At 46.8% G+C, this 112,657-nt stretch carries 124 protein-coding genes, 1 other RNA gene and 3 pseudogenes (1 of these 128 cut by a window edge); 87 read left to right on the plus strand and 41 right to left on the minus strand.

All coding sequences use genetic code 11. The annotated features are described in order from the left end of the window. Positions 1–88 precede the first annotated feature (88 nt). Positions 89–508: pseudogene (locus H9J30_RS08555) on the plus strand (transposase); the annotation flags it as partial. A 219-nt stretch (positions 509–727) separates the two neighbouring features. Then, a complete protein-coding gene (locus H9J30_RS08560; RefSeq protein WP_240130833.1) occupies positions 728–2,002 on the plus strand; it encodes a CinA family nicotinamide mononucleotide deamidase-related protein in 1,275 nt (424 codons plus the stop codon). 99 nt (positions 2,003–2,101) lie between these two features. Here H9J30_RS08560 and H9J30_RS08565 read toward each other — a convergent pair whose 3' ends face one another. Together H9J30_RS08565 and ppc are read right to left on the minus strand one after the other, a co-directional pair. Continuing rightward, entirely contained in the window at positions 2,102–2,647 is a 546-nt protein-coding gene (locus H9J30_RS08565; RefSeq protein ID WP_240130637.1) for a YceB family lipoprotein, read from the minus strand. Then, positions 2,647–5,316: a phosphoenolpyruvate carboxylase gene (ppc, locus tag H9J30_RS08570; protein ID WP_240130638.1), complete on the minus strand. Its 2,670-nt coding sequence runs from the start codon at positions 5,314–5,316 to the stop codon at positions 2,647–2,649. The genes H9J30_RS08565 and ppc overlap by 1 nt, the downstream gene beginning before the upstream one ends. Before the next feature lie 674 nt (positions 5,317–5,990). On the opposite strand from ppc, the gene argC reads away from it, so the two are divergent. The 5 genes from argC (at position 5,991) to argH (ending at position 11,447) form a co-directional block, all read left to right on the plus strand. Next, positions 5,991–6,971 (plus strand): N-acetyl-gamma-glutamyl-phosphate reductase, encoded by a 981-nt coding sequence (argC, locus tag H9J30_RS08575; protein WP_240130639.1) that lies wholly within the window; start codon positions 5,991–5,993, stop codon positions 6,969–6,971. Positions 6,972–7,002: 31 nt separating this feature from the next. Then, complete coding sequence (argB, locus tag H9J30_RS08580) at positions 7,003–7,785, plus strand: acetylglutamate kinase (protein ID WP_240130640.1); 783 nt, start codon at positions 7,003–7,005, stop codon at positions 7,783–7,785. Between the two features lie 12 nt (positions 7,786–7,797). Beyond that, entirely contained in the window at positions 7,798–8,703 is a 906-nt protein-coding gene (locus H9J30_RS08585; protein WP_240130641.1) for an ornithine carbamoyltransferase, read from the plus strand. 60 nt (positions 8,704–8,763) lie between these two features. Then, positions 8,764–9,987 (plus strand): argininosuccinate synthase, encoded by a 1,224-nt coding sequence (locus H9J30_RS08590; protein WP_240130642.1) that lies wholly within the window; start codon positions 8,764–8,766, stop codon positions 9,985–9,987. A 92-nt stretch (positions 9,988–10,079) separates the two neighbouring features. After that, positions 10,080–11,447 (plus strand): argininosuccinate lyase, encoded by a 1,368-nt coding sequence (gene argH / locus H9J30_RS08595; protein ID WP_240130643.1) that lies wholly within the window; start codon positions 10,080–10,082, stop codon positions 11,445–11,447. A 63-nt stretch (positions 11,448–11,510) separates the two neighbouring features. On the opposite strand, the gene H9J30_RS08600 is transcribed toward argH, so the two are convergent. Next, on the minus strand, positions 11,511–14,030 hold the full coding sequence (locus H9J30_RS08600) for a penicillin-binding protein 1A (RefSeq protein ID WP_240130644.1): 2,520 nt from the start codon (positions 14,028–14,030) through the stop codon (positions 11,511–11,513). Positions 14,031–14,219: 189 nt separating this feature from the next. Here H9J30_RS08600 and H9J30_RS08605 point away from each other — a divergent pair, with 189 nt between their 5' ends. From H9J30_RS08605 to H9J30_RS08645, 9 genes are all read left to right on the plus strand, one after another. Next, positions 14,220–15,299, plus strand: a complete 1,080-nt coding sequence (locus H9J30_RS08605) for a pilus assembly protein PilM (protein ID WP_011070653.1) — start codon at positions 14,220–14,222, stop codon at positions 15,297–15,299. Then, entirely contained in the window at positions 15,287–15,871 is a 585-nt protein-coding gene (locus H9J30_RS08610; RefSeq protein WP_240130645.1) for a PilN domain-containing protein, read from the plus strand. The genes H9J30_RS08605 and H9J30_RS08610 overlap by 13 nt, the downstream gene beginning before the upstream one ends. Further along, a complete protein-coding gene (locus H9J30_RS08615; RefSeq protein WP_240130646.1) occupies positions 15,868–16,488 on the plus strand; it encodes a type IV pilus inner membrane component PilO in 621 nt (206 codons plus the stop codon). The genes H9J30_RS08610 and H9J30_RS08615 overlap by 4 nt, the downstream gene beginning before the upstream one ends. Beyond that, the gene (locus H9J30_RS08620; RefSeq protein ID WP_011070656.1) at positions 16,488–17,003 is read left to right on the plus strand and encodes a pilus assembly protein PilP; all 516 of its coding nucleotides are present in this window, start codon (positions 16,488–16,490) and stop codon (positions 17,001–17,003) included. Before H9J30_RS08615 ends, H9J30_RS08620 begins: the two co-directional genes overlap by 1 nt. Positions 17,004–17,024: 21 nt before the next feature. Beyond that, entirely contained in the window at positions 17,025–19,079 is a 2,055-nt protein-coding gene (locus H9J30_RS08625; RefSeq protein WP_240130647.1) for a type IV pilus secretin PilQ, read from the plus strand. Between the two features lie 219 nt (positions 19,080–19,298). Next, the gene (aroK, locus tag H9J30_RS08630) at positions 19,299–19,814 is read left to right on the plus strand and encodes a shikimate kinase AroK (protein WP_011070658.1); all 516 of its coding nucleotides are present in this window, start codon (positions 19,299–19,301) and stop codon (positions 19,812–19,814) included. A 5-nt stretch (positions 19,815–19,819) separates the two neighbouring features. Further along, positions 19,820–20,899 (plus strand): 3-dehydroquinate synthase, encoded by a 1,080-nt coding sequence (gene aroB / locus H9J30_RS08635; protein ID WP_240130648.1) that lies wholly within the window; start codon positions 19,820–19,822, stop codon positions 20,897–20,899. 18 nt (positions 20,900–20,917) lie between these two features. Beyond that, positions 20,918–22,330, plus strand: a complete 1,413-nt coding sequence (locus tag H9J30_RS08640; protein WP_240130649.1) for an AAA family ATPase — start codon at positions 20,918–20,920, stop codon at positions 22,328–22,330. 48 nt (positions 22,331–22,378) lie between these two features. Further along, entirely contained in the window at positions 22,379–23,218 is an 840-nt protein-coding gene (locus H9J30_RS08645) for a Dam family site-specific DNA-(adenine-N6)-methyltransferase (protein WP_240130650.1), read from the plus strand. A 36-nt stretch (positions 23,219–23,254) separates the two neighbouring features. On the opposite strand, the gene H9J30_RS08650 is transcribed toward H9J30_RS08645, so the two are convergent. Both H9J30_RS08650 and H9J30_RS08655 read right to left on the minus strand, forming a co-directional pair. Then, complete coding sequence (locus H9J30_RS08650) at positions 23,255–23,440, minus strand: DUF2970 domain-containing protein (protein ID WP_240130651.1); 186 nt, start codon at positions 23,438–23,440, stop codon at positions 23,255–23,257. After that, positions 23,440–23,805: a hypothetical protein gene (locus H9J30_RS08655; RefSeq protein WP_240130652.1), complete on the minus strand. Its 366-nt coding sequence runs from the start codon at positions 23,803–23,805 to the stop codon at positions 23,440–23,442. The genes H9J30_RS08650 and H9J30_RS08655 overlap by 1 nt, the downstream gene beginning before the upstream one ends. A 262-nt stretch (positions 23,806–24,067) precedes the next feature. Between H9J30_RS08655 and rpe the strand changes: the two genes are divergently transcribed. The 3 genes from rpe to trpS are packed head-to-tail and all read left to right on the plus strand — an operon-like array spanning position 24,068 to position 26,463. Further along, positions 24,068–24,745, plus strand: coding sequence for a ribulose-phosphate 3-epimerase (gene rpe / locus H9J30_RS08660; RefSeq protein WP_023266401.1), 678 nt, complete (start codon positions 24,068–24,070; stop codon positions 24,743–24,745). Beyond that, a complete protein-coding gene (locus tag H9J30_RS08665) occupies positions 24,745–25,428 on the plus strand; it encodes a phosphoglycolate phosphatase (protein ID WP_240130653.1) in 684 nt (227 codons plus the stop codon). Before rpe ends, H9J30_RS08665 begins: the two co-directional genes overlap by 1 nt. A 36-nt stretch (positions 25,429–25,464) precedes the next feature. Then, positions 25,465–26,463, plus strand: coding sequence for a tryptophan--tRNA ligase (gene trpS, locus H9J30_RS08670; protein ID WP_011718615.1), 999 nt, complete (start codon positions 25,465–25,467; stop codon positions 26,461–26,463). Between the two features lie 58 nt (positions 26,464–26,521). On the opposite strand, the gene H9J30_RS08675 is transcribed toward trpS, so the two are convergent. Next, positions 26,522–27,394, minus strand: a complete 873-nt coding sequence (locus H9J30_RS08675) for a LysR substrate-binding domain-containing protein (RefSeq protein ID WP_240130654.1) — start codon at positions 27,392–27,394, stop codon at positions 26,522–26,524. Between the two features lie 120 nt (positions 27,395–27,514). Here H9J30_RS08675 and H9J30_RS08680 point away from each other — a divergent pair, with 120 nt between their 5' ends. Continuing rightward, entirely contained in the window at positions 27,515–28,438 is a 924-nt protein-coding gene (locus tag H9J30_RS08680; protein WP_240130655.1) for a DMT family transporter, read from the plus strand. Between the two features lie 18 nt (positions 28,439–28,456). Here H9J30_RS08680 and dolP read toward each other — a convergent pair whose 3' ends face one another. From dolP to H9J30_RS08700, 4 genes are all read right to left on the minus strand, one after another. Further along, a complete protein-coding gene (dolP, locus tag H9J30_RS08685) occupies positions 28,457–29,023 on the minus strand; it encodes a division/outer membrane stress-associated lipid-binding lipoprotein (protein WP_240130656.1) in 567 nt (188 codons plus the stop codon). Further along, positions 29,020–29,613, minus strand: coding sequence for a phosphoheptose isomerase (locus H9J30_RS08690; protein ID WP_011070670.1), 594 nt, complete (start codon positions 29,611–29,613; stop codon positions 29,020–29,022). Before H9J30_RS08690 ends, dolP begins: the two co-directional genes overlap by 4 nt. Before the next feature lie 105 nt (positions 29,614–29,718). After that, the gene (locus tag H9J30_RS08695; protein WP_240130657.1) at positions 29,719–30,045 is read right to left on the minus strand and encodes a YraN family protein; all 327 of its coding nucleotides are present in this window, start codon (positions 30,043–30,045) and stop codon (positions 29,719–29,721) included. Then, a complete protein-coding gene (locus tag H9J30_RS08700; RefSeq protein WP_240130658.1) occupies positions 30,042–31,928 on the minus strand; it encodes a penicillin-binding protein activator in 1,887 nt (628 codons plus the stop codon). Before H9J30_RS08700 ends, H9J30_RS08695 begins: the two co-directional genes overlap by 4 nt. Before the next feature lie 88 nt (positions 31,929–32,016). Between H9J30_RS08700 and rsmI the strand changes: the two genes are divergently transcribed. Beyond that, on the plus strand, positions 32,017–32,862 hold the full coding sequence (gene rsmI, locus H9J30_RS08705; RefSeq protein ID WP_188870623.1) for a 16S rRNA (cytidine(1402)-2'-O)-methyltransferase: 846 nt from the start codon (positions 32,017–32,019) through the stop codon (positions 32,860–32,862). A 75-nt stretch (positions 32,863–32,937) separates the two neighbouring features. Next, an RNA gene (rnpB, locus tag H9J30_RS08710) (RNase P RNA component class A) lies at positions 32,938–33,305 on the plus strand. A 122-nt stretch (positions 33,306–33,427) separates the two neighbouring features. Here rnpB and H9J30_RS08715 read toward each other — a convergent pair. The 6 genes from H9J30_RS08715 to H9J30_RS08740 all read right to left on the minus strand — a co-directional run bounded on the left by H9J30_RS08715 (position 33,428) and on the right by H9J30_RS08740 (position 39,610). Next, positions 33,428–33,934, minus strand: a complete 507-nt coding sequence (locus tag H9J30_RS08715) for a hypothetical protein (RefSeq protein WP_240130659.1) — start codon at positions 33,932–33,934, stop codon at positions 33,428–33,430. A 623-nt stretch (positions 33,935–34,557) separates the two neighbouring features. Continuing rightward, positions 34,558–35,451, minus strand: coding sequence for a hypothetical protein (locus tag H9J30_RS08720; RefSeq protein ID WP_240130660.1), 894 nt, complete (start codon positions 35,449–35,451; stop codon positions 34,558–34,560). Between the two features lie 256 nt (positions 35,452–35,707). After that, on the minus strand, positions 35,708–36,205 hold the full coding sequence (locus tag H9J30_RS08725; RefSeq protein ID WP_240130834.1) for a GNAT family N-acetyltransferase: 498 nt from the start codon (positions 36,203–36,205) through the stop codon (positions 35,708–35,710). Next, complete coding sequence (locus tag H9J30_RS08730) at positions 36,202–36,474, minus strand: type II toxin-antitoxin system TacA family antitoxin (protein WP_240130661.1); 273 nt, start codon at positions 36,472–36,474, stop codon at positions 36,202–36,204. Before H9J30_RS08730 ends, H9J30_RS08725 begins: the two co-directional genes overlap by 4 nt. A gap of 104 nt (positions 36,475–36,578) precedes the next feature. After that, positions 36,579–38,216, minus strand: a complete 1,638-nt coding sequence (locus tag H9J30_RS08735; RefSeq protein ID WP_240130662.1) for a BamA/TamA family outer membrane protein — start codon at positions 38,214–38,216, stop codon at positions 36,579–36,581. 173 nt (positions 38,217–38,389) lie between these two features. Beyond that, on the minus strand, positions 38,390–39,610 hold the full coding sequence (locus tag H9J30_RS08740) for a threonine/serine exporter family protein (RefSeq protein WP_011070677.1): 1,221 nt from the start codon (positions 39,608–39,610) through the stop codon (positions 38,390–38,392). 155 nt (positions 39,611–39,765) lie between these two features. Here H9J30_RS08740 and H9J30_RS08745 point away from each other — a divergent pair, with 155 nt between their 5' ends. Then, entirely contained in the window at positions 39,766–40,164 is a 399-nt protein-coding gene (locus H9J30_RS08745) for an MAPEG family protein (protein ID WP_240130663.1), read from the plus strand. Positions 40,165–40,377: 213 nt separating this feature from the next. Then, positions 40,378–42,738 (plus strand): YgiQ family radical SAM protein, encoded by a 2,361-nt coding sequence (locus H9J30_RS08750; protein WP_240130664.1) that lies wholly within the window; start codon positions 40,378–40,380, stop codon positions 42,736–42,738. A 218-nt stretch (positions 42,739–42,956) separates the two neighbouring features. Here the strand turns inward: H9J30_RS08750 and H9J30_RS08755 are convergent. The 3 genes and pseudogenes from H9J30_RS08755 to H9J30_RS08765 form a co-directional block, all read right to left on the minus strand. Beyond that, positions 42,957–43,769, minus strand: a pseudogene (locus H9J30_RS08755) (porin); the annotation flags it as partial. Positions 43,770–43,879: 110 nt separating this feature from the next. Then, entirely contained in the window at positions 43,880–44,716 is an 837-nt protein-coding gene (locus H9J30_RS08760) for a WYL domain-containing protein (RefSeq protein WP_240130665.1), read from the minus strand. A 12-nt stretch (positions 44,717–44,728) separates the two neighbouring features. Then, a complete protein-coding gene (locus H9J30_RS08765) occupies positions 44,729–45,424 on the minus strand; it encodes a helix-turn-helix transcriptional regulator (protein ID WP_037415873.1) in 696 nt (231 codons plus the stop codon). A gap of 83 nt (positions 45,425–45,507) precedes the next feature. On the opposite strand from H9J30_RS08765, the gene H9J30_RS08770 reads away from it, so the two are divergent. The 15 genes from H9J30_RS08770 (at position 45,508) to H9J30_RS08840 (ending at position 53,362) form a co-directional block, all read left to right on the plus strand. Beyond that, on the plus strand, positions 45,508–45,738 hold the full coding sequence (locus tag H9J30_RS08770; protein WP_240130666.1) for a DNA-binding protein: 231 nt from the start codon (positions 45,508–45,510) through the stop codon (positions 45,736–45,738). A 53-nt stretch (positions 45,739–45,791) separates the two neighbouring features. Then, positions 45,792–46,349, plus strand: coding sequence for a phage regulatory CII family protein (locus H9J30_RS08775; protein ID WP_240130667.1), 558 nt, complete (start codon positions 45,792–45,794; stop codon positions 46,347–46,349). A gap of 16 nt (positions 46,350–46,365) precedes the next feature. Next, positions 46,366–46,629 (plus strand): pyocin activator PrtN family protein, encoded by a 264-nt coding sequence (locus H9J30_RS08780; RefSeq protein ID WP_011625182.1) that lies wholly within the window; start codon positions 46,366–46,368, stop codon positions 46,627–46,629. 11 nt (positions 46,630–46,640) lie between these two features. Beyond that, positions 46,641–47,117, plus strand: a complete 477-nt coding sequence (locus H9J30_RS08785) for a hypothetical protein (RefSeq protein ID WP_240130668.1) — start codon at positions 46,641–46,643, stop codon at positions 47,115–47,117. 60 nt (positions 47,118–47,177) lie between these two features. Beyond that, positions 47,178–47,417 carry a hypothetical protein gene (locus H9J30_RS08790; RefSeq protein WP_240130669.1) on the plus strand — a complete coding sequence of 80 codons (240 nt, stop codon included), beginning with the start codon at positions 47,178–47,180 and terminating at the stop codon, positions 47,415–47,417. A 2-nt stretch (positions 47,418–47,419) separates the two neighbouring features. Continuing rightward, positions 47,420–47,692, plus strand: a complete 273-nt coding sequence (locus tag H9J30_RS08795) for a hypothetical protein (RefSeq protein WP_240130670.1) — start codon at positions 47,420–47,422, stop codon at positions 47,690–47,692. Then, complete coding sequence (locus H9J30_RS08800; RefSeq protein WP_240130671.1) at positions 47,689–47,940, plus strand: hypothetical protein; 252 nt, start codon at positions 47,689–47,691, stop codon at positions 47,938–47,940. The genes H9J30_RS08795 and H9J30_RS08800 overlap by 4 nt, the downstream gene beginning before the upstream one ends. Next, positions 47,937–48,269 carry a hypothetical protein gene (locus H9J30_RS08805; protein ID WP_240130672.1) on the plus strand — a complete coding sequence of 111 codons (333 nt, stop codon included), beginning with the start codon at positions 47,937–47,939 and terminating at the stop codon, positions 48,267–48,269. The genes H9J30_RS08800 and H9J30_RS08805 overlap by 4 nt, the downstream gene beginning before the upstream one ends. Continuing rightward, the gene (locus H9J30_RS08810) at positions 48,266–48,682 is read left to right on the plus strand and encodes a hypothetical protein (RefSeq protein ID WP_240130673.1); all 417 of its coding nucleotides are present in this window, start codon (positions 48,266–48,268) and stop codon (positions 48,680–48,682) included. The genes H9J30_RS08805 and H9J30_RS08810 overlap by 4 nt, the downstream gene beginning before the upstream one ends. Continuing rightward, positions 48,679–49,245, plus strand: a complete 567-nt coding sequence (locus H9J30_RS08815) for an adenine-specific methyltransferase EcoRI family protein (RefSeq protein ID WP_240130674.1) — start codon at positions 48,679–48,681, stop codon at positions 49,243–49,245. Before H9J30_RS08810 ends, H9J30_RS08815 begins: the two co-directional genes overlap by 4 nt. Then, positions 49,245–51,611, plus strand: a complete 2,367-nt coding sequence (locus H9J30_RS08820; RefSeq protein WP_240130675.1) for a replication endonuclease — start codon at positions 49,245–49,247, stop codon at positions 51,609–51,611. Before H9J30_RS08815 ends, H9J30_RS08820 begins: the two co-directional genes overlap by 1 nt. Further along, positions 51,598–51,849, plus strand: a complete 252-nt coding sequence (locus H9J30_RS08825; RefSeq protein WP_240130676.1) for a hypothetical protein — start codon at positions 51,598–51,600, stop codon at positions 51,847–51,849. Before H9J30_RS08820 ends, H9J30_RS08825 begins: the two co-directional genes overlap by 14 nt. Before the next feature lie 112 nt (positions 51,850–51,961). After that, a complete protein-coding gene (locus H9J30_RS08830; protein ID WP_240130677.1) occupies positions 51,962–52,660 on the plus strand; it encodes a DNA adenine methylase in 699 nt (232 codons plus the stop codon). 19 nt (positions 52,661–52,679) lie between these two features. Further along, a complete protein-coding gene (locus H9J30_RS08835; RefSeq protein ID WP_240130678.1) occupies positions 52,680–53,033 on the plus strand; it encodes an adhesin biosynthesis transcription regulatory family protein in 354 nt (117 codons plus the stop codon). Between the two features lie 50 nt (positions 53,034–53,083). Further along, complete coding sequence (locus H9J30_RS08840; protein WP_240130679.1) at positions 53,084–53,362, plus strand: hypothetical protein; 279 nt, start codon at positions 53,084–53,086, stop codon at positions 53,360–53,362. Here the strand turns inward: H9J30_RS08840 and H9J30_RS08845 are convergent. Further along, entirely contained in the window at positions 53,340–53,630 is a 291-nt protein-coding gene (locus H9J30_RS08845; protein WP_240130680.1) for a helix-turn-helix domain-containing protein, read from the minus strand. The two genes, H9J30_RS08840 and H9J30_RS08845, sit on opposite strands and share 23 nt — an antisense overlap. Positions 53,631–53,797: 167 nt before the next feature. Here H9J30_RS08845 and H9J30_RS08850 point away from each other — a divergent pair, with 167 nt between their 5' ends. Beyond that, positions 53,798–53,965: a hypothetical protein gene (locus tag H9J30_RS08850; RefSeq protein WP_240130681.1), complete on the plus strand. Its 168-nt coding sequence runs from the start codon at positions 53,798–53,800 to the stop codon at positions 53,963–53,965. Here H9J30_RS08850 and H9J30_RS08855 read toward each other — a convergent pair. Beyond that, entirely contained in the window at positions 53,962–54,210 is a 249-nt protein-coding gene (locus H9J30_RS08855; protein ID WP_240130682.1) for an Ogr/Delta-like zinc finger protein, read from the minus strand. The two genes, H9J30_RS08850 and H9J30_RS08855, sit on opposite strands and share 4 nt — an antisense overlap. A 164-nt stretch (positions 54,211–54,374) precedes the next feature. On the opposite strand from H9J30_RS08855, the gene H9J30_RS08860 reads away from it, so the two are divergent. Beyond that, positions 54,375–54,710: a hypothetical protein gene (locus H9J30_RS08860; protein WP_240130683.1), complete on the plus strand. Its 336-nt coding sequence runs from the start codon at positions 54,375–54,377 to the stop codon at positions 54,708–54,710. Positions 54,711–54,749: 39 nt separating this feature from the next. Here the strand turns inward: H9J30_RS08860 and H9J30_RS08865 are convergent, their stop codons facing one another. Together H9J30_RS08865 and H9J30_RS08870 are read right to left on the minus strand one after the other, a co-directional pair. After that, positions 54,750–55,796: a phage portal protein gene (locus H9J30_RS08865; protein ID WP_240130684.1), complete on the minus strand. Its 1,047-nt coding sequence runs from the start codon at positions 55,794–55,796 to the stop codon at positions 54,750–54,752. Then, on the minus strand, positions 55,778–57,586 hold the full coding sequence (locus H9J30_RS08870) for a terminase large subunit domain-containing protein (protein ID WP_240130685.1): 1,809 nt from the start codon (positions 57,584–57,586) through the stop codon (positions 55,778–55,780). Before H9J30_RS08870 ends, H9J30_RS08865 begins: the two co-directional genes overlap by 19 nt. Positions 57,587–57,788: 202 nt before the next feature. Here H9J30_RS08870 and H9J30_RS08875 point away from each other — a divergent pair, with 202 nt between their 5' ends. The 25 genes from H9J30_RS08875 (at position 57,789) to H9J30_RS08995 (ending at position 75,187) form a co-directional block, all read left to right on the plus strand. Then, positions 57,789–58,724: a GPO family capsid scaffolding protein gene (locus H9J30_RS08875; protein ID WP_240130686.1), complete on the plus strand. Its 936-nt coding sequence runs from the start codon at positions 57,789–57,791 to the stop codon at positions 58,722–58,724. A gap of 48 nt (positions 58,725–58,772) precedes the next feature. Further along, a complete protein-coding gene (locus tag H9J30_RS08880; protein ID WP_240130687.1) occupies positions 58,773–59,795 on the plus strand; it encodes a phage major capsid protein, P2 family in 1,023 nt (340 codons plus the stop codon). Between the two features lie 88 nt (positions 59,796–59,883). Continuing rightward, positions 59,884–60,501, plus strand: coding sequence for a hypothetical protein (locus H9J30_RS08885; RefSeq protein WP_240130688.1), 618 nt, complete (start codon positions 59,884–59,886; stop codon positions 60,499–60,501). Between the two features lie 53 nt (positions 60,502–60,554). Beyond that, positions 60,555–61,187 (plus strand): phage terminase small subunit, encoded by a 633-nt coding sequence (gene gpM / locus H9J30_RS08890; RefSeq protein ID WP_275679575.1) that lies wholly within the window; start codon positions 60,555–60,557, stop codon positions 61,185–61,187. Positions 61,188–61,311: 124 nt separating this feature from the next. After that, entirely contained in the window at positions 61,312–61,770 is a 459-nt protein-coding gene (locus H9J30_RS08895) for a head completion/stabilization protein (RefSeq protein ID WP_240130689.1), read from the plus strand. Further along, positions 61,767–62,255 (plus strand): phage tail protein, encoded by a 489-nt coding sequence (locus H9J30_RS08900; RefSeq protein ID WP_240130690.1) that lies wholly within the window; start codon positions 61,767–61,769, stop codon positions 62,253–62,255. The genes H9J30_RS08895 and H9J30_RS08900 overlap by 4 nt, the downstream gene beginning before the upstream one ends. Continuing rightward, on the plus strand, positions 62,252–62,911 hold the full coding sequence (locus H9J30_RS08905; protein WP_240130691.1) for a hypothetical protein: 660 nt from the start codon (positions 62,252–62,254) through the stop codon (positions 62,909–62,911). The genes H9J30_RS08900 and H9J30_RS08905 overlap by 4 nt, the downstream gene beginning before the upstream one ends. 2 nt (positions 62,912–62,913) lie before the next feature. Beyond that, entirely contained in the window at positions 62,914–64,020 is a 1,107-nt protein-coding gene (locus tag H9J30_RS08910; RefSeq protein ID WP_240130692.1) for a DUF2586 domain-containing protein, read from the plus strand. Positions 64,021–64,032: 12 nt separating this feature from the next. Then, positions 64,033–64,482 (plus strand): phage protein, encoded by a 450-nt coding sequence (locus tag H9J30_RS08915; RefSeq protein ID WP_011625208.1) that lies wholly within the window; start codon positions 64,033–64,035, stop codon positions 64,480–64,482. A gap of 14 nt (positions 64,483–64,496) precedes the next feature. Continuing rightward, a complete protein-coding gene (locus tag H9J30_RS08920; protein ID WP_240130693.1) occupies positions 64,497–64,712 on the plus strand; it encodes a TraR/DksA C4-type zinc finger protein in 216 nt (71 codons plus the stop codon). Further along, on the plus strand, positions 64,712–64,897 hold the full coding sequence (locus H9J30_RS08925) for a hypothetical protein (RefSeq protein ID WP_240130694.1): 186 nt from the start codon (positions 64,712–64,714) through the stop codon (positions 64,895–64,897). Before H9J30_RS08920 ends, H9J30_RS08925 begins: the two co-directional genes overlap by 1 nt. A gap of 34 nt (positions 64,898–64,931) precedes the next feature. Continuing rightward, positions 64,932–65,489 carry a pesticin C-terminus-like muramidase gene (locus H9J30_RS08930; protein WP_240130695.1) on the plus strand — a complete coding sequence of 186 codons (558 nt, stop codon included), beginning with the start codon at positions 64,932–64,934 and terminating at the stop codon, positions 65,487–65,489. Further along, a complete protein-coding gene (locus H9J30_RS08935; RefSeq protein ID WP_240130696.1) occupies positions 65,486–66,058 on the plus strand; it encodes a hypothetical protein in 573 nt (190 codons plus the stop codon). Before H9J30_RS08930 ends, H9J30_RS08935 begins: the two co-directional genes overlap by 4 nt. Positions 66,059–66,061: 3 nt before the next feature. Continuing rightward, positions 66,062–66,328, plus strand: a complete 267-nt coding sequence (locus H9J30_RS08940) for a hypothetical protein (protein WP_240130697.1) — start codon at positions 66,062–66,064, stop codon at positions 66,326–66,328. Further along, positions 66,325–66,591: a putative phage tail assembly chaperone gene (locus H9J30_RS08945; protein ID WP_240130698.1), complete on the plus strand. Its 267-nt coding sequence runs from the start codon at positions 66,325–66,327 to the stop codon at positions 66,589–66,591. The genes H9J30_RS08940 and H9J30_RS08945 overlap by 4 nt, the downstream gene beginning before the upstream one ends. A gap of 50 nt (positions 66,592–66,641) precedes the next feature. Further along, positions 66,642–66,779 carry a DUF6890 family protein gene (locus H9J30_RS08950; RefSeq protein ID WP_240130699.1) on the plus strand — a complete coding sequence of 46 codons (138 nt, stop codon included), beginning with the start codon at positions 66,642–66,644 and terminating at the stop codon, positions 66,777–66,779. Between the two features lie 8 nt (positions 66,780–66,787). After that, positions 66,788–68,536 (plus strand): phage tail tape measure protein, encoded by a 1,749-nt coding sequence (locus H9J30_RS08955; RefSeq protein WP_240130700.1) that lies wholly within the window; start codon positions 66,788–66,790, stop codon positions 68,534–68,536. Further along, complete coding sequence (locus tag H9J30_RS08960; protein ID WP_240130701.1) at positions 68,533–68,862, plus strand: DUF2590 family protein; 330 nt, start codon at positions 68,533–68,535, stop codon at positions 68,860–68,862. The genes H9J30_RS08955 and H9J30_RS08960 overlap by 4 nt, the downstream gene beginning before the upstream one ends. Continuing rightward, the gene (locus H9J30_RS08965) at positions 68,862–70,061 is read left to right on the plus strand and encodes a baseplate J/gp47 family protein (protein WP_240130702.1); all 1,200 of its coding nucleotides are present in this window, start codon (positions 68,862–68,864) and stop codon (positions 70,059–70,061) included. Before H9J30_RS08960 ends, H9J30_RS08965 begins: the two co-directional genes overlap by 1 nt. Continuing rightward, positions 70,058–70,693 (plus strand): hypothetical protein, encoded by a 636-nt coding sequence (locus H9J30_RS08970; protein ID WP_240130703.1) that lies wholly within the window; start codon positions 70,058–70,060, stop codon positions 70,691–70,693. The genes H9J30_RS08965 and H9J30_RS08970 overlap by 4 nt, the downstream gene beginning before the upstream one ends. Before the next feature lie 28 nt (positions 70,694–70,721). Further along, the gene (locus tag H9J30_RS08975) at positions 70,722–73,058 is read left to right on the plus strand and encodes a phage tail-collar fiber domain-containing protein (protein ID WP_240130704.1); all 2,337 of its coding nucleotides are present in this window, start codon (positions 70,722–70,724) and stop codon (positions 73,056–73,058) included. A gap of 3 nt (positions 73,059–73,061) precedes the next feature. Then, a complete protein-coding gene (locus H9J30_RS08980) occupies positions 73,062–73,589 on the plus strand; it encodes a baseplate complex protein (RefSeq protein WP_240130705.1) in 528 nt (175 codons plus the stop codon). Beyond that, on the plus strand, positions 73,589–74,278 hold the full coding sequence (locus H9J30_RS08985) for a hypothetical protein (protein WP_240130706.1): 690 nt from the start codon (positions 73,589–73,591) through the stop codon (positions 74,276–74,278). The genes H9J30_RS08980 and H9J30_RS08985 overlap by 1 nt, the downstream gene beginning before the upstream one ends. 4 nt (positions 74,279–74,282) lie before the next feature. After that, on the plus strand, positions 74,283–74,978 hold the full coding sequence (locus H9J30_RS08990) for a hypothetical protein (RefSeq protein WP_240130707.1): 696 nt from the start codon (positions 74,283–74,285) through the stop codon (positions 74,976–74,978). Positions 74,979–74,989: 11 nt separating this feature from the next. Then, positions 74,990–75,187: a hypothetical protein gene (locus H9J30_RS08995; protein ID WP_240130708.1), complete on the plus strand. Its 198-nt coding sequence runs from the start codon at positions 74,990–74,992 to the stop codon at positions 75,185–75,187. Positions 75,188–75,747: 560 nt separating this feature from the next. On the opposite strand, the gene H9J30_RS09000 is transcribed toward H9J30_RS08995, so the two are convergent. The 5 genes and pseudogenes from H9J30_RS09000 to speFL all read right to left on the minus strand — a co-directional run bounded on the left by H9J30_RS09000 (position 75,748) and on the right by speFL (position 81,473). Further along, entirely contained in the window at positions 75,748–76,821 is a 1,074-nt protein-coding gene (locus H9J30_RS09000; protein WP_240130709.1) for a site-specific integrase, read from the minus strand. A gap of 174 nt (positions 76,822–76,995) precedes the next feature. Next, positions 76,996–77,361: pseudogene (locus H9J30_RS09005) on the minus strand (porin); the annotation flags it as partial. A gap of 121 nt (positions 77,362–77,482) precedes the next feature. Beyond that, positions 77,483–78,802, minus strand: a complete 1,320-nt coding sequence (gene potE / locus H9J30_RS09010; protein ID WP_240130710.1) for a putrescine-ornithine antiporter — start codon at positions 78,800–78,802, stop codon at positions 77,483–77,485. An 83-nt stretch (positions 78,803–78,885) separates the two neighbouring features. Further along, positions 78,886–81,048, minus strand: a complete 2,163-nt coding sequence (gene speF / locus H9J30_RS09015) for an ornithine decarboxylase SpeF (protein ID WP_240130711.1) — start codon at positions 81,046–81,048, stop codon at positions 78,886–78,888. Positions 81,049–81,356: 308 nt separating this feature from the next. Next, positions 81,357–81,473, minus strand: a complete 117-nt coding sequence (gene speFL, locus H9J30_RS21740) for a leader peptide SpeFL (RefSeq protein ID WP_367303096.1) — start codon at positions 81,471–81,473, stop codon at positions 81,357–81,359. A gap of 473 nt (positions 81,474–81,946) precedes the next feature. Between speFL and H9J30_RS09020 the strand changes: the two genes are divergently transcribed. The 9 genes from H9J30_RS09020 (at position 81,947) to H9J30_RS09060 (ending at position 90,658) form a co-directional block, all read left to right on the plus strand. Then, a complete protein-coding gene (locus H9J30_RS09020) occupies positions 81,947–82,495 on the plus strand; it encodes a YbhB/YbcL family Raf kinase inhibitor-like protein (protein ID WP_240130712.1) in 549 nt (182 codons plus the stop codon). A gap of 17 nt (positions 82,496–82,512) precedes the next feature. Then, a complete protein-coding gene (locus H9J30_RS09025) occupies positions 82,513–83,271 on the plus strand; it encodes a helix-turn-helix transcriptional regulator (RefSeq protein ID WP_240130713.1) in 759 nt (252 codons plus the stop codon). 31 nt (positions 83,272–83,302) lie between these two features. Continuing rightward, on the plus strand, positions 83,303–83,647 hold the full coding sequence (locus H9J30_RS09030; protein ID WP_240130714.1) for a YkvA family protein: 345 nt from the start codon (positions 83,303–83,305) through the stop codon (positions 83,645–83,647). 178 nt (positions 83,648–83,825) lie between these two features. Then, positions 83,826–85,220: a hypothetical protein gene (locus H9J30_RS09035; RefSeq protein WP_240130715.1), complete on the plus strand. Its 1,395-nt coding sequence runs from the start codon at positions 83,826–83,828 to the stop codon at positions 85,218–85,220. A gap of 1 nt (position 85,221) precedes the next feature. Next, on the plus strand, positions 85,222–86,259 hold the full coding sequence (locus H9J30_RS09040) for an acyltransferase family protein (protein ID WP_240130716.1): 1,038 nt from the start codon (positions 85,222–85,224) through the stop codon (positions 86,257–86,259). Positions 86,260–86,343: 84 nt separating this feature from the next. Then, positions 86,344–86,958, plus strand: a complete 615-nt coding sequence (locus H9J30_RS09045; RefSeq protein ID WP_240130717.1) for a hypothetical protein — start codon at positions 86,344–86,346, stop codon at positions 86,956–86,958. Between the two features lie 285 nt (positions 86,959–87,243). Further along, positions 87,244–87,792, plus strand: coding sequence for a TnsA endonuclease N-terminal domain-containing protein (locus H9J30_RS09050; protein ID WP_240130718.1), 549 nt, complete (start codon positions 87,244–87,246; stop codon positions 87,790–87,792). Next, positions 87,789–89,642: a transposase family protein gene (locus H9J30_RS09055; RefSeq protein WP_240130719.1), complete on the plus strand. Its 1,854-nt coding sequence runs from the start codon at positions 87,789–87,791 to the stop codon at positions 89,640–89,642. The genes H9J30_RS09050 and H9J30_RS09055 overlap by 4 nt, the downstream gene beginning before the upstream one ends. 2 nt (positions 89,643–89,644) lie before the next feature. Then, the gene (locus H9J30_RS09060; protein ID WP_240130836.1) at positions 89,645–90,658 is read left to right on the plus strand and encodes a TniB family NTP-binding protein; all 1,014 of its coding nucleotides are present in this window, start codon (positions 89,645–89,647) and stop codon (positions 90,656–90,658) included. On the opposite strand, the gene H9J30_RS21690 is transcribed toward H9J30_RS09060, so the two are convergent. Together H9J30_RS21690 and H9J30_RS09070 are read right to left on the minus strand one after the other, a co-directional pair. Further along, on the minus strand, positions 90,640–92,040 hold the full coding sequence (locus H9J30_RS21690; protein ID WP_240130720.1) for a DEAD/DEAH box helicase: 1,401 nt from the start codon (positions 92,038–92,040) through the stop codon (positions 90,640–90,642). The genes H9J30_RS09060 and H9J30_RS21690 overlap by 19 nt on opposite strands. After that, positions 92,037–92,552: a hypothetical protein gene (locus tag H9J30_RS09070; protein WP_240130721.1), complete on the minus strand. Its 516-nt coding sequence runs from the start codon at positions 92,550–92,552 to the stop codon at positions 92,037–92,039. The genes H9J30_RS21690 and H9J30_RS09070 overlap by 4 nt, the downstream gene beginning before the upstream one ends. Before the next feature lie 207 nt (positions 92,553–92,759). On the opposite strand from H9J30_RS09070, the gene H9J30_RS09075 reads away from it, so the two are divergent. Then, positions 92,760–93,071 (plus strand): helix-turn-helix domain-containing protein, encoded by a 312-nt coding sequence (locus H9J30_RS09075; RefSeq protein ID WP_427915906.1) that lies wholly within the window; start codon positions 92,760–92,762, stop codon positions 93,069–93,071. 389 nt (positions 93,072–93,460) lie between these two features. Here H9J30_RS09075 and H9J30_RS09080 read toward each other — a convergent pair whose 3' ends face one another. From H9J30_RS09080 to H9J30_RS09110, 7 genes are all read right to left on the minus strand, one after another. Next, the gene (locus tag H9J30_RS09080) at positions 93,461–94,930 is read right to left on the minus strand and encodes a hypothetical protein (protein WP_240130722.1); all 1,470 of its coding nucleotides are present in this window, start codon (positions 94,928–94,930) and stop codon (positions 93,461–93,463) included. Further along, positions 94,927–96,192, minus strand: a complete 1,266-nt coding sequence (locus H9J30_RS09085) for a DEAD/DEAH box helicase (protein WP_240130723.1) — start codon at positions 96,190–96,192, stop codon at positions 94,927–94,929. Before H9J30_RS09085 ends, H9J30_RS09080 begins: the two co-directional genes overlap by 4 nt. 28 nt (positions 96,193–96,220) lie before the next feature. Beyond that, positions 96,221–97,380, minus strand: a protein-coding gene (locus H9J30_RS09090; RefSeq protein WP_240130724.1) for an IS3 family transposase whose coding sequence is annotated in 2 segments (ribosomal slippage) — positions 96,221–97,131 and positions 97,131–97,380 — 1,161 coding nt in all. Because the reading frame shifts where the segments join, the coding sequence is not laid out codon by codon here. A gap of 194 nt (positions 97,381–97,574) precedes the next feature. After that, positions 97,575–98,156 carry a YSC84-related protein gene (locus H9J30_RS09095; protein ID WP_240130726.1) on the minus strand — a complete coding sequence of 194 codons (582 nt, stop codon included), beginning with the start codon at positions 98,154–98,156 and terminating at the stop codon, positions 97,575–97,577. Positions 98,157–98,294: 138 nt separating this feature from the next. Next, complete coding sequence (locus tag H9J30_RS09100; RefSeq protein ID WP_240130727.1) at positions 98,295–99,227, minus strand: hypothetical protein; 933 nt, start codon at positions 99,225–99,227, stop codon at positions 98,295–98,297. Between the two features lie 54 nt (positions 99,228–99,281). Further along, entirely contained in the window at positions 99,282–99,683 is a 402-nt protein-coding gene (locus H9J30_RS09105; protein ID WP_240130728.1) for a nitrous oxide-stimulated promoter family protein, read from the minus strand. Between the two features lie 104 nt (positions 99,684–99,787). Then, positions 99,788–100,147 (minus strand): DsrE/DsrF/TusD sulfur relay family protein, encoded by a 360-nt coding sequence (locus H9J30_RS09110; protein ID WP_240130732.1) that lies wholly within the window; start codon positions 100,145–100,147, stop codon positions 99,788–99,790. Between the two features lie 250 nt (positions 100,148–100,397). Here H9J30_RS09110 and H9J30_RS09115 point away from each other — a divergent pair, with 250 nt between their 5' ends. From H9J30_RS09115 to H9J30_RS09145, 7 genes are all read left to right on the plus strand, one after another. Further along, positions 100,398–101,321 carry a hypothetical protein gene (locus tag H9J30_RS09115; RefSeq protein ID WP_240130735.1) on the plus strand — a complete coding sequence of 308 codons (924 nt, stop codon included), beginning with the start codon at positions 100,398–100,400 and terminating at the stop codon, positions 101,319–101,321. 188 nt (positions 101,322–101,509) lie between these two features. Then, the gene (locus H9J30_RS09120; RefSeq protein ID WP_419789877.1) at positions 101,510–101,872 is read left to right on the plus strand and encodes a hypothetical protein; all 363 of its coding nucleotides are present in this window, start codon (positions 101,510–101,512) and stop codon (positions 101,870–101,872) included. 21 nt (positions 101,873–101,893) lie between these two features. Then, entirely contained in the window at positions 101,894–103,348 is a 1,455-nt protein-coding gene (locus H9J30_RS09125) for a protein adenylyltransferase SelO (protein ID WP_240130736.1), read from the plus strand. Positions 103,349–103,359: 11 nt separating this feature from the next. Continuing rightward, complete coding sequence (locus tag H9J30_RS09130; protein WP_240130745.1) at positions 103,360–103,653, plus strand: DUF3630 family protein; 294 nt, start codon at positions 103,360–103,362, stop codon at positions 103,651–103,653. A 40-nt stretch (positions 103,654–103,693) separates the two neighbouring features. After that, entirely contained in the window at positions 103,694–104,731 is a 1,038-nt protein-coding gene (locus tag H9J30_RS09135) for a serine/threonine protein kinase (RefSeq protein WP_240130746.1), read from the plus strand. A 126-nt stretch (positions 104,732–104,857) separates the two neighbouring features. Further along, a complete protein-coding gene (locus H9J30_RS09140; RefSeq protein ID WP_240130747.1) occupies positions 104,858–105,466 on the plus strand; it encodes a thiol:disulfide interchange protein DsbA/DsbL in 609 nt (202 codons plus the stop codon). Positions 105,467–105,912: 446 nt separating this feature from the next. Further along, the gene (locus H9J30_RS09145; RefSeq protein WP_011070699.1) at positions 105,913–106,125 is read left to right on the plus strand and encodes a DUF1107 domain-containing protein; all 213 of its coding nucleotides are present in this window, start codon (positions 105,913–105,915) and stop codon (positions 106,123–106,125) included. On the opposite strand, the gene H9J30_RS09150 is transcribed toward H9J30_RS09145, so the two are convergent. After that, entirely contained in the window at positions 106,122–106,343 is a 222-nt protein-coding gene (locus H9J30_RS09150; RefSeq protein WP_240130748.1) for a cell division protein ZapB, read from the minus strand. The two genes, H9J30_RS09145 and H9J30_RS09150, sit on opposite strands and share 4 nt — an antisense overlap. Before the next feature lie 179 nt (positions 106,344–106,522). Here H9J30_RS09150 and H9J30_RS09155 point away from each other — a divergent pair, with 179 nt between their 5' ends. Continuing rightward, the gene (locus tag H9J30_RS09155) at positions 106,523–108,046 is read left to right on the plus strand and encodes a Na+/H+ antiporter NhaC family protein (RefSeq protein WP_240130749.1); all 1,524 of its coding nucleotides are present in this window, start codon (positions 106,523–106,525) and stop codon (positions 108,044–108,046) included. A 56-nt stretch (positions 108,047–108,102) separates the two neighbouring features. Continuing rightward, positions 108,103–108,459, plus strand: a complete 357-nt coding sequence (locus H9J30_RS09160; RefSeq protein WP_240130750.1) for a RidA family protein — start codon at positions 108,103–108,105, stop codon at positions 108,457–108,459. 136 nt (positions 108,460–108,595) lie between these two features. Here H9J30_RS09160 and H9J30_RS09165 read toward each other — a convergent pair whose 3' ends face one another. Then, on the minus strand, positions 108,596–108,931 hold the full coding sequence (locus H9J30_RS09165; RefSeq protein ID WP_037413738.1) for a hypothetical protein: 336 nt from the start codon (positions 108,929–108,931) through the stop codon (positions 108,596–108,598). A gap of 17 nt (positions 108,932–108,948) precedes the next feature. Then, entirely contained in the window at positions 108,949–109,215 is a 267-nt protein-coding gene (locus H9J30_RS09170; protein WP_240130839.1) for a Rho-binding antiterminator, read from the minus strand. Positions 109,216–109,285: 70 nt separating this feature from the next. Between H9J30_RS09170 and H9J30_RS09175 the strand changes: the two genes are divergently transcribed. Further along, a complete protein-coding gene (locus H9J30_RS09175; RefSeq protein ID WP_240130751.1) occupies positions 109,286–110,086 on the plus strand; it encodes a DUF1223 domain-containing protein in 801 nt (266 codons plus the stop codon). 187 nt (positions 110,087–110,273) lie between these two features. Then, on the plus strand, positions 110,274–111,365 hold the full coding sequence (locus tag H9J30_RS09180; protein ID WP_240130752.1) for a branched-chain amino acid aminotransferase: 1,092 nt from the start codon (positions 110,274–110,276) through the stop codon (positions 111,363–111,365). A gap of 40 nt (positions 111,366–111,405) precedes the next feature. Here the strand turns inward: H9J30_RS09180 and H9J30_RS09185 are convergent, their stop codons facing one another. Beyond that, a protein-coding gene (locus tag H9J30_RS09185) for an EAL domain-containing protein (protein ID WP_240130753.1) crosses the window boundary here: on the minus strand, positions 111,406–112,657 show its end. 3,296 nt of this gene lie beyond the right edge of the window; 1,252 of the gene's 4,548 nt are visible here — the last part of the coding sequence; its start codon lies off the right edge, out of view; it ends in the stop codon at positions 111,406–111,408.

A 112,657-nucleotide genomic window follows, 5' to 3' on the forward strand; every position in this document is an offset into this window, starting at 1 on the left:
TGACTTAATATTTCTGCGTCAATGCGCCTTGGATAGAGATGCCTTTGAGGCTCTGAACTGATTAGATATTTAATGTGATTGGTATTAACAACAATTTGAATCTGCGTATTTATATGGCGCCGTGTGTCCGGCAACGAGGGCGACACAAGCGATTATTGCCCCGCATGCCAATAGCGAATTTATGAACTAGCATTTAAAACTGATTTCAACCGCCACCACATTTGGGCGGCATGCGCTGGTCATCATGGACGGCACAGGCCGGCATCAACAGGATTTGGCCGATGACTTTGATAATCTGACGCTTCTCAAGTTGACGCCTTATTCACCGGAGTTGAATCCGATAGAGCAGGTATGGCAATGGTTGCGTCAACATGTGTTGGCTAATCGTTGTTTTAGTGGTTACAACGATATTGTCGAACAGTGCTCTATCGCATGGAATACCCTCATTGAGAAGAAAGCAAGAGTGATAGAATTGTGTACCAGACAATGGGCAATTCTGACCAATTAGTTAATGGAATTGGTATTAAACGATAACATTGATCAAGTCGTACTCTTCAAATTGTCCCCAAGTTTAAGGTGTTTCATTAAAGGCTATTGAGAGTAGTCTGTTGTTACTGCGCTGTTTTCTTCACCCCTATCCTACACTGAGCTAAAGTTTGGCTCTTGCTATTACTTCAGAGGTTACTTACCTTATGCAGTAACTTTTTGGGGTAGTTAAGGATCTATGATGAAGTTAGAGATGATTTGTACTGGAGAAGAGGTGCTGTCGGGTCAGATTGTTGATACCAATGCAGCCTGGTTCGCCAGCACTATGATGGAGCATGGCATTGAGATCCAGAGGCGCGTTACAGTGGGTGATCGCCTTGAGGATTTAATTGCCGTTTTCCAAGAGCGCAGCTTACATGCCGATGTGATTTTAGTGAATGGTGGCTTGGGGCCGACAAGCGATGATATGTCCGCTGAAGCGATGGCTAAGGCCAAGGGGGAGTCGCTGGTCGAAAATGCCGAGTGGCGCCAACGTTTAGAAGATTGGTTTACGCGCAATAATCGCGAGATGCCTGTGAGTAATTTAAAGCAGGCGATGCTGCCAGTATCGGCAGTTATGGTGGATAACCCTGTAGGTACGGCCTGTGGATTTAGGGTTAAGTTAAATCGGGCCTGGTTGTTCTTCACCCCTGGTGTGCCATTTGAACTCAAGCATATGGTTAAAGAGCAGTTTATTCCCTTTATTCGTGATGAGTTTAATCTCGACGCTAAGGTGGCGCTTAAAAAACTGCTGACCATTGGTCATGGCGAATCAGCCCTTGCCGATAAAATTGAGCCATTGGAGTTGCCCGAAGGCATTACTATTGGTTATCGCTCGTCAATGCCGCATATCGAAATTAAGATTTTCGCGCGAGGTGAAAAAGCAATTGCTCTGTTGCCACGGGTGGCTGGGCACATCAAAATGGTGCTGGGTACTGCGGTCGTCGCTGAGGATAAAGCGACACTTGCGGAAGAGATTCATTTTAGACTGCTAAATTCTGGTCTGACCCTGAGTGTGGCAGAGTCTTGTACGGGTGGGATGATTACCAGTCAGTTAGTGGATTTCCCTGGTAGCTCTTCCTATTTGCAACACGGTTTAGTGACTTACAGTAACGAATCCAAAGTGCGAGTCTTGGGCGTTAATCCTGCGACCTTAGATGATCACGGCGCGGTGTCAATCTCTACAGTTGAAGAGATGGCCAAGGGTGCTCGTGCTATTTTAGACAGTGATTTTGCCTTAGCGACCAGTGGCATCGCGGGACCGGATGGCGGAACCGACGAAAAGCCCGTCGGAACTGTAGCAATTGCCTTGGCTACCCGTAGTGGTGTATACAGTCAAATGATTAAGTTGCCAAGACGTTCACGGGATTTAGTGCGTAGCTTAAGTGCGGCGGTCGCCTATGATATGTTGCGGCGTGAACTGCTGTCGGAGGCGGTAATTGTGGATTATCAGTCGATTGGGCGTTTCAGCAAGTAACGTTTTTCAGGCTTACTGAGTTAAGTCGGCCTCGATGGATTAACAAAAATGCTCCCGTGGGAGCATTTTTTTATGGCCGATAGTTTCTAAAACAAGCCGCTATTGAGTGAACTTAAGCACTAATTTGCCTGGTACAACTTGGATGCTTTCGGTCATCTTCGCCATTAGTGCTTGATTACTGTCTTTCGTATTCAGTACATAAACTGGCTGGCTTTCAAGGAAATGCCGTAAATAGCTCATCACTTGTGGTGTGGCGCTACTAATGGCCTTTTCAATATCCTTTGGTGTTGACTCTACTTTGACTAATTCAAGCTGGCGTAGATAGACACTGTGGGTAGTACTGTCATACCAAGGTTTAGCCTCAAAGGTGGTCGAGAGTTGAGCCTTTAAAGGAAAAATCGGATTAGTAATTGATACTTGTGTCGCCGCGCTCACGCTCATTGTGTCAGGCTTTTCACCGAGTCTGACACTGATGTCGTTAATGCGCACTTCGGCACCAATCAATTGATTACCTTGTTTCACCTCAAAATGGATCTCTTTGCTGAGATATTGCTCCATTTCGCGCTCGCTGATGCTGTACTGCGTGACGCAGCCGCCAAGCAGTACAGTGAATCCCAAGCAAATGTTAAGTATGAGTTTTTTCATTAACCTGTGTTTCTCATGCCCGCCGCAACACCTGCAATGGTCAGCATTAGCGCTAACTGTACATGTTCGGAGGCGGGCGTTTCGCTGGTTTCCTTACGGGTACGAGCTAACAGCTCGGTTTGTAAGAAGTTTAATGGATCGATATACGGATTGCGCAGTTTAACTGACTCGCGATTCCACGGTGTATGCGCCATTAAGGTATCCGATTTGGTCAACTCAAGCACGACTTTAATGCCCAGATCTAAGCGTTGGCGCAAGGTTTCACCCAAGTGATGTAGGTTTGTCGGTACCAGACAGGTTTCGTAGTAGCGTGCAAGGTTGGGCTCTGCCTTGGCATAAACCATCTCTAGCATTGAAATTCGCGTACTAAAGAACGGCCATTCGCGTTCCATATCTTGTAACAAGCCCATTTCGCCACGTTGACAGGCCGCTTGCAGTGCTTCGCCAGCGCCGAGCCATGCGGGCAGCATTAAGCGATTTTGTGACCAAGCAAAAATCCATGGAATCGCACGCAGACTCTCGATACCACCATCAACGCGACGTTTGGCGGGGCGACTACCTAATGGCAGTTTGCCCAGTTCAACCTCCGGCGTAGCTGCGCGGAAATAAGCTACAAAATCAGGCTCTTCACGCACAATGCCGCGGTAAGCACTTACTGACTCCGCAGCAATACGCTCCATACAATTGCGCCATTCCTGTTTCGGCTCAGGTGGTGGCAGCAGTGTGGCTTCTAACACCGCCGAGGTGTACAGGGCTAAGCTCTGAACTGCTAACTTTGGTAGGCCAAATTTAAAGCGGATCATCTCGCCTTGTTCGGTGACACGAATACGGCCATCAACCGAACCGGGTGGTTGCGACAGAATGGCCTTATGAGCTGGGCCGCCGCCGCGACCAATACTACCACCACGGCCATGGAATAGGGTCAGTTTGACGCCCGCTTGATTACATACCGCAACTAACTGCTCCTGTGCGCGGTATTGAGCCCATGCGGCTGCCATCACGCCCGCATCTTTGGCTGAGTCTGAGTAGCCAATCATGACCTCTTGCATGCCTTTGGTATAGCCACGATACCAATCGATATCGAGCAAATCGGTAATACATGTCGCGGCGTTGTTTAAGTCACTTAAGGTTTCAAACAGCGGCACAACACGCATTGGATGCGTGCAGCCAGTCTCTTTGAGTAACAGTAAAACCGTTAACACGTCAGAAGGTTTGCTAGCCATCGAGATGACGTACGAACCTAATGCTTTGGCGGGATGTTTAGCAATTAAGCGACAGGTATTAAGTACTTCGGCGACATCGGCTGACGGTTGCCAGTTGCTTGGGATCAGTGGGCGACGGTTACTGAGTTCACGCAGCAAGAAGGCTTGTTTTTCGGTTTCATCCCAGTGATTAAAATCACCCATGCCGAGGTAGCGGGTTAACTCTGCGAGTACATCGCAGTGACGGCCAGCGTCCTGACGGATATCAAGCCTTAACATATGAATGCCAAAGCAGGCGAGACGACGCAGAATATCAAGTAGTAAACCATTGGCAATCAACCGCATGCCGCAGTCACATAAACTCTTATAGAGCATTTCCAGAGGCGCTTTCAGATCGCGCTCTTGCCAAATCAGTGTTGACTTATCGACTTCAGGATTATGCCCCTCGATGCGGGCGTTTAAGTAGTCGATAGTGTCGCGCAGTTTTTGTCTTAATGATCGCAGGACAAAGCGATAGGGTTCACAGCTATTGTTGGTATAAGCCTTTAATTCATCATTGGCTTCTTCCATCGACAGTTCGCCAACCAGCAGCACTATATCCTTCAGGAATAAACGTGCCGCGGCATGGCGATTACGGTCTAACACTTCTTGAGTGACTTTAGCCGTCACAAAGGGGTTGCCGTCGCGATCACCGCCCATCCAGCTGGAGAAGCGAACAGGGGCGATATCGATGGGCAATTGTTGGCCTGTGCGCTCTTGCACTTGATCGTTGAGTTGCCTTAAAAAGTCGGGAACAGCATGCCAGAGGGATTCCTCGATAGTGGATAACCCCCAACGGGCTTCATCCACTGGCGTTGGCCGTTCGCGGCGAATTTCATTGGTATGCCAAATCTGGGCGATTAGCTGACGTAGGCGTAAATTAATTTGCTGACGTTCTCTATCCGACAACTGGTTGTTTTCTTGCTCGGCGAGACAGTCCACAATTGCGGCATATTTTTGGATCAGCGTGCGGCGAGAGATTTCTGTTGGGTGTGCGGTGAGCACGAGATCGATATCTAACGTCTTTAGGCAATCCAACATTTTGGTCTGATCGACACGACCATTGAGCATACGACCGAGCAACTGTTCGACGGGATCGGGCACGCAAACTAGTTCGTCACAGTTTCGGCTAATCGTATGAAATTGTTCAGATAAGTTGGCTAAGTTGAGGAATTGGTTAAAGGCTTTGGCAAACGGCACTAACTCTTCATCGGGGAGAGCGGTGAGCAGTTCTAGCATTTGCTCCCTTGCAGCTTCATCGCCACGGCGGGAGTCTTTCGCGAGCTTACGAATTTGCTCAACCTTCTCTAAAAAAGAATCGCCGAGGTGGGTGCGCATCGTATCGCCAAGGATCTGACCTAACATACTCACGTTCGATCTCAATGACGCATACATGTCGGTCACATTGTCTGCCACATTACCTGCCATAGTTACTCCGAATAGAAAAACATAAAAATCCGCTTTGTATATACCTAAGCTACCTGAAGATGATGAAATTCGTATCTTCAGGTAGCTTGGGTATATAGCCCGCTAGCACAATACCCACCACTAAGGGCAATGGTCAACAGCAGGGCTTATAACTTATACGACTGGCTTATCTTTTATGCAACTAATCGCGTTAATTGTTGAGGAATATTCAATATAAATGCGAACTGACGCAATATTTTATTATGTTTAGTGGAAGTGAATATGAACTGCATTATTTTTAGCTTTGCAAGCATGTGACTTAGATGTTAACGAAAAGGACTGGTTTACCATCATTTCCATCAGAGATAATTGAAATATTAAGTAGTTAGTGAAGTGATCAGTAATCCGCGAACTCGATTTAAGAGATGATAAATTACAAAATTTAATAAAAATATATATGCATATATATTGCATAAGTAGATCTTTGTGGTAGTCTAGCCAGCAGTTGAGATGAGTTACAGCCTGCGACCTGTAGAGTAAATATCATGATGTATAGTGTTAATCCGTCAGTGAATAAAATAACAAGCCATTACGATTTCCCACGACGATAGTCTTGTCATCATAGATATACGCCGTTGCGTGTACGCTATTCATCTATTCTTTAAGTCTCTTTGATTTGGTTTATAAAAATACATATGAAAAACATCGCCATTATCGGCGCCAGTGGTTACACAGGTGCACAACTCACGGCTTTAGTCCATGCGGAGTCTGAATTATCAATTCAAGGTCTGTATGTCTCTGAAAATAGTTTAGATAAAGGTAGAGCTTTAGCAGATTTGTACCCTGTCTACAGTCACATTGAGTTAACCCTGTCGCCGCTTACCGAAGAAGCGAAGGCCAAGATCGTCGCTGAGGCAGATGCTGTGGTGTTAGCGACTGAGCATTCTGTGAGTTTGCATTTAGCGGCTTGGTTTTATAGCCAAGGGTTAGCGGTATTCGATTTAAGCGGTGCTTATCGTTTCAGCGATGTGACGCAATACCCGAAGTGGTATGGCTTTGAGCATGAATATCCAGAGGTTTTAGCCAAAGCCGTATATGGCCTTGCTGAGTGGAATGCCAAAGAAGTGGCCGCCACTAAGATGATTGCTGTGCCAGGTTGTTACCCAACAGCATCATTAACAGCCTTGAAACCATTAAAGAATTTACTGACTTCAGCCTATCCAGTGATCAACGCTGTCAGTGGTGTAACTGGTGCGGGTCGTAAGGCACAGCTGCATACCAGTTTTTGCGAAGTGAGCCTCACCCCCTACGGTGTATTAGGCCACAGACATCAACCCGAAATTGCTACTCAACTGGGGCAAGAGGTGATTTTCACGCCGCACCTTGGCAACTTTAAGCGCGGCATTTTAGCGACTATCACGGTACAGCTAAAACCGGGCACCACCACTGCCGATGTGGCCGCGGCGTACAGTGTTTATGACCAAGCTCCGCTGGTGACGGTGAAACAGAACCAGTTCCCGAAAGTGGATGACGTGGTGCTGACACCGAATTGCCACTTAGGTTGGAAGTTTGATGAGAGCAGTGGCTACCTAGTGGTTGCTAGCGCCATCGACAATTTGATGAAAGGCGCGGCAAGCCAAGCGCTGCAGTGCATAAAGATTCACTTTAACCTTTAACCGTTCATCCTTATTTAAGAGAGTCGTCAAGATGTCTACCAACAACTCAGTATTAGTTCTTAAAGTCGGCGGCGCGCTGCTGCAGTGTGAAATGGGGATGGCGCGTTTAATGGATACCGCCGCAGCAATGATCGCTAATGGTCAGCAGGTGCTGATGGTGCATGGCGGCGGCTGTTTGGTCGATGAGCAATTAGCCGCCAATGGCATGGAAACCGTCAAGTTAGAAGGTTTGCGGGTGACCCCGCCTGAGCAAATGCCCATTATCGCTGGGGCATTGGCCGGAACATCAAACAAGATCCTTCAAGGCGCAGCGACTAAAGCTGGGATTGTGAGTGTGGGCATGTGTCTTGCCGATGGCAACACGGTATCGGCCAAGATTAAAGATGAGCGTTTAGGCTTAGTGGGCGAGGTTTCTCCTAAGGACGCCACTTACCTTAAGTTTATTTTGTCCCAAGGTTGGATGCCGATTTGTAGCTCGATTGCCATGATGGACGATGGCCAAATGCTAAACGTGAACGCCGACCAAGCGGCGACGGTATTAGCCAAGCTGGTCGGTGGCAAGTTGGTGCTGCTATCGGATGTGTCTGGCGTGCTCGATGGTAAAGGCCAATTAATCCCATCTCTTAATGGTCAACAGATTGCGGATTTGGTAAAGCAAGGCGTGATCGAAAAGGGAATGAAAGTAAAAGTAGAAGCTGCGCTCGAAGTCGCGCAGTGGATGGGGCAGGCGGTGCAAGTTGCCTCATGGCGTGATGCAAGCCAATTAATCGCATTAACCAAAGGTGAGGCCGTGGGCACACAAATTCAACCGTAAACGGAGTAGGTTATGAAGCATTTTCTATCGATAAAAGAGTTAACCCAGCAGCAGTTGCTGGATCTGATTACCTTAGCCAAGACGATCAAAGCGAATCCCGCCGAGTATCGTCATGCGCTGGATGGTAAGAGTGTGGTGATGTTATTTGAAAAGCCATCCCTGCGGACTCGTGTTAGCTTCGATATCGGTATTAACAAGCTCGGCGGCCACTGTTTATACCTAGACCAGCAAAATGGTGCCTTAGGTAAGCGGGAATCGGTCGCTGACTTTGCTTCTAACCTATCCTGTTGGGCCGATGCCATTGTGGCGAGAACATACTCGCACACGACTATCGAACAATTAGCAGTGTTTGGCACTGTGCCCGTGATTAACGCGCTCTCGGATTTGTATCATCCCTGCCAAGCGCTGGCCGATTTTTTAACCTTGGCCGAGCACTTTGAAAATATCAGTGATGTTAAGTTAGCGTATGTAGGTGATGGTAATAACGTCACTAACTCATTGATGTATTGCGCGGCTATTCTCGGTGCCACCATGACAGTGATCTGCCCTGCGGGTCACTTTCCTGATGGCTACGTTGTGGCTGAAGTACAAGAACTCGCTAGCCGATATGGCGGCAAAATTGTGCTGACCTCAGATATTGATGCGATTGAAGGTCACGATGCTATCTATACTGATACTTGGATTTCTATGGGGGATCCAACACCGTTAGCGGAAATTAAGGACAAGTTTGCACCTTATCAAGTCAACAATGCGTTAATGGCGAAAGCGGGTGCTCACTTCTTTATGCATTGCTTGCCAGCACATCGTGGTGTTGAAGTCACCGATGCGGTGATGGATGGCGAAGGCTCCTTGATCCTGCAACAAGCAGAGAATCGGATGCACGCTCAAAATGCAGTACTGGTAACCCTATTTAGTTAATTTAACCCTGTTTAGCAGCCTACTTTCTCCAAGGTGAGAAACGAGTTATAGGAATTTAAGATGTCTATTGAGAACAAAAACACTGGCGTGAAAAAAGTCGTTTTAGCCTATTCGGGTGGTCTAGATACTTCGGCCATTATTCCTTGGTTAAAAGAGAACTACGATAACTGCGAAATTATTGCGTTCTGTGCTGACGTAGGCCAAGGCGAAGAAGAGCTGATTGGTTTGACTGAAAAAGCTTTAGCCTCTGGCGCATCAGAATGCCATATCGTCGATCTGAAAGAAGAATTCGTTAAAGACTATATCTACCCAACCATGGTAACGGGAGCGATTTACGAAGGGACTTATCTGCTCGGTACCTCAATGGCTCGTCCAATCATCGCGAAGGCGCAGGTTGAAGTAGCACGTAAAGTGGGCGCCGATGCCCTGTGTCACGGTTGTACCGGTAAAGGTAACGACCAAGTGCGTTTTGAAGGTTGTTTCGCGGCATTGGCACCGGATTTAAAAGTGATTGCGCCATGGCGTGAATGGACCATGCAGAGTCGTGAAGATCTATTGGCTTACTTAGCCGAGCGTAATATTAAGACGTCGGCTTCTGCTACTAAGATCTACAGCCGTGATGCCAACGCGTTCCACATCTCCCATGAAGGCGGTGAGTTAGAAGATCCATGGAACGAGCCAAGCAAAGGTGTGTGGACATTGACAGCCGATCCAGAAGATGCGCCAAACGAAGCAGAATATGTGTCACTCGAAGTTGAAAACGGTCGTGTGACTAAAGTAAATGGCGAAGCCTTAACGCCATATGCAGCACTGATGAAGCTGAACGCAATCGCTGCACCACATGGCGTGGGTCGTATCGACATTACCGAAAACCGTTTAGTGGGCATGAAGTCCCGTGGTTGCTACGAAACCCCTGGCGGCACCGTAATGTTTGCCGCGCTGCGCGCGATTGAAGAGTTAGTACTGGATAAAACCAGCCGTAATTGGCGCGAGCAAGTGGGCGCACAAATGGCTCACTTAGTGTATGACGGTCGTTGGTTCACACCTCTGTGTAAGTCGCTGCTGGCGGCATCTGAGTCATTAGCCGAGTCAGTCAACGGTGAAGTCGTGGTTAAGCTCTACAAAGGTCATGCGATAGCTGTTAAGAAGCGCTCGCCAAACAGCTTGTACTCTGAAGCATTTGCCACCTTCGGTGAAGACCAAGTGTACGACCAAAAACACGCTGAAGGCTTTATCCGTCTGTACTCGTTAGCGAGTCGCATCCGCGCGCTCAACGCTAAGTAATAGGCAGACTTAAAGGGCGCCTAGCGCCCTTTTTTATATCTTAAGTTTTAATGATTTTAACGTATTCAAAGCAGTGACCGAGGGGATTGAGCATGGCTTTATGGGGTGGAAGATTTCAGGGCGAAACCAGCGCGCTATTTAAATTATTCAACGATTCACTGCCAGTGGATTATCGTTTGTTTGAGCAGGATGTGGTCGGCTCTATCGCGTGGGCCGATGCGATTGCCAGCGTCGGTATTATCACTGCCATTGAATGCAGCGATTTGAAAAAAGCACTGAACGAGCTGCTGGTGGAAGTAAAGGGCGATCCTGCGATTATTCTTGCTTCGGGCGCGGAAGATATTCACAGCTTCGTGGAATCTGAGCTGATCGCTAAAGTCGGCGATCTGGGTAAGAAACTCCATACGGGCCGTAGCCGTAACGACCAAGTGGCGACAGACTTAAAACTCTGGTGCCAATCAGAAGGTGCGGCATTAGTGGCTCGCCTGCAAACTTTACGCAGCGAACTTATCGCTTTGGCTGAACGTGAATTGGATGCGGTGATGCCGGGCTATACCCATTTGCAGCGGGCACAACCTGTGACTTTCGGCCACTGGTGCTTAGCCTATGTGGAGATGATTGAGCGTGATCTTAGCCGCTTAACCGATGCCTTAAAGCGTGCCAATACCTGTCCGCTCGGTTCAGGAGCTTTGGCGGGCACAGCCTATCAAGTGGATAGACATGCGCTGGCAGCAGCACTGAACTTTGCATCGCCAACCTTAAACAGTTTGGACAGTGTGTCGGATCGCGACCATGTGGTTGAGCTATGTTCTACGGCCTCAATCAGCATGATGCACTTAAGCCGTATGGCCGAAGATTTGATTTTCTTCAACACGGGTGAAGCAGGCTTTATCTCCTTGAGCGATGAGGTGACCTCGGGCTCCTCTTTAATGCCTCAGAAGAAAAACCCCGATGCGTTAGAGCTTATCCGCGGTAAAACGGGTCGAGTGTACGGCAGTTTAGTCGGTATTCTCACCACCATGAAGGCGCTACCGCTGGCCTATAACAAGGATATGCAGGAAGATAAAGAAGGTTTGTTCGATGTGGTTGATAGCTGGGCCATCTGTTTAGATATGGCGGCGCTGGTGTTATCTGGCTTAGTGGTCAATCGCCCTAATGCACTACTTGCGGCGCAGCAAGGTTATGCCAATGCGACCGAATTGGCGGATTATTTAGTGTCTAAGGGCATGCCGTTCCGTGAAGCGCACCACGTAGTCGGTGTGGCAGTGGTTGCAGCGATTGCGAAAAAAATTCCGCTGGAAGGTTTTACGCTCGCCGAGTTTAAAACTTTCGCCGACATTATCGAGGAAGATGTGTATCCCAATCTCACCATTGAAGCCTGTTTGGCGAAGCGTGATGTGCTCGGTGGCACTGCATTGACTCAGGTTAAACAAGCGATTGCGGCTAAAAAAGCGGGTTAATGCCTTGAACGGGTAATAAAAAAACGCGACTCAAGGTCGCGTTTTTTTTATGGTTATTTACGGCTACTGGAACAAATCATCCGCTGGCGCATCTATAAATAGATTGTTTTCATCTTGGGTTTCACTGATGTATTCCTTAGGTTCAGTGCCCGAGATAAAGTATTCAAATGCGCTGGTATAATCGGTTTTACGGGTGAGCTTACCGGTTGCAAGGTCGATCCGCACCGAGACGATACCCTCTGGTGGAATTGCCGTGGTTTCAGGAACGCCTTTCAGCACGTTATTCATAAATTCGTTCCAGCCAGGTCCCGCCGTCTTAGCTCCTGCCTCAGTCCCAGTGATCTGATCCTTCTCACCATTGGCGTTCCAAGCGGTTCTACCTAATTGGCGACCATGATCGTCAAATCCGACCCAGAAGGTGCTAGTTAACGTTGGGCCAAAACCACTGAACCATGTATCGCGAGATTCGTTGGTTGTACCTGTTTTACCAGCAATATCATGACGTTTGATTAATTGAGCCGCCCGCCATGCCGTACCTTGCCAGCCCGTGCCTTTGCTCCAATCACCCCCACCCCAGATCACACTCTTCAGCGCTTCGGTGATCAGGAATGCCGTTTGTTCAGAGATAATTTGCGGTGCATAACGACCTGTTTGCTCAAAGCAATGGGCAACAGCTGCATCAGTTTGAGCCGTTGGTTCACCAAAGCTCATTGGATCGCTGTTAGGCTGCACTTGGCTATTGTTAGGCTTACAGGCTAAGGTTGGATTGGCTTTTTCTATTACGTTACCGAAGGAGTCTTCTACCCGCTCAATATAGAAAGGTTCAACCAAAAAGCCGCCGTTCGCAAACACGTTGAAAGCGGTTGCCACTTGCAGTGGTGTCACCGAAGGAGAGCCTAACGCTAATGACTCGTTACGTGGTAAGTCATTAGGGTCGAAACCAAACTTAGTCAGCTCGGCGATGGCCGCATCTAAACCTATGTGGCGCATGGCCCTAACAGACATCACGTTGACCGACTGCGCTAACCCCACTCGTAGACGAGTTGGGCCGCCATAAATATCGGGCGAGTTCTTCGGACGCCACGCAGTACCTTGGCTTATATCGGGTTTATTAATTGGCGCGTTATTAATTAAGGTCGCGAGGGTAAAGCCTTTTTCTAATGCCGCGGCATAGATGAAAGGCTTGATATTCGAACCTAATTGACGTTTAGCCTGAGTCACACGGTTGTATTGGCTTTGGCTAAAGCTGTAACCACCGACTAACGTTCGGATGGCGCCATTTTCCGGATCGAGTGACACAGTGGCACTGGCCACTTCGGGAACTTGCGATAATTGTAAGTGCTGACCATTATCACGGATCCAAATGCGCTCACCTACAGTCAGTATCTCTGAGGCCGATTTAGGAACAGCGCCTTGGCGTTTATCATTGATAAATTTGCGCGCCCACTTCAACCCATCCCATTTGATGACTTTGGTTTCACCTTTTGCGGTTAGTACGCTCGCTTGTTGGCCTTCAACGGTTAATACGGCCGCAGGTTGAAGCTCTTGGACTGGAGTCACTTTAGCCAGTTCAGCTTTGATCTGCGCATTATCAGGCTTAGCACCCGTCCATAAAACCGCGGCAGCACCGCGATAGCCATGACGTTCATCATAGGCATACACATTATTGCGTAACGCTTGCTGTGCTAAGAGTTGGAGATCGGATGAAATAGTGGTGTAGACGTTATAGCCATTGGTATAGGCTTCTTCTTCACCGTATTTTTGCACCATGTAATCCCGCGCCATTTCAGAAATATACGGAGCGTAGAGATCAATCTCGGCACCATGATATTTGGCAACTAACGGTTCTTGAAGCGCCGCTTGGTATTCTGCTTTGCTGATATAACCCACTTCGTTCATCCGCATTAACACTACGTTGCGGCGTGCGAGGGCACGCGAATGTGAAGTAATTGGATTAAGCGTTGACGGTGCTTTTGGCAGACCGGCAATCATACTCATTTCAGAAAGCGTAAGGTCTTGTACGTTCTTGCCAAAATACACTTGGGCAGCTGCACCAACGCCATAGGCCCTTTGGCCTAAATAAATACGGTTAACGTAGAGTTCTAAAATCTCATCTTTCGTTAACAACTGCTCGATGTGGTAGGAAATAAAAATTTCCTTCACTTTACGAATAATGGTCTTGTCGCGAGTTAAGAAGAAGTTACGCGCTACCTGCATGGTAATGGTACTTGCACCTTGCTTCTTTTCACCCGTTATAAGCATGACTGTTGCGGCACGCATCACCCCGACAGGGTCAATACCGCCATGTTCATAAAAGCGCGCATCTTCGGTGGCAAGGAAGGCTTGTAACAGCGGTTTGGGCACCTCTTCCAGTTTTAGCGGAATTCGTCGTTTCTCACCAAACTGAGAGATGAGTTTGCCATCGCTACTGTAAATGCGCAAAGGTGTTTGTAATTGCACATTTTTTAGTGTCGAAACATCCGGCAGATCCGGCAAAACATAAAAGTATGCTGCAACAATGGCGCCCACGCCCAAAAGGGCTAGACTGAATAGAGCTATAACAATACGTTTTAACCACTTCACCTAAATTGATCCTAATGTTCAGTTAAGTGCGACAGTATATAAGGCGCGCACGTTTGGGTGAAGCAAAAACGTGACGGCCCTAAAATAGCGTTTGTAAAACATTGAAACATTCTATACAAATACGTATAACGGGTTGATTTTGTGCTAATCTCTCTTATTGAAATATAAATAATAAAGTGACAACGGATTATGCTTTCAAATTTATGGAAGCGTCAGGCTCCGCAAATGGTCGGGATTGATATTGGTTCCCATGAAGTAAAGGCCATTTTGCTGGGTAAGACAGCTGATGGATACAAAATTTTAAGTCATGCAGCGGTTCCCGTAAAAAAGGGGGCAATTAATGATCATGATATTCGTGATGCTGATGCCGTTGTTGAATGTTTAAGACAGATTAAGCGCATTTTGCCTAAATCGGTAAAATATGCAGCTGTTGCGGTCTCAGGCTCTGCGGTGATGACCAAGGTCATCTACATGGATGCTTCGCTTAGCGAAGAGGAAATGGAAGCGCAAATCGAGATTGAGGCCGATAACCTGATCCCTTATTCCCTTGACGAAGTCAGCATTGATTTTGAAACGCTAAACGTCAACAGTACCGATCCGTCTAAGGTCGATGTGTTGCTTAGTGCTTGTCGTACCGACAATATCGATACCAGAGTCGACGCACTCGATGAGGTTGAGCTAGAAACCAAAGTCGTTGATGTTGAAGGTTATGCTTTAGGTCGAGCGGTTGAGTTAGTCCTTGGGCAATTACCCGAAGGAGCTAGACAGAAGGCCGTAGCAATGGTCGATATCGGTGCGAATATGACGACTTTCTGTGTGGTAGAGTCGGGCGAAACCACCTTTATCCGTGAGCAAGCCTTTGGTGGTGAGTTATTTACGCAGTCGATTCTCTCTTTTTACGGCATGTCCTACGAGCAAGCCGAAAAAGCCAAAATCGAGGGGGATTTACCGCGTAATTATATGTTTGAAGTGTTATCTCCCTTCCAAACGCAATTACTGCAGCAAATTAAGCGAACACTGCAAATTTATTGCACCTCGAGCGGCAAAGATAAAGTTGATTATCTCGTTTTATGCGGTGGAACCTCTAAACTGGAAGGTATGGCTAACTTATTGACCAATGAGTTAGGTGTCCACACCATTATTGCCGATCCTTTCCAAGGGTGTCTGCATGCAGATGAGTCCGTTAAAAATATACTGCAACCTAGCATCAGCAAATATATGGTTGCTTGTGGCTTAGCGCTGAGGAGCTACGGTCAATGGCGAACATAAACCTGCTTCCTTGGCGTGAAGAGGCGAGAGAAAAGCAGAAACGCGACTATATTGGGATATTGGCAGCGGTATTTTTAGGCTCAGGGATCTTAGTCTATGTAGCGCTTTCTTTACTCGAAATAATGACCGATGAGCAGCGTGAGCGAAATGCTTATTTACAGTCAGAGATTCAGCAGCTCGAAACGCAAATTGCCGAAATCAAAAAAATCACAGAACGTAAAAAAGACATTGAACGTCGAACTGAAATTATTTTGAACCTTCAGCAATCCCGTAATTTGCCGACACACGTATTAGATGAGTTGGTTCGCATTGTTCCTCCTGGAATATATCTATCGAGTCTTGAGAAAAAAGGTAGTTTATTGCTGATTGAAGGACGAAGTGAATCTAACAACAACGTGGCGAACATGATGCGTAAGGTGAAGGCCTCTGAGTGGTTAACTGATCCCAATATGCAATCGATCGTAACGCAAGATGATGAGTTAAGGCAGTTACAACGCTTTAGTTTAAGGGTGAGTATCAAAGGAGCCATTGCTGAAGAGCCTGTAAAACCGGCAAAAGGAGCGAGTAAATGAAGCTCGATCTAAGTCAGTTTAACGATATCGATTTTGAGAATATTGGTAGTTGGCCAAACCAAGTAAAAGTTTTCTTCGCGATTTTGCTTGCGCTGTGCGTATTTGCAGCGGGTTATTTCGTTGTGTTGTCCGATGCTATTGATGTATTCAGTAGCGAGCAAGACAAAGAGCTACAGTTAAGAGATGATTTTAAAAACAAGTATCAGCTGGCCGCAAACTTAAAGCTTTATCGTGAACAATTAGCCGTGATGGAAGGGCAATTTGCAGAATTGCTTAAAATGTTACCTTCAGAAAACGAGATGCCAGGATTGCTCGATGACTTAACTTTCGCTGCAACTGACGCAGGGTTACGGATAAAAAGTTTAAATTGGGAAGCGGAAATTGGGCGGGATTTTTATATTGAATTCCCGATAAAGATGTCTGTCACTGGTGATTATCATCAGATTGGCAATATGGTGAGCGGAGTCGCTAAATTACCAAGGATTGTAAGCTTGCATGATTTTACCATTAAGCGTGATGACAGTGGTAATTTAGCCATGGATATCCTTGCGAAGACTTACCGTTTCAAAGAAGGTGCAGAATTACCTCCTGAAAAGCCAAACAAAGGAGGTAAATAATGAAGACCTTACCTCTATTGGCGATAAGCCTTTTTTTAATGGGGTGCATTGGCGAGCGTAGTGATTTAGAGCTATTTGTTACTACAACCAAAGCGCAACATGTGGCCCATATCCCCCCGTTAAAAGAGCCTCCTAAGTTTGAGCATTTTGCCTATCAGGCAGAATTGATGCGCAGTCCCTTTGTTCCTCCTTCTCGAGAATTAACGGAAGAAGTGGTTGATACCAGTAAAAACTGCTTACAACCTGATTTAAAACGTCGTAAGGGGCGCTTAGAAACTTATGCTTTAGATAACCTGAAAATGCGCGGCACTTTAAGTGAGGCAAATTTGACCTGGGCTCTGATTGAAACGAATGATGGCAGTGTATATCGGATGGGTGTGGGTGAGTATCTAGGGTTGTTTAATGGACGTATAGCTAAAGTGGCTCCACAAAATGTGGAAGTTGTAGAATTAATTCCCGATGGTTCAGGTTGTTGGTCAGAGCGTACAAACAACATTGAACTTTCAGGAAAATAACAAGCGAAGGATGAGGGAACAATGAAATCTTCTGCCGCGATAAAAATCCCGTTATCGTTTTTAACTTCAGGCTTAGTTAAGTCTGTTATTGGGATCGCATTACTATTTGGATTTTTGCCATCGAGCTTTGCGGAAAATCGGCTCATCGATGTGAAATACCATGCCTTAGTCGACCATCAATTAGCGGTTGAGTTGGTATTTGAGGACGCAATTTCAGCCCCTCAAATTGACTCAAATGCTTCACCCGCCGAGTTGGTGTTGACCTTTGATAACAGTATTTCGGGTCTTTCTAAAGATCGCTTACCGATTAATCAAGTCGGGGTGAAGGATATTGTCACTTCACAGCATGATGCACGTTTGAAGGTCACTTTAGGTTTATCCAAAGTAAAACCTTACCAAGGAAGCGTAGTCGGTAACTCCTACCGTTTAACGATTAATGATGGCGTTGCAAGTTCTCAAGCGAATAATAATCCTTTCGTGAATAGTGTTAAAAATATCGATTTTCGTCGCAATGCAAATGGCGGTGGAGATTTATTAGTCTATCTCAATAATCGCTCCGTTGCGGCTAACGTTGAGCAAATTGGCGCCAAACTTGAGGTTCAGCTTTATAACACTGATATCAATAACGACTTGTTATATGTCATGGATGTGCAGGATTTTTCTACACCAGTTAAGAACTTTGAAACTTTTAAAGATGATTTAACGGCTCGCATTTTAGTCGATGTGACTGGCAACTATGAGTTCAATTTTAAGCAGGAAGATAATCTCTTTATCCTTTCTATTAACAAGGTTGAACGGGTTGTAGCGACTAAAGACATTAAGAAGTATAACGGTAAAACTCTCTCTTTGAACTTCCAGAATATTTCTGTTCGTACGGTATTACAGATTATTGCTGACTATAACAACTTTAACTTAGTGACCAGTGATTCCGTCGAGGGAGATATTACTCTCAGACTTGACGATGTGCCTTGGGATCAAGCGTTGGATTTGATTTTACAAACCAAAGGACTCGATAAGCGCATTGAAGGGAACATTTTGATGGTGGCCCCGAGTGAAGAGCTTGCGATTCGTGAAAGCCAAAACCTTAAAAACAAACAAGAGGTTAAAGAGCTGGCGCCACTTTATTCTGAGTACCTACAGATTAACTATGCCAAGGCGACCGATATTGCTGAGCTGTTAAAAGGCGCCGACTCAAGCTTATTGTCTCCCCGTGGTTCAGTGGCCGTTGACGAGCGCACCAACACAGTTCTCGTAAAAGATACCGCAGAAATTATAGAGAATATTCATCGCTTGGTAGAAGTGCTTGATATTCCTATTCGGCAGGTATTGATTGAATCACGTATGGTCACCGTAAAAGACGACGTTTCTGAAGATCTGGGTATCCGTTGGGGCGTTACTGATCAGCAGGGTAATAAAGGAACCTCTGGCTCTTTAGAGGGCGCGGGTGATATTGCCAATGGCAAAGTGCCGAGTTTAGATAATCGCTTGAATGTGAATTTACCTGCGGCCGTGACTAACCCTACAAGCATTGCTTTCCATGTTGCTAAGCTCGCCGATGGTACTATCTTGGATCTAGAGCTCAGTGCACTAGAGCAAGAAAACAAAGGTGAAATTATCGCTAGCCCTCGTATCACTACCTCTAACCAAAAAGCGGCGTATATTGAACAGGGTGTGGAAATTCCCTATGTGCAATCTACATCCAGCGGTGCAACGTCGGTAACCTTTAAAAAGGCGGTATTATCATTAAGGGTTACGCCACAAATTACACCGGATAACCGTGTGATTTTGGATCTTGAGATTACGCAAGATTCCCAGGGGAAAACCGTGGATACGCCTACGGGGCCAGCGGTTGCGATTGATACACAACGCATTGGTACGCAAGTTTTGGTCGATAATGGCGAGACCATTGTGCTGGGGGGGATTTACCAGCAGAATTTGATCAGCCGTGTCAGTAAAGTGCCTATTCTCGGCGATATTCCTTTGGTAGGTTTCTTATTCCGTAACACCACTGATAAGAATGAGCGCCAAGAGTTGTTAATTTTCGTGACTCCAAAAATCGTGAACGAGAAACTCTAACGCTATGTAGCCGTTCAAATAAAGCCAGCACAACTTGCTGGCTTTACTGTATCAACAATACAATTCTTATCATAAATAGCGAGCATCACTTGCCAGACTAGACATTAAACTGAGATAATCCACGGTCAAGTCTCATAAGAGCAAGGTAACATACAGTAGGTCGGCTTGATCATGAGTCGATATAGGCATACTTTTCATTAAGATTCAGACGTACAAGAAATGGCTGAAAAACGTAATATTTTTCTGGTAGGCCCAATGGGCGCAGGTAAAAGCACAATTGGTCGCCATCTGGCCCAAATGCTGCATTTAGAATTCCACGATTCAGATCAAGAGATTGAGCAACGCACTGGCGCTGATATTGCTTGGGTGTTTGATGTTGAAGGCGAAGAAGGTTTCCGCCGTCGTGAGGCTCAGGTTATTGCTGATCTGTCTGAAAAACAGGGTATTGTCCTTGCCACTGGTGGTGGTTCAGTTCAGAGCAAAGATATCCGTAATCATTTATCTGCTCGCGGTATTGTGGTTTATCTCGAAACCACTATCGACAAACAGGTAGCGCGAACTCAACGAGACAAGCGCCGCCCATTACTGCAAGTAGATGATCCGCGAGAAGTACTAGAGAGCCTCGCAGAAATCCGTAACCCTCTGTACGAAGAAATTGCTGATGTGGTCGTTAAAACTGACGATCAAAGTGCAAAGGTAGTTGCGAATCAAATCATAGAGAAATTAGGTTTCTAGGCAGAATGACACAACAAATTCAGGTTGATTTAGGTGAACGTAGTTACCCCATTTACATTGGCCAGAGTTTGATGAGTGATAGCGAGACCTTGTCTCGCTACCTGCTGAAAAAACGTATCCTTATCGTCACCAATGAAACTGTCGCGCCCTTGTATCTAAAGCAGGTGCAAGACACGATGGCTTCGTTTGGTGAGATATCTAGCGTCATCCTTCCCGATGGCGAACAGTTTAAAGATTTAACCCACTTAGATTCAATTTTTACGGCTTTGCTGCAACGCAATTATGGCCGTGATTCTGTGCTGGTGGCCCTCGGTGGTGGGGTAATTGGTGATATGACGGGCTTTGCCGCGGCATGTTATCAACGTGGTATCGATTTTATTCAAATCCCTACAACGCTATTATCTCAGGTGGATTCTTCGGTCGGTGGCAAAACGGCGGTCAATCATCCTCTGGGCAAAAATATGATAGGGGCTTTTTACCAACCGCAAATTGTCATTATCGATACTGAATGTTTACAAACATTGCCGGCGCGTGAATTTGCGGCGGGGATGGCTGAAGTCATTAAGTATGGCATTATGTGGGATGCTGATTTTTTTCGATGGCTTGAAAATAATGTTCAGTCACTGAAAAGCTTAGATACTCAAGCCTTAGTCTATGCCATCTCCCGCTGCTGTGAGATTAAAGCGGATGTGGTGAGCCAAGATGAAACAGAGCAGGGCGTGCGCGCGCTTTTGAATCTTGGACATACCTTTGGCCATGCCATTGAAGCTGAGATGGGCTATGGTAATTGGTTGCACGGCGAAGCGGTTGCGGCTGGCACAGTCCTTGCTGCACAAACGGCTAAGTCTTTAGGATTGATTGATGAGTCAATTGTCTGTCGTATTGTGCAATTGCTCCAAGCATTCGATCTTCCTGTAAAAGCGCCGGAATCCATGGATTTCGACAGTTTTATTCAACATATGCGTCGCGATAAGAAAGTGTTAGGCGGTCAGATCCGGTTGATACTTCCGACGGCCATTGGTCGAGCAGAAGTATTTAGCCAAGTCTCGGAATCTACCCTAGAACAGGTTATCTGCTGCGCATAAACCTTGTGTGGTGGATGAGTGACATTTCAGGGGCAAGTCTTGCTTCCCTCACAGGAAGCCCTCATACAAAGATTGCATCATGTTGCCAGTTATAGCGACCAATTACTGGTGCTTGTTGGCGCCCAAGGTTCCGGCAAGACAACGCTGCTCACTGCGTTAGCCACTGACGTTGATGACTCGAATACGGCGCTGGTTATTTGTCCAATGCATGCCGATAACGCTGAGATTCGTCGCAAGATTTTAGTGCAGTTGATGTCGTCTCCCATTTTTGATGATGAGATCCCCCTCGCTGAAACTATCCTGCGTGTTGCTCCTAACCAAAGTAAACCATTACATATCATCATCGATGATGCTCATTTGCTGTCAAAGGAGTTGTGGGCAGAATGCATCATTCTTAATCAAGTTTTGTGCGGGGGTCAGCGAATTGCGTTGACCTTATCGGTTCCCCCTGCGTTTTTAGCCGATTTATTGCCGCAATTGCCTGAGTCTCTCAGACGACAAATCCTGCCGATGAGTGTTGAACCGCTAAGTCTACCGGAGCGGGAGGCGCTGTATCAAACCTTGTTAAGATACAGCGATCAAAACCCATTTACTCCAAGAGACATTGTGCGCGCACAGCTTGAAAAGCACGACGGTACTCCTCAGGAGGTTGTAACCTTGTTGGAGTTGGCGCTGCATGGTCAGAGTGAGAGGAAGTCAGTCTGGGTGCACTATAAGGTCGCAGTACTTGGACTTTGTAGTTTGTTGATTACCTTTTTGATTTGGTTTGGATTGGCTCAACCCTTTTCCAGTGAGCCCACGGCTGAAGTGCTTACTTATCCGGCATTAGATTCCGATGAGTTTTTGGCGCATGGCCAACAAATATTAACGCCGTATTTCCAGCAACGAGCGGAGTCATTGGCGCAGGTATTGTTAACGCAGGCGACTTTGCAAGCCGACCCTTTGGCTAAGTTTCATGGTGAAACTCCGCAAGAAGAGGGGGCGGCGATGGAGCAACCCATTGATGAAGCGACAAGTAAGTCTGAAGATATCGTTGCAACGGCTGCTCATTCTACACCGGATGAAGATAACACCGTGAGGGAAAAGGTCGATAAAGAAGTTCCAGAGAACAACCTGACAGCAGGCTCAAAAGCGAGTGCTTTGGTTCGGCCAACTGCTGGTTATGCTATCCAGATCGCTACAGTCTCCCAGCGTGACACAGTAGAGTCACTGCTGAAAAAACTACATGCAGTGCCGGATGTGCGAGTCGCTAAGTACAAGCAATTTTGGGTTGTGCTGGTCGGACAGTTTAGCGATAAGCAGTCAGCTCAGAATGCTGCTGCAGAATTGGTCAAACAATATCGTTTGAGTCAACCCATGATAAAAAAATGGGCTGAGCTAGGTGGTTATCAATTACAAGATGCGCTCCCAAGCGGTGAAATTTCAGAATAAACAGAGTACAATCATGACCTTTATTTTTGTCGGCATTCATCAAGTTAAATGATCAAAAAACATAGAGCCTTCCTGAAATGGGCCGGCGGAAAATTTAAATTGGTGGATGAACTCTCAAACTACTTACCCACAGGTGAGCGTTTAGTTGAGCCCTTTGTTGGTGCTGGTTCGGTATTTTTGAATACTGACTATCCCCGCTATTTACTCTGCGACATCAATCAAGATCTGATCAATCTCTACAACATAGTCAAAGAAAGGCCCGTGGAATATATAGCGGCTGCTAAGAAGCTATTTGTTGATGAGATGAATCAAAAGGAAGCCTACTATCGCGTTCGGACTGACTTTAACAAATCCAGTGACCCTTTCTTACGCTCAGTTTATTTCCTGTACTTAAATCGCCATGGTTTTAATGGCTTGTGCCGTTACAACCGCAAAGGCGGCTTTAATGTGCCTTTTGGTTCTTACAAAAAACCTTATTTCCCAGAGAAGGAGATATTGGCCTTTTCCAAGAAAGCACAGTGCGCCGAATTTAAGTGTATTGGCTATGAAAAAGCCTTCGAGCAAATCCGTAGTGGTGATGTGATCTACTGCGATCCGCCCTATGCGCCGTTATCGACCACTGCAAGTTTTACCACCTATGTCGGTGCCGGTTTTAGCTTGGATGATCAGGCATTGCTGGCGCGTTATTCGCGGCATATGGCTTTAGAGCAACGCATTCCTGTTGTGATTAGTAACCATGATATTCCGCTGACACGTGAGTTGTATCGTGGTGCCCACCTTGCCAAGATTCAAGTGCAACGCAACATTAGCCAAAATGGCAGTGGTCGCAATAAAGTCGATGAGCTGATTGCTTTATACGATGAGACTTACGATCCGCAGGATGACTGATTGCTGTGGTTTGTTTGATTATTAATATTGAGCGACTTAGCCAACAACTAGGTTTACAAGCAGAATAAGGCTGGCGACTAAGGCAACCGCTAACGCGATTCCCATCAAAATGTATGGCAAAGGTGAATTGGTCTGGAAGTCTTTTTGGCGATTCTTATCTGACTGCACCCCAAAAAAGGCAGCGATGGTACTGTGAAAGACTTGCCATATGCGGCTTAGCATCAATAGGACTGTTGTGAATTGGCAGGCTTCATGTCATCGATAGGTTTATCTTGATGACCATGCAGTAGCTCAAGCAAATCGACAAAATGGAACTGGCTAGAGCGATTTTTGCCAGTGAGCCAAGTCTTCCAGCTTAAGGTTTGCGCCTGTTCGGCACAACGGTTATTGGGATGATTGCTAGGTAAACTGTTGTTGTAGCGAGTATCGCTGCTGCAAGCGCAGGCTGAGGTATCGTTACTTGCGGTCAGTTGTTCCACGCCAAAGGCTAAAGAGGCGACTACCACTGCGGTAAATGCCAACATCATCGATGACTTAAATGTCACCGAGCCTAAAATGTGTGAAAACTGAGTTAACCGCCCCTTCATGATACTTCCTTTGAAATCATTTAATGATCCGCGCTAGCGACCCGAGTATAACAAACTCGCTTAGTTTATGAACAATAATTTATCAATCTTCACTAAAATCTTTCTAACGCTTCGGTATTTTCTGAGAGTTACGGTTCATTATCAGCGCTTGAATTAGGTTTCAATAGGGTTTCAATCGCGATAAATGTGGCATTGGCTATAGAGGCGTGGCCTAGCTAAGGGTAAAATGAGGCACTTTTTGTTCAATAGCAGCGAGTGTCCTATGCGTCCATTTTTAATTGCTCCATCGATTTTATCCGCCGATTTCGCCCGTTTAGGGGATGACGTTAAAGCCGTGTTAGATGCAGGGGCTGACGTAGTTCATTTTGATGTGATGGACAATCACTATGTGCCTAACTTAACCATTGGCCCTATGGTGTGTAAAGCCTTACGCGATTATGGTATTACGGCTGACATCGATGTGCATTTAATGGTTAAGCCAGTTGATCGCATCGTGCCAGATTTTGCTAAGGCTGGCGCTTCTATTATTACTTTCCATCCAGAAGCTTCTGAGCATATCGACCGTACTTTGCAACTGATTAAAGAGTCCGGTTGTAAGGCGGGTTTAGTGTTTAACCCTGCAACACCGCTGCATTATCTTGACCACGTGATGGATAAGTTAGATGTGATCCTGCTGATGTCGGTCAACCCTGGCTTTGGCGGTCAATCTTTTATCCCTTCAACCTTAGATAAGTTGCGCCAAGTACGTGAGCGTATCGATGCCAGCGGTTTTGATATTCGCTTAGAAGTCGATGGTGGCGTAAAAGTGGATAACATTGCCGAAATTGCTGCCGCAGGTGCCGATATGTTTGTGGCAGGTTCTGCCATTTTCGGTAAGCCAGACTATAAAGCCGTCGTCGATGAAATGCGTGCCGAGTTAGCAAAAGTTGAGGCCAAATAATGCGAGCACAGATTAAAGCGATTGCCTTTGATCTCGACGGTACACTGATTGACAGTGTGCCTGATCTCGCAGTTGCGACACAGGCGGCACTCGCCGAATTAGGTTTAGCGACCTGCACTGAAGCTCAGGTGAGAACTTGGGTGGGTAATGGCGCTGAAATGCTTATGCGTCGTGCCATGAGCCATGCGTTGGGCGCGGATGTCGAGCAAAAGGCATTGGATGCCGCTATGCCGATTTTTATGCATCACTATCAAGAAAATCTTGAGAAGCACAGCGCACTTTATGCCGATGTGCACCAAGTGCTACAAACCCTGTTTGACGCAGGATTTAAGCTAGCAGTGGTGACAAACAAACCTTACCGCTTTACTTTGCCGCTGCTTGAAGCCTTTAAGATTAATGGCTTCTTTAGCTTAGTGCTTGGTGGCGATTCGTTGGCGAAGATGAAGCCGGATCCATTACCGCTAGAGCATTTATTAGCGCAATGGCAGCTCGATAAAAGTGAGTTGTTGATGGTGGGCGATTCTAAAAACGACATTTTAGCGGCGAAAGCAGCAGGTGTTGCATCAATCGGCTTGACCTATGGCTACAACTACGGTGAAGATATTGGGCTCACTGGCCCTGACGCGGTGTGCGAGCAGTTTGCCGAGATCCTTAGCTGGCTAAATGTCGGCCAAGCAGTTTAATCGATTCTTTTTATCTTTATTTGGAGCAATGACGTAATGACCAAACCCATAGTACTCAGCGGTGCACAGCCGTCCGGCGAATTAACCATAGGTAACTACATGGGTGCATTGCGTCAATGGGTTGCCATGCAAGATAGCCACGACTGCCTATATTGCGTGGTGGACTTGCATGCCATTACGGTGCGCCAAGATCCTCAAGCATTGCGTGAGGCCTGCTTAGATACGCTTGCATTGTATTTAGCCTGCGGCGTCGACCCTAAAAAGAGCACGGTATTTATCCAATCTCAAGTGCCGCAGCACACTCAGCTGGGTTGGGCGTTAAATTGCTATACCCAAATGGGTGAACTGAGCCGTATGACGCAGTTTAAGGATAAGTCACAAAAGCACGCCAACAATATTAACGTGGGTCTGTTTGGTTATCCGGTGTTGATGGCGGCGGATATTCTGCTGTATCAAGCAAATGAAATCCCGGTTGGTCAAGATCAGAAGCAACATCTTGAGTTAACACGTGATATTGCGACTCGCTTTAACAACGCTTACGGCGAGACGTTTACTATCCCTGAGCCTTTTATCCCTGAGCATGGCGCTAAGGTGATGTCGCTACAGGATCCGCTAAAGAAGATGTCAAAGTCCGATGACAACCGTAACAACGTGATTGGCCTGCTTGAAGATCCTAAAGCTGTCATGAAAAAGCTGAAAAAAGCCATGACCGACAGTGACGAGCCGCCAGTGGTGCGTTTTGATATGGAAAACAAGCCAGGTGTATCCAACCTGCTGAGTTTAATGTCCGGTATCACAGGCCAAAGCATTGCCAGCCTCGAAGCAGAGTTTGAAGGCAAGATGTATGGTCATTTAAAAGGCGCAGCGGGTGAAGCGGTAGTGGGCATGTTAGAGCCGCTGCAAGAGCGTTACCGTGCGCTGCGTGCTGACCGTGCTTACCTCGACCAAGTGATGAGAGCGGGCGCTGAAAATGCTCAAGCTCGTGCTGAAGTCACCTTGAAAAAGGTTTATGAGAAGATTGGTTTACTAGTCTAATTTAACGTAAAACCCGTCTAGTTTTGACAAAGCCGACTCCAAATAGAAGTCGGCTTTTTTATGCCTGCGATTTTAACCAAGAAGAAAAAGCTGCAATGGCAGGCTCATTTAGGCGTCGCTGTTTGCATAAAAAACAAAATTCAAAGCCGGTATGAACATCGGGAAGATTTACCGCCACCAGTCGTCCGGTGCTGATATCCCCTGCCACCATAAAATCGGGGGCGAGGGCAAGCCCTTGGCCGGCAATCGCCGCCTCAATTGCCATCACGATATGGCTAAAAAGATGTTGCTGCTCGTTCTTAAGGGGGATTTTATGGGCTGATGACCATTTGTGCCAATCGAGCCCAAGTGGGCCTTCATCCACAATCAGTAACGCTTGCTGCTGAAAATTGCCTAAATTAATCTCGCGCCATTTAGGATAAAGGCTGGGGCTGCATACGGGGACCAGTCGTTCCTTGTGCAGTAATTGCTGCCAATAACCCCGTTGATTGAGTTTGCCCGCAATAAAAATATCGGCCGTGCTGGTGCTGAGGTCGGGGTCTTGAGTGATCATTTCGAGGCGGATTTTAACGCTGGGATACTGGCGCCGAAAATCCGCTAACCTCGGGATCAACCATTTGACCGCAAAAGAGCTGTATACCGCTAAGCAGAGTTGTTGGTTTGGGGTATCGCGGATCTTGAGATTAAGATCGCTTAACTCATTAAAAATCCTTTCTAACTCAATAAATAAGCTTTGGCCTTTTGGCGTGAGTTGCAATTTTCGTCCCTGACGGTCGAAAAGTTGTTCGCCAAAGTACTCCTCCAATACACGTACTTGGTGTGAAACCGCACTTTGGGTAATGCAAAGTTCAGTGGCTGCCTTGGAAAAATGCTGTTGCCTCGCGGCAGTTTCAAACACTTGCAGTGCACGTAATGGAGGGAGCTTTCGCATAATTTTCAACGTTTAAAAGATTTAGTATGAATTTAATTCATCTAGCATGAGAAAGCATCATTTTAGCTTAAGTCTTGTGGACATTATCATGCGAGCATTGAGATTTGAGGATAGTCAAACATGCAGCGCCCTGTTGTTATCGGTCTGATTTTATTGATTGTGGGTAATCTATTTAGTGCTTTTTACGATGTATCGATCAAATGGTTACCCGAAGATGCAAATGCGGCCACTTTCCTGCTCGTGAGACAAATCACTTCGGTACTCATGTTAACCCCGATTTGGTTGTACTCGCAGCGGCCGCAGACGGAACATATTTCAGTTCACCTTTGGCGTGCCAACATAGGCTCGGTTGGCGCGCTTTTTTTAATTATTGGACTCATGGCGCTGCCTTTAGCCACTGTGAGTTCGTTGTTTTATTCCGCCCCACTGATGATTATTTTAATGGGATACTGGTTTTTAAAGGAGCGGATCACCACAGGGCAGGTGATATGCACATTGTTAGGCTTTGTGGGTATCTTAATTATCCTCAGACCGAGTGAAATGAACTGGTTTGGTCTTGCCGTGTTATTTTCTGCATTTACTTTTGCAGTCAATCAGTTGACGCTGAAAAAAGTCCCAAATACTGAGCATCCGGTATTAACCCTCATGCTTTATAACCTGCTGGGTATTCCCGCCACCTTAGTGATTGCGGCCTTTCAAGGGCTTGAGGGACTGAGTTGGGAACTGCTCGCGGTTGCACTACTCAGTAATGCCTTCTTACTGATTTATCACTGGTTCTGTGTGCTGGCTTATCGTCGGGCGCAGGCGAGTGATATTGCGATTGCTGAATATACAGGCTTGTTATTTATTGTCTTCTTAGGCTGGCTGTTGTTCGATGAATGGTTAGATAGCTTAAGCTGGTTGGGCGCGGCGCTGATTGTATTGCCCTCGCTGTTTTTACCTTGGATAGGGATTTGGGTAGCGAAGTCACCCAAAGTGATGGATAACTTGCAGGTGAAGTCGTTAGGGATTGATGCGGCGGTAGAGAGTGAGCCTAAACCTTAAATGTTTAGGCTCAATCGGTTATTCGATATATTCGAACACTTTAACGACTTTGCGCACGCCTGCGGTATTACGGGCAATGTCGACAGCCAGCTCTGCCTGTGAGCGGTGAATAAGTCCTAGCAGGAAAACTTCACCGTTTTCAGTGATCACTTTAATCCGTGTCACATCCAATTCTTTCTCGTTGAGCATCCGTCCCTTCACTTTGGTTGTTACCCAAGTGTCGTTACTGCGAGTTGTGAAAGACGTTGGATTACCGATGCGGATCTGATTGTGGATTTTACCGCCAAGCTTAAGGTCTTGTACGACCTTAACCGCTTTATCCCTCAACATCGAGTTGGGGGCTTGGCCTATCATCAGCACATTACCGTTTACCGACACACCAGTGATATTGGTTTGTTTTTTAAGATCTTCATGCTCTAGTAGCGCACTGGTGATCTTAAAATCGGTATTTGTATCATCGAGTTGTGTCTTCACTGAACGCTCGTCGTTGGCCATCATGGCGCCGCTGACTGCGCCCACCATAACGGCACCGGCGCAACCTTGCAGCAGCATGCAAACCATTAACAGTGGGGCAGCATATCTCATTGCTGTTCGTCCTGTGGGAAGAGTGTGCGATCGATATTGTCACACAGGCAGTGGATCACCAGTAAGTGCACTTCTTGAATACGAGCTGTCACGTTGGAAGGTACGCGGATTTCAACGTCACCCACGCTGAGTAATCCTGCCATCGCACCGCCGTCTTTACCAGTCAAGGCTACGATAGTCATATCGCGGCTCAGTGCCGCTTCCATCGCTTTAATCACGTTACCAGAGTTACCGCTGGTGGAAATGGCTAACAGGATGTCGCCAGGCTGACCTAAGGCTAAGATTTGTTTTGAGAAAATCTCATCGTAGCTGTAATCGTTGGCAATTGCAGTGATGGTCGATGTGTCGGTCGACAGGGCAATGGCAGGCAATGGTGGACGTTCAATTTCGTAACGGTTTAACAGTTCAGCCGAAAAGTGCTGAGCATCACCCGCACTACCGCCGTTACCACAGGCAAGAATTTTATTGCCGCCCAAAAGACATTGCACCATCATCTCCGCGGCTTTAGCGATGGATTCAGGCAGTGCTTCGGCTGCATCGATTTTAGTCTGGATAGATTCAGTAAAGCTGTCTTTAATGCGTTCTAACATGGATACATCCTTTCAGGATAAAGTGTGGCTATGATGCCATATTTCCACGGTGGAGTTGAGGCATAAGCGTTAAAATTATTCGATTAGCTGAGTCGAGCACGTCGTTTAAAAGGCATCGACTAGCCATTGGATCTGCGTATCTTCGATGGCGACAACGTCGAATCGGCAGGGTACATCCAATTTATGGCTCTGTAAATAATGACTGGCCGCCATGCGGATCCTGCCGATTTGTGCTTTGCTAAGTGCTTGTATTGCGCCACCAAATTGATTTGCTGAGCGGTATTTTACTTCAACAAATACCCAGTAGTTTTTGTGGCGCATGATTAAGTCTATTTCACCAAAGGGATAGCGGACATTACGCTCAACAAAGCTTAAACCTTGTTGTTCAAGGTAACCTTGGGCGAGCGATTCTGCCTGCTGTCCGAGTGTCATAGTTGACGGAAACTGCCTCTTTGATAGCGTCCCCAGCTTAATTGGCGGTTAATTACACCATCGGGATTGACCGATAACACGCCGCTACGACCATTGAACTGGTAACCGGTAAATGAGCGCATTTGCGCGAGTTTGCTGATCAAATCCATGGCATCATAGCCCATCACAAACAGGCGTTTTTGGCCGTTGTTCCAGCCTGGCCATAGTGTGTTAACCATCAGGTTTTCTTCGCTATTTTGCATCAGCCAAGGTGCGTCACTGAGGGTTAGGTTATTTAAATCCTGCGCGGTTTGGCTCGATTCGTTGTCGATACGGCTACGGCTCGAGGTGTACAGCGGCACAGGCTGAGTAAAGACGCTAAAGGTGACGTCGATAAAGGCCTTGAGCAGGGTTAACTCCTGCGGCGTCGAGATCATATAAATCGCATCTATATCTTGGCGCGAGCGAAAATCGGCCTGTACTGAATTGCCTAGCAGTTCTTTGATGCGCGCAATGCGGGCTTGGCTATCACGAACGCCGAGCGCATCTTGCACAGTCGTTTTCATCTTATCGCCACCATCGTAGTAATAGACTTCGATAGGCGCATCGCTTTTCTTTTTCCAAGCTTGAATAAAGCTCTCGGCCATACGTTTGCCAATGGCGTCGTTGCTGGCGAGCAGCAGTGGCATAGTGACACCATCTTGGTACATGCGCGTTGCTGCATCGGCCGCCTCTTGGGCTGGCGATAGAGCAAAGTAAAACTTATTGGCATCAGCGACAAACTTGTCAGTTTGATTTAAAAACAGCTGCGGGATCGGCGCACTTGCCGCAACAGGTGTTGCTGGCGTGCCAGTGGCAGGGGTATTAGTTGCCGCAGTGCCAGTGTTTAATGCCAATAATTGATCGATTTCGTTTGGCAGTAACGGGCCAATAATAAACTCAGCACCGGCATTTACCGCTTGCTGATAAGCGGAAACGGCGTCGTTGGCGGTATCGTAAAAATTCACCGAGACCTGCTCATTTGGTTTTGCCAAATAGCTGGCCAAAATACCTTGGCGAATCGCATTGGCAGCACTGGCGCGCTGGCCTGTCAGTGGCAAAAGTACCGCAATATTTTTGGGGGCGTAAGGTTTAGCGTTTAACGCATGATCTAAATCCGCGGGCAACTTCGCTGCCGCAGGGTGATAAGGGTTTTGCTTTTGCCAGTCGCCTAAGTAACGGACCAGTTGATTGGGGTCGACCGCATAGTGCTTAGCGATATACGCCAGTTGTAACCAACCGGCAAAAACCGGGCTTTTGGCATCTTTAGTGAATTCGAGCAAGGTTTGCTCATGCATTGGCTGCAATACTTGCCAGATCTGATTATTGACTTCACTCGCCTCAGCGGGAGGCAAATAGGTGGTCAATAAGCTTAATTCGCGTACTTGATCGATAGGTTGCTTATTCAGTTGGAACAAATGTGCTCTCAATTGATGATATGCAGCCATTTGCCAGCCGGGTAATACCCAAGTGCTTGGGTAAGTTAGCGTTTTCAGAGCATCAAGCGGCGTCGATGTATGCTCTAGCACCCGCGCAGTCAGGTACTTATGCTCAGCCACTAGCGTCGGGACCTGAGTCAGGCTTGGCAGCATCGACTTGAGCAGCTTTTGCGCCGCAGCATAGTCATTCGCATTAATATAGGAATGCGCCGCCAGCAGCAGATAAGTATCACGCTGCTGAGGATCTTTGCTATTGGCGGCCTGTGCTAAATACACGTTAGGCGCCAATGGGGCAGAGGCTAAAGAGGTGGCCACTGTGGGCGCTGTACTGGTAGAGCTGCTGGGCGCTTGGCTGCCGCAACCCGCCAACACTGCGGATAAAATGGCCACGGAAACGAACTTAGTTGTATTCAGGCTTTTTAACACTGGGCTTCACTCTGGTAAGATGCTGCCTCTAGTTTAACCTTCTCTTGCGCTTGACGAAAGTCTTGGCACTGTCATTACAGAGGTATATATGGACCAAAGCGTCGCACTCTACATCGTTCCCACTCCAATTGGTAATTTGGGGGACATGAGCCCACGTGCTATCGACGTGCTCAGCCAGGTTGCATTAATTGCCTGTGAAGACACCCGCCACAGCGGCAAGTTATTGAGTCATTTTGGTATTTCAACTAAAACCATCGCACTGCACGACCATAATGAGCGCGCCCGTGCCCAGTGGATTGTGGATCAACTTGCTGCTGGGCAGTCGATTGCGCTGATTTCCGATGCGGGCACGCCGCTGATTTCCGACCCCGGCTATCACTTGGTCTCCCATGTGCGCCAATCTGGCTTTAAGGTGATCCCGCTGCCGGGCCCCTGTGCGGCGATTACGGCGTTAAGTGCCTCGGGTTTGCCGTCGGATCGTTTTTCTTTTGAAGGCTTTTTACCCTCGAAAGAAAAAGCTCGCGCCGATAAGTTGTTAGAACTAAAAGAAGATCCGCGCACGCTGATTTTTTATGAATCTCCCCACCGTATCGAGCATAGCCTAACGACCATGGCCCAAGTGCTAGGGGACGATCGCCAAGTGGTGATGGCGCGTGAAGTGACGAAAACCTTCGAGACCTTCCTCTCTGGCCCCGTGGCTGAGGTGTTAGCCACTGTGAGTAGCGATCTTAACCAGCAAAAAGGTGAGATTGTGCTTATGGTGCATGGTCACCGTACGGCCGAGGATGATGAAGCCATTCCAACCGTTGCCATCAACACACTCAAGTTACTCTGTGAAGAATTGCCGCTTAAAAAGGCCGCCGCCATTGCCGCGCAAATTCACGGTCTTAAAAAAAATGCCCTGTATAAATTCGGTTTAGAGTCTGATTTATAAGCAGATCTAACAGATAGACGCGCACTGGCAGGATTAACAGTGGTGCAGGTAGAAGGCTTAGGCTATAATCCGCGCCGAGTTGGCCAGACAGTCGCCGCGTTCGCAAGAACGGGGAGGAAAGTCCGGGCTTCAAAGAGCAGGGTGCCAGGTAACGCCTGGGCGGTGTGAACCGACGACAAGTGCAACAGAGAGGAGACCGCCATCCTAGCCTCGGCTAAGGTGGTAAGGGTGAAAGGGTGCGGTAAGAGCGCACCGTGCGGCTAGCAATAGTCCGTAGCAAGGTAAACTCCACCCGAAGCAAGACCAAATAGGGTTCCATTACTTTAAATAGTATGGGCGTGGCTCGCGTTGGAACCGGGTAGGTCGCTTGAGCCTGTGAGCGATTGCAGGCCTAGATGAATGACTGTCCACGACAGGACCCGGCTTATCGGCCAACTCAACCTCATTCAATAAAAAGCCCGTTTGTCGTAATGACAAGCGGGCTTTTTGTTTGGCATGTTTTATAGAATCTTATCTATCAATAAGATGGTGATTCTACTTGCCTGACCTATGTACGATAGCAGGCTTAATTGTTAGATGTTTGTCCCATCTCCATCGATGTGAGTTTCTGCTCACTCGCAAGCACCTGCGCAATATTGATGAGATTCTGAGCGAGCTCTTTTGCTTTATCTTCGGGGAATTTCGTCGCCAATGAAGCTTGTAGTTTTTCCTGCAGGTTTACCAATACAGCTTGTTTATCTATAGCCGTGACTGTCTGTTTAAGGTTGGCGACAGCGCTGGCGAGGGCTTGTAGCTCTGGGAATAACTGTGCATTTTTTAGTGGAGCGAATAATGCTAAATCCTTTAAATTCGCATCGTCGACTTTATTGTCTAAGGTGATTAATAGATTATCGACTTTGTCGAAGGTTTGTTCACTACGACTAATTAAGGGCGCGATGGCGGCGTCTTGTATAAGGCCAGTGAATTTATCGACAGTGGCATACAACAACACCGCGATGATAATTATCGGCAGCATGACCCCAGTAAACAATCCCACCCAAAAATTGTTGAACCCTGCCGCGAAGTTTTTCATTTTAGTTCCTTATTCCCGTTGAACGCTAAGTAACGCTATGCGTTTTGTCGTTGGCTGACAAGCGTTTGCTGTTAAAACTGCGTCCTTAGCGATAGATGAATCGCATCAAAGCAACGAGTAGAGTGCGATTGTTTAGCCGAAAATGAAAACCAAAAAACGTTCGGCTAGAGTATTGTCTTTGCTCACCGGGAGCGTCCATATGGCCAGATTTTAACGGTCACCTCCATGCCAATGCTTAATCCTGTGAACCATTAAGTATCCTATTCGCCTGAACATATCTTAATTTTGTCGTTACGTTGTAAAATTTAACCGTGGGTGTCTCAATAAACTGTGAAAGTTAATCGTTTTGCAATTAAGCAAAGCCATTGCAGTGACACGCAGCAAGTACATCCTTGTATGCTCGACGGCGGCATCCATGCCGCCAACGGTCACTTCCATGACTATGCATAATTTCGTGAGCTAAATTGTATTCTGTTAGCCTAAAGCCGCGTCTAAGTGCGACGTGAAACCTAAGCGTACCATCTCAGCAGGTATATACCTTTGAGTAAGTCAGGCAAGTTCTCAATAGCTTAGACGCAGCAGAATTTAACAATGGGTGTCTAGTTAAACTTTATTCTTATTAGTTAAGCTACAGGGTACGGATATATCAAATCCATACTTTTCTGACCTGCAACTATGATTTGGTCAGCTAAAGGATAACCATCAATAGCTTCATAGCCATTTAGTGCACCACAATTTGAACGTTTTACATAACTTAATAAATGGTGATTTAAGCTATTTGCAACTACATCGGATAGTATTGAAACACTTGAATCAATAATCTCAACCTCTCCACGGCTTTCAAAGAGTATTCGATACTTGGGATCGTCTATTTGAAGATTCACTGACACCCCAAAATTATCAACTTCTTTTGTTTGATAATCATACCTGCGCCCTTTTAATGGATGGCGTGAGTTAAGTGAATGGAATCTATCTACAGATTCCACGTAATACTCATGAACTTTACTATCTATTTTATCGGTTTTAACCAAGCCTAAAATTGGTTGATTAAAGATCTCCAATGAAATTCCCATAGCTTTTGCGTAAAAGTTATAAAATGCTTCAGCTTGAGCATTTTTTTTAAACATACTCAGATTTTTAGACAAACCGATCCCCTGACTTTTCATTTTTCTTACTGAATCTAAATTTATTTGTTTTTGTTTTGCGAAATCTAGATGAAGTGCCTGAAAATAATTTGCGCCATAGACTATTGGAATGTTATTTGATTTCAATAAATTAAATACCTCGTTCCGAACAGATTCACGGTTACTTTCTAGATCTGTTACATGAAATTTACTATTGGTATTTGATTGATTAAAACGATTAGACAAGTAATCACAGAAATTAGAAATAGGGGATTTATTGTGCTTTTCGACAATTATTCCTGCAACCAACGTAAATTCGCCACGGTAATTTTCTGGCTGGTCGATATAGCCAAGTCTCCCAGCTTCGTCACAGTGAAATTCTATTTCTATCATTATTACTCCAATAAGTAGCTTAACGTCTTAGTATTTATGTACAAAGATCGGGCAGGCATAACTTTTCTTCCTTAAAAAATTGGCCAATAACACTAGCGTCAAAGGAATACGCCATCTCCTTGGAGAGCGGCAGGGCATTGGCGTTCGTTGTGTTATCTAGGCATGGTTGTTCTTGTGCAGCTGATCCCTAGCGAAATAGACAGTGTCAGTATGATCTATGGAACATCATTGGCCATGCACTTCATGCCCTAGTCGATTAGCCTACACTTGCCCTGATATCTGCAATAGTCATAAAGAGTTTGTTTTCAGCATCTTGAAACGCTTGAAATCCATAGCGTTCATAGAAGTGTTTGGCACCGTCTTTGGCATCAACGATAACAAAGGGGAACGCTACGCTGTCACTGGCAGCTAATAGTTTTCGGAGTGCATCAATAAGCAGCCACTCGCCAAAACCTTTTCCTTTATATCTGTCATCAACAGCTAAACGAGCAATAAGACCACCAGAGGTTGAAGATTGGTGTTTCTTCTGTAACTTCTCGGGTAATGCCTTCAAATCAATCGGGGTCATCGTTAGGGTGTAAAAGCCGATGATATGGGCGTTGTTATTATCATCTTCCAAAACGAACGTTCTGGTGTTGTCTTTCTTGGCTTGCTGACTCGCCATGACTTTAAAGTAATTGTTGAGGGCGTCGGTGCCACAATTGAAACGGTTTCTATCGTGCTTGTCTTTGTCGAGAAGTACCGTGTTCATTATTGGGTTTTACACTCATAACGCTCTGATGCCAATTTGAGTTTGGTATTGACTACCGCTGACTTATCGAGCGCTTCCATCAGCAATACCGCATCAGCTTGGTTTAGCTTTAGAGTTTGCTCACGTTCAATCACTTGTTTTGCTTTTTCGATTGCCGCATTCAAAACAAATGAGTTAATACTGGACATGCCAGCGATAGCAGCAGCCTTTGTAAGTAAATCTTGAGTATCGACATCAACTCTTGCGGTGATGCGAGGCAAATTCGTTGCCATATTTTTATCTCCTGTTGTGTCAAACTGTCACATGGGTATTATGGTGGCAAAGTGTTCAATACGCAATCCGTGTGTCACTTTGGCACGCGAACTAACCCAACCACTTAAAAGCTTTGTTTGACTAAGAAGCGCCATTCCCAGCTGTTGACTGAATCTCCACCCGTGTAGGGCAGTGAAAAATCGATATGGGCGACGTTGCCATAACTGGAGCGGGAGGAGTAAATTCGTGCGCCAATGCCGATGCTACCGAGCGGGCCGCTGACCTCGTTATTGGTCGCTAATGGACCACCGGAGGCTTGGCCGACATCGGTAAAGACTGCCCAGCCGAGTTCGGCGAATTGGTATAAGTTGATATTGGGATAATTACGTATTTCGGCGGTCAATGACCATTGATTATCCCCTTGTTGATATTCGTTGGGATAACCGCGCACACCCGTTTCATCCCCAAGCCCTTTGGTGAGGTCGAGGTAAGTATTGTTCGACAGGCTCGCCCACGCTTTAGCGTAACCAGTCCATTTAGGATTGATTTGATAGAAGTATTCCGCTTGCACGCTGGCTTGATAACTGTCTTTTTGAGTGGTGCCTAGAGTACTGGTGGCGCCCATTGCCAGTAGCCAGAGATGTTTATCAAATTTATAACCGCGACTGGTTTGCCATTTTACATGGTAACCCACGGGCTGATTGTCGCGGATATCATTGGTTTCGATACCGAGTTGAATATAGTGGTGCCAGCCTAAGTTAAAGTCCTCGTTATTACGGATAAGATGCACGTTATTGAGTATGTGGAAATCATCTTGAACATACTCATAGGCGACCCAGGGATACATAAAATCCCGGTCCTGCGGTAATTCAGCGTTAGGGTAAATTGTTGAATGGGCAAATTCGTGTCTGTCTTGTGTCACGCCAGTGATAAAGCGGGAAAGATGGTCATTATTACGATTGATTAACCAGCCATATTGCAGGTTAAGGTAGTCGACTGTATGGGCATATTCGTTTATGTCTTCACCATTTTGTCGCTGGGTATCGGTGCGGCTATCATCTAAATATTCCGCCGAGTACATGGTGTCCGTATTCAATGAATAGAAAGGCTTACTTACGTACACATGCTTTGCTTGGCCGTCGCTATTATCGTAAAACTCGGCTGCAACTATGCCGTGGTCAATAAAGCTGACGGGGGCTTCAAAGGCAAATTTATAACCCGTGCGCGACTCGTCGGATTGATACTTTAAGCGGGTACGAATGCCGGTACCGAAGAGGTTGTCTTCTTTCACCCCAAAGGAAAAACGAGTATCACCTCCCGAACTCCCAAAACTGGCGGTTGGCAGTAGCGACCAGTTATCCCAAGTTTCGATAATGATGGACTCGTCGTTGGCTGGCACATCGGCCTGCGGATCTTTCTCGCTAAAATAGACTTTTGCATCGCGAATATAGGGTTCTGCACGCAGTAAACGTTGTGATTCATCGAGATCTTTTTGGGTGACAGTATCGTTTTCACTAAAGGTCAGTTTGTCGCGAACCACATATTCCTTGGTATTGATATGTAAATAGTTCGCCCAGCGGTGGATAAAAAACGCATCGGGGTCGGATTCATCGAAGATTGGGTTGCTCACTACCACAATCTTACTCACCTTTTTAGGGGCTTTATCCGTGGTGGTTTTGGGCACGGCTTCGTCCGCTCTGGCTAGGCTGACGAGGCCACAGAGGCAACAAGGAATAAGCGCATACTGGGTAAACTTTTGCATAAAAGCCACTCCCGCAAAATGGATAGCAGCAGGCTAAGACTCTGCTGCGTTTCACAATTTAATAACACACGGGATGCGACAATTAGTCAAGTAAACTTTTAATAAGATTATGATTTTACATAAGGTTGTTTTAAGAATCGGGCTGGAATTCGCTCCAGCCCTAGGGTGAGCGGTTATAGCGTACGCCTTGGCGGCACCACGACGTTGGCAAAAATCAGTCCGGCGATAAGCGACATAAAAATCAAAAAAATCTGCGAGCCAATATGGGACTGGTTAAGCATGGTTTCACCCGATATCAGCGCATTAAGGCCAATGTAGGTTTTACTGCCGGGGACTAAGATAACGATCCCTTGCAGGAGCGCAATCGATGCGGGTGCCTTCATCCAGCGGGCATAAAGATTGGAGTAAACCCCAACGGCTAAGGCACCGAAAAAGATCCCAACCGAATCTCCAAAAAAATGCCCACCTAACATCGCAGAGAAAAACGCGACAATCCCCGCCAGCACGCCCCAAGGTGAATCTTGCATCCGTGCTTTAAAGATAAATACTAAGGCCATTGAGAGAATGGGCACTGCCGACCAAATCGCCCAGCGGGGCAAGCCTTCTGGCTCAATATAAATCGCTTCGCCAAACATCGCCTTGCCAATCGCCATGCCGAGTACCGCACCAAAATACAGCTTAAACAACAGCATACTGGCATCCATGATCCGCGCCGTGCCCGAAATCAAATCGCGGGCGGCAAGCTCAGCAAGCCCCAAGGTTAAGGCTAAACCGGGAATAAAGATGATGATCGAGGAGAGGATCACCACTGGAATATTAATATTGGGGTCAATACGCGCAATCGCACAGGCGACAATGGCGCAGACGATAGTCGCAAAGGGCTCTAACACTTCAGCCATGCGGCTCGAACGCTCGGCGCGGTAAACAAAGCCATAAACTAATAAGCCTAATAAGCCTGACCAAAAGACATCGTTCCAGCCTGTGCCCATCAACATGGCAAAAGCCGCCGCCGAGGTGCCAAAGGAAAAACACGTTAATACTGGACCATAGGGGTTGGGTTTATTGGCGATTTCCTCTAGCCTGTCTAAGGCTTCGGTGAGTGTGCGTTTGCCTGAGGTGAGTTCATCCACCAGTTCATCGGTGCGGGCGAGGGAGCCTAAATCCAACTCGCCCGGTTTTACCCGCGCAACATGGTTATATTCTTGATCGGTATCGTGTTGTAGTACGAAGGTCATCGAGGTTGGCGAGATTAAAAAATACCCTTCGATGCCCAGTGTCCGAGATACGGTTTGTAGATGGGTTTCAAGACGATAAGCGGGAGTGCCAAACTTATGTAAAGCCTTGCCTAGCTTAATGATAAATTTACGCTTTTCGAGAAACTGTTCGTTATCCAATCGGGGTATTCACTGTATAAAAAGTTGTAAGAAATTGCGCGCGCATATTAACCTATCTCGTCACTAAAAGGTTAATGGCTTTTAACCTTAATACAAATAAATTGCTGAATTTTTGCGGTGTATACCGCGGTTATGTTAATCAGAAGGGACTTGCTATGCCATTAATTGTTACGGGGTTTTACGCCAGCTTGACGGCATTATTGATCGTCGCTTTAGCGTATCGAGTGGTGAAAATAAGAAGAAGCCAAAAAATCGGCATCGGCGATGGCGGTAACAATGCCTTGGCGTTGGCTGGCAGGGTACATGCGAATCTGATTGAGAATGCGCCCATCGTATTGATTTTAATGCTGGTGGCAGAGGCGGGTGGTTTAGCGCATTTTTATTTGCATTGCTTTGGTACCGTGTGGATTGTGGCGCGTTTGCTCCATGCGATAGGGTTAACTCAGGGGAAAGGCGGTTATCATTTGGGCCGTTTTTGGGGCGTGTTGCTCACATGGTTAGTGACTATCAGCCTAGCCATAATCAACTTGGTGCATTTTGCCCAAAGTATGTAGGCGTAAGGATAGGGCAATCCCAGTCTACGCCATGTCCCTAGGCACTTTAGGGGTATTAAGCGCATTGGCGCAAATACCCCGAAAAACACCTCGGCTGCTGCTTTTTTAATCGCGCTTATCCCCGTTTGCCTGCTATACTCCGCGTCCCTAAATCGGTGCGGCCTGTTTTTTGCCCGCACCTTTGTTTGACATTACGTTTTTGGGTCAAAATCGATGCAAGTTGAATCCACATTGTTTAGCCATCCCAAGTATTGGGCCGAATGCTTTGGCACTGCGCCTTTCTTACCTATGTCCCGCAAGGAGATGGAGAAATTGGGCTGGGACAGTTGTGACATCATTATTGTCACTGGCGATGCCTATGTGGATCACCCCAGTTTTGGCATGGCGGTCATTGGCCGCATGTTAGAGGCCCAAGGCTACCGTGTTGGGATTATTGCCCAGCCTGATTGGTCGAGCAAAGATGCCTTTATGCAGCTTGGTCGTCCGAATCTGTTTTTTGGTGTCACCGCCGGCAATATGGATTCAATGATCAACCGTTACACTGCCGATCGCCGTATTCGCAGCGATGATGCCTATACCCCAGGTGATGTGGGCGGTAAACGCCCCGACCGCGCAGTCACGGTTTATACCCAGCGTTGTAAAGAAGCCTTTAAAGATGTGCCCGTGATTATCGGCGGCATCGAGGCGAGTCTGCGCCGTATCGCCCACTACGATTATTGGTCGGATAAAGTCCGCCGCAGCGTGATTTTCGATGCCAAGGCCGACATATTAATGTACGGCAACGCCGAGCGCCCGCTGGTTGAGGTGGCGCGCCGTTTAGCGGCGGGCGAAGCTATTGCTGATATTCAGGATGTGCGCGGTACAGCGGTGATCCGTAAAGAACCTATGCCCGAATGGCGCGGTATGGATTCACGCAAAATCGATCAATTGCATAAGATCGATCCTATTCCGAACCCGTACGGGGCCGACGATGTGGGCTGCGCCAATTTATCTGGCCCATCGGATGCAAAGATTTTTGATAACGATGCGCTAAAGCCTATCAGTGTGCAACCGCCACGCCCTAAGCCATGGGATAAAACCTATGTGCTGCTGCCGGCATTTGAAAAGGTATCTGAAGACAAATACTTATACGCCCATGCCTCGCGAATTTTGCACCAAGAGCAAAACCCAGGTTGTGCGCGGGCGTTGTTCCAGCCCCACGGTGACCGTGGCGTGTGGGTGAACCCGCCAGCTTGGCCACTCAATACCGACGAAATGGATGCCGTGTTCGATTTACCCTATAAACGGGTGCCGCATCCTGCCTACGGTAAGGAAAAAATCCCCGCCTATGACATGATCAAAACCTCGATCAACATCATGCGCGGTTGCTTTGGCGGCTGTTCATTCTGCTCGATTACCGAGCATGAAGGCCGGATTATCCAGAGCCGTTCACAAGAATCGATTATCAAAGAAATCAAAGATATTCAGGATAAAGTGCCTGGCTTTACTGGGGTGATTTCCGACTTAGGCGGCCCCACTGCCAACATGTATCGCCTCGGCTGTACCAGCGAAAAAGCGGAGAAAACCTGCCGCCGTTTATCCTGTGTGTATCCATCGATTTGCGGCCATTTAGGCACAGACCATAAACATACCATCGACTTGTACCGCGCCGCTCGCGCTGTGCCCGGCATTAAGAAAATCTTGATTGCTTCGGGTGTGCGTTACGATTTAGCGATTGAAGATCCGGCCTATGTCAAAGAGTTGGTCCAGCACCATGTGGGTGGCTATTTGAAAATCGCCCCTGAGCATACCGAAGAAGGGCCGCTCAGCAAGATGATGAAACCCGGCATGGGCGCCTATGATAAGTTTAAAGAGCTGTTTGATAAGTTTTCTAAGGAAGCGGGTAAAGAGCAGTTCTTAATCCCTTATTTTATTTCGGCGCATCCGGGCACGACTGATGAGGATATGTTAAACCTCGCGCTCTGGCTGAAGGAGCGTAAGTTTAAGCTCGACCAAGTGCAAAACTTCTATCCATCGCCAATGGCAAACGCGACGACCATTTATCACACTGAGCTGAACTCACTGAAAAACGTCAAGCACACCAGTGAAGTGGTGCCAGTGCCGAAGAAGGGCCGCCAACGCCGCTTGCATAAGGCGCTGCTGCGTTACCACGATCCAGCGGGTTGGCCGATTATCCGTGAAGGCTTGATTGCCATGGGACGTGAAGATTTGATTGGTAACAGCCCGAATCACCTCGTGCCGCCAGAAGGGCGCAACGAACGTGGCCCGAAATGGATGAAGGATGCCAACCAAGGGCAAAAAGCGCTGACTCGCTTCTCGGGTAATCAGTTTGATGAGCGTAAAGGTAAGGGCGATGCCAAGGGCAAACCGAGCGCAAGTAAGCCTAAGGGACCAAAGTCTGGGGCGAATGCAGCGCAAAGTCAGCAACCTAAAACCAGCCGTCCTGGAGCTAAGGCGCCATTTGGTCAGTCGGGCTTTAAGGGCAAAGCTGAGCAGGGTAAAGCGGGTCAAAATAAGGCGGGCCAGCAAGGCCGTGCGGGTAAAGCCTCTTCTGGCCGTCAGCAGGCCAAGTAACGGCAAGCTGCTCGTCAACGAAAAAAGCCACTCCAGTAAACCAATTTGGAGTGGCGCAGAGATGATGGCAAACCAGCGGTACCATCCAATGAGTGTTTGGCGAGCGTTTGTAGACGGAACGTGCGCCGCACTCCGGTCTCAAATGGGCTCACGGATATGAGGAACGTGAGCCATTAGCCCCTCAATGTACGGGAGAGCCTGATGAAGACTTTCCATCCCTAAAAGAAGTAGTTAATCCCAACGGCAAAGCCGTTATCTTCCTGAGCGTCGAGCGCGGCATCATCCATATTGCTGAAATTCAACTTCATTTCTGCAAACATCACTGTGTCGTTACTGTAACGATAGTGCAGGCCAAGCATGGCGAATTGGCGGGTCCATTTGCCTTGGATGGGCGTGTTGGCATTGGTGTCTAAGTCGAGATAGCTCAGGACAATCATAGGCACAAAGCCATTATCGAATTGATAGGCCGTCATCAGCTCGGCACCCGTGGCATCGTAGAGTTCGCCGCCGACCAGTTCATTGTTTTTACTTTTATGGGCGTTAAAACCGACATACAGACCACTCGCCTCGCGATTATCGGCATAGTGATAATAGTCACCGTACATGGCGCCAATTCCGATGATCTCATTGGTTTCATCAACTTGAGTGCTGCCTAAGTGGCCTTCGAAGTCGCCACGGTTAACGCCGGCGAGTAATTTAAATTTATCGGTGAGCGAGTAGGTCAGGCTGGCACCGTAACTGCTGTCGAAATTGAGTTTTGAATTGAGCATTTCGCTGCCGTCATCGTTTTTCAAGGTGACATCACCATTGGTTTTGGCGGCGTATTGCAGGGCGATTTGCACAGGGCCAAAATTATTGCGGTAAATAAAGGCGGAGTCGGCGCGGCCTGTTCCGGTTAAACCGCCATCGCTAAAGGCATAGGCGCCGACACTATATCCGGCGAAGACGTTCGGTAAGTCCGTGGTGCCTGCGACATCGTAGTAAGCGCCCCATTGTTTACCAAAGCTGAGGCTACCCCATTTATCGTGGGATTAACTGCCAGTAAAAATGCGGCCTGTAGACTGTTGTGGGGCACCATTGGGGGACTGCTAAATTTTTAAACTATAAATGGGGCACCGGATAGAGGTGGGGCACCAAGTCATTAATCTAAATTAACGGCAATATCACTGCCTGAAACAAACAACGAATCACCATCAACAGTGGTTAGCTTTGCATCGATATTCGCATAAATAGTTTTTGGCGTTTCACTACGGCCATAAAACTTCACTTTGGCATAAGTGTCTTTCTCACTTGATATAAAGTAGTAATTGCCGCCAGTGTTACAATCCATATTAAATTGAGGCTCGTTTCGCCTTACGTTAGAAAACTCACCATTCTGTGATTTAAAAAAATCATTATTTATCGATACAGAACAGAAATTATCATTGTCACCGCCAAAGGCAAAAACGGTTGCAGGCTGGCTATTTAATTGAGTTTCATACTGATTGATAGCATTAGTAAGCTTGAATTTATCTTCACTAAGATACATAGCAGTTGCGAAAATCAGCGAAAAAACAATGATACCTAAACAGCCTTTACCTGCATTTGCTGGCGGCGCTACTGGATTTTTAACGTGACTGTTTAATTGAGATTTTGTTTCGGGATCTTGGAAACGATTTTGAGTATCGCCAAAGTTTTGCTGCTCAAGACAATCACGATGATCATCAATACCTAAATCAGATAACCACTCTTCAACATACATACGTTTAGATCCAATCAGTAACATTGTCTCAATGTTATCAACTCGGAAATGTCGAACAGCGTTTTTTAAGTGGCAATGACCTTGCAAGTACAACACGTCAGTATCGGGGTCATAAAGAACATGGGTAACATCGACCTTTCTTCTAGTCTTATTCCCGCCAAAGTCTATATATGAAAATTCAACAGGCTTTGTACTTCCTTGCCATATCACTTTGGCATTCTTTAGATACTCACTCATAAAACATCCTTGTTAAACAGTCTCGATAACACTGACCACTTTGCCGTGGATCTTGGTTGCGTTGGGATTGATTGGGTATTTGTCATCACCATCAAAAAAGTAAGTGTTGCCATCAGGCATTTGACGCAAATCACCCACTTGATAAGCCCCATTAACACTGAACAGATAACGGCCTTTAGTGACAACCGTTTCACGGGCATTGATAAACAGTTTTCGGCCAGCATCTTTTAACAAAAAGTCATCGGTATTAGGTTGAATTGAGTTTAAGAAAAACAACCCGCTATCCATCCTAAATTTTTCAATAACGCTTAACGCCCCGTTCTCGATCTCGCAAACAGTGAGTATCGGCATTTTGTATGCCTCATCAGGCTCGATCAACGCAGTGTATTTAGGTGCCGATTCACCGACGACAAACCCTTCATCAATCTCAACGCCAAAACTTCGGCCAGTACCAAAACACAAGTATTCCACAGGTGTATTCATCGCAAGATGCAAACGAATGATTAATTCATGCGGAGTGGTGTTTCTGGTTGTCCATGTTGAAAGTGTCGCAGGCGTGACGCCAATAAGTTCAGCTAATTCAAGGCGATTGCTCACTTTGAATAGGTGGATAAGCCTTTCAATAATGACCTTTCCGCCTTCATATTGAATGGGTTTATCTAGCGGATATCGAAATTTATTATTTTTTAGCTTGTAAAAGTCTGACATTTTGGATAATAATCTCACTCGAAATGATTTTTTACACCGAGTAACGCCAATTACTCGAAAGCCCAAAAAACGAGGTTAACACAATGAGCAACATAACCATAAACATTGATGCGCCTTTTTTACCTTATGCCGCATATGCAGCGAGAACGGGTACAACCGTTGATAACGTTCGCTATTTAGTCAGAGTCGGCAAGTTGCCAATCCGCCCAAAACAGTCACCAAAAGAAGACCCAATGATCAACATGGTGGCGCTATTTGCTGAGGCTGCCGCACTGTGTGGCACTCAAACGATACAGGCAAACCATATTAGCTAACCGACTCATTTGAGTGAGTAAATTGAGCATAAGCAAAACGGAGATTTGCGGCCATGTATAACAAACTCGCGGGCACACAAGCAGCCAGCACCCAGAAAGCAGCACATCAGCCACACGTGGCGGGCGCGCTAAGGCAATTTGCCGATAGCGAAGAACTGAGCGAAGTCGCCAGCGCGGCCAACATCAGTAAGCCGCAAATCCTGCGCAATAAGCTGCTACTCAACCAGCCGCACCAATTGAGCATTCACGAAGCCGTGGACATTGCCAAGGTAAGCGGCAATCGCTGCATTATCGACGGCATGCTGCTTGAGCTAGGCTGCGTGCCATCGGTGCCAGTGGCCGAGCTTGAAAACAGTGATCGCTTATCACTGACAGACCGCGCGTTAGAAATCACCGCCAATTCAGCCCGTTTGGGCGCCATTGCTCTGGATATTAAAGCCCGTCGCCGTGTTAACGAGCGCATGCGCCACGAAGTGGTTAAGCGTGCCAGCTTAGTGATGAGCGAGTTAGCCATTTTTGTGCACGACGTTGAACAAAAATTTCAAGCCGTACCCGTGTTATCCGTGGCATTCGATGCCATGCAAACCATGCCCATGCCGGGCGTGATGTAAAGAGGAAGGTCACTCGATGAATACCACATTTGCATTATTGGCCCGCTATCAATCGCCAGTGGTGAGCCTAAAAGAGATTTGCCAAGAGTTTTTAGGGTTAACGCCAAAAACCGCAGAGCAAAAAGCGAGTGCTAAGGAATTGCCGTTTCCTACCTTCAAACTGCGCGATTCAGAACGCTCACCGACATTAGTCAAAGTCGCGGATCTTGGTGAGTACATGGACAACCAATACGCCCAGTCACGCAAAGACTGGGACACCATCCAGCAAGCGAAACAGTAAGAGGCAACACCATGAGCCAATTAGCCGTTAAGCCAACACCAGCCGCGCGCCAACTACCGCCAGCCGCCAACGAACACGGCGGCGACGCAGGGTTAAACGCCATTGCCGCCATGCGCGCCGCACTGGGCAAAACCAGCGCCGCCAGCAAGTTCGACCGCTTAAGCCCACAGCAAAAAGTGATTTTGCTAACCGCCGCCCGTTTACGCCCATCGCTTTATATCAACCGCCCATTAATGACGCTGACTACCGACGAACGCGAGGCCATCCGCCACGCGCTAATCAGTTTGGTCGACCTAGGGCGCGCCTTTGCTGCCGTGCCATTAAGCCGTGATCAGTTTATTGCGCCAAAAATCACCATGCCAATGGCGTCGCCAAAGCCAGCGCAGCAAGCAGCGCCACAGCGCCAAGAGGTTAACAGCGGATTTGATGAGATAAGCAGACTAGCCGCCGAGCTGGCGAGCGAGATAACAGAGTTAGACAAGCACTAAAAGCAAAAGCCACAACCGCGCTAACGATTGTGGCCCATATCATTCAATGAGGCACACCAAATGACAAAACCAAGCATAGCAGTACAAGTCACACCCGCGCAAGCCATCATCAACGAGGCTAATCGCGTTATCGCCACACTCAATTACAGCACACCAGCCGATCGCGAAATGGTCGAGTCAGTGCTCGAATCACTCAAAGCCGTGGCCGATGTTATCGCGCCAGCCGTCGGCAAAACCCTTGGCATTCGCTTAATCGCCATACGTAACAAAATCCACGTTAACAGCATACAGGCGGCCTGATTATGAGCGCACAAACCGCAGCGGCCACAGCGCCGCAATTTGACTTAAGCAATCCACAGCATTTAGCCATGCGCAAACTCATGGCAGATGTGTATGCCCGTTATTTCAATGCGGTTGATAGGGGGCTGCCTCAATCCGCCAACGTTTATCGCGGCATGGGAGCAGGGTTGGAGCGTGTGGCCGTTCACGTGTTAAACGACGCCCAGTTAGGTGCGGTTTGCTCGGAAATGAACAGCGCATTAAACGCTAGCCACCTCATGAGGTCATTCGCATGAAACTAGACCGTGTCGACGTTAACGAAATCACCATTCAAGCGGTTTACGTCATCAACTGCTTTATGTGTAACAACCAATTGCACCTGTCCGCTGAAGTGGGCGCGGCCAGCGATGCCGCCGTCGCCGCAGCGTCACAAGGTTGGCACAGCTACGAAACAGCCGATGAACATTGTTCAATCGCTTGCCCAAGTTGCATTCAAGAAGCCAAGGCCAATGAGGAAGAAAGCGAATCGGAGGCCATCGCATGAGCCAACAACTCACACCAAAGCAAATCGCGGCAAGGGCTTACTACCAAGCGCATAAGGAAAGTATCAAAGCGCAAAAACGGGCTAAATACGAAACTAAGGCGCGAAAGCCAAAGGTGATAAAGGTCGTTAACTCATCGACTTCTCAACCTTCAACTGCTGCATCTAAAGCTAAGACAGTTCGATTCCAAGAGGAAAATGAGCCAGTCATCCAGTCAATTAGGATATCGGCCGAGGATAAAGCGCGCTTGGCTAAACGCCGCCGCATCGAGGACATAAAACTCGCCAAAGAACTTGGCATCAGCCTACAAGAATTAACGGGGGCGCTATGAGCGACAATCAAGCCATTATCGAACTAAAAAAACTTATCCAATCTGAAATAGGCGACTTCTTCGCGGGTTTTGGTCATTTAGGTGAGCCTGTTCGTCCAGAAATAATGCAAAAGCTGTTGATAGAAAATATTGAGCATTGCTTTGCAGAAGTCAGCGAAACCGAAACCAAGCAGGAAGGCTTTAGCCGTGAAGTTGGGCAGGCATTAAGCAACTTATCCATTAGTAGCTTAGATGGCATCCGCCATTATGTTGATTATCGTAATCACGAAATCAAGCGTTACTTGCAAGAGTTAGAGGTGCATCTAGAAGGCGTCGATTATGGCCGTTATGAAGCATCGCAAAAAGAAGCCTCAAACCTAGACAACCTATCGATGGTTTTATCAAACGAAGTTGAACGGATGGCAGGCATATGAGCAGCACACACGGCAATGTACGCGAAAACGAACTTTACCCAACGCCGGATAATGTCGTCGACGCATTAATCGCGCAATTGGTATTACGTCCAACAGACCGATTTTTAGAGCCATGTATCGGCACTGGCGCGATATACGACAAAATCAACTTACCAGATGCGCAAAAGAGTTGGGCAGAGCTTGACCGCGGCGTGGATTACTTAACCACGCCATTTAGTCAGCAAGACGTGATCATCACCAACCCGCCATTTTCGCTAACCACTGAGTTTTTGCTTAAGTCACTTAGCGAGCTGGCGCCAGACGGCACACTAGCCTATCTGCAACGGGTGAATTTTTTAGGCAGTAAAGTGCGCGTGCCATTTTGGGCACAAATTGGCTTTCCTGACAAAACGCCGATCATCATTCCGCGCCCGCGCTTTGTGGGTGGCGGCAGTGATTCGTGCGAATACTCATGGTTTATTTGGGACCGTGGCAACCGCTTCCCAACTATGCCTAAAGGACTAAGCCACATCATCAGCGAAGAGCCGCCAAAAGCTAAAAAGCTAAAAGCCAAGGCCGCCTAATGACTCACGATGATTTAATCCGTAAAGCCGCGATTAATACCGCGGCTATTTTTACCACTCCGCACGCGATAACCGATCTCAATTGGGCGGTAAAAACCGTTATTGATTTACCGGAAGATGTGGCCGTAACCTTATTTCGCGAATACTGCCGCAAGCGCCGCGCGCTTAACCTTGGCCGTAGCGCTAACATTTGGTTGCGTAAACGCTGCGCCTCGCTGCGCCAGATTATGCAGCAGTTCCCAATCCCGATTTACCACCTAAAAACCGAAGACCGCCGCGCCGATATCGCCCGCGAATGGGCCGACCGTTGCCTAAGCGTGCTCAACAACATGACGCAATTCGGCACCGTACAAGTGGACGCGCTCGAGCTGCTTAAAGCGGTAAAAGAGCCAGCCGACCAATGGCACTTTTGCCCAGCACTGCCAGACCTAAAAAATTACGCCGCGCAAAAGGCCGCAGGCGTATTTGATGCCTCGCCAGTCATGTATAACTTAATCGCGGGCGCACTGGCACGCCTCACGGATGAAAACTGGTGGCAACGTAAGCTAAACAAGGCGTACGGCCATTACGAGGAACATATCGCGATCATCGTTGGCAAAGTCCGCAGCGGTGTATCGCCATATGTTTCTAACCATGCCTATAAGCAGTATCAAGCCCGTAAGCGCGCCAATGCCGCATGGCTCAATAGCATGATGGTCGTTAACGAAGAACACGGCATCGAGTTAACCCTCGCCGATGCCGTGGCCGCCTCTATCGCTAACCCAGAAGTGCGCCGCGCTGAACTCATGGTCCGTATGCGAGGCTTTGAGGAACTGGCCGTCGAGGGCGGCTATGTAGGCGAGTTTTACACTTGGACAGCGCCGAGTAAGTTCCACTCCTACGGCAAAAGCAAAAAGGGCAAAACCTACTCCAACAAGCGTTACAGCGGCGTCACCCCAAAAGACACCCAACGCTATTTGTGCGGCCAATGGGCCAAAGCCCGCGCCGCCTTTGCCCGTGAAGATATCGAAGTGTTTGGCTTTCGCGTCGTCGAGCCGCACCACGACGCCACACCACACTGGCACTTATTACTGTTTTTTAAACCCGCACAACTACGCCTAGCGCGCTCGATTATGCGCCGCTATGCCCTGCAAGATGACAAAGCCGAACTCGCGCCGCCAAAGGGCAAGCGCGGCACCAACTTTCAAGGCTACCGCCCACGGTTTGACTTTAAAACCATTGATCCAGCCAAGGGCAGCGCCACAGGCTACATCGCTAAGTACATCGCTAAAAACATCGACGGCCACATGGTAGACGATGACTACGAGGCCGAAACCGACGGTAAACAAGGCGCGCAAAACGTGGCGGCATGGGCCAGCAAATGGAACATTCGCCAGTTTCAACAAATCGGTGGCCCTAGCGTTACCGTGTGGCGCGAGCTGCGCCGCCTGCGCGATGAAATCGACTTTGACGACGCCGTCGAACTCGCCCGCAAAGCCTCAGACGGCAACACCTCAACCCATTGGGCGCGCTATGTCGAGGCCATGGGCGGGGTATTCTGCCGCCGTGATGAACGTCCGGTACAACTGGCCAAGGTTTGCCACGAAGGGGCCAACGTCTACGGCGAAGACGTGTTGAAAATCATGGGCGTGATGTCGCTAGAAAATCACACCTCCATTAACACCCGCTTAGATGGCTGGCAAATCCGCGCGCCACAGGCCGCCACCGAGCCACCCAGCGCCGATGAACGGGCTTTTGATCGTGCTCTTGATGTGGCTTTTGATTTTGATTGTGCTCTTGACGTTAGGAGCGGTGACAACCGCGCACCTTGGAGCTCTGACAATAACTGTACGCAGACGATCAAAACGCAAGGAAAGATCGCTAATGAGATCAAAACAGCGGATTGGTTGCTAATACAAGAGGCCAAAAAGTTGGGTATCGACGCGGATAATCTTAAGCGCCTACGTGCGGGGGCTGTGATTGATAACCTAGTGGGTGATTCTCATCAGTTTGTGCGCCTGCGCAATGGTCATTTAATCGTCAGCCGTAAACCATTAGTCGCCGTGGATACCACGGCCAACCAAAACGATTGGGATGATCCCGCCTTAAATTATCACTTAGAAGCCATGCAGCGCGCCCAAGATAAAGACCTCGACGCCATCCTGCGCGCCCAAGCGTGGCGCGTGCTCGATGGTGATCGCGATGTAGAAAACTGGATTGCCGATATGCCGCCAGCCACAGCCAAACGCGCACTTAAGCAGCTTGAGGCCATTGTCGAGCTACACAGACAAGACCGCTACGCCTCGCCAGGTGTTTACGCACCAACCGAAAAACCCGCATCCATCCACGATTCAATCAACGAGTGGGATAACGATGAGCCTATCTAACCTAATCACTAACGCACAGCGCCAGCAGCTAGACGCGGCCTACGCCAAAACCGCCGAATGTCTTGCCCGTTATAAACGCTGCAAAGGGATCTTAGATACCAATGCCAAATTTGCCGACGGCAAAACCCGCACCCGCGAATGGTTAGAAGGCATCACCGACACCGCCGAGCGCGAACGCTGCCGCACGGTCCTGAATAACATCATCACCGCCAAACGGCAGTATGCGAAAAAACCATAGTCAAAGTTATCTGTGTGGTACCAGACGTGTATCGATTAAAGACAAAAACAACTATGTCACCTGGTCATAAAGATGTTTTTGACTATGTTGGCCAAGATAGTCAGAGGTAGCTATGTCAACTCGAGTAAAAAGCTATTTGGGCGCCAAAAATGGCAGCGGTGTTTTTCAAGCCATCATTAACCTGATCCCGCCGCACCAAACCTATGTCGAAGCGTTCCTCGGCACAGGTGCCATCATGCGCCGCAAAGCGCCAGCGTTAAACAATATCGGTATCGAAATAAACCAAAGCGTAATCGATAAATTTAACCATGCTGCAGCACAGCTAAATTTATCTATGAACATCATCAACGCCAACGCCATCGAATGGCTAAAAGCATTTACGCCAACAGGCAAAACGGTGATTTATCTTGATCCGCCTTATGTGCATTCAACCCGCACCAGCAACGCCAGATATAAAAACGAACTCACAGACGCGGATCATGCCGAGCTATTAGCCACAATCAAGCAGATCGCGACACTTAACGAGGTATTTATCATTATCTCTGGCTATCGCAATCCGCTGTATGACGATGAATTAAGCCAATGGTACAGCAAAGACTTTCAAGCCATGACACGCGGCGGGGTTCGCACTGAAACGGTATGGTGCAACTTTATGCCAGGCGAACAGCATTACCACACCTTTGCGGGAAAAGACTTCACCGACAGACAACGGATTAAGCGCAAGGCCGAACGTTGGGCAAAAAACTTTGAAGCATTACCAGCCGCAGAACGCCAAGCAGTTATGGCCGCATTGCTCGCTATAGACAATTAAAACTATGGAGTACCGCAAAATGAAAACACTTATCCAAGGCTGCGAAAACGCGCAGCAGTTCGAGATCTTGCTAAAGCTAACCAGTATCAGCAGCCAAGCCAAAAAAGACGCCTTACGCGCGTATCTCGTCGATGGACTGCCAGCAAAGCGCGCCTATGCGCGCTATGGGGTAACGCAACAGCACTTTAGCGAAGCACTCGCCACACTAAACCAAAAAGCGGATCTGGCGATGCAGTACGCCGCATTGCAAAAAACTAAAGCGGAAAACAACTTTGATGAACTTAGAGAAAAAATCATCAAAGCAAAACAGAACGGCGGATATCAACCAATACTCATGAATCATCAGTACCAAACACCACCAGGCGATGATTGATAAGGTTAAAAATCCACACTAGAAAAGTAGTGTTAAAAACGGGGTTTATCATGAATGAACTAGAACAACTGATAGCGTTTAAATTAGACAATAAGACGATGGCAGGAAATAGAACCCTATATTGCGGCGTGGAGGTATTTACCGCAGTTAAAAAAATGACAGGCGCACTCTATGGCAGCGGAATAATAAAAGGGGAAATAAAATTTATACAGGACAGATTCTTACCGCCTAACGCATTAGTCACCGATGATCCGGTGTTAAGTGAAGTGCTTGATAAAATATTCGAAAGAGAAAAAACATCAGGCATCACTTCCTCAAAATCTGCTTAATCGCCTGCAAGTGCTGCTCAATCTCATGCACCTTATCATCGGTCAACTTTGGCGCTTCAACAGGCAGCGCCAAAATCTCCGATGCATCCGCGCCAACGGCCTCAGTAATCGCCAAAAACAGGCTCATTTTCATATCATAACCGTTCTCAATCTTCGACAGCGTTCGAGGGCTCACGCCAACCTCCTCGGCTAAATCTAATTGCGTCATACCGCGCTTTTTTCGTTGATCTACAATCCATTGCCCAATCTCAAGTAGGCTTATCGTCATTAAAACTCTTAGTGTTATAGATCACAGTGTGAGTAAATCAGCAAAAAACTTCTACAAATCCTAGTTCAATCTGCAGCAACTTGCCGATGCCAGCAGAATAAAGTCGATATTATACCGTACGTACTAAAGGACTTACGTTCAAAAACTCATAAGGAGAACAACACTAAATGTGCGATTTGATTAGAGTTAAACAAATGGATTTGGTCATCAGAGCAGTAGAAAACAACAGCACAACAACAGATAAGGAAATCGCCATCGCACTGCTCGCAGAATTAATTACTTCATGCCTTAACGAACACCAACACCAACAACCAGAAGAACCGCGCGCAGCCTAAAATGCCAGCTCGCGTTGCAAAGCCTTGCGCTGTTCCGGTGGCAAGGCTTTTACCAATGCCGACACAATCTCAGAGGTATTTTTAGCAGAAGGGCTTAAGGTATGGCTAAAAGACACATTAGCCACAAACGTATGACCGCATTCAGGGTCAGTACACGAACAATACAGATTAGCAACGGCAACACTTAAACGGTCGGTTTTACCAATCACAGCTTTGCAATGGCAGGTGGGGCATAATATCCGCATCACGATCTCCCAATCGTTCGCACTATCTCTTAACAGAGCAACAATGCACAGTGTAAGCCAACATACTGTTTTTTTAAACAGTAACATAGCATTAGAAATAAACTGGAAAAATAATACATAAAAAAGTAGAGTCTAAGTCTGTTTAATAAATCAAGGATGTGAACATGAAAACAAAACTTTTCGACCAGATGTGCAAAAAGATTATTGAAGGTAAGCATGACACTGTATTGTCAGCTGCTGGAGCAAAAGCAACTTTAAAAAATGTCGAAAATATCGCTGAAACTATTAGAGCGCAATTTGGACAAGATATGGTTGAAAGTGTATTGAGTTACAAGGAAGTAAAAAGAGCTTTAGAGCAATGCATTGATTATGTGGAAAATTCTAAAACATCAGTTACAGATGAAGATCACACAATTTATTATGATTTTATAGCATCAAAACTGGCAAGAGCAGAAGATCTTATCGAAACAGACGAAGAACTAAAAGAATTAAACCTATAGCTAAAAAGCCCTCAATCGAGGGCTTTTTATTATCAGTCACTAAACTGCCTTGCCAAAATCCATATCAAACACCAGTTTTAGCGGGCGACTTACCTCGGGATCACGCTCAACAGCATCAACCAGCATATTGATCAGCGGCCGCGTTTCGGATTTAAAATACACTTCATCGTACTTAGTCGGGTCGCCAAGTCCTGCCGTGTTCGTCGGGATCATCCCGCCCAAACCCGCCGGGAATCGATGCGCGTTAAACACATCTTGCGCCGATACCGCCTTCACATTAAAGAACTCGTCTTTCGACTCAAAGTTACCCACGGGGATGATCTGAATCCCTTTCTCTTTGCCGTTGGGGATATTCACAAACAGCGACTTAAAGTTACCCACGCCCTTAGACTCTTGGATTTTTTCCTTTAAATCCTTTTCAACCGCGGGATCTAAATTAGGGTCCGTCGCATACATAATAAAGCCCATATGCGCGCCGTTAATGTAGTATTTACGACGAAATAGCGTTGAATCCTCGTTTAACAAGGCCGACTGTAACCCGCCCAAATAATCGGGGCAGCCATACACCTGTTGCACCGGGTCATACACTCGCACCCAAATAATGTCTTTGGCTTTGTAACGCTTAAACGTGTTTTGCCGCTCGAGCACCACTGCACCGCCATCACCACCCACGCGGGAACGGTAACTCGGCAGCGGAAACAACCGCACCACTTGCCCAAAACCGTTGCGGATCTTAAGTAGCGCCACATCACCAAACTGCACCAAGTTTAAAAACGACGCGCCAACTTCCTGCGCGCTCATACCGCCAGACGTAAACCGCGCCGTTGCCATATTGGCACGGCTTTGCACAATGCCGCCGTGCTGCGCATTACGGCGGGTTAAGTTAGCCAGCAATTGCCTATCGACGGGCGGTTCCCAATAGCCGTCGCCTTCGTTGTAATAAAGCGAATCATAGTCAGTCAGCCACATATTCGGCATGACTTGCTCAGGCATGCTAAACACCACCGTTTTCGGCGCGCTGGCCGCTCCATTGGCGGCCAAAGTGCTGCCGTCGTCATTCGCCGCTGTTAATGTTGCATCGCCCATGATGATGGTCTCTTATGTTCATAGTTGAGGGGTTCATTGATCACCGCGTGGGCAATCGCAAAAAATACGTCGGCGTGTCCGGTCACATTGTCGCGGCTAGCCTTAAACGTGATCGCGCCGCCGCCATCGGTCGACGTGCGGCGAATAGATAAGCAGCTCATAGCAATATCTTTGTGTGAGGCGTCCCACTCAATCCGGCCGCCTTCAACAACATCAATCATCTTGAGCACTAAGCGGGTTTTACTGCCAACGCTGTAATGAATCGCCGTGGCCTCGCGCGGGTACAGTGTGCTAATCGAGTCAAACACCCCAGCGCCGATGCCTGTTGTATCGACGCCGATATAAGTCACGCGGTACTTAGCGTAAATCTTTTGGATTTCGGCCACATGGTGCGCAAAGTTCATCCCGCGCCAATAATGCTTCTCGAGCACGCGGAACTTTTCACCTTTCTTTTCACCTGGTGCAACCACAACCAGCGTCGCATTATCGCGAGTTCGCGACGGGTCATAACCGAGCCACACCTCGCGATTGCCAAACGGCCTCGGCGCGGCGGGTTTGTGATCCTGCCAGCGCGCCGCATCGACCATACATTTTTCAAGGTCGCTGAACTTAAACACACTGTCGGCATCATCCACAAAGATGCACATAAACAGGTTATTAAAATCATCGCCGTTGTACTCTTCGCGCAGCTCGTCAATATCAAACAGGTCGCAACCACCCGCGAGCGCATCCTCAATCGTCACAACATAGCGCCACTGTTTATCAGGGCACAGGCGGCCGCCGTCGCGCAGTTGGTCAAAGGTCGGGAACTCCACTTCCTCACGCTCGGGTTTACCTTGGCGCCAGTGGTCGCCAGTCCAAAACGGATAAGCCGCGTGGGCCTTAGTGGAAGGAGTCGAAAAGTAGGTTTTGCGCCAGTTCTTATGCGTCGCCATGGCTGAGGCGAGTTTGTTGAGCACATCGAATTTATTAATCCAAAAATACTCATCAACATAAACGTGGCCGTGGTAACTCTGCGCCGTCTTGCTGTTGGTACTCAAAAACCGCAGTTCGGCGTCGCCGTGGGCGGTATGCAGTACAATAGGGTTACCGGTTAACTCAATCTCAAAAAACTCTTGCGCAATCGCCACAATATACGAGCGGAACACCTCGGCCTGATTACGCGAAGCCGATAAAAAGATTTGCGGATCGCCAGTTAATACCGCCTGTTCAAACGACTCACCCGCAAAGTAATAGGTCGCGCCAATCTGGCGGCTTTTAAGAATGTTACGAATGCGTTGATGCAAGTTGCCGTGCATCGTCTTTTGGTATTCATAAAGCGATTCATACCAAGCGGCAAAATCTTCGGCGGTTAAATGGCTAACATCGTTCTTACGCTTGCGGCCTTTGCGCTTATTACCTTCACCGACATTATTCTCAACCGTGGGGTTAATCTTGCTCTTGCCGCCTTTATTGGCATTGGCGGGGCCAAAGCTATTACCTTCATTAAGCGCCGCGCGCTCTGCATCTACCCGCTGCTTTTTAAGCCGCACATGCTGATTAATCAGCATTTCCAGCTCTTTTATCTGATTGCCCGTTTTATCCGCAATATCAGTTAACAACACAATCCGTCGCGCGATGGCCTCGTCGACTTCTTCCTCGCGCAGCAAATCGCGCCAGCCGTACTTGTCCGCCCAAAAATAAATGATGCGGGTATTCGGCAAATCTAAGTCGAGGCGGATCTCGTCGGGCGTCCAACGCTTCAAATACAGCCGTTTGGCTGCCTCGCGGATCTCGGGGGAATAGGCCATAAATGCGGGTAAAACACCAAGGTCAATAAAACAATGCCATCAGTGTATTGCCTTGCAACTAAGGCTTAACTAACTAAATTTCCTATAAATTCCGATTTAGAAAAAATCGGAATCGCGCCGAAGTTTGCCGCGTGATGCCCCATTTACAAAGCCGTAAGCTGTAGGCCTTACAGGTAATTTTTAGCAATGGGCAGGCAAAAACATGACTCAACTGGTGACAGACTGGCTACGTATCGCCACCGAAGGGAACACCTTTCAAAACGTACCGATTGAGCGCCAATGGATTATCGACATTGCCGAAACCTACAACCCTAAAACCTACGGTGCCCGAATTTGGCCTGATCATCGTCGTTGGTATGGTGCCTGGGGTGATGTGGTTGAAGTTAAAAAGCAAGAGATTGATGGCAAGATGTGCCTATTTGCCAAACTAACCCCAAATTCTCAGCTGATCTTGGCTAACGAACAAGACCAGAAAGTTTTCTCATCCATTGAGATTGATCCTAACTTCGCAGGCACAGGCAAAGCCTATCTAACGGGCCTTGGCGTGACCGACGAACCAGCAAGCCTAGGCACTGATCGCCTTAAGTTTTCAGTTAAAGACCGCTTAGCCAATCACAAATATGGCGCACCGGAACAGCTTGTAATGAGCTATCCCGTCGCCAACACAGAACAACAACCAACGGATAAGGCCACGGAAGCCGCCAGCCTGTTCAGCAAATTAGTTAGCTTATTTTCAACTCAAGCGCCAGACCCTACCAAACAGGAAGCGGCAACAGACCAACCCGAGGAACAACCGATGGACAAACAGCAATTTGAAACGCTCATGGGCGTAGTTAATGGCCTTTCAACAAAATTTAACGAGCTGGAAGGCAAAGTCGACGCATTTGGCAAAAAGCCAGAAGGCACAACTGAACAGCCAGAGCCAGCCGCAGCAACCACCACAACCACTACAGCGCCAGCGGCAAAGCCAGAAGCAACAGGCGTCACCGCCGAACAATTCAGCACGCTAATGACCAGCGTAAACGGCCTTGTTGCCAAAGTGGACGGCATGGAAACCAAGTTCAACAAATTAAGCGCCGAGGTTGACGGACAAGAGCCAAACCCAGCAGGCAAGGGCAACGAGTACCAAGTGGTTTAAGTGCATCGCGCCTAAACAAACGTAAAAATTAAGCAGAGAGATAACAGCATGAACTTATCACCACTCGCAATCGCCTGTTTGCTGGCATACAGCACTAATATGGGCAAAAACTACGGCGTTGCTGACGTCACCAAGCAGTTTAGCGTCACAGGACCAATGGAAACCAAACTCAAAGCCGCATTGCTTGAGTCAGTCGAGTTTCTAAAACTCATCACCACCATGGACGTTGACCAAATCAAAGGCCAAGTGGTGAAAGTCGGTAACTATGGCATTGCCACTGGCCGCAAAGAAGGCGGGCGCTTTAATACCACCAACGGCGTCGACGGCCACACCTACGAGTTAGTCGAAACCGACTCCTGCGCCGCAGTGCCTTGGGCAACCTTAGCCGTATGGGCCAACGCAGGCACCACTAACCAATTTTTGCAGCTAATGAGCCAAAACGCCACTATGCGTTTCGCCCTCGATATGCTGCGAGTCGGTTTTAACGGCACATCAGTCGCCACCACGTCGGACCCTGTTGCCAACCCAATGGGCCAAGACGTCAACAAGGGCTGGCACAAAATTGTGTCTGAAAAAGCCCCTGACCAAATCATGACGGATCCTGTGTACTTCAACCCAGACGCCACAGGCGCGTTAAAAGACGGCGAATATAAAACCCTCGACGCCATCGTCACCGAGTTGAAAAACACCCTAATCCACCCAGCACTGCGCAACGACCCGCGCCTAGTGGTGTTAGTGGGTAGCGACTTAACCGCCGCCGCACAAACCAAGTTAATGAACCAAGCGGACAAGCCAAGCGAAAAGGTCGCCGCGCAGCAAATGGATAAATCCATCGGTGGTTTAAAAGCCTACACGCCGCCGTTCTTCCCAGGTAAGCGCATCGTCGTGACCATGCTATCGAACCTGCACATTTACACCCAAAAGAACACCCGTTCGCGTAAGTCAGAAAACGTCGAAGACCGCAAGCAGCACGAAGACAAATACTGGCGCATGGAAGGTTACGCAGTGGAAGAGTTCGAAGGCTACGCAGCAATCGACGAAGCGGCCATGACCATCGGCGCAGCGCCTTAGGCCATAGGTCTGTAAAACCAGCCTAGGCACCTAACCCGTGCCTAGGCCATGTAAACCAACCAATGCAGTTAAAAAACAGGACATTGCCATGAGTGCCATCGCCGATTTCAAAAAGCGCCGTGAAGCCGCTAAACGCGCCCAAAGCCTACCAGCAGACGCACCAGAAAACACCAAAGCGCCAGAAAATGAAGCGCTGTTACTGCTCGCCACCTTACTTGGCTGTGAAGTTGACCAAGCCATTGAAAAAGCGCGTGAAGCTGTTGAGCAAAAAGCGCGTTTTATTGAATTTAAAATCGGTTTTTACCAAGCAGCCGAAGGCCAAGACCAAGCCGCGCAGGCCACAGTCACCACCGACGAACAAGGCAACATCGCCAGCATCATCGAGCACGCCGCAGAACTCGAAGACAGCGCCGCCACTGTGAGCAACGCTGCCGAAACCGCATTAGATGCCGCCGACAAAGTCAGCGACTCAGCCGAAAAGGTGAGCACCGCCGCCTGTGATCTCGAATCAGTCGCCGCCAACTTAGAAAACGCCGCTGGCGCTGTAGACGATAGCGCCAGTTCGCTTGCCTACACCGCCGAAGATCTTGGCGACATTAAAAACGAACTTAAGGACGTAGCAGCCGAACTAAAAAAGCCGTCGGCGGCGCCCGCATCCTCGCGTGGCGCGAAAGCCGCCGCGCCAAAACGCAGCTCGAAAAAGTAAAGCTAACAGGCAACGCAGAGCACGCGCCCAGCCTGCACTTACAGCTCATTGAGCTGGATGCAGACCTAAAGCGGCTCAAAGCCTTCGCACGGCGAAGCGACAAAATCGCCCATAAACGCGACGTACTACTGCCTAAATGGCTGCCAATCGTCGAAGAGTATTTAAACCAGAAACAGGATAAGCCCAATGAAATCACGGATAACCCTATATTCGCTTATTGCACAGTTTGGGCCTTTGATATCGGCGATCTCGCGCGCGGCCTCGAACTTTCGTTCAGAGCTATCGAACTGGGCCAGCCGATGCCGTCAGTCATTCGCCGCAAATGGCCGGGCTTTATTGCCGACACCATATTCGATTGGGCAGAGGCTCAAGCGGAACATGGGCACAGCATTGAGCCGTATTTCGGCACTGTGTTTAAGCGCGTTATTAACGATTGGAAAATGCCGGAACCTGTTACCGCCAAATATTACAAGTTTGCGGGCCTCGCATTACTACGCGCAGCAAACGGCGACATTACCCCAAGCCATATCGGTGATGTGGAGCGGCTTAATGAAGCGGATCGGCTGCTCGAAAAGGCCGCCAGCCTGCATCGTCATGCCCAGGTAAAAACCGTTAGAAACAAGATAGCGATGCGACTTAGGGCACTAGAAGCCTACGGCAGTCAAGGCGACTTGCCGAGCAGATGACCTAAGCCGCACGGGAACGACTCCCAACCCTCCAGTGCGCTAACCGAGTGTTTAACGGGCGACTGTTAAAAACCACTGTGACGTTAACCGCACTGAACCCAATTTAATGAGTGAAGGCAAAGCAATGAGCGGATTCGGATTTCAAGCACCAGCAGAGCCAAGCATCGCAATCGATGCGGCTAGCGGCTGGCCCGAATTATCAACGGGCGAATTTCGCGAACTGCGCCGCATCCCTGAATTTTTTTCAGAAAAAGCCATTGAAGACTCGCTCAACCGCAGCGTGGCCGAAATCCAGCAGCAACTCTTAAGCTTTACAGCGCAGGCAACTGACACGGACGTCCCATTCACCCTAGGCGCTAGCCTAGCGCCTAACTTTAGTGCGCAGCAAATTAGCATTTACCGCGGGGCTGTGTACGCTCGTTCCCATGCAGATTTGCTGGGTTATTTTTCTGCCGTCGATCAAAAAGACGCGGGCAACAACAAAGCCCAAGACGTTGACCAGCAACAAGCGATCCTCGCGCAATCAAACCGCGCCGTGCGCCTATTACTCGGCCTTGGCCGTGCCGGAGTGCACTCGACATGAGCCAAACAGTCAGCCAACTACAACAAGTCACTGAATTTTTATATCAGAGCCTTAAGCCCTACGTTAAAGCCAACAATATCGACGCATGGCAAGAGCGCGGCACACTGATCTTAAGCGGTGAAGACCTCGGCAATAACGGCTATCAAGTCGCCAAGTGGAAGCACAGCGCCGTGATCGCGATTGAGCAATTCCCCCACCGCAAATTTAACGCCTACAACTTGCTCGCCATGCTACCGGCTTTTTTACTCGACAGCGGCTGGCCGCGTGACGAACACGGTCTAGCCGATCCACAGCTTGATATTGATGTGGTCAGTCATGATCACGCCATGGTGTTGATTGAGCTCGAACTGATTGACGACATCGACCTAATCCCCGACGCCAACGGCCCCGTGTTATTTAACGGCGAGCATTATCGCGTCGCACTGGTGCCTGTTGACGTGGCCGAAACTGCCGACGTGCAAACACGGCCAGAGGGGGCGCAATGAGCCTCACTATCACGCCAAACCGCCATCAAGCACTCAATGCCAGCAACCAGCTAGCATTGCTTAAGCTGCCAAGCGCCAAACGTATTCGCATCCTAAAAAACTTAGGCCGCTATGAGCGCGCGCTCGCACGTAAACGCATCCGCACCCAAACCACGGTTGACGGCGGCCAGTTCGAAGCCCGCGCCAACGGCAAAAAAGGCCGCATGCTCAAACGATTAGGCAAAACCTTAGAGCCGTTTGTTAAAAACGCTAACCGCCTTGAACTCAAGCACCAAGCCGCACTCACTGGTCGCATCGCCGCACTGCATCAAGACGGCGGCAGCGAGCAAATGAGCGCGTCACGCATGGCCCGCATACATGGAACGCCAGACTACAACGCACCTTGCAGCCGCAGCCAAGCCAAAGCGCTATCGGCAGAAGGTTACAAAGTCCGTAAAGCCAAGGGCAACGGCTACCGCCGCGCCAGCCTTAACGAAATCATGGCGACCTTAAGCCAAGGTCAGGCGGGCGTGATCCTGCGCTCAATGCGCGATAAACCCAATAAACAGCGCTGGGAAATCCCCGTCGCCGCGCGGCCGTTCCTCGGCGATAGCGCCGACAACGTCCAGCGCCAGCTAGTCAGCATCATCGAGCAAATTAATCAGAAAAGGGGCTAAAAATGTCACTAGGTAAAGTACAGGTAAACAATCTCAATCAAGGCCAAGGTGACATTCAAGCCATCGAGCGCCACTTTCTGTACATCGGCCGCGCGGGCGCCGTCGGTGAAGAAAGCCAGCTATTTAGCCTTGGCGCGCAAACCGATCTTGAAAAAACCTTTGCCGATAGCGCACTGCGTAAACAGTTGGTCACCGCCCAGCTTAACGCCGGACAAAACTGGACAGCCGCAGCCTATCCACTGGCCGCCGACGAAGACCTACTCGACGCCATCACCCGCGCCAACGAAGTCCAAAGCTTTGAAATGGTAGTGATCTGCGACGTGCAAACCACCGCGCAAAAACTGAAAGATATTCACGACTATCTGTTAAGCCTGCGCGCCAGCCATGGCCGCTTTGTTAACGCATTAGTCGCGGTTGCGGGCATTGATGCCGCCACCCAAACATGGCCGCAGTACGAAGCCGCCATGGTGGCACTACAAGCAGGCATTGCCGCCCATTTGGTGGTGCCAGTGCCGCAGTTACACGGTAACAATGTTGGCGTGCTCGCTGGCCGTTTATGTGATCGCTCAGTGAGTATTGCCGATAGCCCGATGCGCGTCGCCACTGGCGAGGTACTCGGCCTAGGCACTGCGCCAGTTGATAGCAGCGACGCACCGCTCACGCTCGCCACGCTCGAGACATTAGCCAATGCGCGCATGAGCGTGCCGCAGTGGTATCCCGACTTTGAGGGCACATACTGGGGCGACGCCACCACGCTAGACGCAGCAGGCGGAGATTATCAATACCTTGAGCACTTACGCGCAGTGCATAAAGCCAGCCGCGAAGTACGCATCCTTGCCATCCGCCGCATTGCTAACCGCGCGCTTAACTCCACGCCAGCCAGCATCGAATTAAACAAAGCCTATTTCATGAAGCCATTGCGCAACATGAGCAAATCAACAGTGATTTTGGGCACGCAGTTCCCAGGGGATATTCAGCCGCCACGCGATGGCGACATCACCATCGAGTGGACCAGCAACAAAGCGGTGACCATTTACATGATCGTCCGTCCGTACAACAGCCCGAAAGAAATCACAGTCAACATCTTGTTAGACCTAAACAGCATCTAAGGAGTCGCCACCATGCGTTTATCTGGAATGAATTTTAACGTCACCTTGGGCGACACCATGATCCACGTTGACACCTGCACCTTAACCATTACCGACAACAGCGCGGTAAGCCAAACCAGCGGCGTGCCGGACGGCTATGTCGACGGCGACGTCGCCGCCAGTGGTGAACTGTCAGTTAATGCCAGCCAATTTGAGCTGATCTCTAACGAGGCAAAATCCGCCGGTTCTTGGCGCGGCATGAAAGTGTTCGACATGATGTTTTACGGCAAAACCGCAAAAGATGAAGTGAAGGTCGAAGCGTTCGGCTGCCGTATCAAACTCAGCGATTTGCTCGACGTCGACAAAAAAGGCGGCCAAGCATCACTGTTCAAAATCCCGTTTGATGTAACGGACCCTGATTTTGTGCATATCAACGGCGTGCCATACCTGCGCCCAGAAGAAATCGAAAACATTAAGCAGTAAGGGCGCAATAACGAATGGATGCAGTGGATTTAGTCACCAGTGAGCAGCTACGCGCCGAGCACCGATTCGATGCTCTTGTATTAGCCAAGCGCAAAGCAAAAGCCGCCAAGCCAGTACCACCCAGCGCAACGGAATGCACCGAGTGCGGCGACGAAATACCAGAAGGCCGCCGACAAGCAATTTTAGGTGTACGTCTATGTGTGACGTGCCAAACGAGGAGAGAAAGCTAATGACAAAGAGAGTACGAATCGAAAATGCCGACACCAGTGATCACAAGTTAGTTGTTCAAACATGGCAAGTGGCGCCAGATGATCAGCCTCATGTGCTAGTCAAAGAAGAGCCTTTGAATTATCCAACGGCGATGACGGAAGGGCTTGTTTTTCAAGGGCAGTATCTGGTGATTAAAGAAGTTTAATAACCGAGTGCCAGCAACTAACAGAGCGATAGCAATGACAAAAGTGAACTTTGGTTTTATCTCAGGATTAGAAGGCGGCCCCGTATTACGCGGCTATGTGCCTGATCCTAAAAATTCAAACTCAGGCGTCACCATCGCCACAGGGTTCGATCTCGGCCAACGCTCATTTGATGAATTGCAGCGCCTGTTACCAGCACCACTGGCGACCAAACTCGGCCCATATTGCGGGCTGAAAAAACAAAACGCGGTAAAAGTGCTCGCACAGATACCGCTGACCATCACCGCAGACGAAGCGGAAGAAATCGATTTAAGCGTAAAGCACCAAATGCTAACGCAACTGGTGCAACGCTATAACCGCGATAGCAAAACTGACTTTGAAGACCTATCCGAGCCGATGCAAACCGTGATCGCCTCAGTGGCGTTTCAATACGGCGACTTAAGTAAACGTTGCCCCAAGTTTTGGCGCGCAGCCACCCAAGCAGATAGCGACGCCATGGCGTTAGAACTGCGCGACTTTGGCGACCGTTACCCAAGCCGCCGCCACCGCGAAGCCAACTATTTACAACTGATTAGAACAAAGGTGACGGCATGAACTGGAAAGACATAGCAAGCACCGTCGGCGGCATCGCTGGCGCGGTAGCACCACTACTCGGCGGCCCAATTGGTTTAGCCGTGAGCATTGGCAGCCAAATTGCGGGCGCATTGGGCACCGATAACACCCCCGAAGCCGTCGCCGCCGCATTGCAAAAGGATCCTAACGCCGCGCTTAAGCTGCAAGAGTGGGCCATGCAAGAGCGTGAGCAAATTCGCCAAGGCCATATCGAGTTGCAACGCCTTGCACTGGATGAATACAAAACCGAGCTCAGCGACCGCCAACAAGCGCGCCAAGTGCATAAAGACCATTGGATGCCGTCAACGCTCACCATTGCGCTGGTGCTGATCTTCGCCGCCCAATTAATCGTGTTGTTTTACCTGCCAATCCCCGCAGAAAACCGCGATTTGATTGTGTATCTATCGGGCAACTTTGTGCCATTTGTCGCCGCCGCCGTCGGTTACTGGCTCAGCTCAACCCGCGACGCAAACAACCGCGAAAAACTCATGACGCTCGCCAGCCAAGGCCAAACGCCAGCGCCAAACGTGCCACCCAAAGCAGGAGCCTAACGCATGGAGCAGCTAACAGATTGGTTATTAGTGATCATCAGCACTGCAGGAATATTACTTACCATCGTTGTGCCGTTAATCGCTTACTTAAACAGCGTGACTCATAACACCCGCGCAGAACTCAGCAACCACAAAACCCACGTTGCTGAAACCTACGCCACCAAGCACGACGTTAAAGAGCTGGGCGACAGGATGGAGCGGCAAATGCGCGACGGCTTCGACAACTTAAAAGAACTACTCACTAACCGAAAAGATAAGGACGCAGCATGAAAAAGACCATCGTGTTAACCATCGCCGGAACGGATTTCAGCTTTAACGTTACCGCCAAAGACCATAGCGATTTTATTGATGCAATGGCTCGTGGTGGCTCAGTTACCGCCGCATCGCACAACTTTGCCATGCGCACCATCGACGGCGAGCAAAAGGACGACTTTAAAAAGCTACTCGAAAACGCACCAGGTGCCGAGGTGCAAATCGCGGGCGAACTTAAAACCGAGTTCGCGCCAGTGCTGGAAATCACAGTAAAAAAATAGAGGGGCTGATTGAGGCTATCGACTCAAATCAGCTTGAGCAACTGTTCATCATGCGCCGCCACTTTTTGCCGTTTGAGGCCGATGACGAACAAAGTTTAGCAAGGGCATGTTGGCTAATGAAACGCCAACGCGACGACCTAGAAGCCATTATCACCAACGCCGTTTGTAAGGCGTTTGGTGGTAAGTAGAGGAAAACATGAGCTTACCGCAGCCGTTAATGTTCACTGTTGGACTAATAGACCAAATCACCAAGCCGATTGCTAAAATAACGCAGTCGCTTAATGGTCTTGCCTCCAACTACCAAGCCGGAACCATGCAAATGGCCTCCGGTATTGGTGGCATTGCGGCCAGCGGCATGGCACTGCAACAAGCCTTAATGCCAGCAATTGAAATGGATCGCGCACTGGGCGAAGTTAAATCCTTAGGCGTGCAAGACGACGCCTTAAAAATGCTCGCTAACAACGCTTACGACTACGCGCTGCAATATGGCAAATCAGCCACCGATTTTGTGCGCTCAAGCTACGATATTCAATCGGCCATAGCAGGTCTAAACGCCGCCGATTTATCCCGCTTTACCATGTCGTCTAACGTGCTGGCCGCCGCCACTAAAGCCGACGCCGCTACCGTAACCAGCTACATGGGCACCATGTACGGCATATTTAAAAACGATGCCATGCAAATGGGTGAAGGCGCATGGGTAGAACGCCTAACAGGCATGACCGCCACCGCCGTACAAGCCTTTAAAACCGACGGTAAAAAAATGGCCGACGCCTTTGGTGCCTTAGGCGCATCGGCAGACAAAACACCGCTTGAAGAACAAATGGCGATCATGGGCACCTTGCAAGCCACGATGCAGGGCAGCGAATCAGCCACCAAATACAAATCATTTTTAGCCGGAGTGGGCAAAGCCCAAGACGCGCTAAACCTTAAATTTACCGACTCACATGGCGCTATGCTGCCCATTGTTGACATCCTCAACAAAATTAAAGGCAAGTACGGCGACGTGATCAGCGTGGCAGAAGGCGACGAACTCGCCAAAGCGTTCGGCTCGCAAGAGGCTGTGTCCATGGTCAAGTTATTGTTAAACGACATTAACGGCCTAAGCGGTTCAATCAACATGCTCGGCAAAGTCAAAGGCATGGAACAAGCCGAAAAAATGGCCGCAGCCATGACCGACCAAAGCGAACGCCTTGCACAAAGCTGGTATGTGATCCGCGCCGCCGTGGGCACCGCGATTTTGCCAGCCTTTAACAGCTTTATCGGCAAAGTGGCCGATGCAGGCAAAGAGGTGATTTGGTTTACCAATATGTTCCCCAATATCACCCGTTGGCTGGGCTATGTGGCTATCGGCTTTACCTTAGCCGTGGCTGCTGGCGGCTTATTCACGGTGATGATGGGCGCGGGCAAAATGGCAATGACCACCTACGGCCTTGCGGTCATGGCATGGACGGGCGCTAATGCCTTGTTTACCAGTGGCCTAGCAACCATGCGCGCTATGTTACTGGCCGTTAACCTTGCCATGTACGCCAATCCCATCGGCTTGATTGTAGCGGGCATTGCCGCCGCCATTGCCGTAGTCGGTGCGCTGATTTACTACTGGGACGACCTTAAGGCCACCATGGGCGAATGGGGCTGGGTACAGGCGATTGTCGGCATCTTCGACACCGTTTGGGGCGGGGTGAAATCCGTCTTTAACGACACCATCAATTGGATTATTGAAAAGCTCAATTTGATCCCAGGTGTCGACATTAGCACCAACGTAAGCGCGGGCAGCATGCCCAGCGTTGACGCCATTTCACCCGTGCAAACCAACCTCACCCGCGGCGGCATTAGCCAGCAAATCGCCAACGCCAACAACAGCAAATCGACCAGCGTCGGCGCAATTAACATCTATCCGCAAAAAGTTGATACCAACTTTGCTAACTATGTCGAGATGCACTCATGAGCACCTACATTGATTTGCACATCAGCAACGGCGACGTGGTGTTAGATGCCGGATTAAACCCCAGCTATTTAACCGACAGAGCCGCCATTGCCCAAGACATAGTGCACGCCATTTTAGACACCGGCTTAGCGCATCTTTTAATTAGCGACCGTGGCACAGGCGTCACTGCCGACACCCAAGTCAAACTCAAGTTATTAGTCGAGGACGATTTGCGCATCATGCCGGGCACTGTCCGCATTGAGCAAGTCGCTAGCGGCCAATGGTGGGTATTTGCCGACACCATCGAATTTGGCCCTATCGCTAATCCAATCACAGGGGATCTTTAATGGCTGATAAAATCGACGTGCCAACCATTGATTTTGCCAAAATCGTCGAAGCCGCAGGCATACCGACCACGGAGGACGGCTGGAAGGCATTATTTAAACAGGACGTTGAAGCCGAGGGCAGCATCATTGCCAACGACTCACCTTACTCACCGTTCTGGCGCGTGATCACCGCCATTGTTGCCAAGCCAGCGGCATGGATAGTCAACAAAGTGCTAATCGGGGTGATCTTGCCCAACCTGTTTTTACTCACCGCCAACGATGACCAGTTTGTCGAGGCCAAAGCGTGGGAGCACGACCTCACCCGTAAAGACAGCAGCAAAACCAAAGGCAAAGTGCGCGTTAACCGCGCCGCCGCCAGTGGCCCAAGCCTATTAATCCCCGCCGGCACCTACGTGCAAACCGATGCCATTAACGGCGTGGTGTATCGGGTGGTCACGCTGGCCGATGCCATCTTGCCGCAAAACAGCTTAAGCGTATTAGTGCCCGTGATTGCCGAAAACGCGGGCGCGGCCTACAACCTCGGCGCGGGTTATTACCACGTATTACCGGAAGCCGTAACAGGCATTGGCAGCGTTACCAATGAGGCCGACTGGATAGACGAAGCCGGAGCGGATCGCGAAAGCCTCGATGACTTAAAGCTGCGCACCCGCAACGCCTTTACCGCCGCCGCGCCTTGGCATATCGACGCCGTTTACCGCGCCATCCTCACCGAACGCGCCGGACTCGATACCGATAACATCTTTTTTGAGCACGACGCGCCACGAGGCCCGGGCACGGCTAACGCCTATATCTTGTTAGACACGGGCGAACCCTCGGCCGCCATGCTGGAAGACCTTAACCAATACGTGATGGACAAGGGCTACCACGGCCACGGTGACGATTTACTGGTGCTCGCAATGCCAGGGGTTGACGTCACTGTCGGCGTCACGGTTTACCCACACAGCTACTTATTAGCTGAGGAAGTCACCACCTTACTGGCCGACGTTGAGCAGTTTATCCGCTGTGCATTCCGCGAAAATAGCGACTACACCGCCACCCGCACCGAGCCGTTTGTGCGCTTTAGCTTTAGTAAGTTAGGCCAAGAGTTACACCGCCAATTTGCGGGCATCGAGTCGCTTAACTGGCACCAAACCGACATCACCAGCGCCAACAACGTGCCGCGCTTAAGCACGCTCACCATTGAAAACGGGAATCTATGATGAGCATCAAAATCGATTGGGCCGCACTCACCAAAATGCCGTACTGGCTGGCACGCCCAGCCAGCGAGCTAGACAAACTGCGCAAAGGCGCGGTGCGTTTTTGGCAGCGCTTTGTCGACATGCTCGCCTTTCCATCAAAACAGCTCGACCCCATGACCGCCGAGCTTGAATTTGTGCACTTACTGGCATGGGAGCGGGATATAGAGCAAATCCCCAGTGAAACCGAACTCATGTACCGCACGCGGGTTAAATACGCCTTGCCGTTCGCCAAGGGCGCAGGCAGCAAAAGCGGCTGGCTCGATATGTTTAAAAAACTCGGCATGACATGGGTGGGCATGGATGAGCGCATCAGCCAAGTCGATTGGGACGTAGTGGATTTGCAATTGCTCGATAGCGACTTTGGCAACCGCCAAAAACTGATTGACTACATTTGCCGCCAGTATGGCCGCACCACGCGCCGCTATCAGTTGACCACCATTTCAAAAGTGCCGCTGGTAGCACCGCTAAAAAGTTTTGATAACCAGCACACAGTTAACACGGCAACAGCTAACACCAACCTGTTTCCAGCAAAACGATTTATGACGATGGACTGCGACTCTAGCTACCACGTTGCACGCATTAAACAGCATTAAACAGAACTAAGACAAAGGAACCCATACCATGTCACAAGTGATCACATTAGCAGGCGAGCGTTTATTTGCACTCAAAGCCCAAAACAACCAGCAATTAGACATTGATACCTTTATTTTTGCCTATGTGCCGGGGCAAGACTCCACCGCGCCGATTGACCGCAATGAAGACTTACCACCAGTTAACCAGCGAGTGCACACGCAAATCGTGCAGCAATACGGCATGCTGGAAGATAACGCGGTGGTGTATAGCACCGTGCTCAACAGCTTAACGGGACCATTCCAATTTAACTGGGTGGGGCTATATTCAGCCGTTAACCAAACATTAGTCGCGATTCAGCATATTCCCACTGTAGTCAAAACAGTGACAGAGCCAGGTGCAGCAGGAAACACACTTAACCGTAACCTTACAATAGAGTACAGCGGCATTTCAGATTTAACAGGCATCACAGTTGCCCCAGAAACATGGCAATATGACTTTGAAGCCAGACTCAACGGTATGGACGAACTCACCCGCCAATTAGCTGCCGATATGAACGGTAAAGACTGGTTTATTGGCGACGGTTTTAAAGTGGTGCCACGTTCGACGCTTAACACCTTTAAAGTGACCGCTGGTGTGGGCTATGTCTCAGGCCTGCGCGTCGAACTAACAGCTGATCATATCCTCGCATTAAGTAGCTATCCGCAGTTTGTTTACGTTGATGCGTGGTTCGAAGCGACCAGTGACAGCATTTGGAAAGGTAAAGTGGCCTTTACCGTAACCAACACCGAAATGGACGACTATATCGACGTCAACGGCCGAAACCACTACGTGTTTAAACTGGCACGCATCACCGCCGCCGATGTGGTGGAAGATTTGCGTAGCACCAACGGATTAAAGCAAGAGATTGACCACCTAGTAGTTAAAAATGAAGATCTTGAATATAAAACTGACAGTATAGAGCTTAGTTTGTTAGGTAATGTTGAAATTAAAAAACAAGGAGTTTTCAACGGATATAAATGCACATCAAATATTGGTGACTCTATTTCGCATGGTGCGTTTTCAGGAAATTTATTCATTAATGGATGGTCAAGATTATTGACGCGTGCCTTAAATGGAGAATATGAAACATCAAGCTATGGATTTACACCTTATTTAAGTTTGGGGGCAGGACCTACGCTTAGCATAGATATTCATAGTGTTAATTTTACAGGTTCATGGACTGCTATACATGACTATGACAGCGACTACATGGTGGCTGGCGTTGGTCATCGTTCTGAGTCTGCTGGGAACGAAATAACTTTTAATCTGCCGTCATTTATGCGTCGCTGTGTGGTTTATTTCATAGGGCAACAAAATGGCGGATCATTCGATATCGAAGTTAATGGGATAGTTGTCGCAACAATATCAACATACAGCCAAAGCATGGGGTTTTATTCGGCTGAGGTTGCTATGACTGATAATAGATATGGAGGTTGTAACGTAAAGATAGTCACTAAAGATAATAATATTGTTGATTTTGCTGGTGTGAGCTATTTATCAGCATTTGCAGAAACTACATGTAATAACTTTAGTAGAAGTGGAAGACGTTTGCGCTATGTAAGTGAATATACAATAAAATTGTTATGTGAAAATTCGCATACGATATTAATGTCATTAGGTCACAATGACTATGCTGAAACCGATGTCAACTATATCGAAGAGGTTAAGAAACGGATTGATTGGTTTATTGCCTACGCCAAACAAAATAATGTGAATATATTTGTACCTGATTTTTGTTGGTCAGCGCCTGAAAATAATTGGATGCGTATTGAGCTTAAGAGATTAGCTAAAGAAACCAACGGGAAATATATTAACTTACCTAAGTTATTGGTCATGCCAAATGGTTTAGAACCAACGGAAGACTATTTAATAAACACATTAAAAATGTGGGTGGATGGTTCACATCCAAATATTGATGGTAACAAGTGGATTTTTGAGAATATTTCAAAGGCGATGGGGCTATCATGCACAAGCAAAACTCAGGCACTAAATTTACATGATTACGCTATGCCGATTACGTTAGACCCTGCTGTCGCCGTAAAAAATTCTTTAGGCGCAGGTCAACTGTCTACAGTGAAACGCAGTGGTAACGGAATTCTGATCAATCTTTTTCTAGAAAAAGAAACGTCAGGAGAATTCCCAACAGGCACATACATAATTTCGGAATCATTTGATCCTAAAACGGAGATTTTTGCAGGACAAGGCGCATGCGTACCAGTAATGAGGATTGATGGTGCAGAGGTGATCGGTGGTTGCACTGTTTCTGCCAGTGGGCAGATTGTCTTAAACATAAATAAGCCGTCTGTTTATAAAGATATTTACTTTCAAATCAACTTAATGAGTTAGCAAATGTTATCTCTTAACAGTATATCTTTAACTCTTAAGTCTTTACGCATCACCGCCAGCCAAGAGCTGGCGACTGAGGACGCCAGCGGCCAAAGCTCAAGCACTGAGTCAGCCGAAACGGGCATAAAAGCAAAAATGCTCACGGTAACCGGCTTTATCCTATTTGTGGATGAGCAGCAGTTAACCGACCTGTTTAAGCTGGCCGAAGCCACGGAAGGCGGCGCGCGCACCACGTACCGCATCAGCAATAAAACCGCCTCTGCACTGGGGATTAAACAAGTAAAATTCGCCAGCAAAATTGAAGCAGTGGAGCAAGAAACAACCCGCCAATGGAACGTGAGTTTTACCTTAGCCGAAGTGCGCAGCGTGCCGCAGAAAAAGGAAGAACGCGCGCCGCAAGTCGCCGCCGCGCAGCAGGGCGGAACAGGCCAAGGCACGGTATTGGCCGACGGCAACACGCCGCCCAATACCGAGCCAGAACTTACGGGCATTATGGCTTTTTTAAAAAAGGTCGATGAGGGGCTCGCATAATGGCCGAACCCAATGCCAAGTTTATGACTCGAGCATATATCGGCGGCCAATTGGCCGCCGTAAGTGATCACTGGTGCGTACTGCAAGCCGCATCACCGGGAACTTGCCAGCTCACCATTGATAAACCCGCCGAGCGCCTAACGCCTGTCGCCTTTGAAATGGGCTGGGGTGAAATGATTGAACGGGTATTTTTAGGCTATATTGAGCGCAGCATGCCAGCGGCTAACGGACTGTATACGGTGTTTTGTCGTGAGCTGTCATCGGTATTAGCCAACCACTTAGACGTAACACTGCGACACCCAACCTTGCGCCAAGTGTGCGACGAAATCAGCGCGCAAACGGGCCTTGAATTTGTGTTACCTGAAAAGCCGTATGCCGATACTGCGATCCCCTGTTTTTATAGCGACACCTCAGGCTATGCCATGCTGGATAATCTAGGTCGCACTTACAAGGTGCCGGATTTTATCTGGCAGCAGCAGGGCAACGGCAAAATCTACTTAGGCAGTTATCAAGACTCGTTTTGGGCGGGTAAAGCGATCACCATCCCGCAAGGATTAATGACCGACCAGCAAGCGGGCAAAACGGCCACTATTCCAGCCGTGCCAAAAATTCGCCCTAACGTCACCGCCAACGGCGCCAGAATTGCCAAAGTCGAGTTTAAGGGCACTAACATGACCATCACATGGTGAACGCATGGAACAAGTCATTAAGAAAATTATTTATCGATTATTCCCTGAACTCAGCGCGCAACTGCATTTACCGCGCTGGGGTAAAGTGGTGGCATTGCCAGAGCTGCCAGCAGAAGACGGAGAACGCCGCAGCGATGCGTTTTATCCGCGCTATGCAGCCGACGTGCAACTACTCGATGAAAACGGCACCGCAACTAAATCCAAACCATTGCAGGCCGTACCGTTACCACTCAACGGTGCAGGCAATAAAGCAGGCCGACTCGAGCCGCCGGCTATTGGTTCCATCGTCGAAATCGGCTTTGCCTATGGTCGGCCTGATAAGCCATTCATTCGTACTATTCTGCCGTTCGGCTGGGATCTTCCAGCCATCAAAGCGGGCGAATCGCGCACCCAAACCCGCGAGGGCGTTTACCAGCATATAGATGACGTGGGCAACTTCTACAGCGTGACCGATAAAGACAGCGAGATTGAATGTCTTAATCAGCGCATTAAGGTACTAGAGGACCAGCTAACCGAAGTCTTGGGACAAATGACGATGAATATCACTAAGGACTTGCGCATCACCGCGAAAAAAATCACCGAAGACGCCGATACCATCAAACTAAACGGCGGTTCGCCAGTCGTCACCTGTGCCCATATCTGCCACTTCACTGGCGCACCACATGGCGACGGATCATCAACCGTTAGTGCAGGTAAATAAGGGGAAAGCCAATGGCATTAAGCAGCGGATCATTAGAAGAAAAAATCATCAGCGAACTACAAGCGCAAGGCTTTACCACCGACGGCACGCACGCATTCGCGGGCAAGATGGCCGCCGCCATCGCCAAAGCAGTGATAGATGAGATCACCGCCAACGCCGACGTGGTAGTAACAGCAGGCAGCAGCGCAGGCACCTACAAAGTAAGTTAACGCAAAGCTACACGCACAAGCCCAGCCAACACGCTGGGCTTTTTATTTGCTGCAGCAAAGCCAAACTAATCTATGTTGCTGCAGTACAGACAAACCCATCTATGCGGTACCAAACCACATAAACACATCCATCGATTAAAGACGCCGCCGACTATGTTGGCCACGTCATCACATCATCGCCACAAAACATCAGCACCGACCATTTACGCCACGGAAACCAGCGCAACAGAGAAACTAAGCCACGAAATCCGCACTCTTCCTCACCCTCCTGCGCGGTTTGCATCTTAATTTTTTTTCAGTTTTGGTTTATTGCAGTTCATAGGCGCAAACAGCGCCATTCCTAGGGCTTTTAGAAGATCAAAGATCTGAAATGATCGCGGTTTATTTCACTGTTTTACAGTTCTATACAGCGCGTTTAAACGTGAGCGGGAAAACTTAACTATTGATTTAATTAGTTATTGCGTGGATTTTGTGAGGTTTTTGAAGTGGGCGTGAAAAATGATAAAAAGATCTAGTTAAGTAAAATCAACACCTTAACTAGATCAATAACTGAAATGAATTTAATCGCCAAACTTATCGTGAAGCTTATGCGGGAATAGTTGAGTATATACTTGCCACAAAATATTTAGATTACGATGACCTGTCACCTGGGCAACATCTTCAATCGAGTAACCCTTTTCAAACAAACGGCTAGCACCCTCGCGCCGCAAATCATGGTAGCGCAAATCAGCAATACCTAACTCGTTGCGTACCCGCTGAAAACCAGCAGAAACAGACCTAGAGTTATAAGGAAAAATCAGCTCATCAGTTTTGGGTTGACGCATCACAATATCAAACGAACCGCCAAGCAGCGGGACAATCATATGATTGCCTTCTTTCTTTCGCGGATCCTTCCTATCTCGCACTAAAATGGTTTTATGATCAGCATTCAAATCATCCCACTTAAGCTTGCAAACCTCACCGATACGCATACACGTAAGAATGCTAAAATCAAGAATATCGATGAACGGTATACGGATCATGCCATTAGGTCGGTAAGACATGCGCTGTAGCAAACCGTCTTTTAACTTATCAAGTTCATTCTCTGTTGGTCGCCGTGTTCGTCGCTGGCTTTTGCCGACTAAACCCATCTCCATCAAAACAGGAACAGCCTCCTCAAAAATATGGCAATTAGCTTCAATATTCCAAACGGGAGCCGCCTTTTTCATCACACTGCGCAAATAGGCAATATCTTGATAAATGGTAGAAGGGCCAGCACCAGAAGCGCGCCTATTCTTGCAATGCTCAATTAAGTCGCTAGTCTTTAAACTATCTGATTTAATTTTAGAAATATCACAGTCCATTAGCATGCAGATCACATACCGTTTAGTGCGGCCTGTTCGTGACCACAAATCAGTATCCTCATAATATAGGTTTAAAAGGTTACCGATAGAAACAGCCTTGTTACTCTTCAAAACAGAATCATGCTCAATGGCGTCACAACGGACTTTGCCCCAAGTCCTAGCAACCTCCTTTTTACTGAAAGTTTTAGACTCACGATGTATAATTTCGCCATTCTCTTTAACGCGCACAGTGCAACGGTAACTAAAATCACCGTTAGCCTTTGCGCGTTTTTCAATAGTAAAAGACGCCATAGAATGAAATTAACCTTTAAAAATCCTACCCAGAAATGGGGCACATATGGGGCACCATATACCGAAATTGCAGGAAATTGCAAGAAACTGGAAGCAACTGAGGCGAGTCTATGAAATCAGGAAAACACGATTCAAAGCCAGATGTAGCGCAGAAATCAATAGATAGAACATTTTCAATTGCGCCCATTTATCGTGGGACATACCGACATAGCCTAAACGGTTGTAGAGGAAGTCTTCGGTTTTTTCGGCGGCGAGTTTGCCACCTTGCATCACTAAACTGTCATCGCTGGATACCATGTTGATGCCCCATTCCGTGGTAGCAAAGGCGGTCCAGCCGTTTCTCTCGCTGCGTTCAAAGCTAAATCGTACTCGGGAGGAGTCATCAATCACTGAGGTATCGTGGCTGTCGTTGAGTGCCGCAAATCCTAACCAACCGCTTAAATCTAATGAGTTTTTTTGATCGTTATAGAGTTCAACCGCTTGGCTGCTGGTGGCCACCAACAGCATGGGAAGCATTAATGCGATGCAGGTTTTTTTCATCATTCCACCTAAATTAGGCAAGTTTTGTCTGGGGACCTTAGGCACTGTGGCTTAAGGCCCCTAATGACGGATTGCTGTTAAGTTTCTTATGTATTAAATGAGACTCGCAGGGGCGTTGTGCTCACGCCGCTTTAATCTCAACACCTGGGGTTTTATTTGAAATCACCCCGTAGATGGTCCAACCGAAGAAGGTCGCGATAGCGCCTAACATCACTGCGGTTTCACCAGAGCTATAGAGGGCATAGAAGCTATACAGGGCGCCGATAACCGCAATCACGTTGGCAACACGGGCCTTGTTCGCAGGCACTTTGAGCTGTTTTTGCATCACGCCTAGGGCTGCCATCGACAGGATATAAGGCACAATGTTAGTTACCACCGCAAGGTTAACGAGCGCTTCAAACTGTTTGCTCAGTGATGGGCTGATAGTCATCAAAGACAGCAGGGTTTGAATCGAAACGATGATGGTCATCCCCCAAATTGGCGCATCTGCTTTGCTGACTTTAGCGAACACTTTAGGGAAGAAACCTTCATCGGCAGAGGCTTTAAACACTTGTGCAATAGTAAACTGCCAACCGAGCAGCGAACCAGTACAGGAGATAATGGCGCAGGCCATCACGATTTTACCGACAACTGGGTTAAACATTTGCGCGAAGGCTAAACCAAAAGGAGCATTTGAGCTGGCAAGTTCAGCGTTGGGTACAATACCGGCAATCACGTTAGTTGAAACAATATAGATAAGTGCTGCACCTAAGGTTCCGCCCATTACGGCGATAGGAACATTTTTCTCTGGATTATCAACAGCCTCTGAGTTGGCGCAGGCAGATTCTAATCCAAGGAATGCCCATAAGGTCATCGCGATAGAACCACCTAAGGCTTTGAAGAATGGCATATCATGTGGGTTCCAAGCACCTTTATAGAGGTCAATATCGAACCAGAACCAGCCGATCAACGACACACCAATTACAGGCAGAATAATCCCCCACACGGTCACGCTACTCACGCGGCCAGTAATGCGAGCACCGCCAAAGTTTGCCACAGTGGCTAACCAAAGCACGCCGATAGTGGCAAGACAGATGGCCATAGGGCTTAAGTTAACTTCGAGTAATACGGCTGCGTAACCTACGGCGGAGATGGCGATGGCGACGTTGGCGATAAGTAGCGAAACCGCATAGGTGTAGTTCGCCATAAAGTTACCGCTGCGGCCAAAGGCATATTCGGCATAACCGCCCATACCACCGGATTTTTTGCTGAACATACCGCATTTTGCAAATGCAAAGGCCAGCGCGGTTGAGCCAGCAGCGGTAACAAGCCAAGAAAGCACTGAGATAGTACCGACTTGTGCTAATTGGGTGGGCAGCATGATAATCCCAGAGCCCATCATATTCACTATGGTGATAATCGTTAATTGGACAACGCCAATTTTATTTTCTGATTTACTCATAATAATGACCTAATAATGTAATTCATTATAGAAGGTTGAAATTGACTGCAGAGCGGGGTTATTAACTCTGCAGTCAGGTTCAATTATTTATTTAATACATAACCTAAGGCTTGGATTTTTCCTTCTGGGGTGCTTTCGAGATAAACACCTTGTAATTCAGGGGAGAATCCGGGTAATAAGTTGATGCCTTCTTCAAGGGCTAGGAAATAACGCTGTACTGCGCCACCCCATATTTCACCTGGCACCATACATAACACCCCTGGTGGATATGGCAGGGCGCCTTCTGCGGCAATTCGACCTTCGATTTGCGACAGTGGCACTAATTCGACATTGCCACGAATAAATTCAAGATTGGCTTCCTGCGGGTCCATCACCTTGGTTGGGAAGTGAGCATGGCGGAACATTTCTTTTTGCAGTTGTTTTACGTCATGGCTGACATAAAGGTTGTGCATTTCTTGGCAGAGTTGGCGAATGGTGTAGTCTTTATAACGGGTTTTATTGGCGTTATAGACGTTTGGCAATACTTCCGATAATGGCGCATCTTCATCGACTAATTTCTCAAAGCGAGATATTTGCGACACTAAGTGCTGCATCTTTGCCATATCTTCCGCAGGCGTCATCAGGAATAAAATTGAATTTAAGTCGCACTTCTCGGGAATAATATTATTTTCACGTAGGAAGTTAGCCAAAATAGTCGCGGGAATACCAAATTCAGTATATTTACCCGTTTCAGCATCAATGCCAGGTGTGGTTAATAGGAACTTACAAGGGTCAACGAAATATTGGCCTTTTTCATAGCCCTCGAATGAGTGCCATTTTTGTCCAGGTTCAAATTCAAAGAAGCGCAAATCATCGGCCATTTGCTCGGTTGGGTAATCCTGCCATTGGCGGCCATCGATCATGCTTGGGATAAATGGCTTGATATACTTACATTTTTTGAGCAGTAACTTACGAGCTTCAATCCCTGCTTTTACCGCTTCACGCCACAGATAACGGCCGCTGGCACCTTCGTGCATTTTTGCGTTCACATCTAATGCGGCAAAAAGTGGATAGAAGGGGCTGGTGGAGGCGTGCATCATAAAGGCATTGTTGAAACGTTTATGGTTGCAATATCTCGCTTGACCTTTGATATGTTTATCTTTTTTATGGATTTGCGAGGTTTGAGAAAAACCAGCCTGCTGTTTATGTACTGACTGAGTCACGATAATACCGGGATCTTCAGGCGTCAGTTCCAGCAGCAGTGGCGAGCAGTCATTCATCATAGGAATAAACTGTTCATAACCAACCCAAGCCGAGTCAAACAGGATGTAATCACATAGATGACCAATACGATCAACCACTTGGCGAGCATTGTAGATGGTGCCGTCGTAGGTGCCGAGTTGGATAATCGCTAAACGGAACGGGCGTTTTTCATCGGCACGTTCTGGTGCAACTTCGCGAATTTGTTCCCTTAAATAAGCTTCTTTGAAGCAGTGGGCGTCGATACCGCCAATAAAGCCGAAGGGGTTACGGGCGGTTTCTAAGTAAATCGGTGTTGCGCCGGCTTGAATTAACGCACCATGGTGGTTGGATTTGTGGTTATTGCGGTCGAATAATACTAAATCACCTTTAGCAAGTAGCGCATTGGTGGCGACTTTATTCGAGGAGGAAGTGCCGTTAAGCACAAAGTAGGTTTTATCGGCGTTAAAGACTTTTGCCGCATATTTTTGTGCATCCAGCGGTGCACCTTCGTGGATTAACAGATCACCAAGTTTTACGTCGGCATTACACATGTCGGAGCGGAAAATGGTTTCGCCAAAGAAATCGAAAAATTGGCGACCTACGGGATGTTTACGGAAGAATTGTCCGCCCTGATGGCCTGGGCAGGCAAAGGTGGAGTTACCCATTTCTACGTATTTTTTCAGGGTGCCAAAGAAGGGCGGTAATAGAGCTTGCTCATATTTTTTGATAGCGGTTTCGACCTGCTTACCATAGAAATCGGTATTGCTACCGCAGAGTTCAAATACCCCAGTAATTGAGGAGCAAATATCATCTGGGAAGGTTTCTTCGCAGCAAACTGATACGAAAATAGGCAGTTTTAATCCGGTATTTTTAATTTTTTCAACAATACCATCTTTAACATCATCAACAGAGACTACAGCCGCACCCACATCGCAAAAATCAGTGGTTAATACATTGACAACTTCTCTGTCGATATCAAAACAAGATCTAACAGATAAGCTTGCGGCAACTTTTAATGATTTCATCGTTAATTTCCCTTTTACTTAAAAAGTTTTGGATACAACAACGCCTATACCTAATTAAATATATTAATGGCATTAAAATTAGATATGGCTATTCCGTGTGCAGATATGATGAGGCAATAAGTCACTTTAGAATAAAATAAATAGATTTATTCCAAGTGAGTGACTTAGCCGCAGCTTTGCTGCACTAACAAAAATGCTTTGATTTGAATGCGAGACAATAAGCCTTGTGAAACAGTGTGGTAAGTGTGTAAGCCTATAATGGCAATACCACTTTTGACCTGTTAATTAGCCTATTCTCTACGCGAAGATTAGCGAAGGAAGATAAATGAATGGTCGAAATAGTCACGTTGGCTAGGCATCATGATATGTCTAGTACGTCGGATATGTGCCATGATTTTTGATTTCCTCTTCATATACAACTCCATTATGAAAGTAGAGAAAATTATTGGTTTGTTTTATTACGGAATAGAGTTTATCTAGGTGTTGCCAATAAAAATATGATCAGTGTCTTGTTTTTAGCTTGCGGTAATTATTTATTTAAATTGTTTTTACATATTTAATTTCTGTAAATCATGCTTAAGTACCATTGTCTAAATAACTAAATTAAATATTTATATGTAATTTTAAAAATTAAAAAATGCATAATTTAATAAATAATAAATATCTAATTACCCTCTAAACGCTGTGTTAATTCATTTTGAAATTTATAAAGTACGGCATGTTTGCATAAAAATGCAGATATAGCCTTTACAAAATCATCCTGATGCTTAAAGATGACAAAAAGCGTACTCTTTTTCTCAATTTTGAGCGTTTAGGGCAGAAGCTTGACGTTTTGAGGCAGGTTTATGACCTTGAGCTGACGTAAATTAGCGGTGTTACGTATCTATTGGAGACAGTGATGAAGCATTTACATAAGTGGATAGTAGGAATTGGATTATTTACCGCGGTATTAGGGTCGGCTCAAGCCATCACATTATCGAGCAAAGATATTGGCGAAGGTCAGCCATTATCCAATCAATTTGTCTTTAATGGCTTTGGTTGTACGGGTGAGAATATTTCCCCCCAACTTGCTTGGCGTGATGCCCCTGAAGGCACGAAAGCCTATGCGGTGACTGCGTATGATCCCGATGCGCCAACGGGCAGCGGCTGGTGGCATTGGGCAGTTTATAATATTGGTGGCGATCAACAGCAATTAGCTCAAGGCGCTGGCTCTAAGCCAAATGGCCTACCTAAGGGGGCGATTGCGCTAAAAAATGATTTTGGCACCACCGACTTTGGTGGCGCCTGCCCACCACAGGGGCATGGAATGCACCGATATGAGTTCACAGTGTGGGCATTACCTAATCCATTGGAATTGCCAAAGGATGCCACTCCAGCCCTCTTGGGATTTATGCTCAGGGCGCAGGCCTTGGGTAGTGCTAAGTTGACTGCAGTGTATCACCGTTAATATGGCTGGGCTGATGAATGATCCGAATGTTTGAATACGACTCGAAACAGGCGCAGTCACTTTCAAGGGTGCCAGTGCATCAGCCCTCGATTATTCGCGTGATCCAAGGGGAGAAGTCGTTGCTTTGGCAAGATGACGCCCTATCCGTCAATGCTGACCAACTGCTGCTATTGCCCGCGGGCACACATATCAGTTTTGTGAATCGGCCGATGAGTGGGCGCTATCGGGCTGTGCAGTTACTCTTGCCCTACGAGTTACCATCTGGCGTGATACCTGCGCCGATGGATAGGATAATACCTAAGCCGACGCAAGCCATATCGCGCTCGGTCGATTTTGCTTGGAATGCGTTATTGCATAGCCTAACGTTAGCGCTGCCAACATCGGTGCAGATGCACTATTTAGCCGCATTACTGTTAAGTTTGCCGCAGCAAAGCAGTGTCAATTGGCTTTATGGGCATAAGCAATCGAGTGTCACCCAAGCCGTATTGGCGATACTGAGCCAACATCCTTCAGCTCAGTGGCAGCAAGAACAGCTTGCCGAAAAGTTACATATGAGCAGTGCCAGCCTCAGACGTAAGCTAGCGCAGGAAGACACCAGCTTTAGACTGTTACTCGCCGAAGTGCGTTTATGTCAGGGGTTAACACTGTTACAAAACTCTGGCGATTCAGTGCTACAAGTCGCATTGTCCTGCGGTTACTTGTCAGCAGAAAAATTCTCGGCACGCTTTAAACAAGCCTTTGGCCTGACACCCGCCGCATATCGCCGTACACTGTGAGCGGTAACTATCACAAAATTGGGGAGTATATATGGCAGAAGAGCAATTTACCGAGACTGGTTTTTGGAACAAAATCAAACTGTTTGGTCGCCAAGCAGGGCGCGAGGTGGTTGAACGAGCCCTGTGGCTTTACTATGCGGCGCAAAAGCCCAATACCCCTAAATGGGCTAAGTCGGTAATTTTAGGCGCGTTGGCGTACTTTATCTCGCCTTTAGATGCGATTCCTGATCTCACGCCCTTAGTGGGTTTTACCGATGATTTAGGTGCGTTAGCGGCCGCGCTGACCATGGTAACGCTTTATATTGATGATGAGGTTAAATCGCTGGCGGCAGATAAGATGGCGCATTGGTTTGGCGATGAGCCGACTACGCCCTAGTGCTGAAGTGCACTGAGCATTAAATGCTAAAAATATGATTTTATTAATGGATAATGAACAGGCGTTGGCCTAGTTTTTTGAGGGGAAAAATATTTTTGGTTAAATGTTTCACTATTAAGGCATTGCGCTATATGCTAGCGCTGTTTTGTGAACCCATTGTGTGTGTTTAGGCAAAGAAATGAAAAATATTATGGCGGTGATCCTGTGGTTTTTAGGAGTCTCTGCCGCCACTCCTGTGTTCGCCGATAAGGCCTCGCCAGAACAACTCGCTCGTCTGTACCTCGATTTTATGGCTCAAACCAGTCGCCAAAGTGAAGCTCTGTGGCCGGGATTTCGTCTCGACGATAAAGTGCACCTCTTCAGTTATGCGGGCAACGTTTGGTTACGTCAGCCAGGAGGTGAGATTGTTCAAGATAACAGTGTGTTAGAGTCAGTTAATTTGCACTCTGGCCTATCGATTAATTTTGGTTTTCCCCAATATCAAGGGCAGGCAGGTGTGCTTATCCAGCTCGAGTCTCCCACGATTCAATTTGATAGCACAACCAAAACTGCCGATTTACCTTTTGTGATTTGGGCTGGCAACAGTGTGCATGAGGCGTTTCATTTTTATGCCCAGTCAGAGTGGCGCGTGTTAGAAGATGCGCGCCGTTACGAGGGGGAGGTTTATCCGCTTAATCTGGATGCGCGCTATTCCCGTTTACAGTTATTCAATGCGTTAATGTCGGCCTTAAAACAGCCTGAGCAACAGGCGTTGTTCTTAGGCCATGCTGCCTATTGGCTACAGTTATGGCGTCAAACGGCACCTAACGAAGATAAAATCAGTTATGTAAATGACTTGGTTGAAGGCAGCGCAAAATACGTTGAGTTAATTGCGGGGGCGCGTTTTTTGAGTCAAAACCAAACCTACCTCGGTTACCAGCAGATACTGCTGCGATATGTACAGGATTATTATCAGCAGCAGCAAATGCTCGGCGGATGGACGGCTGAGGCCGAGAATATCGGTGCGCTTGCGGGAGTGTTGTTAGATAGCACTCAAGATGCCAATGTGTGGAAAGAGTCGGTGATGTCGGGCATGCTGCCGGTGGATTTGCTACTCGGGCGTATTAAGCCGATTGCGCCAGTTGGACAAGATTCGGTGCAGAAGAAACGTCTGCAAGACATGCTGGCCTACTATCCGGCAACGCAACAAAAGTTGGCCCAACTACTCAAGGATGTTCAAGATCCTAAAGTGCCATTATTAGTGATTCCGAGCGTGAGTGATAGCAGCAGTTTTATTGATGTGGGCGCAGTTCGCTCTGGGTTTTATGTGGTGCCCTATCAGGAGGATGTGACCCAGGCCTATTTAGGAATGAGCGCACAATTTAGCAACCTAAATGTGAGTGGCAGTCCCTTGTTGGATGTGCCGTTACAAAATTATTGTGAGGGCATTGAGGCCGCAACTCTGTTACCTTTGGGGTTTACCTTCCAACGCGAAGGTCAGTATCTGGTGTTCAATGAGCCGGAAATCCATGGAACAATAAGGGTTTCTGCAAGTGTTGTTGAGGGAAGAACTCTCTACTGTGCGATGAATTAATATGAGAAAAAATCAGCTCGAATTTACCTACATGCGTGGCATCGCGATTATTTTTATCGTGCTTGGCCATAGCATCTATAACTCTGGGGAAGGGTTTCCTGTACTACTAGAAAATTTGCTGAGGGGGGGCACTGCGTTATTTGTGTTTATCTCAGGTTATTTTTTCCATCGAATTTTTTATAAGGACTTTGATTACGGTAAGTTTATGAAGAATAAAGTACAAAACGTACTTTACCCCTTCTTATTTGTTTCCATAGTAGGCCTATTCTGCTTGAGTTTACGCTGGGTTTTTATGGAGCATCAATCGCTTGAACAAGTACTGCTCAGCATTTTTTATACCGTGCGAAATGGTTACATTTTGTATCCTCACTGGTATATCCCTTTTATCATGGCGGTATTTTTATTCTCGCCAGTATTTTTGTGGTTTATCCGTTGTTCCCAGCAGATGCGTTGGACGTTATTCGTATTGAGTTGTGTGGTGGCTATCCTGCTCCACAGGCCTATAGGTAACGTCAACTTTATCCATTCTGTGGTGTACTATTTGCCTTTCTATTTGATTGGTATTTTATACTCCCAAGATGAACATATTGTAACGCGCTATGGCTCTATTTTGAGTGCATTAGCAGGGATTTTCCTCGTTGTGAGTTTGGTTGAACAGAGTTACATAGTGCAGCACGTGGGTAATTACCATAAAGCGCCGTTTGAATATAACGGCATCGACTGGCAGTTTATTCAGAAGCTGAGCTTGTGTGTGCTGGTACTGAACTTCTGTGATTGGTTGTCAAGGCTTAGCCGCGTACCTTGGCTTATTGAAACTGCTGAGATGAGTTTTGCGATTTTCTTTATTCATCCACTTTTCGATATGCTGTTTAATACCACTGCAACAATATTCCGTTATCGTTTCCCACCTGACTCATGGGTTACTAGTGTATTGTTTTCGTTTGGCATTTTCCTCTTTCTTATGGTGAGCAGTATGATGACGGCGCGCCTGATTAAAAAACGTTTAGGCAACCGTTCACGCTTGTTTATCGGTTGGTAATGCTTCACTAAATCGCGATACCAACACAGGGGAATTAAGTTTAAATTTATTCCCCTGTGTTAGCGTGTTTTCATCAAATTTGCCATGGAAAACAGCATGCCACCCATTATTCTTACCCGATTCGGTCTCCTTGGTCTGTTTATTGCCATGCCAGTATTGGCCAATACTGCGCCTGAGCATTCACTTGCAAAAGAGCAAGAGAGCTTTTTTACTCAGTTGGCCGCCCATTGCGGTAAAGCGTTTGCGGGTACAGTTGTTTCTAAAGACAGTGCCGATGCTGCTTTTCGTGGACAATCATTAGTGATGCATGTGCGAGAGTGCAGTGATACTGAGCTAAAAATTCCTTTCCATGTGGGGGATGACCACTCGCGTACTTGGGTCATCACTAAAACGGCTCAAGGATTAAGATTAAAGCACGACCATCGTCATCAAGATGGGACAGAAGATAAAGTCACTATGTATGGTGGCGATACCGCCAGTATGGGAACCAGTCAAAAGCAATCATTTCCCATCGATCAGGCATCGATTGATAACTTTATGCAAAATGGCCTAACCCAGTCAGTCACCAATGTGTGGCATATGGAGGTTACGCCAAGTACCTTTAGTTATTTGCTTACTCGTGCAAATCGTCATTTTCAGGTGGATTTTGATCTAAGCCAACCGCAGCCTTTACCGCCAGCGCCTTGGGGGCATAAATAGGCTGTCGCTGAACCCATACATTGACATAATGTACCCATAGTCTGACAAATTTAACTCATTCAATGACATAAAAATGGCTTTTGTAATCATTTTACAAAAGCTATTTTCTTTAATATTAGTATGTTGAACAATTAATAACCCATAGATTGACAAAAAACTGCATGCCAGTACACTAAATGTACATTATTTGTGCGAATTTAACTCATGTACATAAGAAGCTTACGCAAACCATCACCGAACAAAAACGTATTTAAATTCGCTAGCGCAAAAGTTAGCGAAACGATAATGTGTGAAAGTTCATTGGAATTTGATGCGTGCTTTCATCATGAATACAATGATTGTATAGAGGTGTTTGGTAGCCAGCCTGAAGGGTTTTATTACGATTTTGAGGGCAAAAGATTGCCCTATACACCAGATATGATAGTTCACTTTATCGATGGGACGGTAAAGTTCCATGAATATAAACCTTATAGCAAAACATTCGATCCAATCTTTAGGGCTAAATTTCTAGCAAAGAAAGCGGTTGCTCAGTCTTTAGGTGCAGATCTTATCTTGGTCACTGAACGGCAAATCCGTGTAAACCCGATTCTAAATAATCTTAAAATTTTGCATCGATATTCGGGAGTTTACGGCTTGAGCGACATTCAAGTTGAACTGCTCAATCTTATAAAAAAATCAGGGAAAATTAGTGTTAACGAGGTGGCTGCAAAGCAATCATTAGCATTAGGGGAAATCCGTTCACACTTGTATTCCCTTATGCATAAAGGATTGGTTAAGGCGAACTTAAGCCAGGATGATCTTGGTTGTAATCCAGCGGTATGGTGCATTGAATGATGGATTTTGAGGATGAATTTAGTGAGTCTGAATTAGTTAAAAAACCAGATACCCCCATTCAATATGTGAAGTTAGAAGATACAGCATTAGTCAAAAGAGACTTAGATACCTTCCCTGAATTTTTAAGAGACAATGCGTTAAACAAATATCAACTCATTGTCTTCATAGACAAAAAAATTTCTGGTGGATGGACTCAAAAAAATCTAGATCCAATTCTTGATGTTCTTTTTACTACGGCCATGGACAAGCGGCCTAACTGGCGAACGTTAGTCCGTTGGCGAAAAAGCTACATTGAAAGTGATGGTGACCTTGCATCATTAGTCGTTAAGCGACACAAAATGGGTAATAGAACCAGTCGAGTTAAGGGGGATGAAGCATTTTTTGAGCAAGCCCTAACTCGTTTTTTAGATGCTAAAAGGCCTAAAGTATCTACAGCATATCAGTACTATAAAGATGCCATCACAATTGAAAATGAGAGCATTGTTGATGGACAAATTCCTATCATTTCTTATAAAAGCTTTAATCAAAGAATAAAGTCATTACCTCCTTATCCTGTTGCAGTGGCGCGGCATGGTAAATTCAAAGCAGATCAATGGTTTGCTTATTGCTCTTCCCATATTCCCCCAACGCGAATATTAGAGCGAGTAGAAATCGATCATACCCCATTAGATCTAATCCTGATTGACGATGAATTATCTATCCCAATTGGCAGACCTTATTTAACTTTGATTGTTGATGTTTTCAGCGGTTGTGTTTTGGGGTTTCACTTAAGTTATCGAGCACCTTCATATGTTTCAGCTGCCAAAGCAATAGTACATGCAATAAAACCTAAATCATTTGAAGGTCTTGGGATCAAACTTCAACATGAGTGGCCTTGCTATGGTAAATTTGAAAACCTAGTTGTGGATAATGGAGCAGAGTTTTGGTCGAAAAGTTTAGAGCATGCCTGTAAAGAGGCAGGAATAAACATTCAATATAACCCAGTTCGTAAACCTTGGTTAAAGCCTTTTGTAGAACGTTTTTTCGGGATGATTAACGAATGCTTTTTAGCCGAAATGCCAGGTAAAACCTTCTCGAATATCCTAGCAAAAGAAGACTATAAACCGGAAAAAGACGCCATTATGCGCTTTTCTACTTTTGTTGAAGAATTCCATCGCTGGGTTGTTGATATTTATCATCAAGATTCAAATTCACGTGAAACACGAATTCCTATAAAACAGTGGCAGCGTGGCTTTGATATTTACCCGCCACTAAAGATGAGTGCAGAGGACGAACAACGGTTTACTGTGCTGATGGGTATTTCAGATGAGCGAACATTAACCAGAAATGGTTTCAAATTTGAAGAGTTAATGTATGACTCTACTGCTTTGGCCGATTACAGAAAGCATTACCCACAAACCAAAGAAACCATCAAAAAAATCATTAAAGTCGACCCTGATGATCTATCGAGTATCCATGTTTACCTCGAGGAATTAGGCGGTTATCTTAAAGTCCCCTGTACTGATAATAGTGATTATACCCACGGCTTGAGCCTTCATGAGCATAAAGTGATTAAGAAAATTAATCGTGAAATTATTCGAGAAGGGAAAGATAATTTGGGATTAGCTAAAGCGCGTATGGCAATTCATGCTCGAGTAAAGCAAGAGCAAGAAGCGTTTCAAATATCTAATACAAAAGCGAAAATTTCAGGGGTTAAAAAGCAAGCTCAACTTGCAGATGTGAGTAATACCGGTCAGGGGACAATACGCCTCGAAAGCGAAGAATTGCTCCCTTCTTTACCTAAAAAATCAGAATCTAATATTAGTAATCTTCTCGAGCACTGGGATGATGATGTAGAGGCTTTTGAGTGAAAATGTTATCGCCCAATCAAATTGAACAGTTACAAAGATTTAGTGATTGTTTTGTTATGCATCCTCTGGTTAAAGACATTTTTAATGACTTTGATGAGTTAAGACTAAATAGGCATTTTCAATCGGATCAGCAGTGCATGTTACTTACTGGAGATACTGGTGTAGGTAAAAGTCATCTAGTTAACCACTATAAAAAAAGTGTTATGGCCAGCCAAAATTGCGGACGAGAATCTATGCCTGTTCTTGTGAGCAGGATATCAAGTGGTAAGGGGTTAGATGCAACCTTAACTCAAATGCTTGCAGATTTAGACCATTTTGGTAGCTACCAGAGAAGGAAACGTGGTTATGTGACAGATTTAAGGAAAAAGTTAGTTGAAAATTTAACTAAGGCTCAAGTTGAGCTGCTAATCATCAATGAGTTTCAGGAGTTAATTGAGTTTAAAACAGGATTGGAACGGCAAGATATAGCTAACGGTTTAAAGTACATCAGCGAAGAAGCTAAGATACCTATTGTTCTTGTTGGAATGCCTTGGGCTGAACAAATTGCTGATGAGCCACAATGGTCATCTCGTTTAGTTCGGAGAAGGAAGCTTGAGTATTTTAGTCTGCGAAAAGATATCAAGTTTTTCCGACAGTACTTAATGAGCTTGGCCAAATTTATGCCTTTTGATAATCCGCCAAAGCTAGAAGACAAGAATTTTGCAATTCCGCTGTTTGCAGCATGCAAAGGTGAAAACAGGCTGCTAAAGCATTTACTGATAGAGTCTTTAAAAATAGCTTTGAGGAAAGACGCAAAAAACCTCGACATTGAGCACGTTAGTAATGCCTACGATTTAATTTTTCAGAATGAAAATAGGCCTTCAGGTAATCCGTTTAAGCAGTCTCTAGATAACATATTGATTTCAGAGGTCGTTAAGCCCTCTAGGTATAATCCTAATGCTATGAGTCCTGAAGACATGTTAGTCGCGCGTGAATTCTCGACGCCCAAAACATTAGCTCAGCTATTGAACGGATGAGTATCAAACATCCTAACAATTTGTTCTTTATATCCGCCAATTAGCGCGAGGTTATAAAGATTTTCTTCATTGATATCAGCAATATTTGTCGAGACTTTCCTTGCTATTGGCAAGCCCTCTAGGGTTAGCTCTTCGGGTCTTATTACCATAGGGTGAGAAGGAACGTTCTTTCTATCTTGTTCGGCTCCTAAATCGAGTTCTTGCTGCTCAGTCAAAGATATAACAACCGAATGATTTGGGAGATCTTGATCTATTCGATACGCAAACTCAGTAAGGCTAGCCTCCGCTAAAGTGAATAACCAAGCTTGTTGGGTCTCATCTGAAGTGACTCGTAATATTCTACCTAGAACTTGACGATAGTGCATTTCAGTTTTGATGCGGCTCAGATGACAACATACTTGTAGACGAGGAATATCGGTACCTTCTGAAATCATGCCGACATTAACAATCCATTGAGAATAATTTTTCCTAAAATCGTCAATAATACCCGATGGATTTCTGGTTCTGGAAGTCACAATGCTGGCAGTTTGCTTAAAATCCGTAACCAGCATATGGTGTAGACGTTTAGCATGCTTGATAGAGCTAGCGACAACTAGGCCTCCGGCGTCAGGATTGCTAACACGGATATCGGCAAGCTTTTTAACACCCTGACTAAGCATATAGTGCATGATTTGCTCATGAATGATCAGATTTTGGTAATTAAATTTAGAATCCAGAATAAGCTCTTTAATCGATGAAAATACCTCTGTTGATTGACTCGTTTCAAGTTTGATTTTATCGTTATCAATCAATACTATATTTGGTTTTCGGCAAACGTTATCTTCGATAGCTTTTTGTAGACCATAACTAAAATCACAGTGAATTGTATTATCCGGTTCAGTGAATCGTGATAACACTATCGGGGCTTTATCCGAACGCCAAGGCGTGCCAGAAAGCGCTAAAGTATACGCAGCATGGTATTGGATATTTAATAGAACTTCTTCTCCCCATGCATTGGCATTACTAAGAAGATTGCCCTTTAGATGATGAACTTCATCCATGATCACAAACACTTTATGCGTTCTTAAGAGCTGCCAGAACGCCTCAGTTAAGGAGGGCATGAACTGATAGGTATAGACACTACCAATAGCCCCCATTAGCCCGTCAAATCGCTTGTCCAGACGTTTTGAAAAGGTTGAGCGAATGCTGTCATTCACTTCTGATGATGGAGAGAAGCACAGCACAAAATCAATTTTCCCCATAGCAATCAGTCTTGCAGCTAGTTCTGCAGCCATAATAGTTTTACCTGCACCAGGCGTTGCTAAACACATAAAATGGCTTTGTGTTTGGTAACGTCTAAGCGCCTCATCAACACAAGCATGTTGCCATTGCCTTAATTTCACTCTGAAGCTCCTTTAAGGTGCCTTAAATAGGCTTCAACAGCCTTAATTTTACCCATGAGTGTAGAGCCTTGATTTCGGGCATTCATGTAATGAGGATAAAGATTAGCTTTAGAATTTGGAAACTCTTCATACAGGCGTTTAAACTCTTCCGCTTCACCAATAAAGCCGAGTAAATCGACTTGATACTGATTTAGAGTTGCATGCAGGCTCTCTATTTCAGAGTTCTTAGGGTGAGGTACTTTTTCTTTTGTAGGACGCGCTTTACTCGGAATGAGTCGAGTTGCATCGAACATTAGCGTCTTCTCAAAATTTAACTGTTTTCCAGTAGATACTTTCTCTAGAAAGCCGATTTTCAACAGTTTTGAAAGAGTACGACGCACAATTTGATCTGACTCTTTTGGCAAAATTGAAGGTTCTACTGTAATCATTTGGTTTTTCAGGTAGGTAACAGTGAATTGTTGTAATTCACTAGCAATCAAAATCGTGTGTAATACTGCATTTATGCGGATCATTATTGCACCAAAATATTTACTAATAGTCTTAAATTTCAATATGTAATGTGCCGATCCATGACATTCATTCAATATTTTTCCTTATACTAAACGCCTAGTTCGTATAGAGCTTGACAACTTGCGATAAAAAGCTAAGGATTCCTTAGTATACCTCAAGTGAAAAAACTAAGACAATCTGAGCATCAAAGGACAAATCATGTTGAAGCTGTGGCAGATAAAATCATCAATCCATTACCAATTAGACTTAAACAAGCCCGCATTGCTAAGGGAATTAGTCAAAAACAACTGGGTATTCAGCTAGGTATGGAGGTTGGCAGCGCCAGTGCGCGTATGAATCAGTATGAGAAAGGCAAACACACGCCTGACTACAAGACCTTAAAGGCCATGGCCCATGAGCTAGGTGTGCCTGTGGCGTATTTTTTTTGTGAGTCAGAAAGCACAGCAGAGTTGCTGTGCTTGCTTGAAAAGATGACTGAGGAAGAAAAAGTTGCACTAGTGCATCAAATTAAAGGTGATTAATTTTAGTATAAAATCCCTCTAATGTTCGTCCCCCAGATTCCCCTCCTGTAGTCAAACTAGCTACTTCGCCGTTATCATAGTATGGAGGTTGGTCATAAATAATCTCTTTTGGGTATAACTAAAAGGAATGACACAGAAATTTGAACGCTACCCTAGTATGAAGCGGTGTTTTTTAAGGATTGCCTCTTTACGTTCAGGTGAATACCGAGCCATATCGTTCTCTTTTGCCGCACCCTGTCTTTAAAAATAATGATTATTTAGGGGTGACAACAATCCTGACACAGGGGGGAAGCATGAGAGTTACCTTTTTGCTTTGATTAAGTTTCGACACCTTTATCAAAACGGGTAACTCTCATCTTTTCAGGATGTTGTGTTAGAACTAGTCTAAACTAATACAATTTAGGATTTAAAGTGCCTTGTTGGAGTATTGGCATAAGGTATTTACTTCTAACTTTTTGGTCTTCTTGTGTATCCTTCTTTTCCAAATAATCATTATACTTTGGCTGATGAGTAATCCAATCAAGAAACTTGTTAGAGATTTTAGAAATAAACTTAGACTCAAAGCTTACATAGCCTACAGGAAAAGAAATATCTCGTTTGTCATCTAACTGTAGATGAAATAGACTGGCCACCATTATACCAGGAATCATCATAAACTCTGCATCTTCACCGCCAAATCTGGCTGGTAAGTCCATTAGTTCAGCATCAGATAGTTTCCAAAAGTTATTCCTTTGGATTATCGACTCTTGATAACTCTCACAAACCATACCTAAAACGACTTTTGATGTTTTCTTCCTTTTATCGAAGAGACTATAAATTCCATCTACTAATTTACTTAAATCAGTAGTTTTACCCCATGTTTTAGATTCTGCATTGGTAAGCCAGATCAAACCTGAGTTATCTTGTTTATTTTCAAAAATAGTCCCAAGCCGACCCAATATAATGTCTCTGTTATTTTCTGTATAAAGGTTACCAATTAGCATAAATGTATCATCATTTAGCCTGGTTAAGCTATTTTCATAATGATTAACTAAACCTTTAATATTAAGTGTTTTAGTGCTTTCATCCCAATACTGAAGTAAAAATGGATCATTTGATACTTCAAGATATTCGTTAAAGCTGTCATACTGATCCTTCTTTGTATCTACTTGAATCGTAGAGTCCATGAGTGAGAACATTGTTTTACTCTCATCCCATTCATCGACTGTATTTGAAACATATTCCATTTTTAGTATGTTAGGTGATTCTGTATCCACAAAATACTCAACCTCGAGCGGGAGTGTTGAGTCGAATCTATTTGATACTTGATTGATTTTATATAATTCTTTTATCTCTGAAAAAACATCCTCTTTCAATACAAGCTCTCTAAATAAATTGAAATTTGTATCAAAAGCACTTTGCGCTTTATTTAATAAATTTCGGTAGCATTCATCTGGCAAGTTTAGTGAAACGCTAAAGTCTTGGGAGCCAGAACGTCTTACATCAGTAGACAGCATTCTAAAACTGTACAATTCAAACTCAACTGGAGACGCTTCGTCAGTTACTTCAAAAAAAGTAGGTCTCAAATTTCCATCTTCCTCTGTAAACTTACTCATAGCATAATAAGTCAGTTTTATCTTACCTGTTTCCCACTCAATCAAATTCTCTTCCTGTAGATCATCAACAATTGCTAGCATTTCTTTATTTGTTAAACCAAAGAAATCCTGAATCGTCTCCAAACTAGTGGTGGTCAATGAGTAAATGAGTCTGATCACAAACTCTTTAACAACTGGCAACTCACGCTTCTTACTTACGGTGTAATCCATAAAAAAGGACTTCATGGGTAAGCCAAAGCAAACCTTACTTAATTGAATCTTCATTTTTTTGACTCCAGAGATTGGGAATTTACAATCGAGTATGCTTTATCACTGTGCTCTGAAATATACTTGTATACTCGGCCAAACGCAGAGCCTTCATTACGATTCCTCCACATATCCGAATTACCAATTATGAGTAGTGCTTCCTTAGCTCGAGAAAGTGCTACGTTTGCTCTATTCTCTGAAGAAACATGTCCTTGGCTGCCACTTGGGTTACTTCTGACTAAAGAGACAATAACAATATCATTCTCTTTACCTTGATAACTATCTACCGTGTCTACTTTTATTATTCCTCTTTCTAGTAACGTTCGAGCCCATGAAACACCATTAATTTCACGAATTAGATGCCTAACTTGTTCTCCATACATGCAAATAATACCGACCTTAGGATCATCATCTTCTACAAGAACGGCTTCCGCATTTTTATGAGCGATTAGCTTGCTTAAAAGCTCTAATATTATTTCAGCTTCGTACCTATTAACATAACTATTCTTGTTTGCATTTTTAGCTGTTGGCTCAGACTCAAAAGATTTTCTCTTAGCTTTACTAGTATCGATCCAAGTCACTGGCGTACAAATTTTTTCAAATAGCTCTAAATAAGCTTTTTCCGTTACACCCCTACCAGTCTCTAGGCCACCTTCTTGTGAGTAAAAACATTCTGAAACTAGATTTCCAACAGCAGGAATCATACGGTATTGAATTCTGAGAAAACGCCCTACAGTTTTCCCATAACTAGAAACGAATGCTCTTTCAAAGTCACTACGTTTAAGCTCTTCAGTACTAACTGTTGGTAAAATTCTTTTGGCAGCCTTTATATGCTCTTCATCAAATAGTGGTGGGAGTTGCTTATGGTCCCCAACCAAAAGAATCTTACGCCCTACCTGCATAGCTATTGCAAGCTCACTTGCTGGTGACCTAGCAGCTTCATCAATAACTACTAAATCATAAATGTTCTCTTGGATTCCATAATGATTACGTCCTATCCCGACACAAGTTCCACATACTAAAGTCCGAGTCTTTGATAAGAAGTTCTGGAACTGAGATTGGCTAGAAGCCATAACGCTAAGCCACTCATTTGAAATAGAAATGATATTCTTAAACTTTGATAACAAATCAGTAGAGAAAATTTCATAGTGTCTAGCCAATGCTAAATAAATAAAATCTCTATAGTAAGTAAGCTCAATATCTCCAAGATTCAGTTCCATACCCGCTTTACGTGAAAAGAATTCCGGTAATTTTTTATTGAATACTTCGATCTGATTCAACAATGCGCCTGAGGTGTTACTGTACTGGTCAACTCAAACTGGACACTTTTACTTGAGAATTCTCAAACTCTACAGGTGACAGATCGTCATTAGCAGAATGAAGTCGCTCTAAGTTGTAATATTTCATGTAAGCCGTCACATCTTGCTTCATAAACTCCCTTGTTGGTTGAGCAACTTTAAAAATCCAATCGTGTTTCAAGCTACCAAAGAAACGCTCAACAACGGCATTATCCCAACACGCACCCACATCACCCATGCTGGCTCGAATACCATAGCTCAATAGCAGCCTACCGAATTGCTTACTGGTATATTGCGAGCCTCGGTCACTGTGAAATACCAACCCTCTGGCCGGTTGGCGCAGGTTGTATGCTTTTATTAATGCCTTCGATATCAAATCTGTGGTCATGCGTTTGTCTATGTGCCACCCTACAATTCTGCGTGAATATAAATCCATCACCACTGCCAAATACATCCAGCCTTCACCCGTCTTTAAATAGGTCACGTCACCCGCCCAAACCTGATTAGCCGATACTGGATTAAAGTTCATGTTTAACAGGTTATCAGCCACTGCATCTGAGTGTTTTCGGTGCGTAGTCACCTTGTAAGCGCGTCGCAGGGTTGCTCTAAGTCGAAGGCGGTGCATAATTTTACGAACGAGATAGCGACCAACCTGGTAGCCTTCCTTGCGTAATTTCTTCACCATTGCACGATTTCCTAAGCTGCCTCGACTTTGCTTAAATAGCTGTCGAACAAGGCGATAAAGCTTCAGTGTTTCAAGGCTTATCACGTTTGCAGGGCGCTTATGCCAATCGTAATAACCTGATTTACTTACACTCATTACTCGACATAACAGTGCTACGGGAAACAGGTTGGATTGCCGTTTGATGAAACGAAATTTTACTTCATTTCTTTCGCAAAGAAGGCGCTGGCCTTTTTTAGAATTTCTTTCTCCATTCGTAATTCTTTGTTTTCTTTACGTAATCGCTTTAATTCATCACGCTCAGACTCTTCTAAGGTAACACCTTGTTTCAGGGCTTCGTGTTTTTCCTTCCAGTTGTAAAGCAGGCTCGTACTAACTCCAAGAGACTTTGCCGCATCGGCAACGCTATAACCTTGTTCTAGCACCATCAAGACAGCTTCATCTTTAAATGCTTGCGGATAACTCTTATGTGATTTCTTCAGACTCATATAGACCTCTTAATTTATTGACCATACTGTCTCAAAATTAAGTGTCCGATGGGATTAGACCAGAACAGTTCTTAGAAACTCTACTATGTCATGGTTTGGTTTCAGCGACATAGGCTAAACCGATACTAAAACTAATAAAAAACCTCTGCATCTTTCGATAGCAGAGGTTTTTTATCAAGAATAGATCAAAAAACTTAGTTCCCCCTCGGCTCGAAGCTGAAGGATTGTCCCGCCAGTGCGGCCTCAAACATCAACCCGCCTTTCGCTACCGTGAAGACCGCCATGCCATTGATATAGGCTGCGGTGGCCGATTGATTGCCACCTGCTTGACCTGCCCCCGCGGAATTCCCTGTGGTACCTGCTTTGGCATTGGCGCCCATATTAATGGCAACGGCTGAAGCTTGGGCATCGAATTCAAAGCTGCCACTGGTAAACTCATTGTAGGATTTGGCATCCTTAAAGAAGATAATCTCGCTATAGGCTTGTCCACCTAATTGGAATCCAATGGAGAGCTGGGTCAGGCTGGAGTCTCCCATATATTGACCAGCTTGAAAGACCCGACCTTTTCCGTAGGCTGCACCAATTCCAATCCCGCCCTTGCCAACCGTGGGGAAGATGGCATAACCATAGGCGGTATCAAAAAACTTGCGGGTTTCCTTGGCTTGGTGAAAGTTCTTTAAAGCCTCAGTGTAACTGTCATCCGCTTGTACAACAGGCGTCATCAAGCTGGCAATCAAGCAGGTTGATGCGGCAATAAGGGATAAAAATGATTTCATGGCGTTCCTTCCTTAATTTCTCGTTCTATCAGACTACCCTGTGTTGCCACAAATGACAGCCTAAAGCTGCGTTAATGTCAGCTCAGATTCAGTTTATTCAGCGACATATGCTGCTTGTTTTGATAACGCGGTGGCGATTTAGTTCTTAATCTCTGGAGGGGGATTGGTTATTTTATCTGAACTATCGTTCGATTCCTGCTGTACTTTTTGAATAAACTCAAACTCTTCTGGCGTTAGTATTACCGAGGACTGAATTTCAGCCTTAGGCTGTGGGGCTGATAAATGCCCTTTTAAATAGGCAGTGTGAGTGATCTGCTTAAGGCCGTAGGCAGCAAGCAGGTAAAAGCTTAATAGTAAGCTTAAGCGCGGTATGGCATGGGATAGGGGTAAAACGTAATCCCCTGAGTAAAAAGGTAATACCACCAGAAATACGCGTAGTAGCCAGTTAAGTAACATGGCAAGAGTGAGGCCAAATAACCAGCGAAAGCGGATGACTCTTAAGGTGTCCTGTAGTGCATTACTGACTAGCTGTTGATGTAATTTATGCTGTTTAAGCAGTAGCCAGAGAGCTGCAAAGTAGGCTGCTGTTTGGATGCATAACAGTAACGGTAGGATTAAACTCCAGTGGCTGAGGTCGATATCCTGCCGATAATTAAAGAATTCTGTCTGAAATTTAACGGCATTTTTATGTAACTCTAACCGTAAAATGATATCCAGCACTGCGAGCAATAACGTGATGATAGCTGGCCAATAATGCCATGAAAACCCAATATTTCCAGTGTGTCGCTCTAAGCTGCGTTTGCAGTAGAGATAGAGTAATGGCATGAGTAAAAAATAAATTGGGGTGATCAGCTTAAATATCACATGAATAGGAATAGGCGTGTTTTCGTGGTTGAGCATGCCTGTCAGAAAATAAAAGGCGACGAGACTGAGAAAACCTGCCAGCAGCTTTTGATTACTGCCCGAATGATAGAAGTAGCGAATATAAATAGCTAACGCGAGGCAATGTAAGCCACCAAATAGGGATAACCACCAATAGGCTTGAGCAAAAAACGTATCAAATTGGTTCATTTTGTCACCTCGACGTTCTGTTATAGCAGGGAAATTTGAGGCGAAAAAGTGTTCCTAGGTATTTTTCTGTGAAATGGCGATGCGGTGATGACGATTTGAGGCCGCTTCGGGCACTGATGTTGGCACAGGATGGCGTTCTGCCAATAAGTGTTTGATTGCACGAATAGGATGCGGTAACAGCATTCTCGGGCCAGCAAAAATCATGATCTGCTTTACCTGCGCTTTTTGTGCGGGTTTGTAACAGTGCACTGGGCACTTATTGCAGGTAGGTTTCTCTTGTCCGTAGGGGCAGCGGTCGAGACGAACGGCTGCATAGTCTAATAGCGCAACACAATCGGTGCACAGACCTGATTCCGTTTGTTTTTGGTGTTTGGCCTGACAATAAATTTTAGCCATCGCGCTAATGGTTTGATGCTCGTAGCGCAGTTTACCTGTGAGTAGGGCCGCTGAATTCATGGGAATACCTTAGTCTGTGACTCGGATAATCCCATCATAAGCAGTGGCGCAGGCTTGTTCAAAACGTAAGTATCAATTTATGAAGGTGCGCACAAAATAAGACTTTAAATATGCATCACCTTATCAGCATCAAGTGTCCAGCGGGTAAGATCCTGCAACGTACCAATTTGAGTGCCTTCAATAAGCATTTCGCTACTGACGCCCCTTGCTTGAGCGCAGGTTTTACACAGTAAAACAGGGACTTGTTGGGCGCTTAGGATCTCAAACATTTGTTGCAAGTTATAGCTTAGATCGGGAGTTGTCTGATGTTTAAGTGCACCAAATACGGCATCAGACATTAAAAATATTTTGAGATCAACATCTTGGTCAGTTTGATCCTTGAGTGCTAAGGCAATACGTAGGCTGTTAAACAGTTTCTCTGTGCCGTAGGGGCTGGCGTGGGCAACAATAAGAATTTTTTGCATTAGGCTTTCCTTAATTTCTGCAAACAGTCATAAGCCTAACAGTCTAGCCGAATTGGTCATATAGATTTGCGTACAAGATCGGATAAAACGGCATAAATACTTGATTTATTCAGACACAATGGACTTTAATAGCGATCAATCTCTGCTTAATTTTTGGACAAAACCTCTTGCCAACCATAGATAGCTCCCCGGTGTGGCAAGCCAACAGAAATAGCTTCAGACGGGAAGCTGCCATAAAAGGTGAAGAAGAATGAAGGTCATTGTCGTTTTTATACTGATCGCAATCGGAGTGTTTTTATTTGTTCGTGCCCAGCGTTTAGCGAGGGAAGAACAAGCGGCAATGATGGCGAAAAAATCCGCCGAGAACGCCGTGGATATGACCACTTCGCCACAAGCAATCGAACCTAAGCAAGGCGTTGACATCCCTTCTAAAACAGATACCTCAATTGATACTAAATCCCATGAAGCCGAGCTGATGCCAAGGCAAGCCGAAACCAAGCTTGGGCGTGTCGAGATGGCTGAAGATATTATCGATGTGGATGTTCCCGCCGAAACAAATGAACAAAGCGTGATCATCTTAGCCGGTGCCAGCAAAGAAACGCTGAAAGCTGACGAGGTTACAACACCTGTATCCATGCAGGCTGATATCCTAGCGCCAAGTGCGGCAGTGGTAAAACTAGAATCGGCTGCATCATCAGCTAAAGTCGAGGTGAATCGCAGTAGTCTTGCTGATGGGGAAAAGCAAGATTCAGCGAAAAGTGTTCCGCAGCTTGTGACGCCTGGCCCATGGGCGAATGTAACACTTCAGCGTGCGGTAGAAGAATACCAAGGTGCAGAGACGGAATTGACGCGCTATAACGCCCTACTGAATGTCATCGCAGAGTGTTACAAGCAGCGAAAATCAACCGAATATGTACAGTATGGGGCAGCACTTGCTACGCTTTTCCTCGAATTATTCCACAGGGCGAGCGCCACAAAACCTAAAGAGACTGAGCTTAAAACAACAGGATTTTTGCAGTTAGCAACACTGCTAAATGATACGCAAGCCTTTGATCAAGCAATTGAACTCTGTAAGGAAGCTATTGCGCTTGGATTAACCGATGGCACAGTTACTGGGTTCGAAGGCCGTATTAGTCGCATTGAGAAGGCGCAGGCAAAGGCTGAAACGGCGTAATGGTGAGAGTGTGACTTGCAATGTTGCCGTGGCTTAAGGTTAAAGAGCCTGGCAAAAATCTGTTAATTTAAGTGCCTCAAAAGTTCATAACCTAAAAGCGGTTATTTAACCGCTAAAAGCCGTGTAGAATTCACCGACTTAATGCGCAAAAGGCGAACTAAGGTTCGCTTTTTTTATGGGCTATGTTTATGAATGTTATCGCTCAATACTGTTATCGCGCCATAAAGGTCAGATGTTCCTTGGCCATGTTGGTTATCTGTCTCACCCTTGGCTTAAGTGGTTGCACTAAAACGCCCGAGTGGACGTTATTCTATTACCCAGAACTGAGCGTGCTGCCAGATGCACCATTACAACCTGATACCATTAATGGCTATTACGACACGCTAGAACAGTGTCAGCGTAAAGCCCATGGCCTACAACGTTTGACTCGCTCCGGCATTAGTGGCTTTAATTCCGACGTTAATCCAAGTGGCACCGGCGTTTACCAATGTGGCCAGCAGTGCGAGTTAAACGACCAGTCAGTGCTGGTATGTAAGCAACTTACTCAATAGGGCGCCATAGGGAAATCACCGATGAAGTTCAAACAGGATTTTTTCACCCAATTGCCTGAGTTTTATTCCCAAGTTTATCCGCAGGGGATAAGCAATCCCCATTGGCTTGCTTGGAGTCACGATGCTGCGGCGTTAATTGGCTTACATGAGCCGACAGATGAGCTATTACTGGGCTTATCGGGTAACGCTGCCGTTGAGGGCGCAACTTATTATGCGCAGGTATACAGTGGGCATCAGTTTGGTGGTTACACTCCTCGATTAGGTGATGGCCGCTCAATTATCCTCGGTGAAGCGATTGGCCCTAATGGTGCGTGGGATGTGGCGCTTAAAGGCGGCGGTCCGACGCCTTATTCTCGCCATGGTGATGGTCGGGCTGTCATGCGCTCAGCGGTGCGTGAATTTTTGGTCTCCGAAGCGCTGTATCATTTAGGTGTGCCTACAACCCGTGCCTTGGCGGTGATTGGCTCTGATATGCCCGTTTGGCGCGAGAGCCAAGAAACCGCTGCCATTACCGTACGTTTGGCCCGTAGTCATATCCGTTTCGGTCATTTCGAATTTTTCAGCCATAGCGAGCGTGGCCAAGCTGATAAGCTGACGCAGTTACTCAATTTTACCATTCGCCAACACTATCCCCATTTAAGCTGCGATCCTGCGGGTTATAAAGCCTGGTTTTTACAAGTGGTGCAAGATACCGCCAAGATGATCGCCCATTGGCAGGCAATCGGTTTTGCCCATGGGGTAATGAACACCGATAATATGTCGATTCTTGGGGATAGCTTCGATTTTGGCCCCTTTGCCTTTCTTGATACCTTCCAAGAAGACTTTATTTGTAATCATTCAGACCCCGATGGACGTTACGCCTTTGGCCAGCAACCTGGTATTGGTCTGTGGAATTTGCAACGTTTAGCGCAGGCGTTGACACCTGTGATTGCCTCCGATGATTTAATCGCTGCCCTGAATCAATATCAGCACGCCTTAGTGCAGCATTATTTGGCGCTGATGCGCGCTAAGTTGGGATTAGTGCAGCAAGCTGATTCAAGTGCAGAGCAGGATCAGCAGGACTTAGAACTCATTGGCCGCTTTACCGTGTTGATGGAGAAAAATCAGCTGGATTACAGCCATACTTGGCGTCGCTTTGGTCAGCTTGATCCCAGTAGTTTACACTCGAGCCTGCGGGATGATTTTATCGATCTCAACGAGTTTGATGCTTGGTATCAGGTGTATCAGGCGCGGCTTGGAAAGGTTGCCGATGTCGAGGCATGGCAACAGCAGTGTAATAGAGTCAATCCCAAGTATATCTTGCGTAACTATTTGGCCCAAGAGGCAATTATCGCGGTCGAGGAGGGCAATTTGGCGCCGCTACAGCGTTTACATCAAGTATTGCGCCAGCCTTTTACCGAGCAAATTGAGCATGAAAATCTGGCCAAGCGTCCACCTGATTGGGGGCAAGGGCTGATCATGTCGTGCAGTAGTTGATGGAAGTCACAATGAAATTAAACGCCATTCAGTTAGATAGTGCCGCCTTAAGCTTAAGTGTGAGCGGTGATATCGACTTTGATCATTTCGAAGTCTTTGCCGAGCCGTTAGCACGCGCATTAGATTGCCGTGTGCGCGAGCGTCAATGGGGAGCCGATCGTCATCAATGGTTATTGGAGTTTGAAGGTACACCGCTTTGGCTTAACTATGAGTTTTACGGCAATATCTGTTGGCTGAGTGTGGAGCGTGAGGCCGATGTTGAGGTGCTAGAATACTTAGCCACACTGCTAACATCCCACCTATGAGTGTTCTGAAAGCACTATTTTATGTTTATGAGAGAGCCCAATGAGCCAAGAGAAGTTAGACCTACGAAAGAGTGCCGCGGATGATACTCATTCGGGCGTAGCCTTTGACTTTCAAGCCTTAACGCCGGATTTGATTTTAGATGCGATCGAAAGTCTTGGGGTTTATCCAGAAACTGGCTTATTAGCACTCAACAGCTACGAAAACCGCGTGTATCAATTTCGTAGCGATGAAGGGCAACGCTATGTGGTGAAGTTTTATCGCCCCGATCGTTGGAGCGATGCGCAAATTCAGGAAGAACATGATTTTGCGCTCGCCCTCGCCGAGCAGGAAATTCCCATGGCAGTGCCAGCCTCAGTGCAAGGGCAAACCTTGCAGCATTTCCAAGGTTTTCGGTTTGCACTGTTTCCTTCCATCGGTGGTCGAGCCTTTGAAGTGGATAATTTAGAGCAGCTGGAATTTGTTGGCCGTTTTATCGGTCGTATACATCAGTATGGCGCGCAGTCAGTTTTTAATGCCCGTGAGCCACTCAATCCGCAAATCTTAGGTGATGAGCCATTGGCGTGGTTGAAGCAATCAGGATTAGTGCCAACTTCACTGCGAGTGGCTTTTTTCACTGTGGTTGAACAAGTATTGGCGAAGGTTAATACCCTTTGGGCGCAGCAACGCTTCAAGCCGATTCGCTTGCATGGCGATTTACATCCCGGGAATATTTTGTGGACACCCGATGGCCCAGGCTTTGTGGATTTAGATGATGCGCGTATGGGGCCGGCCATTCAAGATTTATGGATGATGCTGACAGGGGATCGGGCGCAGCAGCAACTGCAACTGGAAATCTTACTCGAAGCCTATGAGGAGTTTTGTGAATTCGATACGCGGCAATTGGCGCTGATTGAACCTCTGCGGGCGTTACGTATGGTGCACTATAACGCTTGGATTGGTAGACGTTGGCAAGATCCGGCTTTCCCTATGCATTTCCCATGGTTTGGGGATGAAAAGTATTGGGAGCAGCAGATTTTGGCATTTAAGGAGCAACTGGCGGCGCTTGATGAACCACCGCTCAGCTTGATCCCTTATTAGATGTGTAACTGGCGCGGATTAAGTGGTTCAATTGTTTGGCAGATTGAACTCTTCGCTTGAGTTACACTCAAAAACAGAAATATATTAGGCTCCAGCTATTTTAGATAATTGATTTAAGGAAAATTCATGAAAAAAGCATTACTTATGGCGGCAGCGCTGTTATTGGCTCCATTAACGGTTTCAGCAGCAGAGTACAAAGAAGGCGTACATTACACCGTGATTAACGATGGTCCTGCGACCGCTAAGCCAGAAATCACCGAGTTTTTCTCTTTCTATTGTCCACATTGCTATACCTTTTCTAAAACCGTAGTGCCTAAAATTTTGGCTGAGAAGCCTGCGGGTGTGGAATTTAACCAAGCTCACGTTGATTTTATTGGTAAAGAAATGGGCGTAGAAATGTCACGCGCTTTTGCGGTTGCTCACCAACTCAATGTGGATGAAAAAATCGATGCCGCTTTATTTACTGCCATCCATGATAAGAAACAACACTTCACCAGCCGTGATGATGTTCGAGCTTTGTTTGTCGCAAATGGTGTTGATGGTAAAACCTTTGATGCCGCTGCAGATTCATTTATGGTCAAAGCCCAAATGTCGAAAATGAAGCGCGATACCGAGAACGCTAAACTGACAGGCGTACCCGCTCTGGTTGTTAATGGCAAATACCGTGTCGAAACGGGTGCGATTAAGTCCTATGACGAGCTATTAGACATTGCTTACTACTTAGCAAGAAAGTAATTATCACCGGATTGCAGTGATTTAGTCATCTATTTGCAATCTAACTGATTGATAATATTTAGTAATAAAAAAGGAGCCTAGTGCTCCTTTTTTATTGGTCAGTGACTGGTCAAAAATACGCTGAACCAGTATTGCGAAGTATGCTTATTAGAATTTTGGCAAAAAAAACCGTACTTCCGATAATGGAGAGTACGGACTTGAGCCATAGGGCTCATTTTTACCCTGAGTAACGTGGTTGATTCTAGTTGTGCGTCAAAATAATGTCAATGGTCAAAATATTGACGATTGATGGTTTTTTAATTGAAGTAATTTTTATTTAAATAAATCATATGATTACATTTTTATCTTGTAAATTTTGAAAATAATGTCTTTAAGATGAAACTCAATTGGTCATCTTTCTGTCAAATACTGTGATCTATAACAAAAAAATGCCTGTAGGGGGTTATATGAGAGTTTTCCCTGTCTACGCACCTAAGCTTATCGTTAAGCATGCGCGTATTTTTCTCACTGGCGTGATATGGGTAAAAGACTTAGGCCGATTAGAATTTGAAAAAGGGCGATTTTTATTGCCGAGAAAAAGCCTGCCAAAAGTAAAGCAGGCTATCTTAGAGCTGAACGAATTGATTGAAGCGCAGAATCATCAAACTAAAACAGCTTAGATTTCACTATTGAGCAAGCCAACAAGTCCGGTAACTTTCTCGTTCCAAGAACTGAGTTCCTGTTGCAATTGTTGGTTTTGCTCGATTAATTGATTGTTTTGCTCACTCAAGGTCGACGTCTTTTGCTTCTCTTCATCTAGCTCCATTTTTAGAAGCTCGATAGTTTCGAGTGTAGCCTGGATCTTGGTTTCCAGTTTGGACAGTAATTCAAGGCTCATCTGGAGAGTCCTATAGTTTCTGGATGGGACTGTGATTCTAGCAGTGCCACTAGCATAAGGAATAGCAGTCTTTGTCGTTTGGCTAAAAAACGTCCGATAACCGAGTGCTAATTTAAGTTTTTTTGCATTTGTTATTAACTCGTTAGTATTCTTGGTTTTATTTATTGTCGGAATGGCCCATGTTGTCGAATTTGCTCGCCATACTTCCTCTGGTTTTAACCTTGGTATTAGCCCTTTGGTTGCGACGTACTTTAGTCGCGTTAGGCGTCGGAATACTCTCTGGCGCCTTGATTATTGCCCATTTCGATATCCTGCAAAGCGTGAGTTATCTCCTCGAGATAGGTGTTAAACAGTTTTATAGCCAAGATGCGTGGCAATGGTGGCATTTAAATGTACTGATGGCCATGTTACTGCTTGGGAGCATGACGCAACTACTTGCCAGAAGTGGCGCAGTCGGGCAGTTCGGTGATTGGTTATATCGGCGTATTCGCTCGGGGCGACAGGCACGTATCGGGGTGGTGTTACTGGGCTGGTTGATCTTTATTGATGGTATTTTTAGTTGCCTTGCCGTGGGCCATGTGTGCCAGCCTTTGAGCCAACGTTACGGTATTCGTCAGGAGCAACTGGCTTATTTGGTTGACTCTAATGCCTCACCACTTTGTTCCTTGTTACCTTTTTCTAGTTGGGGGCCCTATGTGATGGCGCTGCTGGCGGGATTAAGTTTCTTACCAGTTTCTGCGGTTGAGGCCTTTATCGAGGTGGCTTTATCCAATTTTTATGCGATTACGACCTTAGGGTTATCGCTGATTGTGGCTTGGTTTGGGGTGGGATTTCGCCCAATCGAGGGGGCAGTGTTAATGGCGGCTGAGCCGAGTAAGGTGACTCAGATGGAAATTGCGCCGTCTAGCTCCCAAGGTAATCCTTGGTTGCTGGCGATTCCTATGCTGACCTTGCTGGGCGCGTCTGTTGGGTTAACCCTGTGGTCGGGGGCGCAGCAGGTGCCTTCATGGGATATTTCGGCCTGGTTAGCCAGCGCCGATATTGGTGCTGCGATGCGTGATGCGTGTTTGTTATCGACCTCGGTGACCCTTGGCTTGTTAATGATGTCAGGCCGAAGCATAGGTAAGTTATTGGGTGACCTAGCCCATGGGATCCGTATGATCGCGTTTGCGATTGCAATATTGCTCTGTACTTGGATGATTGGCGCGGTGATCCAAGATCTCGGCGTGGCGAGTTTATTGGCCGATTGGGCAAAATGGTATTTATCCCCCAGTTTGCTGGTGGCGGGTATGTTTTTACTCTGCGCCATCATGGCCTTTGCCACAGGTTCGAGCTGGGGGACGTTTGCCATTATGATCCCAATTGGCGGTGAAATTGCCCATAATATGGATGCCAGCATGTTGTTACCCGTATTGAGCGCGGTGATGGCGGGCTCGGTGTTTGGCGACCATTGTTCGCCGATTTCCGATACCAGCGTGCTGAGCGCGACCAGCTCCGGATGTTTGCCCCATGATCATGTAGTGACTCAGTTACCCTTCGCACTTATTGCTGCCTTTGCGGCATTGGTGGGATTTCAGCTAGTCAATTTATCCGTGGCAACAGTGTTTGTATGGTGTGGCGTGATATTTACGGCGCTAGGTTTGCTCATGCTAATGACGCGCTTTTATCCGCCCTGGGTGGGCGCTCGTTCGCAGACAAACTGAGCCTTTCGGGGTAAAATAGTCACAGAATTAACTATCTGATTTAAGAGATTATCCCTATGAGCATTACCCGTTTAGATGTTGGTACACGCATGAGCAGCATAGTGATCCACCAAGGTACTGTGTACTTATGTGGTCAGGTCGCAAAGGATAAGTATCAAAACATCACCGAACAAACGACCACTATGTTAGAAGAGGTGGATGCTTTGTTAGCGCAGGCGGGTAGTTCCCGCGAGCACTTGTTGTCAGCCACTATCTATCTAAAGGATATGAATGACTACGATGCCATGAATGCCGTTTGGGACGCTTGGGTACCACAAGGTCATGCACCAGCCCGTGCCTGTGTACAGGCGGCGATTGCCGAGCCTGAATATCTGGTTGAAGTCTCTGTGATTGCGGCTGTAGCCAAGGCGTAAACCGCGATCGACAGCTAAGTTGGTCGTAAAGCCAAGTTAATACTTGGCTTTATTCGTCATCAGGTAATTGCTGCCAGAGATTCTGGTGTCATATCCGTCGCAACAACGCGATTTTCAATTAGAACAAGATCTTCAGTTAGAAATACCGAGCCAGATTTGCCGGAATATTTGGGCTGTGCGAGGCATAATGTGCCTGCAAGCCTTGGGAGATGGCTTCAATATCCAGTGTTGGTAAATCTTGCGCTATGATGGCCGCAGCCCAAGATGCGTGGAGCTTGAGTTGAGTATAATGTTCAGTTTCAACAAACCGTGCCAACGAATAACGGCTGCCACCCAATCCGTGTCCCCAACCTTCGCTAACGTCAAAGGGGGAATCGAGTCGCTTGCTATCAAACTCCACCAAGTAGGGAGATTGGCCGTGGTGACCACCAGTCCAATCGCCTAATTCCAATAGCAGAATCATCCTTGCCATTTATTTTTGCTCCTTTGTTATTGGCTCGCAATCATAACACGGCCAAAACTAGCAGCGGGATCCGTCGGCGTGATGGCGATAATGCTATCTAGCCGCAGTGTTTGCTGTCCCGCTTGATGTTCAACGATTAGCCATTCAGTCTTATCTGCATGGGTCTGAGTCGTAATTGCCCGTGCTTGGCACTGGCTGCCGTCTTGCAACTCAATCTTGAGCCAATAGCCGCGAAGGCAAGCCAGTTCAAGGTAGTCGTAGTGGGCACAGGGGATTATTTTATACTCAGACATCATCTTTGTTCTCAGTTGAATGATTTAGATGCAATTCAAGGTCTCATATTCAGCGATAGGAGAATTGAATATGAAGTGCATCGTACTCTTTGGTCTTTTGTGGTTGCAGTTTTGGCAACCCGTATTGGCTCAGACATTGGCCCCTTTTCAAGCGCAGAGTGCAGCGACCCGTCCATATATTATCGAACTTTACACCTCACAGGGATGTAGCAGTTGCCCGCCCGCCGATGCGTGGCTGTCAGAGCATTTTAATCAGACCGACCTATGGCAGGAATATTTTCCGCTGGCCTTTCATGTCACCTATTGGGATTACCTAGGATGGAAGGATATTTTTGGGCAAAGGACGTTCAGTGAGCGTCAATATCAGCATTTAAACCAGAAGCATATACGGCAAGTTTATACACCGCAGTTTGTGATTAATGCACAGGAATGGCGGGGTTGGTTCTCCCGTGACTTCACTGGCATATTTACTGCGCCCCAGCCAGCAGTGGGGTTGCTTAAGGTGCGCATCGCTAATCGGCAACTCGAAGCGAGTTTTGCGCCGCAACAACCTTGGGCTCAGGATAAAGACTTGAGTCAAGCACGGTTACACTTAGCACTCGTTGGCTCAGGGTTAACGACTGAGACAAAACGCGGTGAGAATCGCCATAAAAAATTAACCCATGATTTTGTCGTGCTTAGCTTGCAAACAATCTCCGGCAGCGCCCGAGTTACAGAGCTAGCGGCTTCAGATTCAACTTTGTATTTTGATCAATCCCTCAATACGATTCCAACGGTTGCACTAGAAGCGCCCCGTTTGGCTTGGGTGGTGTGGTTAACGCTTAATGGTGAACCAATACAGGCTGTTGGTGGCTGGCTTGAGCAGACTTGAGCCAAATTCGGGATAACCTATAAGGTCAATAAGCGTGGTGGAATCAGGGGATTGACTATTACAGGAGGGAGATAAGACATTTTTTATTGGGTTATTTTATCGGCTAAGACTTTTAGATGAATGTCACCTATTGACTTTATTCTTGCTGCTACCTAGTCTGCTTGTTCAGTAATCAAGGTGGTATGCGATGGAAATAAAATACGATTTAAAACCTGCGTCCGAACGCCGTACTGAGCAATTCAAGCCCGAGGGAAATGTGGGCTTCGGTAGCCTCAGAACCGATCATATGTTTTTAATGGATTATCGCGATGGTGAGTGGCGCGATCCTCGTATTGTGCCCTATGGCCCGTTTGAAATGGCGCCGGGTGCGATGGCGTTGCACTATGGCCAATCAATCTTCGAAGGCGCTAAAGCCTTTATGCATGAAGATGGCGAAATTTATACGTTCCGTATTAATAAAAACGCTGAGCGTATGAATCGTTCTGCGGATATTGTCTGTATTCCTAATATCGATGAGCAGATGCAAATCGATGCGATCAACGCCTTGATCGATGTGGATCGTCTCTGGTTCCCGATGCAAGAAGGTGCCTGTTTATACATTCGCCCCTTTATTTTTGCGACCGAAGACCGTCTGTCTGTAAGCCCAAGTTCTCGTTACACTTTCTGCGTAGTGTTAAGCCCTAGTGGTGCTTACTATGCTGCCGGAGTGAACAAAGGTATCCGTTTGTTGATCAGTAAAACCTATCACCGCGCTGTATCGGGTGGTACCGGTGCATCGAAGGCGGCGGGTAACTATGCCGCCTCATTACGTGCCGGTAAAGCAGCCGCGCAGTTTGGCGCCTCACAGGTGTTGTATTTAGATGCCAACAATCAGCAGATTGAAGAAGCAGGCGCCATGAACCACTTCCACATTCTCAAAGATGGCACAGTGATTATCCCGACATTCACCGACACCATCTTAAAATCGATTACCTCACAATCCATTATGGAACTCAGTGAGCTACTCGGCTGCGAAGTGCGTCAAGAGACAGTCATGCTGGATAAGTTTATTGCTGATATCGAATCCGGCGAGATTATCGAGGCGGGTGGCTTTGGAACTGCCGCCGTAGTGTCAGCTGTTGGTTCTTATATTTTTGAAGATGGCCGAGTGGTGACTGTTGGCAACGGCGAGGTGGGTGAGCATATTCAACGCATCTACAAACTGTATACCGATATCCAAAAAGGTCATGTTCAAGGCCCTAAGGGATGGGTAAAACGCGTCGAGCGTGTTGCGCCTTAATTGCGGCTAAATTGAAAGAATCAGGCTCCATTATGGAGCCTTATTTTTTTACATCTTGCCGATCTTTGGTGCGTTGTTGTAATAGCGTTTGGCAATCTTTGGCGCTCAGCGGTTTACTCAGCAGGAAGCCCTGCACCTGATCGCAGCCTTGCAGCGCTAAGAAGTTCAGCTGTTCTTGGGTTTCAACCCCTTCTGCTACCACATTCAACTCCAGACTGTGGGCGAGTGCGATAATCGCACTGGTAATGGCCGCATCATCGGGGTCGTTGGTAATGTCCCGCACAAACTCGCGGTCAATTTTTAAGGTATCGATAGGGAAACGTTTAAGGTAACTCAAGCTCGAGTAGCCAGTGCCAAAATCGTCCACTGCTATAGTTAAACCTAGTGCCTTGAGTTTAGATAGAATATTCACCGACTCCTGCGGGTTGCCCATGATCATCGATTCGGTTAATTCTAGTTCAAGCGCCTTGGCGGGCAGCCCCGATACCGCAAGGGCCACTTCAATGGTCGAGATAATATCGGCTTTTAACTGCCGAGCGGACAGGTTGATGGCCATGCTGATATCGCTAAACCCTAACTCATTCCATTCAGCCAGTTGTTGGCAAGATTGGTTAATCACCCAATGGCCGATTTGATTGATCATGCCTGTTTCTTCCGCAAGAGGAATAAACTCAGCAGGTGAGATCGGGCCTAATTCTGAATGCTGCCAGCGCAATAGCGCCTCAAGCCCAGTCAAAGAACCGTTGCGAAGGCAAAACTTAGGTTGGTATACAAGGCTTAACTCATTGCGTGAGATGGCTTGTTTTAGCCCGGTTTCGAGTTGTATATGGCGAGTGGCCATCTCATTGAGTTTGTTTGTATAAAACTGGAAGTTATTCCGGCCGAGCGCTTTGGCGTGGTACATGGCGGTATCAGCAAATTTAATCAACGAATCGACATCCTTCGCATCATTTGGATACAGGCTAATACCTATCGAAGTGGATATGTTGAGCGATTTATCGTCTAATAAAAAGGGCGCTTGGAACGCTTTAAGCACTTTCTCCGAGATCAAGGTGGCGGCTTTGGTTTTTGCCACACCTTCTAAAATAATGGTAAATTCATCCCCTCCTAAGCGGGCAACCGTATCCCCTTCGCGGACGGCACTTTGCAGCCTGTGGGCAACCGCTTTAAGCAGCAGATCGCCAATATGATGTCCCATGGAGTCATTGATATGTTTAAAACGATCGAGATCTAAAAACAGCAGGGCGACAATATTATTCGACCTATGTGCTTGAGATATCGCGTGATTAAGC

The sequence above is a fragment of the Shewanella cutis genome, from assembly GCF_022410515.1.
GTDB classification, from domain to species: domain Bacteria; phylum Pseudomonadota; class Gammaproteobacteria; order Enterobacterales; family Shewanellaceae; genus Shewanella; species Shewanella cutis.

What these genes read in the sequence shown, in the direction of transcription:
- H9J30_RS09080 (WP_240130722.1), bottom strand. Translation starts at nt 94,930, where the DNA reads ATGAAGATTCAATTAAGTAAGGTTTGCTTTGGCTTACCCATGAAGTCC.
- H9J30_RS09055 (WP_240130719.1), top strand. Translation starts at nt 87,789, where the DNA reads ATGATGGATTTTGAGGATGAATTTAGTGAGTCTGAATTAGTTAAAAAA.
- H9J30_RS08605 (WP_011070653.1), top strand. Translation starts at nt 14,220, where the DNA reads ATGCTTTCAAATTTATGGAAGCGTCAGGCTCCGCAAATGGTCGGGATT.
- rsmI (WP_188870623.1), top strand. Translation starts at nt 32,017, where the DNA reads ATGGACCAAAGCGTCGCACTCTACATCGTTCCCACTCCAATTGGTAAT.
- trpS (WP_011718615.1), top strand. Translation starts at nt 25,465, where the DNA reads ATGACCAAACCCATAGTACTCAGCGGTGCACAGCCGTCCGGCGAATTA.
- H9J30_RS08950 (WP_240130699.1), top strand. Translation starts at nt 66,642, where the DNA reads ATGCGCCGCCACTTTTTGCCGTTTGAGGCCGATGACGAACAAAGTTTA.
- H9J30_RS08680 (WP_240130655.1), top strand. Translation starts at nt 27,515, where the DNA reads ATGCAGCGCCCTGTTGTTATCGGTCTGATTTTATTGATTGTGGGTAAT.
- H9J30_RS08860 (WP_240130683.1), top strand. Translation starts at nt 54,375, where the DNA reads ATGAAAACAAAACTTTTCGACCAGATGTGCAAAAAGATTATTGAAGGT.
- H9J30_RS08980 (WP_240130705.1), top strand. Translation starts at nt 73,062, where the DNA reads ATGTTATCTCTTAACAGTATATCTTTAACTCTTAAGTCTTTACGCATC.
- H9J30_RS08720 (WP_240130660.1), bottom strand. Translation starts at nt 35,451, where the DNA reads ATGATAGAAATAGAATTTCACTGTGACGAAGCTGGGAGACTTGGCTAT.
- H9J30_RS08760 (WP_240130665.1), bottom strand. Translation starts at nt 44,716, where the DNA reads ATGAGTGAGTATCTAAAGAATGCCAAAGTGATATGGCAAGGAAGTACA.
- H9J30_RS08855 (WP_240130682.1), bottom strand. Translation starts at nt 54,210, where the DNA reads ATGCGGATATTATGCCCCACCTGCCATTGCAAAGCTGTGATTGGTAAA.
- H9J30_RS08875 (WP_240130686.1), top strand. Translation starts at nt 57,789, where the DNA reads ATGACTCAACTGGTGACAGACTGGCTACGTATCGCCACCGAAGGGAAC.
- H9J30_RS09095 (WP_240130726.1), bottom strand. Translation starts at nt 98,156, where the DNA reads ATGAAATCATTTTTATCCCTTATTGCCGCATCAACCTGCTTGATTGCC.
- H9J30_RS08650 (WP_240130651.1), bottom strand. Translation starts at nt 23,440, where the DNA reads ATGCTAAGCCGCATATGGCAAGTCTTTCACAGTACCATCGCTGCCTTT.
- H9J30_RS09120 (WP_419789877.1), top strand. Translation starts at nt 101,510, where the DNA reads ATGAATGTTATCGCTCAATACTGTTATCGCGCCATAAAGGTCAGATGT.
- H9J30_RS08835 (WP_240130678.1), top strand. Translation starts at nt 52,680, where the DNA reads ATGAAAACACTTATCCAAGGCTGCGAAAACGCGCAGCAGTTCGAGATC.
- H9J30_RS08775 (WP_240130667.1), top strand. Translation starts at nt 45,792, where the DNA reads ATGTATAACAAACTCGCGGGCACACAAGCAGCCAGCACCCAGAAAGCA.
- H9J30_RS08850 (WP_240130681.1), top strand. Translation starts at nt 53,798, where the DNA reads ATGTGCGATTTGATTAGAGTTAAACAAATGGATTTGGTCATCAGAGCA.
- H9J30_RS09020 (WP_240130712.1), top strand. Translation starts at nt 81,947, where the DNA reads ATGAAGCATTTACATAAGTGGATAGTAGGAATTGGATTATTTACCGCG.
- H9J30_RS08765 (WP_037415873.1), bottom strand. Translation starts at nt 45,424, where the DNA reads ATGTCAGACTTTTACAAGCTAAAAAATAATAAATTTCGATATCCGCTA.
- H9J30_RS08695 (WP_240130657.1), bottom strand. Translation starts at nt 30,045, where the DNA reads ATGACACTCGGACAGCAGGCAGAATCGCTCGCCCAAGGTTACCTTGAA.
- H9J30_RS08745 (WP_240130663.1), top strand. Translation starts at nt 39,766, where the DNA reads ATGCCATTAATTGTTACGGGGTTTTACGCCAGCTTGACGGCATTATTG.
- H9J30_RS08560 (WP_240130833.1), top strand. Translation starts at nt 728, where the DNA reads ATGAAGTTAGAGATGATTTGTACTGGAGAAGAGGTGCTGTCGGGTCAG.
- H9J30_RS08990 (WP_240130707.1), top strand. Translation starts at nt 74,283, where the DNA reads ATGGAACAAGTCATTAAGAAAATTATTTATCGATTATTCCCTGAACTC.
- aroK (WP_011070658.1), top strand. Translation starts at nt 19,299, where the DNA reads ATGGCTGAAAAACGTAATATTTTTCTGGTAGGCCCAATGGGCGCAGGT.
- H9J30_RS08815 (WP_240130674.1), top strand. Translation starts at nt 48,679, where the DNA reads ATGAGCAGCACACACGGCAATGTACGCGAAAACGAACTTTACCCAACG.
- H9J30_RS08715 (WP_240130659.1), bottom strand. Translation starts at nt 33,934, where the DNA reads ATGAAAAACTTCGCGGCAGGGTTCAACAATTTTTGGGTGGGATTGTTT.
- H9J30_RS08750 (WP_240130664.1), top strand. Translation starts at nt 40,378, where the DNA reads ATGCAAGTTGAATCCACATTGTTTAGCCATCCCAAGTATTGGGCCGAA.
- H9J30_RS08675 (WP_240130654.1), bottom strand. Translation starts at nt 27,394, where the DNA reads ATGCGAAAGCTCCCTCCATTACGTGCACTGCAAGTGTTTGAAACTGCC.
- H9J30_RS09110 (WP_240130732.1), bottom strand. Translation starts at nt 100,147, where the DNA reads ATGCAAAAAATTCTTATTGTTGCCCACGCCAGCCCCTACGGCACAGAG.
- H9J30_RS08900 (WP_240130690.1), top strand. Translation starts at nt 61,767, where the DNA reads ATGAGCCAAACAGTCAGCCAACTACAACAAGTCACTGAATTTTTATAT.
- H9J30_RS08585 (WP_240130641.1), top strand. Translation starts at nt 7,798, where the DNA reads ATGAAGCATTTTCTATCGATAAAAGAGTTAACCCAGCAGCAGTTGCTG.
- H9J30_RS09025 (WP_240130713.1), top strand. Translation starts at nt 82,513, where the DNA reads ATGATCCGAATGTTTGAATACGACTCGAAACAGGCGCAGTCACTTTCA.
- H9J30_RS09170 (WP_240130839.1), bottom strand. Translation starts at nt 109,215, where the DNA reads ATGTCTGAGTATAAAATAATCCCCTGTGCCCACTACGACTACCTTGAA.
- H9J30_RS08620 (WP_011070656.1), top strand. Translation starts at nt 16,488, where the DNA reads ATGAAGACCTTACCTCTATTGGCGATAAGCCTTTTTTTAATGGGGTGC.
- H9J30_RS08800 (WP_240130671.1), top strand. Translation starts at nt 47,689, where the DNA reads ATGAAACTAGACCGTGTCGACGTTAACGAAATCACCATTCAAGCGGTT.
- H9J30_RS08985 (WP_240130706.1), top strand. Translation starts at nt 73,589, where the DNA reads ATGGCCGAACCCAATGCCAAGTTTATGACTCGAGCATATATCGGCGGC.
- H9J30_RS08965 (WP_240130702.1), top strand. Translation starts at nt 68,862, where the DNA reads ATGGCTGATAAAATCGACGTGCCAACCATTGATTTTGCCAAAATCGTC.
- H9J30_RS08625 (WP_240130647.1), top strand. Translation starts at nt 17,025, where the DNA reads ATGAAATCTTCTGCCGCGATAAAAATCCCGTTATCGTTTTTAACTTCA.
- H9J30_RS09035 (WP_240130715.1), top strand. Translation starts at nt 83,826, where the DNA reads ATGAAAAATATTATGGCGGTGATCCTGTGGTTTTTAGGAGTCTCTGCC.
- H9J30_RS08975 (WP_240130704.1), top strand. Translation starts at nt 70,722, where the DNA reads ATGTCACAAGTGATCACATTAGCAGGCGAGCGTTTATTTGCACTCAAA.
- H9J30_RS08665 (WP_240130653.1), top strand. Translation starts at nt 24,745, where the DNA reads ATGCGAGCACAGATTAAAGCGATTGCCTTTGATCTCGACGGTACACTG.
- H9J30_RS08845 (WP_240130680.1), bottom strand. Translation starts at nt 53,630, where the DNA reads ATGACGATAAGCCTACTTGAGATTGGGCAATGGATTGTAGATCAACGA.
- H9J30_RS08895 (WP_240130689.1), top strand. Translation starts at nt 61,312, where the DNA reads ATGAGCGGATTCGGATTTCAAGCACCAGCAGAGCCAAGCATCGCAATC.
- argB (WP_240130640.1), top strand. Translation starts at nt 7,003, where the DNA reads ATGTCTACCAACAACTCAGTATTAGTTCTTAAAGTCGGCGGCGCGCTG.
- H9J30_RS09140 (WP_240130747.1), top strand. Translation starts at nt 104,858, where the DNA reads ATGAAAAAAGCATTACTTATGGCGGCAGCGCTGTTATTGGCTCCATTA.
- H9J30_RS09180 (WP_240130752.1), top strand. Translation starts at nt 110,274, where the DNA reads ATGGAAATAAAATACGATTTAAAACCTGCGTCCGAACGCCGTACTGAG.
- H9J30_RS08905 (WP_240130691.1), top strand. Translation starts at nt 62,252, where the DNA reads ATGAGCCTCACTATCACGCCAAACCGCCATCAAGCACTCAATGCCAGC.
- H9J30_RS08795 (WP_240130670.1), top strand. Translation starts at nt 47,420, where the DNA reads ATGAGCGCACAAACCGCAGCGGCCACAGCGCCGCAATTTGACTTAAGC.
- H9J30_RS08865 (WP_240130684.1), bottom strand. Translation starts at nt 55,796, where the DNA reads ATGGGCGATGCAACATTAACAGCGGCGAATGACGACGGCAGCACTTTG.
- rpe (WP_023266401.1), top strand. Translation starts at nt 24,068, where the DNA reads ATGCGTCCATTTTTAATTGCTCCATCGATTTTATCCGCCGATTTCGCC.
- argC (WP_240130639.1), top strand. Translation starts at nt 5,991, where the DNA reads ATGAAAAACATCGCCATTATCGGCGCCAGTGGTTACACAGGTGCACAA.
- H9J30_RS08930 (WP_240130695.1), top strand. Translation starts at nt 64,932, where the DNA reads ATGACAAAAGTGAACTTTGGTTTTATCTCAGGATTAGAAGGCGGCCCC.
- H9J30_RS08945 (WP_240130698.1), top strand. Translation starts at nt 66,325, where the DNA reads ATGAAAAAGACCATCGTGTTAACCATCGCCGGAACGGATTTCAGCTTT.
- H9J30_RS08830 (WP_240130677.1), top strand. Translation starts at nt 51,962, where the DNA reads ATGTCAACTCGAGTAAAAAGCTATTTGGGCGCCAAAAATGGCAGCGGT.
- dolP (WP_240130656.1), bottom strand. Translation starts at nt 29,023, where the DNA reads ATGAGATATGCTGCCCCACTGTTAATGGTTTGCATGCTGCTGCAAGGT.
- H9J30_RS08610 (WP_240130645.1), top strand. Translation starts at nt 15,287, where the DNA reads ATGGCGAACATAAACCTGCTTCCTTGGCGTGAAGAGGCGAGAGAAAAG.
- H9J30_RS09155 (WP_240130749.1), top strand. Translation starts at nt 106,523, where the DNA reads ATGTTGTCGAATTTGCTCGCCATACTTCCTCTGGTTTTAACCTTGGTA.
- H9J30_RS08790 (WP_240130669.1), top strand. Translation starts at nt 47,178, where the DNA reads ATGACAAAACCAAGCATAGCAGTACAAGTCACACCCGCGCAAGCCATC.
- H9J30_RS08645 (WP_240130650.1), top strand. Translation starts at nt 22,379, where the DNA reads ATGATCAAAAAACATAGAGCCTTCCTGAAATGGGCCGGCGGAAAATTT.
- ppc (WP_240130638.1), bottom strand. Translation starts at nt 5,316, where the DNA reads ATGGCAGGTAATGTGGCAGACAATGTGACCGACATGTATGCGTCATTG.
- H9J30_RS08735 (WP_240130662.1), bottom strand. Translation starts at nt 38,216, where the DNA reads ATGCAAAAGTTTACCCAGTATGCGCTTATTCCTTGTTGCCTCTGTGGC.
- H9J30_RS08730 (WP_240130661.1), bottom strand. Translation starts at nt 36,474, where the DNA reads ATGGCAACGAATTTGCCTCGCATCACCGCAAGAGTTGATGTCGATACT.
- H9J30_RS08935 (WP_240130696.1), top strand. Translation starts at nt 65,486, where the DNA reads ATGAACTGGAAAGACATAGCAAGCACCGTCGGCGGCATCGCTGGCGCG.
- H9J30_RS08690 (WP_011070670.1), bottom strand. Translation starts at nt 29,613, where the DNA reads ATGTTAGAACGCATTAAAGACAGCTTTACTGAATCTATCCAGACTAAA.
- H9J30_RS08925 (WP_240130694.1), top strand. Translation starts at nt 64,712, where the DNA reads ATGACAAAGAGAGTACGAATCGAAAATGCCGACACCAGTGATCACAAG.
- argH (WP_240130643.1), top strand. Translation starts at nt 10,080, where the DNA reads ATGGCTTTATGGGGTGGAAGATTTCAGGGCGAAACCAGCGCGCTATTT.
- potE (WP_240130710.1), bottom strand. Translation starts at nt 78,802, where the DNA reads ATGAGTAAATCAGAAAATAAAATTGGCGTTGTCCAATTAACGATTATC.
- H9J30_RS08915 (WP_011625208.1), top strand. Translation starts at nt 64,033, where the DNA reads ATGCGTTTATCTGGAATGAATTTTAACGTCACCTTGGGCGACACCATG.
- H9J30_RS08880 (WP_240130687.1), top strand. Translation starts at nt 58,773, where the DNA reads ATGAACTTATCACCACTCGCAATCGCCTGTTTGCTGGCATACAGCACT.
- H9J30_RS09125 (WP_240130736.1), top strand. Translation starts at nt 101,894, where the DNA reads ATGAAGTTCAAACAGGATTTTTTCACCCAATTGCCTGAGTTTTATTCC.
- H9J30_RS09040 (WP_240130716.1), top strand. Translation starts at nt 85,222, where the DNA reads ATGAGAAAAAATCAGCTCGAATTTACCTACATGCGTGGCATCGCGATT.
- H9J30_RS08820 (WP_240130675.1), top strand. Translation starts at nt 49,245, where the DNA reads ATGACTCACGATGATTTAATCCGTAAAGCCGCGATTAATACCGCGGCT.
- H9J30_RS08810 (WP_240130673.1), top strand. Translation starts at nt 48,266, where the DNA reads ATGAGCGACAATCAAGCCATTATCGAACTAAAAAAACTTATCCAATCT.
- H9J30_RS09115 (WP_240130735.1), top strand. Translation starts at nt 100,398, where the DNA reads ATGAAGGTCATTGTCGTTTTTATACTGATCGCAATCGGAGTGTTTTTA.
- H9J30_RS08615 (WP_240130646.1), top strand. Translation starts at nt 15,868, where the DNA reads ATGAAGCTCGATCTAAGTCAGTTTAACGATATCGATTTTGAGAATATT.
- H9J30_RS09045 (WP_240130717.1), top strand. Translation starts at nt 86,344, where the DNA reads ATGGAAAACAGCATGCCACCCATTATTCTTACCCGATTCGGTCTCCTT.
- H9J30_RS09060 (WP_240130836.1), top strand. Translation starts at nt 89,645, where the DNA reads ATGTTATCGCCCAATCAAATTGAACAGTTACAAAGATTTAGTGATTGT.
- H9J30_RS08920 (WP_240130693.1), top strand. Translation starts at nt 64,497, where the DNA reads ATGGATGCAGTGGATTTAGTCACCAGTGAGCAGCTACGCGCCGAGCAC.
- H9J30_RS08825 (WP_240130676.1), top strand. Translation starts at nt 51,598, where the DNA reads ATGAGCCTATCTAACCTAATCACTAACGCACAGCGCCAGCAGCTAGAC.
- H9J30_RS09000 (WP_240130709.1), bottom strand. Translation starts at nt 76,821, where the DNA reads ATGGCGTCTTTTACTATTGAAAAACGCGCAAAGGCTAACGGTGATTTT.
- H9J30_RS09150 (WP_240130748.1), bottom strand. Translation starts at nt 106,343, where the DNA reads ATGAGCCTTGAATTACTGTCCAAACTGGAAACCAAGATCCAGGCTACA.
- H9J30_RS08780 (WP_011625182.1), top strand. Translation starts at nt 46,366, where the DNA reads ATGAATACCACATTTGCATTATTGGCCCGCTATCAATCGCCAGTGGTG.
- H9J30_RS09105 (WP_240130728.1), bottom strand. Translation starts at nt 99,683, where the DNA reads ATGAATTCAGCGGCCCTACTCACAGGTAAACTGCGCTACGAGCATCAA.
- speF (WP_240130711.1), bottom strand. Translation starts at nt 81,048, where the DNA reads ATGAAATCATTAAAAGTTGCCGCAAGCTTATCTGTTAGATCTTGTTTT.
- H9J30_RS08960 (WP_240130701.1), top strand. Translation starts at nt 68,533, where the DNA reads ATGAGCACCTACATTGATTTGCACATCAGCAACGGCGACGTGGTGTTA.
- H9J30_RS09070 (WP_240130721.1), bottom strand. Translation starts at nt 92,552, where the DNA reads ATGATCCGCATAAATGCAGTATTACACACGATTTTGATTGCTAGTGAA.
- H9J30_RS09165 (WP_037413738.1), bottom strand. Translation starts at nt 108,931, where the DNA reads ATGGCAAGGATGATTCTGCTATTGGAATTAGGCGATTGGACTGGTGGT.
- H9J30_RS08910 (WP_240130692.1), top strand. Translation starts at nt 62,914, where the DNA reads ATGTCACTAGGTAAAGTACAGGTAAACAATCTCAATCAAGGCCAAGGT.
- H9J30_RS09030 (WP_240130714.1), top strand. Translation starts at nt 83,303, where the DNA reads ATGGCAGAAGAGCAATTTACCGAGACTGGTTTTTGGAACAAAATCAAA.
- aroB (WP_240130648.1), top strand. Translation starts at nt 19,820, where the DNA reads ATGACACAACAAATTCAGGTTGATTTAGGTGAACGTAGTTACCCCATT.
- H9J30_RS08565 (WP_240130637.1), bottom strand. Translation starts at nt 2,647, where the DNA reads ATGAAAAAACTCATACTTAACATTTGCTTGGGATTCACTGTACTGCTT.
- H9J30_RS09100 (WP_240130727.1), bottom strand. Translation starts at nt 99,227, where the DNA reads ATGAACCAATTTGATACGTTTTTTGCTCAAGCCTATTGGTGGTTATCC.
- H9J30_RS08870 (WP_240130685.1), bottom strand. Translation starts at nt 57,586, where the DNA reads ATGGCCTATTCCCCCGAGATCCGCGAGGCAGCCAAACGGCTGTATTTG.
- H9J30_RS09135 (WP_240130746.1), top strand. Translation starts at nt 103,694, where the DNA reads ATGAGCCAAGAGAAGTTAGACCTACGAAAGAGTGCCGCGGATGATACT.
- H9J30_RS09175 (WP_240130751.1), top strand. Translation starts at nt 109,286, where the DNA reads ATGAAGTGCATCGTACTCTTTGGTCTTTTGTGGTTGCAGTTTTGGCAA.
- H9J30_RS09050 (WP_240130718.1), top strand. Translation starts at nt 87,244, where the DNA reads ATGTGTGAAAGTTCATTGGAATTTGATGCGTGCTTTCATCATGAATAC.
- H9J30_RS08940 (WP_240130697.1), top strand. Translation starts at nt 66,062, where the DNA reads ATGGAGCAGCTAACAGATTGGTTATTAGTGATCATCAGCACTGCAGGA.
- H9J30_RS08995 (WP_240130708.1), top strand. Translation starts at nt 74,990, where the DNA reads ATGGCATTAAGCAGCGGATCATTAGAAGAAAAAATCATCAGCGAACTA.
- H9J30_RS09130 (WP_240130745.1), top strand. Translation starts at nt 103,360, where the DNA reads ATGAAATTAAACGCCATTCAGTTAGATAGTGCCGCCTTAAGCTTAAGT.
- H9J30_RS08770 (WP_240130666.1), top strand. Translation starts at nt 45,508, where the DNA reads ATGAGCAACATAACCATAAACATTGATGCGCCTTTTTTACCTTATGCC.
- H9J30_RS08840 (WP_240130679.1), top strand. Translation starts at nt 53,084, where the DNA reads ATGAATGAACTAGAACAACTGATAGCGTTTAAATTAGACAATAAGACG.
- H9J30_RS08805 (WP_240130672.1), top strand. Translation starts at nt 47,937, where the DNA reads ATGAGCCAACAACTCACACCAAAGCAAATCGCGGCAAGGGCTTACTAC.
- H9J30_RS08785 (WP_240130668.1), top strand. Translation starts at nt 46,641, where the DNA reads ATGAGCCAATTAGCCGTTAAGCCAACACCAGCCGCGCGCCAACTACCG.
- H9J30_RS08955 (WP_240130700.1), top strand. Translation starts at nt 66,788, where the DNA reads ATGAGCTTACCGCAGCCGTTAATGTTCACTGTTGGACTAATAGACCAA.
- H9J30_RS08590 (WP_240130642.1), top strand. Translation starts at nt 8,764, where the DNA reads ATGTCTATTGAGAACAAAAACACTGGCGTGAAAAAAGTCGTTTTAGCC.
- H9J30_RS08655 (WP_240130652.1), bottom strand. Translation starts at nt 23,805, where the DNA reads ATGAAGGGGCGGTTAACTCAGTTTTCACACATTTTAGGCTCGGTGACA.
- H9J30_RS09145 (WP_011070699.1), top strand. Translation starts at nt 105,913, where the DNA reads ATGAGAGTTTTCCCTGTCTACGCACCTAAGCTTATCGTTAAGCATGCG.
- H9J30_RS08885 (WP_240130688.1), top strand. Translation starts at nt 59,884, where the DNA reads ATGAGTGCCATCGCCGATTTCAAAAAGCGCCGTGAAGCCGCTAAACGC.
- H9J30_RS08970 (WP_240130703.1), top strand. Translation starts at nt 70,058, where the DNA reads ATGATGAGCATCAAAATCGATTGGGCCGCACTCACCAAAATGCCGTAC.
- H9J30_RS09160 (WP_240130750.1), top strand. Translation starts at nt 108,103, where the DNA reads ATGAGCATTACCCGTTTAGATGTTGGTACACGCATGAGCAGCATAGTG.
- speFL (WP_367303096.1), bottom strand. Translation starts at nt 81,473, where the DNA reads ATGGAGTTGTATATGAAGAGGAAATCAAAAATCATGGCACATATCCGA.